The organism is Bacillus sp. REN10 (assembly GCF_016820555.1).
Taxonomy (GTDB): domain Bacteria; phylum Bacillota; class Bacilli; order Bacillales; family Domibacillaceae; genus Bacillus_CE.
Genome location: NZ_JADHDW010000002.1, coordinates 129,407 through 244,749, shown reverse-complemented (window position 1 = coordinate 244,749; position 115,343 = coordinate 129,407). Strand labels below are relative to the sequence as shown.

Sequence of the window (115,343 nt, the reverse complement as noted above, 5' to 3'; positions counted from 1 at the left end):
AGTAAATGATTCCGACGACAACGACAACCGTTATAATGTAAAACAGCCACATTTGACCTTCAAGCATGCCCCATGCTGCACCGCGGTTTCGATGAGAAGTAATATAAAGAAAATCCTTTACTACCTCTACACTCTCTCCAATGCTCATTCCCTTTACGATTAGCCATTTCGTCCATTGATCTAAAAGAATGACAAACAGCGCTAATAAATAATACAAGAGAGTTCCTCCATTCATCAAGGTGAATCGTTGAAAGATCCTTTTAAGATATTGTTACAGCATTGCCTTGTCAACAAAAAAGCTGTCCTGCAGTGAGGTCTGCTTCCGATGATTATTCCAAACTGGTCTAATGTATCAGAAAACAAACGCGAGCAGGACAACCTTTTTCAAGCGCCCATTTCAAGCAAGCTCATGAAATTAAGCCTGAGAATAGTTCTCTTCTACTACATTCGCACAGCGCGGGCATAGCGTCGAATGAGCATCGTTTTGACCAACTGTCGGTGTAACCACCCAACAGCGTTCACATGTTTCGCCTTCTGCTTTTTCTACAACAACCGCCCCATGTTCAAGCTTAATAGCTGTCTCAGGCGCCTCTTCTAGTGAACCAGCAACCTCAAAAGCAGATACAATAAATAATTGCTTTAAGTCTTCTTGAATGGAATCAAGTAGAGCTTGTGTTTCCTCATTAGCAAATAAAACAACTTTGGCCGTTAATGATTTTCCGATGACTTTTGCGTTCCGAGCTTCTTCTAATGCCTTTAAAATGTCATCGCGTACAGACATAAATTTCGTCCATTTATCTTTTAACTCTTCCGCTCGCTCTAATTCTTGATATGTCGGCATATCTGTTAACTGTACACTAGTTTCTTGCACATTCGGGATATACGCCCACACTTCATCAGCTGTATGAGCTAAGATTGGCGAAAGCATTTTCGTTAAAGCTAACAGCGTATCATACAATACAGTTTGAATTGCCCGGCGATCTTCGTGGTTTTCCGCTTCAATATAAAGAATATCTTTCGCAAAGTCTAAATAGAAGGCACTTAAATCCACCGTACAGAAATTATTGATTGCATGGTAAATCGCTGCAAATTCATAATTCTCGTAATGATGATGTACATCTTTAATTAAATCATTTAGCTTCACAAGCATAAATTGATCCACTTCACGCAAGTCATTATAAGCCACTTTATGGTCTGCTGGATTAAAGTCAGCTAAGTTTCCTAGCAAGAAGCGGAATGTGTTACGGATTTTACGGTATACTTCTGCTACTTGTTTTAAAATAGCATCCGATACACGAACGTCTGCTTGGAAATCAACAGATGCTACCCATAAACGTAAAATGTCGGCACCAAGCTGTTGCATGACTTTCGAAGGAACAACAACATTTCCTAATGATTTACTCATTTTGCGTCCTTCACCGTCAAGAGCAAATCCATGGCTCAATACGCCTTTATACGGTGCTTTACCTGTTACAGCTACACCTGTCGTTAACGAAGAGTTAAACCAGCCGCGATATTGATCGGATCCTTCTAAATAAAGATCTGCTTGTCGAACAAGATCCTCACGCTCTTCTAATACTGCTTGATGAGAGGAACCAGAATCAAACCATACATCCATAATATCGGTTTCTTTCGTAAATTGACCATTCGGGCTTCCTGGATGAGTAAAGCCTTCAGGCAATAAATCTTTTGCTTCTTTTTCAAACCAAATATTTGAACCGTGTTCACGGAATAAATCAGATACATAAGCAATGGTTTCATCTGTAATAATCGCTTCGCCGTTTTCAGCATAAAAGACCGGAATTGGCACACCCCATGCACGCTGGCGAGAAATACACCAATCGCCACGGTCACGAACCATATTAAACAAACGAGTTTCTCCCCATGCCGGTACCCATTTTGTTTCTTTAATCGCTTCAAGCAACTCATTGCGGAATTTATCGATCGATGCAAACCATTGAGCTGTTGCACGGAAAATAACTGGTTTCTTCGTCCGCCAATCATGCGGATAAGAGTGTTTGAAAAACTCTAATTTTAATAAAGCGCCCACTTCTTGTAATTTTTCAGTAATTGGTTTATTCGCTTCATCATAAAATAATCCTTCGAATCCTGGTGCCTCAGCTGTCATCATACCGCGATCATCCACTGGGCAAAGAACATCTAGCCCGTATTTCTTTCCGATCAGAAAGTCGTCTTCCCCATGCCCTGGCGCTGTATGAACACAGCCCGTACCAGAATCGGTTGTCACATGTTCACCTAACATCAGTAGTGAATCGCGATCATAAAGAGGATGCTTCGTTAAAATATGCTCAAGCTCTGCCCCTTTCACCTTTTTCGTTACTTTTGGACTTTCCCAGCCAAGTTTCGATGTTACTTCTTCAAGCAAATCTTCAACAATAACATATTTGTTTCCTGCTTCTTGTACGACGACATAAGTCAAATCAGGATGGACGGAAATCCCTAAGTTCGCTGGAATTGTCCATGGTGTTGTTGTCCAAATGACAATGTTTGTTCCTTCTTCAAGCACACCTTTTCCGTCACGAACAGCAAAAGCGACATAAATCGAAGGAGAACGCTTATCTTGATACTCAATCTCCGCTTCTGCTAAAGCCGACTCGCTCGATGGCGACCAGTAAACAGGTTTCATTCCTTTATAAATATAGCCTTTTTTCGCCATATCACCGAATACTTTAATTTGCTGCGCTTCGTACTCTGGCTTTAATGTAATATAAGGGTTATGCCAATCTCCGCGCACACCAAGCTGCTTAAATTGTTGTTTTTGGCGTTCAATTTGTTCATACGCGTATTCTTCACAAAGCTTTCGGAATTCGGCAACGGTCATCTCTTTACGCTTTACGCCTTTATTCGTTAATGCCTGTTCAATTGGCAAGCCATGCGTATCCCAACCTGGAACATACGGAGCATGAAATCCACTCATCGATTTATAACGAACAATGAAATCTTTTAAAATTTTGTTAAGGGCATGTCCCATATGAATATCTCCATTAGCGTACGGAGGGCCATCATGAAGAACGAACATCGGACGTCCTTTTGTCCGTTCTTGCACTTTTTTATAGATGTCCATTTCATCCCATTTTTGCTGCATATCTGGTTCGCGTTTCGGCAAGTTCCCTCTCATTGGAAATTCTGTTTTTGGCATTAATAATGTATCTTTATACTCCATATTGATCCTCCTTTATATGTGTATGAACGATGGAAAGTAAAAAAACCTTCTCATCCCATAAAAAGGGACGAGAAGGTTTCCCGCGTTACCACCCTGCTTAACAAGCCAATTGACTCGTTCACTTGAATATTCGTATCGTGAATAATTCGCTCTTCCCTACTAAACGCAGCTGTTCAGGTTGAGGGCTCCAGGGTGATCTTCCATTTCCTGCTTTTACTAGGCTTCCACCATCCCTAGTTCGCTAAAAAAAGCCATAGACATGTACTTTCCCTATCATCGCATGAATATATAATTGATAATGTTTCAATTATAGAAACTGAACATGGTTACGTCAAGCTCAGACACTTTCTTCACTTAGCTTTTCTAATTCCTCTTCATCCACTTCAAAATCCATTAACGCATCCCAATCATCATTACTTAGTAAATCCAATTGAGCTTCCATTAACATTTTAAAGCGTGTGCGGAACACTTTAGACTGCTTTTTTAATTCTTCAATTTCAATAGCAATTTTTCTTGCTTTTGATAATGACTCATCTACAATACGATCAGCATTTTTCTCAGCTTCACGAATTAATAACTTCGCTTCTTTGTGCGCATTTCTTTTCACTTCTTCAGCAGTTTCTTGAGCAATCACAATCGATTTATTCAACGTTTCCTCAATATTAGCAAAGTAATTGAGCTTTTCTGTTTGCGCTAAGAGCTGTTCTTCTAGCTCTTTTTTCTCTCGAATGATCAATTCATAATCTTTAATAATCTGATTGAGAAAGCTATTTACTTCATCTTCATCATATCCGCGGAACACTCGATTAAATTCCTTATTATGTATATCTAACGGCGTTAAAGGCATTAGCCCACCTCCACTACAGATCTCAAATCAACTTTTTTATCATGCTACATATTATAATGGTTTTTTAAGCACTTGTGATAAAAATTGTGAAACTTTTATAATTTATTTCAAAATACCTAATGTAATCCGCCATTTTTCCTTCTTTGTTTTTCCTTCATTTGCTAAGAATTTGCTCCTACCTATTCCTCGAACAGAAAAGACATCTCCTGCTGCACATTCAAACGCAGGGTCCTCAATTTTTTTCCAATTGACTTTTACCATACCTGATTTGATGAAAGTTTGGACTTTTTGTCGCGATAAACGGGATAAAGCTGCAACGATCGCATCAAGCCGTAAAGACGAGACCGTAGTATGAATTTCCTTCCATTCTTCCTTTGTTGTCAATGCATGTATTAGTGCTTTTTCTTGCAACTGAACAGCTACTTTTCCGATATGACTGACATTTAATTCAATGTAGTTACTGACTTCCTTTGCCGCCAAAAATTGAAACCGCTGACCGTCTGTTAAAATGTCGCCAAATTTTCCGCGACGCAATCCAACCCCCATTAAACTTCCTAATATTTGTGAATGCTGAATGGATGTAAATTTTTCCGGATAAGAAATTTCATATAAAGCAACCTGAAAATCTTCCTCTTCAGGAAAAAAGTATTCCGGTGTAATGAGTGCCCGTTTTCTTTCTGTATTCGCAGCTCCGCCAAAGAAAACGACCTTTACTTCTCCTTGACTCCCAACAACTGCTTGGACCATTTCTTGTTCTCTAGGATCAAGAAAATCTGTTAGCTTAGGCGCATACATTTGTTCTGCTTCATTTTTCCATTGTAGAACCTGGTCAATAAATTCTTTTTCTTCTGGCCGAAAATGTTGATAAATGGACATGATCTTTACTCCTTCGATCGATGCAAAAAAGGAGGCCAATTTCTCCCTCCTTTTGCAGTCATAACGATTAAATCATCCACATCGCTAATTGATACAGTCCCTTTGTCGCTAAGTTTAGCACTAAGAACGCGACAAGTGGAGATAAATCAAGCATGCCAAGCGGTGGAACAATTTTTCTAAACGGCTCTAAATATGGCTCACATATTTTCGTTAGAAATTGCCCAATGCTCGTTCCTCGTGCATTTGGAAACCAAGACATTAAAATATAAATAATTAATGCCCAAGAATAAAGTTGAATAGCTCTAATTAAAAGTTCAACGACAATTAGCATATTATTTATTACCACCTCGAATTATCAATGTCTTCCTCAGGTAAGAATTGCGATATATTCCCTGACACTTCCACATTGTCAGGGGTACAAAGAATGATCTTCGGACCTAACTGTTGAATTTCCCCACTAATAGCGTAGACCGTCCCACTTAAAAAATCAACTATTCGCTTCGCTTGATCATGTTGAATACGTTGCAAATTCACAATAACCGCTTTTCTATTCTTTAAATGATCAGCAATTTCCTGTGCCTCTGCAAATACTCTTGGTTCAAAAAGAATGACTTTTGAAGCCTTTTGTACACTTTGCAAACTCACCACATTTTTCTTGGCAGACTTAGGCTGCTTCGCTTCTTCGTATTCTGTTGTATCTGCTTCTTCCGTTAATTGATAGTCCTCATCATCCAAAAGAAAAAACGCTTTAAATTTAGATTTGATTCCCATCCTTCCACCTCCCGGACTCTATTCACCAACAAGAGCCGTACCGATCCGAATCATAGTTGCTCCTTCTTCAACGGCAATTGCATAGTCATTACTCATTCCCATTGATAATTCTTGGCAAGGGGCATAACTTACATTCAACTGCTGTACCTGTTCTTGTAGCTGCTTTAATTGCCTGAAGCAGCTTCGCAATACATCTTCATCTTCCGTTAAAGGCGCCATCGTCATTAATCCGCACACATGTACATTCTCTAATTTAGCTAATTGCTCGACGAAAGGAATCACCTCTTCCGGAAGCAGACCATGCTTCGATTCTTCTCCAGATACATTGACTTGAATCAAACAATTCATCGGATGGCTCGCTCGCTTATTAATTTCTTCTGCAAGCGATAAGCGGTCAAGAGAATGTATGTATGAGACATGATCAATAATATTTTTTACTTTTCTCGTTTGTAAAGTACCGATAAAATGCCAAACCGGTTTTTCTTTTAATACTTCCCATTTTTTCAGCAATCCTTCATCTCTATTTTCGCCGAGATGAACAATTCCTGCTTCTAATGCTTCTTGAGCTCGTTCAGTGGATACATATTTTGTCACAGCAATCAATTTAACTTCATCGCGATTTCTGCCCACTTTTCGACAAGCTTCCTCTATTGTGGTTTGAATATCTTTTAAATTATCTATTACTTTCATAACATTTATTTCTCCTTCCAACCAATGAACCCCATCATTCTCCCTGTCTTTCCAAGATCGCGGCGGTGAGAAAAGAATTCACTATGACAACTTGTACAATAATGAGTCATTTGAATATTTTCTTGCGGAATACCCGCTTTCATCAAAATTAACTTATTGAGCTGCTGCAGGGACAAATGGTAATTGCTTTTTCTTCCGTCAACAGGAGCATAAAACAGCGCATTATTGGACTCCTCCCACTGACGCGCTTTGTCGATAACATAATCATCAACAATATAGCAATCTCCACATATCGATGGTCCAATTACAACCTCGATCTCTTGAAGGGGAATACCTTCTTCCTCCCATTTCTTCACCATCTTCAACCCGATGCCAGACACTGTTCCTTTCCAGCCAGCATGTGCAGTACCTATTCGGTTAAACTTATTTGAAAAAAAATAAAGAGGCACACAATCAGCATAGCATAATGTTAACAATATCCCTTTCTCATCTGTAAAAAAACCGTCTGTCGCTTCGAAGCTTGTTTGATAATCGAGTGCACCTTTTCCTTTATCCTTTTCACCCACTGTTACAATTCGGTCTTCGTGTGTCTGAACAGCTCCTACCCAGCTGGATACCGGAAAATCTAAAGTCTTACTCAAAAGCTGCCTGTTTTCACATACATGCTCCACACAGTCTCCGACATGAAACCCCATATTCAAGCTTTTAAAGACTGCACCACTCATTCCTCCCTCTTTTGTGGTGAAACCAGCAACAAGCCCAGGAGAGCGGTCTTGCCATTCTTTAATTACATAGACGCTTTTATGAATAGAAACAAATGGTTCCTTCATTTTTTCGACTCCCGATTATTTTCCTCTAGTTTAACATAAAATGACGTGAGACACGTCAAGGAAAAAAGAAATTATTCCTCTTTTGACGGTGGTTCTGTCGAATGAGCAGCCGTAGAATGGCGAACGAGAATGACATCCTCTCCTATTTTAACAATTTGAGGCCATGGGATAACGATTTCTTCCTCTTTTCCAAAAAAGCCAAACATCTTGCCGCCTCGGCTAATCACAATGGAATCAATCGTGCCCGCTGTCAAATTCAAATGAATATCTGTAATATTTCCAAGCTTTTTTCCGTTGGCAACGTTGACAATGTCTTTTAGCTGGAATTCTGATATTCTACTCACTTGTTTGCCCCCTGCTCATATATTTACTGTTTTCATTATATGCGGACACAAAAAAATAAGACTCTTCTTGCGTAAGTCGCTTAAGAGTCAAACGGAAATAATTAATTAATATTCTTATTCATTTGTTTAATCGCTGCCTTTTCAAGCCTAGACACTTGTGCTTGTGAAATGCCGATTTCATCTGCCACTTCCATTTGTGTTTTCCCTTGATAAAACCGTTTACGAATAATCATTTTTTCACGATCATTTAACCGTTTTAACCCTTCTTTTAACGCAATTTCTTCTATCCAGTTCGTATCTTTGTGACTTTCATCGCTTAATTGATCCATCACGAATATCGGGTCTCCACCATCGTTATAGATCGGCTCAAATAAGGACACTGGATCTTGAATAGCATCGAGCGCAAAGACCACTTCTTCTTTTGTTAAGCCGAGCTCTTTACTAATTTCTTCTGCTGTCGGCTCCTTAGACGTTTCCGTCATGATTCTTTCTCTCACTTGCAACGCTTTGTAAGCAATGTCCCTTAAAGAACGGGAAACTCTTATCGGGTTGTTATCCCTCAAATACCTTCTAATTTCACCAATAATCATCGGTACTGCATAAGTAGAAAATCGAACATTATGACTTAAATCAAAATTATCTATAGATTTCATCAAACCAATACAGCCTACTTGAAACAAATCATCGACGTATTCGCCGCGATTATTAAAGCGCTGGATTACACTCAGCACAAGCCGCAAATTTCCATTGACAAGTGTCTCACGCGCTGACCATTCTCCCGCCTGAAGACGCTTAAATAACACCTTCATTTCTTCATTTTTCAATACAGGGAGTTTCGAAGTATCCACACCGCAAATCTCAACTTTATTACGTGCCATTATGAAAAATCCCCTCCTTGCAGGAACTGCTGTACAACCACAGTATCCCCCTGCAAAAAGAAAACTATGCATCAAAAGAAAAGCAGAAAGCGCTGTTTAGGGACGTAGGGACTGAAGCAATCCGCATGAGTTAAAACGCTAGTAAATCGATGCTGACTTATCGCAAGGAGGAAGGGGGAAGACCACTAGCATCTCGAGCTAGACATTCAAAAAGCGGAAGGCACTCGTTCATCGACGACAAACAAAAGGCAAATCGACTGAAAGGTTGTTTGTTAACCTTTTGGTCGACTTACCTTTTGACCTCGAGCCGATAGCGCCTCAAGCTGAAGATAAAGAAACACCGCCCTTTTTCTCTACACCATTTTATTAAACTCTTTTTGAAGTCGATGAATGATTCGTTTCTCTAGCCTGGAGATATATGATTGCGAAATTCCAAGAAGATCAGCGACATCTTTTTGGGTTTTCTCTTCACCGCCCCTTAAACCGAATCTTAATTCCATAATTTGTTTCTCCCTGTCCGATAACTGCTCCATCGCTTTGAATAATAAATTTCGATCGACGCCCGCTTCAATATCTTTCGTAATAATATCATTTTCCGTACCTAACACATCTGAGAGTAATAATTCATTGCCGTCCCAATCTACATTTAACGGTTCATCAAAAGAAACTTCCGATCTAATTTTATTATTTCTTCTTAAATACATTAAGATTTCATTTTCTATACAACGGGAAGCGTACGTAGCCAGTTTAATCTTCTTTTCCGGATTAAATGTATTCACTGCTTTAATTAATCCAATTGTTCCGATACTAATTAAATCTTCAATATTAATTCCTGTATTTTCAAATTTCCTCGCAATATAGACGACTAATCTCAAATTTCTTTCAATCAACAAGGCTCTAGCCGCTTGATCTCCAGTCGGGAGCTTAGATAACAGTTTTTCCTCCTCATCTCTTGAAAGAGGTGGTGGAAGAGCTTCGCTGCCGCCAATATAATAAATTTCATCCGTCTTTAACCCTAATTTAATCAGTAACCGATACCAGTAATAGGTCATTTTTATCCGTAGACTTTTCATAAAGTGACCTCCCTCTTAATAAATTTATATCAATGGAATGAAACCGCTTTAAGAAACTTCTTCATAAGAAAGGGGAAGAACCATTTTCGGATGTAAAATACACGAAAACTGATCATCTGAAGATAATGGTACTGCCGTAAAGCTCATTAATACTTTATTTAGTTCAATTTGCTTATGTCCATTGCTTATTTGTACCTTATCCGGCTTAAAAGCGAGCAGTAGCTGTTGAGCTTTACCAACGGATTTGGCAGGAATGATTCTCATCTTGTCCATCCACTCACTCGGCAGACCTAACTCATCCGTGAATAACCGTTCTATCTGATTCGCCCCTTCTATCACTTCAGTTGGCAATTGATCTTCTAATCCTTGTGTTGATACGAACATAACAGGCATTTTCGAAATCGGATCTTGTAATTGATTGCCTGTATCTACTAAACCTTTCACGTTTAAAACTACTCCATTAATTTCAATAGCGACCTCTAACAACTGATCATATTGTATTTGAGCTGTTTGAAAATCCTCCATTCTATTTTTCGCAAAATACCACGCCAACGGAAAACCAAACATCACAAATATCCAGCTAACCGGATCGCCAACCCCGCGTAAACCCGCTAAAAACATGTCAGATTCTAGTTGCATATCGAATTGAATAAAATAATGAGCACCTAAAAGCATACCCCCTGTCAAAAAAGTTGAAAAATAAAGAGCCATTAAATTAGCAAAGAAAAATTTCCAACGCTTAAAACCGTATGTGACAAGTACCATACCGATAGATAAGGCCAATTTAGATAGAGGATGTCCAGTAAATTCAGTCCAAGGGCTTATGATAAAAAAAACACTCAAAGATCCGAGTAGCCCGCCTAAAATTAGACGATACCACTTAGCTGAACGCTTTAAAAATATGGCGCTCATCCAGAGCAATAAACAATCTGCTAAAAAATTTAACAACCATAAGGCATCTAAATAAAGGGTCATACCGTCCCTCCTTTTAGCAAATTAATGGCTAGCAACTGAATTGATTCAAGTATAAAGGACACGACACTAGAAGTCTGTCATAATTCGGAGGAGAAAAAGAAGAGTTTTTCATGTAAGTTTTCGAAGTTTGTCAAATAAATTTTGGTTAAAAATTGCAAAATTACAACTAATATCCTATAATAAAAAGAAAAGAGTAGCACCTTTCGGACTACTCTTTTCCATCATTTATAAAGTATTTATTAATAAAACTTTATCGTGTTATCGGCGTCTATTGCGATTGCGAAGGAAGGTTGGGATATCAAGGGTATCTTCCACCGGTTGGGAAGGCTGTCTTGTTGGCATCTCCTGTTGGATAGGCTCATCACGCTTCATTTCTCGCTTCGGGACTGGAGAAACCGGTGCTTGTTGCGGCTTTGTTTGACCAAATCCACTACGTGGCTGCTTTGGCTGTTGCAGAGCAGACTCTTTAAACCCAGTTGCAATCACGGTTACCACAATCTCATCTTTTAAATTCTCGTTAATGACAGATCCAAAGATCATATTCACTTCTTGATCAGAAGCAGAGGCTACAATGTCAGCCGCTTCTTGAACTTCATATAAACTTAAGTTCGTACCGCCAGTAATGTTCATGATCACACCTTGTGCACCATCAATAGATGTTTCAAGCAATGGACTAGAAATTGCTTTTTTAGCTGCTTCCGCTGCGCGGTTTTCACCGGAAGCTACACCAATTCCCATTAAGGCAGATCCTTTATTCGACATAATTGTTTTCACATCAGCAAAGTCAAGATTGATCAATCCTGGAGTAGCAATTAAGTCGGAAATACCTTGTACCCCTTGACGAAGAACATTGTCTGCTTCTCTAAAGGCTTCAAGCATCGGCGTGCTCTTATCAACAATTTCTAACAGACGATCGTTCGGAATAACAATTAACGTATCAACTGCAGCCTTCATTGCTTCTATTCCGCCAGCTGCTTGTGTTGCACGCTTGCGGCCTTCAAAAGTAAAAGGGCGTGTCACAACACCAACTGTTAATGCTCCAAGATCTTTAGAGATTTGAGCAATCACAGGGGCTGCTCCAGTTCCTGTTCCCCCACCCATTCCTGCTGTAACGAATACCATATCCGCTCCGCGTAATGCCTCTTCAATTTGCTCTTTGCTTTCTTCCGCTGCCTTCTTTCCCACTTCAGGGTTCGCACCCGCACCAAGTCCGCGCGTCAGCTTTGAACCGATTTGCATTTTTATTTCTGCTTTGGATAAGTTTAATGCTTGCGCATCCGTATTGACAGCAATAAACTCCACCCCTTGAACACCATGTTCAATCATGCGGTTTACAGCATTGTTTCCGCCGCCACCGACACCGATAACTTTAATCGTCGCTAATGAATCTAAATTAGTATCAAACTCCAACATGACAAATCCTCCTAATTCGTCGTTATTTCTCTATGGTGACTATTCTTCAAAAAAGTAGCCGAAGAATTTTTTTACTTTCGAAGTCAATTTTTGATCTTCTGTTTTCTCTGGTTTTATCTTCTTTGGCTGAGGGGCTTCTTTTGGCCTCGTTTCAGGCGCATTCATCGGTTCTAAAGTTGTGCTTACATCTCTTCCTTGTAATCTAGCATTTTTATACGCATACTTAATTAAACCAACTGCTGCTGTATATTGTGGTTCTCGTACACCGATATAATCCGGAATAGCCACCCGAACGCGGTTTTGGAATACATCTTGAGCTAAGTCTAGAATACCTGGTATAGCAGATGTCCCCCCAGTTAAAACGAACCCACCAGGCACATCATGAACTCCTTGATGTCTTAATTCTTCAATGACCATCTCAAATACTTCTTCTAACCTAGCCTCAATAATATCAGAAATTTCAAGTTGGTTAAATTGCTGATGTTGATCACTACCTATAATTGGAACACTAAACACTTCTTCTTCAGATGCCAAGTCATAAAAAGCATGACCACGAGTTAGCTTCACTTGCTCTGCATCCTCGGTTGAAGTGCGTAAACCGATCGATAAATCTTTTGTAATATGATCGCCGCCAATAGGAAACACAACTGCTCCTTTTAAATAGCCTTGATTAAAGATGGAAACCGTTGTAGAACCTCCGCCAATATCCACTAAAACGGTTCCGAGATTTTGCTCATCCTTTGATAATGCAATTTCCCCAGCAGCTAGTGGTTGAAACACAATATCCATAATTTCTAAACCAGCTCGCTCTACGCAACGTAATGTATTATGTAAGAATGTTTTAGAGCCTGTTACAATAATACCTTCCATCTCTAAACGAACCCCAATCATTCCTCTTGGATCCGTAATTTCATCTAGGCCATCTACGATAAACTGCTTTGGAATGACATTAATAATTTCACGATCAGGAGGAATAGACATCACTTGAGAAGCATCCATTACTCTAATAATATCTTCATCTGTTATCTCTCTATTTTCACTAGATACAGCTACAACACCGTTGCATGGATGCAAGAGTGCATGATTGGCAGCGATGCCCACAATCACTTGCTTAATTTCCATACCAACCATTCTTTCAGCCTGTTCAATTGCCTTTTTAATGGAATGAACAGTTTCATCTATATCCACCACAGAACCTTTGCGAATCCCTTTAGATTTCACATTCCCAACACCGATAATATTTAAAGAATCATTAACCATTTCTCCAATAATGACCTTTATGGCGGATGTACCGATGTCAAGGCTAACTAAAATTTCATTGCTGTTCATTCTTTGGCACCTCCTTTACCTCCAAAAAACTCCTTGATCGAACAACAATATCCCTCTTCATCATTGTTTTTTATATAGAGAGTATTCGTCATTTTTAACAACTTTCCCTTTTAATATTCAGGGTTTTTTCAGCCTTTTTCATTTTTATCTTGCAGAAAATGCAATGACTATTTTCCCCCTCTAAAAGAACAACTGTTAATTACAAGTCTACACTAAGATGGAAATGGAGAAAAGCCAAACTTCGCTCAATTAAAGAGGAAGAACAGATAAAGTTATGTTTGTAGCAAGCGGAAAATATTCACTTTTACTAATTAGGAAGTGTCTGTTCTTCTTGATCACTCGTTTTAGCATTATAAGCTCTAAAGTAAGAGCCAACTTCGATATCAATAACCCCTTTAATATTAGGATCTAATTGACTAACGATAGATGGATAATACACCATCTTGTCAGAAAAAGTCTTCAGGGAGGCAGAGACTTCAAACCCGTCATTCATAAATAATTGTATGTGATAAGAGTCTGTTTTTTTAGGAGTATAATAAATTTCAGAGATGGAATGATTAATTTCCTCTGGCAGATCTCCTAAAGATTTCATCATCTTATCTAGCATTTTCCCTTCTTTAAATCCGTGAAGGATCGGCAGTTCATCTAATGTATACACTGTAGCTGTCTTTAAAACTGTACCATTATCAAGAACCGGATAAAACTTTCTCCCTTTTGACAAATAAGCAAGTTTAGCTTGTTCTTTCACTTCAATCACTAACTTGTTAGGGAAGGAGAAAGTGACTGCTGCCTCTTTTATTTTTGGATCTCTTTCCAGTTGTTCAGCGGCTTGACGCTTGTTTATCCGCCACACACTGCTGCCTTCATAAATCTCACTCTTTTCAATCACTTCTGCTTTAGATAACAGGCGGTTGCCAACCACGTCAATTTGTTTTACTCGGCTGAGGGGAGACTGAAAATAGACGATGATGATGACAATGAGAAAAAAGAACGAAACGATACTAACAAGGCGCCGATTCGTTTTCCGTTTTCTCAACTCTTTCAACTTCGGAATTCGATCTTCAATTGAAATGATCTTTCCCTTTTCCATGCCTTTTCCTCCCGAAAAACGGACTGTTAATAAAAAATTGAAGCGACACGCCTCATCTTATGTTAAATTCTACCGTGCAAACATTCATCATGTATAGGAGAATTAGTTAGAGAAAGCATTAAATTCAGTTCGTATGCTCATTAAACTTATAATTAACGTTTGCTCGCTAGCTCATGCATCACTTTATATAAACGATCAGATGCATCTTGAATTCCTAACTGTTCAGCAGCTTGCTTCATCGTTTGTAATTGGCTCTCATCTAACAATATACCATCTAAATGCTTGATTAACGTTTCTGCTGTTAAATCTTTTTCATGCAACAAGATAGCCGCTTGATGATCCGTTAATGAGCGGGCATTTTTCTCTTGATGATTGTTGGTCACATAAGGACTCGGGACGAGGATACTTGGCACACCTAAAGCCGTTAATTCAGCCAATGTCGTTGCCCCAGCCCGCGATAAGACTAAATCACTTTCAACCAGCACTTCAGGCATGTTATAAATAAACGGAGCAATGGCTACATTTTCTGGTTTGCCCACTTTCTCAATTGCCGATTTCACTTTTTCATAATGAACTTCGCCAGTAATATAAAGGACTTGATACGTTCGATCGGCGAGGATTGGCAATGCTTGAATAACAGCATCGTTAATTGGACGCGCCCCCCGGCTTCCACCAAAGATTAACACTGTTTTTTTATCCTTCGTTAAATGAAAATCGCTTAAAATGCCAGACGATTTCGCATTTGCTACTTCTGAAGCACGCGGATTTCCTGTCAGCACAACCTTTTCCTTTGGAAAAAATGCTTCCGCTTCCTTAAAACAAATAGCGACCTTATCGACATATTTACTCAAAAATTTATTCGTTAAGCCTGGGACGCTATTTTGCTCGTGAACAATCGTTGGAATTCGAAGTTTAGAAGCTGCATATACAACAGGACCGCACACATAGCCGCCTGTTCCAATCACAACATCTGGAGCGAACTCCTTTAACATCTTCTTGCATTCACCCACTCCTTTTAGAAAGCGCATCACCGTTTTTACATTTTCCATTGATATAGAACGCTTAAAACCAGTGATTTCTATTGTTCGAAAAGGGATATTTTCTCTTGTAACTAACTTAGATTCCAATCCAGCTTCCGTCCCAATATACAAAAAGGATGTGTCAGGATGCTTTTCTTTTATCATTCGAATAAGAGCAAGAGCTGGATAAATATGACCTCCAGTTCCCCCTCCACTAACCACAATTTTCATCTACCTTCACCTCAAATTAATATATGTCATCTCAAATATTAATATTTTCAACAAAAGTTCTTCTACAAAGCTTTTACTATCATACTACATTTTCTTATTATATAAATATAGCTTTACCGAAATTGAAAAGAAACCAAAAAAAATGTAGCAATTTTCATCTAATTGTTACATTGATTTCTCAAAAAATTAGCTTTATCATCATTAGCGCATACTCATATTAAATCAATGTTTCGCCATAATCAATCAATATCCTTTAAAAGATGAAGAAATCATCCCATTCCTAAATTTTGTTAGATCATCATGTTGATTTGAATGCTTTTTGACTTATTGGTGAAAAAATACATATCAAGCATTAATAAATGAAGAGTAACCACTATACATTAACAGCAACTATGCATAAAAAAAAGAAACCGTGAAGGCTTCTTTCTTTTAATATCTTGAATATCTGCTAATATTCAATAAAATCCCCATAGCGGCAAGCATCAACGTGAGCGAAGATCCTCCATAGCTTAAAAACGGCAAAGTAATACCCGTTACAGGCATGAGTCCTGTTACTACACCGACATTAATCATGACTTGAATAGCTACCATCGCCACTACTCCAACTGCCAAAAAGCTGCCGAATAAATCCGGTGCACCTAATGCTATGCGAATCCCTCGCCAAAGCAAAAGTGAAAATAACAAGAGCAGACAAATGCCACCGATAAAGCCAAGCTCCTCTGCTAAAATAGCAAAAATAAAATCGGTTTGCGGCTCGGGTAAATAATAATATTTTTGCCTGCTCTCTCCTATTCCTAATCCAAACAACCCTCCAGGTCCAATGGCATAGAGAGATTGAATAATTTGAAAGCCGCTGCCTAACGGATCAGACCAAGGATCCAAGAATGAGGTAATTCGTTTCATCCGATACGGCGCAGATAACACTAACCCAACAAATCCGGCTAAACCTATCATGCCTAATAGGGTGAAGTGGAAAATCCTGGCGCCTGCCACAAAAATCATCACCACACAAGTACCGACCATAACCGTGCCTGTTCCGAGATCCGGCTGCAACATGATTAATCCAAAAGCCGTAAATACTAGAGCAAGAGCAGGTATTAACCCTTTACGAAACTCGATCATATACTTTTGCTTTTCCGCTAAATATCCAGCTAAAAAAATAATCATCGCAAGTTTCATAAATTCGGAAGGCTGAATGGAAAAGGCGCCGGCTCCGATCCAACTTTGAGAACCATTGCGAACCATTCCCACACCTGGAATAAGGACTAGAATCAATAAGACAAAACAAATGATGATTCCAACCTTGGAAAGTTTGCGCCATGTCCAATATTCCACGTTCATAATGAAATACATGGCACAAACTCCAACACCAGCAAATAATAACTGCCGTTTAGCAAAAAAGAAAGGATCATCAAATTTGTATTTGGCCCATACTTCACTGGCACTATAAACCATCGTCATCCCAATCGTAAGCAATAGCACAATAATAATAAACAGCAAATAGTCAGGTGCAGACTTTTTCACCGACAATGACCAACACCTCTAATTCATAGAATCAGAGCCTTGTCCACCACTCTCTTCTCATCTTAACTAAGACAAGCTCTTAGTTAAGTGTATGCACCGCCTCAATAAATATATCTCCGCGCTGTTCAAAAGTTTTATACTGATCCCAGCTCGCGCAAGCAGGAGATAATAAAATGATATCGCCCGAATCTGATAGTTGATACGCTTCAGCTACTGCTTGAGCCATGTTCTCTACTTTCGCTACCTGTAAAATGCCTGCTTTGCGAGCTGTTTCAGCTAGCTTATGTGCCGTTTGCCCAAATGTCACCAACGCCTTCACATTGGTTAAATACGGAATCAACTCATCAAAGCCATTCCCGCGGTCTAAGCCACCCGCTAACAAAACGGTTGGTCCTGAAAAAGCAGCAAGGGCGCTTTTAGTAGCTAATGTATTGGTCGCTTTCGAATCATTATAAAATTTTCTGCCATTCACTTCACGAACGAATTGCGTCCGGTGTCTGACACCTGAAAAAGTAGATAATACTTCTTGGATCGCCTCATTCGATACACCAGATAACTTAACTGCCGAGATCGCACATAAAATATTTTCCAAATTATGAGCTCCTGGCAAAGCAATCTCCTGCATCGATATTATTTTTTCACCGCGGAAATAAACCTCTCCATTTTCTACATAGGCGCCATTAGCAACTGGTTTTTTCGTCGAAAATGGCACGATCACTGCTTTTGATTGTTTTGCCAATTGGAATATTTCTTCCTGATCGGCATTAACAATAAAGAAATCCTCTTCCGTTTGATTTTTTGTGATATTTAGTTTCGCTTTTACATACTCATCTTTTGTTCCATGATAATCAAGATGAGCATCATATATATTTGTAATAATGGCGATATGTGGACGAAAACGATCAATTCCCATCAATTGAAAGGAGGAAAGCTCAATCACAACATGATCTTCCTTCGTCGCTTGTTGCACCACTTGAGAAGCGACTTCCCCAATATTCCCAGCGATAATCGCTTTTTTACGGTCAGCTTCAAACATTTTATAAATTAAGGTCGTTGTTGTTGTCTTCCCATTTGTTCCCGTAATACCAATCAATGGAGCCTCTGAAATTAAATACGCAAGCTCTACTTCTGTGACTACAGGAATACCTTTAGCAACCGCTCCACTTACAAGTGGGTTGGAATACGGAATACCAGGGTTTTTCACGATCATCTCAAAGCCTTCTTCCAGCAGCTCAATCGGATGGCTACCGCAAATCACTTTAATCCCTTGCTCCAGTAAATGTTGAGCTTGCGGATTTTCATCTAGCGGTTTTTGATCATTCACCGTTACAAATGCCCCCAGTTTATGAAGAAGCAACGCTGCACTGACTCCGCTTTTGGCTAATCCAAGTACAAGAACTTTTTTATGTTGGTAATCTGTTATTGTTTTCAATTACATCCACGCTCCGATATAAATTCCGATCACTGCACACAATACACCGACCGTCCAAAAAGTAACAACCACCCTCCACTCCGACCAGCCGCCGAGCTCAAAGTGATGGTGAAGAGGGCTCATACGAAATACACGCTTACCTGTCGTTTTAAAAGATACCACTTGAATCATGACAGATAACGTTTCTGCAACAAAGACAGCGCCAATCACTAATAATAAAAATTCTGTCTTTGTTAAAATAGAAATGGTAGCAATTGCTCCACCTAAGGCAAGCGATCCAGTATCCCCCATAAACACTTTAGCTGGATGGGCATTAAAGACTAAAAATCCTAATACAGCCCCAACAACAGCAAATGCAAAGATCGCTGTTTCATTCATCCCTTGACTCCACGCAATTACAGCAAACGCTCCGAAGGCAATGGCCGATACACCTGATACAAGTCCGTCTAAGCCATCTGTTAAATTCACTGCATTGGAGAAGCCCACCAGCCAAAAAATCACAAACAGTGCATAGAAAATACCTAAATCAATCGTGATATTTGTTAAAGGAAACGTTAACTCTGTAGAAAAATTTCCATTTGTATAAATTACATAAAAAATAATGGAAATAACTATTTGACCTAACAGCTTTTGTTTCGACGTTAAACCTAAGTTTCGCTTCATTACCACTTTAATAAAGTCATCTAAAAATCCAAGTAACCCAAATCCAATCGTCACTAATAATAGCAAGATCGTTTCGGTACCAATCTCAGCATAAATTTGCGCCATAAACATCGCCGTTATGATGATGGACAGTAAAATTACGATTCCGCCCATCGTTGGCGTTCCAGATTTCTTTTGATGGGACTCTGGCCCTTCCTCTCGAATACTTTGCCCAAATTTCAATCTTCTTAAAAAAGGGATAAACAATGGTGCAATGGCCACGGTAATGACAAAAGCCATCGCCATCGTTAAAAACACATCTCTCTCAAGCATATCAGTTCTCCTCTTCTTTCCGGCTTGCAAGCGCCGCTTTCGCCACCGCACGGTCATCAAAATCTAGTACCCGATCACCGATGATTTGATACGTTTCATGCCCTTTTCCAGCAATGACTACAATGTCTCCTACTTGCGCTGTTTTAATCGCATGAAAAATAGCCTCTTTCCGGTCCGCAATGACAGTATAGTTTGCTCCCTTTACACCTTCTTCCATATCTTGCAAAATAGCAAGAGGATCTTCACTGCGCGGATTATCTGATGTAAATACAGCATCTGTCGCAAACTGACACGCTGCTTGAGCCATTAACGGCCGTTTCGTTTTATCTCTATCTCCTCCACAGCCGACAACAACAAATACGCGGCCTTTTGCTAACGGCTGAACAGTTTTCAATACATTGATTAAGCTGTCTGGTGTATGTGCATAATCAACAACAACAGATATCCCCTGTTCATTTGGAACAAGTTCAAATCGGCCAGCTACACCTTTGATTTTATGGATGGCTGATAGGATCGTATCGATATGAATCCCTTTTGTATATGCAGCTGCGATCGCTGCTAAAATATTGTACACATTAAACTTGCCGGCTAAGTTTGTACGAACTGTTTTTCTTCCTTCTGGAAACAGCAATTCAAATTCAGTGCCGTTCGCCGTTAAGTTTATATTTTCCGCACGGAACATCGCTTCATGATCAATACCATATGTCACAATATGAGCAGCGGTTTCCTGTTTATAGACAGCTGATGCTTCGTCATCTTCATTTAAAACAGCAAATTTTGGTTCATCAACCGAGAACGTGTTCCCTAGTCTTGTAAACAGCAACCCTTTCGCTGCACGATAGTCTTCCATCGTATGATGGTAGTCTAAATGATCTTGCGTTAAATTGGTAAATACAGCGATATCGTAGTCACACCCCCATACTCTTCCTTCTAATAAAGCATGTGAAGAAACTTCCATAATAGCTGTTGTTACATTTTTATCAAGCATTTCTTTAAATGTTTTTTGCAGCGTTAAATTTTCAGGAGTTGTATTTTTCGTTTCAATCGTTTCGTCACCGATCTTCATGTACATCGTACCAATTAAGCCTGTTTTCTCCCCTGCTTCTGCAAATATTTCATTAAGTAAATGACTAGTGGTTGTTTTGCCATTTGTACCTGTAATACCGATCATATTCATATGCTTTGTTGGAGAATGATAATAACAGTCAGCTAAAGCGGCCATCGCTCGCTTTGTACTAGACACAAGAATTACCGGTGCCCCTTCTACATCAATTGGACGTTCCGCAACAACAGCCACCGCTCCTTTATTTACCGCTTCTTGTGCCACAGAATGCCCATCAAACGTATAGCCTTTTATACAAATAAATAAAGAACCATCCTCTACTTGCCGATGATCATTTTCAATGGATAAAACCACAGGATCTGATGAACCTATCATTTTATAATAAGGGAGTGACTTTAATAAGTCTGATAATTTCACAATTTTCAATCCTTTCTTTACTGCCAACCTATGTATTCATTTTTTAATGACCTTTACTATTTTAACTAAAAACAGCAATAGATGCGACTGCTTTCATTATAAATGAAAATCCCCGCCAATTATATGACGGGAAACAGGTTTCTTTCAACCTCTTAATTCAAATACACTCTAATAGTAGAACCGATCTCAACTTTTGTACCAGGCATCGGCGCTTGTTGTACGACTTTTTGACCACTTCCTAAAACTTCTAGTTTTAAATTTTCAAGCTGTAAAGATAACTCCTTTTTGGATAAGCCAATTAAATTAGGGACTTTAATAATTTCTGGGTCATCCCACTTCACTTCTTTCTCTAGCTGTTTCTCTCTTGGTTTCACATTTAATACTTGAAGACTATCTTCCATGATCTTTCCGACAATAGGCGCTGCCACTGTCCCACCAAATTGAACGGTACCTTTCGGATTATCAATTGCTGTATAAATAACAAGCTGAGGATCATCCGCTGGCGCCACACCAATAAAAGAAACGATATGATTATTTTTTAAATATCTTCCATCTTTGGCTTTTTGGGCAGTTCCTGTTTTTCCTCCAACCCGATACCCTTCCACAAAAGCATTTCGTCCCGTTCCTTGAGCTACAACACTTTCTAAGGCAAAACGAATTTGTTTTGATGTTTCCTCAGAAATCACCCGTCTTTTGGCAATCGGTGTTTTCCTTTTCACCACTTCTCCGCTAACAGGATCCACTAACTCTTTAGCAACATATGGTTGATATAACATGCCGCCATTTACTGCGGCAGATACAGCGGCCACTTGCTGGATCGGTGTGACAGATACTCCTTGTCCAAAAGCAGTCGTTGCTTGCTCCACTGGACCGACTCGATCAAGTTTAAATAACAAACCTTTTGCTTCTCCTTGTAAATCAATTCCTGTTTTCTCTCCAAATCCAAAGGAGCGAACATAAGAGAAAAGCTTCTCCTTCCCTAAGCGCTCTCCTAACTCTACAAAGCCTGGGTTACAAGAGTTTTCAACTACTTCTAAAAAAGATTGATGCCCATGCCCTCCTCTTTTCCAACACTTTAACCTGGCTCCTCCTACACTGACAAAACCAGGATCATGAAAATGGTCTTTGTGTAAATCTACTTTCTTTTCTTCTAAAGCCGCGGCAAGAGTAATAATTTTAAATGTAGATCCTGGCTCATATGTGCTCCAAATAGGTAAATTTCGATTAAAGACTTCCGGGGAAGCTTCTTGAAATTTTTCCGGATAAAAGGAAGGCCGACTAGCCATTGCTAACACTTCTCCATTGTTGGGGTTCATTGCAATCGCTATCGCTCCATCCGGCTGATACTTAGCTTCTGCTACATCTAATTCTCTTTCCATAATGGTTTGTATTTTAGAGTCGATCGTTAATTTTAAATCTAGCCCATCACTTGGAGGGGTATAGCCATCTGGCATTTGCGGCATTCTTTTCCCTTTAGCGTCGGAGAAAAAGCTCATCGCTCCCTTTTGACCGTTTAATTCCTTATTATAAAATGCTTCTAACCCCATTAATCCTTGATTATCAATTCCAGCAAACCCTAAAACATGAGCTAAGCTTTTCCCAAAAGGATAATGTCTTTTAGAATCTTCGGCAATATATACCCCTTTAATCCCTAAGCTTCTCACTTGTTCCGCTTTTTCAAAGGAGATTTTTCTACCTTCCGGATGAATTCTCACCATTGAAGTTTGCTTCGTAATATCCTTATATGCTTTAGAGGATGACATATTCAATACCGCCGCTAATTGTTTCGAGGCATTCATAGGATCCTCAATTTGCCGTGGAACAACATAGACGGTCGGTGCACTTTTATTTTCAGCTAAAGCTACCCCATTTCTATCAACGATTTTACCCCTTTCTGGCTCAAAGGGGATATTTCTGCTCCATAAATCCTTCGCTTTATTCGTTAAGTCGTCCCCCAAAACAAATTGAACATACGCTAGACGAACTCCAATAATGGAGAAAATCATCAACCCGGATAATAAAACGAAAATAAGTCGTTTCCTGACCGTAACAGCTGATACTCTTTTCAACGAAGCCCCCCCTTCCGTTCTCAATCCAATATATGCAAAGCCGCTATTTTTATGAAAGGCTCTATTAAAACATATGGCTGATTTTTCAACTCATTGGAATGAAGAAAAAACGTTGAGAAAACGAATTTTCCCAACGTTTTTTCTATTAAATAGCACTCCCATTATGTCTTTGAGTTTGCTTTCGGTTTCTTCAACGTAACAATTACTTTTTGGTTAGGTTTCAGCACTGTACCCGGCTCAAGATTTTGCCTTTGCACATAACCTTCCCCTGTAAAGCTGACTCGAATATCGGCAAGCTTGGTCAGCTTTGTCACATCACGCAATGACCATCCCGTAAGATCAGGGATAGTCGTCTCTCCCTCCGTCTTTAGTATTATTTTCTCCCCTTGCAATAATTCCGTTCCTGGTTTAGGCAACTGTTGAACAATCGTTTGTCCTTTACCAATAACGATGGGCTCTGCTCCATCTTTCTTTAAGGATTTAACCGCATCCTCTTTCTTTTTCTTTGTCCAATCTTGCAGTTTTACCGTTTTTACAGCGATTCCTTGTTTCGGCTCAATATTTAAATATTGCAAACTATTTTTCATGACTGGATTAAATACTTTAGAAACAGGGACTGATCCGCCTTCATTTTCTAATTGCGGTTGAGCCACTCCTACATAGACAATAAGCTTAGGGTCCTCCTTTGGCGCCATTCCTAAAAAAGAGAAGATATAGTTATTGCTCCCCTTTAAATAGCCTCCATTTGGATTGGGCATTTGGGCTGTACCTGTTTTCCCGGCTACCTCATACCCTTCAATTTGATAGGCTTGACCTGTTCCATGTTCCGAACTAGTTACTGTTTCTAAAACATCAAGCACTTGTTCGGCTGTTTCTTTTGAAATAGGTTCCCCGATCGCTTTAGGCTTATTATCAAGAATCGGTTTGTTTGAATGCTCATCAACAATTTGATCAATCACGTAAGGCTTCATCATTTTCCCATCATTCGTTATCGCCGTGGCTGCTTGGATCATTTGCAAAGCAGTGGTTGTTGTGCCTTGCCCAAAAGATGTAGTCACCTTTTCAATCGGATAGCGGTAAAGGATACTTCCCGTTGCTTCATTCGGCAAGCCGATACCCGTCCGTTGTCCAAAATGAAAATCGTCTAAATACTGTCTAAAAACATCAGGCCCCATTTTCTCCAATAAACTAGCCATGGCTACATTGGAAGATCGCTGCACACCTTCTAAATAGCTAATACTTCCCCAACCATTCCCACCATTATGATCTCGAATCATGTTTGGTCCAACTTTATAACTACCAGATTGATAATAAGCATTCGGGTTGAATACTCCTTCCTCAATCGCAGCAGCTAATGTAAAAATTTTGAATGTTGATCCTGGCTCAAATGAATATTCGACTAAATCATTTTGCCAGTTTTGATCCAAGCCTTCTCTTGTACCTGAATGAAATGAAGGTCTTTGACTCATCGCTAAGATCGCTCCTGTTTTCGCATCAGCCACAATACCAAATGCTTTTCCCGGCTTATACTGTATTTCTACTTCATTCAGAGCATCTTCTAAAAAAGTTTGTATTTTCGTATCAATCGTTAAGTAAATACTATCCCCATTTTCAGGATCGATCACCATTTGTTTCTTTCCAGGCAATAAATATCCCCATATATCACTCTTATACTGAATTTTTCCGTTGATGCCTTTTAAATATTTTTCGTATGCTTTTTCAATTCCCATTTGCCCAATGGTGGAATGATTATCCGCCTCAGACTTTTGTGCAAAACCTATTAAATGTGATGCGAATTTACCATTGGGATAAAACCGTTTAGAGTCTCTCATGAAAATAATTCCAGGCAGTTTTTCTTCTTCAATACTTTTCTTTGTTTTATTTGATAAATTCCGACCTGCTTTGCCAAATTCAACCTGAAAAGGAGTTTTTCCATCTTTTGTTTTTTTGTTTAATATTCTTTCAATTTCTTCTTTCTCAAGGTCAATGTATTTGGCTAAAGTTTTAGCTGTTCTTTTGCGGTCAACCACGTGTTTAGGTTCCTTCGGATTGGTTGTCATCGAATCATCTAAAATAGCTGCAAGAGTAAACGAGCTCGTATCTTCAGCAATGACATTCCCTGCCTGATCATAAATCGTTCCTCTTTTAGCTTCTAACACATCTGTCCTTAAATATTTCTCAAGCGCTTCATTTTTTAACAAATGTCCATCCACTTTTCCAGAGACTTGAATGGTTAAGAAGCGGACGAATAAGACAAAAAAGAGCAGGGCGAATACCGAAAATAATATCGCTGCTCCTTTGTTCATATTTTTTTTGTTTCCGTTCATTTTGGTTGCACAACCTTAACGTTTTGTTCGCTCAAATTTAGACCTAACTCTTTCGCTCTCTTCCAAATTCTCTCATACGTACTTTCTTCGCTCACTTGCACTTCAAGGTCATGATTCACACTTTGTTGCTTTCTAATTTCTTTTTCAATATCCTGAATTTCTTTATTTACCTCATATACAGCCGTTTGAGTAGAAATAACCTTTGCTCCCATAAAACAGATGATTAATGTAAAGAGCAAAAATAACATTTTTTCTCCGGGTGTAAACCAAAAGCGTTTTTTTGCTTGCTCATGTCTCTCAACCGTGGCTTGCTTGTTCGGGCGGACGGACTGCTTTCTCGCTAAATTATTCATCTTCTCCCTCCTAGTATTTATCTGTCATTATCTTTTTTCAGCAATACGCAGCTTTGCTGAACGAGCGCGATTATTACGCTGTAACTCTTCTTCTGAAGGCAGTATCGGTTTTCTCGTAATCAACTTTAATTCCGGCTGATACTCTTCAGGAATCACAGGTAACCCTGGTGGAAGGTCCGGTCCTTTACTAGCTTCTTTAAAAATCGTCTTACAAATACGATCCTCAAGAGAGTGGAAGGTGATCACACTAATTCTTCCTTTTGGTTTCAATAAGTCAATAGCGTTCTTCAGTGACTGTTCAAACACACCTAGCTCGTCATTCACTGCAATACGAATGGCTTGAAAAATTCGTTTCGCCGGGTGACCGCCTTTTCTTCTAGCGGCTGCTGGTATCCCTTCTTTAATGAGTTCAACCAGTTCACCCGTTGTTTCAATTGGGTGTTTCTCACGAGCTGCTTCTATTTTGCGAGCAATTTGCTTTGAAAACTTTTCTTCTCCATATTGAAAAAAGATTTTGACGAGTTGTTCATACGGCCAATGATTGACCACGTCATATGCAGTGACGCCTCCTGTTAAATCCATTCTCATATCCAAAGAGGCATCGTGATGGTAGCTAAATCCTCTTTCTGGGGTATCCAGTTGTGGGGAGGAAACACCTAAATCATATAAAACACCATCTACTTTGTCGACACCCAGTCGTTGCAATTCTTCACGTATATATTGAAAATTACTTTTCACAAATACGACCTTATCCCCGAAGCGAGCCAGTTTTTCTCGTGCATGTTTGATCGCTGTTTCATCTTGATCAAATGCATACAGCTTTCCGCCTTCACCTAGCTGAGATAATAAGTATTCACTATGTCCAGCACCTCCAAGTGTGCAATCTACGTAAGTTCCATTTGGTTGGACATTTAATCCATCTACTGTTTCTTTCAATAACACCGTTGTATGTTCAAAGTTCAAAAATCATCATTCCAATCAATTTCGTAAGTGTCGAAACCAATCATATTTTGTGCTATTTCAACGATTAATTTCTTCCCTAACTCTAACACAACAAACCACTTTTCTCCACTATTTTTGATTTCTTTCCAAGCCATTAAATCCCTGCTTTTCAATCCAACTTTTCATCTTTTTGTTTCGCTAAATTCACTCACAAACCGCTGTCTATCAGCATATTCCCTCAATGAGAAGGAATAGGGAGAGCAAAATAACCCTTTTTATAAAATAACTTGACAATTTCTTCGACTACCCAAAATTATAAACAATAAGAAAGTAATACAACAAAGAACTAGGCGTGATCTTTAGCGCAAAGGAATGAGATCACACCTAGTTCAATCACTTATTTAAATTTTCACTACTTGATGATCCCCATTAAATACATAAGTCAATTTCATTAACTCATCAATAAAATCAAGACCATATTTGTTTAAAAAGTAAAAAACATTCCACATCCGCTCTTGAGGAGCTCCATCGGGCTTTAATGCATTTTGAATGTGGCTGTATTTACTTAATGTATCATCATGCTGTCGTTTCAGCATTTCATCGGTCTTTCTTTCTAAAAATTGCAGTTGTTGCAAATGAAACTGACGATTCTTCTGAATGATAGAGAGCGTACCTTTATGCAGTTGTTTTGCTCTTTCCTCAAACATATCGTAATGGTTCATTAAAGAAGTCTGAACAGAAGCGATCAGTTCATGAAAGTGCTCATCCTTCACAGACTCCCAAAATGCTTCTTGTTCTTTTTGCACACCATTCATTAACGCAGAAACTACAGAAATATTCAATTCAAGCAAATCACTGGCAATGCTTCTTTCAATCAGTGTCATATTTAACCGAGCTTCAATCGGCGGCATTTTCATTTCAAACCGTTCAAAAGCTTTCTTTAGTTCGGCCCAATAGGCAATTTCACCTGGACCAGCAATAAAAGCTAGCGTTGGAAATAACCACTCCTGCATCAGCGGCCGCGTCACTACATTATTGCTAAATCTTTCTGGGTGACATTCAAGCAAATGAAGCAATTCGTCTTTACTGTATCTAACACTGCCACTTTTTCCGATAAATAATCCGCTCTCAAGGTCATATTCCAGCAACATCCGCTCATTGTTTTCATAAATAAACAGATTCGCTGCTTTAGGAGAAAGCTCAATCATTTGTTTAAAAGAATAAGACATAACCGTTTGCTGAGCTTCTTGCACACTTGACGTAATCTCTTCTGCCCGCTCGATCAGCTGGTGGAAAAACGGCGTTTCTAATCGCCTTAACGGCGGATAAGCGGCATCAATGATCAATAGTCCATACTCGCTAAACAAAGAATGAACTAAGTTCATAAAAAAGTCTGTAATCGTCTTTGATCGATCTATTGCTTCGTTTACGAATAGCAGTAACTTGTTCGTATATTCTGTCTCTTCCATATTGGCAAATATTTTTTTTACCCATCGCTTCATTTGCTGGTGATCCAGCTCAATGTCAGATACCATTCTCTTTTCTAATACTCTCTCTGGATAGGTTTTTTTCTCCATCCTCTGCTTGCTTTCCACATACACATGATTGACTTCTAGAAAATCATGATCCTCTCCAGCGATCCAAAAAACAGGAACAACAGGAATATCGAGCTCTTTTTCTTTTTCTTCTGCCAATTTAATGATGGAAATGACTTTATAAATAGTATAAAGGGGGCCTGTCAATAAGCCTGCTTGCTGCCCGCCAATGACAACTGTTGAACGCTCATCCTTTAATTTACGAAGAGATGAAGCGACGGCTTCCGACTTCGGTAATGCTTCCATGTAACTTTCAATACAACTAGCGAGAGACTCTCTCATGAAACTTCTGCTGTGTAAATCGGCCACTCGCTGCCGATACACATCTTCTTTCGTTAATTGATAATGAAAAAAGTCCGTTACAGGTGCTTCTTGCTTTAAATAAAGAGAAGCAAACTGATTAATCGCCGGAATGGAAATACGCTCCAGTTCCATACACATGAACTTCCTTTCTGCATACATTTTTACTGTTGGCTTTGTTCGCAAGAGGTTCATTATTTTCAACTTATTCGTACAAAATGGCCATTTATATGAGTCAAAAATCAATGCACTTTCACGTAGCCTTACTTTTCCGAGTATACCATCTATTGAAAGGAAGAAAAAACATTGCGACTTAATGAATGTCTTTTTTCTCTAATCCTTTCATCATGGAGTACATAGTATTTAATACTGGAACATCTACTCCATATTTGTTTGCTTCTTTCAGCACATAACCGACGATGGCATCAATTTCTGTTTGACGGCCTTTTTCTAAATCGGTTAGCATCGAAGATCGATTATTAGCTGTTTTAACACAAATACCTTTAATCTTCGGCCACACCCCTTCGTCCATTTCATCAGGGAATACAGTTGAAAGTTCAACAAACACCGTATGGGCCAAGTTTAAAAAGAAAGGATTAGTGACCAGTTCACCGTTAGGAACCTTCAAGAGAGCAGTCAGAGGGTTAATCACGACATTCACAGCTAGCTTCTCAAGCAGCATACTCCTTGTCTTCTCACTCCATACAAACGGAAAAGTGACCTTAAATGGAGTTAAAAAAGAGAGCAGCTTTTTTCTATCACCGCGATAGGCAGAAATATTGGTTTGATTCCGCCCTCTAATTTCAATCGAAGTAGCCTCTGTGCGCAAAACGCCATGCTCTACCGTAGCGACAAAAAGATGCTTATGCGGCAAGCGGTCCAATGCTTCTAAATGCCCCATCCCATTTTGCAAAAAAACAAGAGGGACTTCTTGGTTGATCCGCTCTACATAAGACCAAATAATTGGTAACTGATATTGTTTCACTGCAATAAATAAAAGATCAAGCTGATACTGATCTATATGTTCTGTTACATCGGCTTGGACAAAACGACGTACCATCTGATGATTTTCGATATATGTAATTCCTTGTTCAGCTAGAGCTTCAGCCTGCTCCGTCGTTTTAGCAAAGACAACTGTTGGATATACATCCGCCAGTTGAGAAGCAAACAAAAGCCCTATCGCCCCTCCACCAACAATTCCAATTTTCACAGTTTTTTTACCTCTTTCACAATAAAATAATCATTTGTTTTAGTAATTACACAAAAATGAAAGCGTTATCAACTAATCTATTCATTTATCTGAATTTATATTATATAATGAAAACATAATATTTATCGCATGATTTCCGATTTTCAAAGGAGGATATACGATGCAACTACCAGTCGAAAACTTAAAAGTCAATTTTAAAACGATAGAAGAATTCAAAAGTTTTAAAGAGTATGGACTAGAAGAATTGTCCATGTTAGAAGAGCTTCAAGTCACGATGGTGGAGGATAACGCAAACTCTCCATTCTATGGTATTTACTACGGAAACAGATTAGCTGCTCGCATGTGCTTATATGTGAAGCAAGACCGAACAAACTTATTAAGCGGGCGCTCTGACAAATATCTTGAAATTTGGAAGCTAGAAGTACTTCCTGAATTCCAGCATAAAGGCTTCGGCTTGCGGCTTGTGGAATTTGCTAAATCGTTCAATCTGCCCATTTTAACAAGAGCACGAGTAAAGTCACATAGCTTCTGGGAAAAAATGAACTTTACCCCTCTTTCAGAAAATAGCTCGCGTTTACTTTGGGATCCAAATTCCGTGACAACACAAAAGATCAGTTAAATTGTTATTGGACCATAATGGTTGATCATCCATTATGGTCCATTTTTTATTTAAATTTGTTAAATGATCATAGTGATTTTAACGATTTTTATTTAAAAAACCAGCCACCGCCTCATGATGAGCTTCCGCTTCCCAAAGAATAGCGCATTGTTTCATTTCTTGCTCTATTCTTTCCCAAAGACCACTACCTACCCATTTTCGAATTTGAATTTGTTTATAAGCAGATAATACCGAGCTATGAATAGTGGATTCGTTCTGCAAAAAACGCTCGATGACCTCATCATTGATTTTATCGACTACTCGATGAACAAAACCAATGTGAACTAACTGCTCCGCGCGATAGACAGCTGCTTCTGACAGTAGTTTTAATGCATGATAAGGAGCGATTCGTTCAAATAGCAACGTTCCCCCACCCCAACCAGTTGTAATCGCTAACGTCCCTTGAATAAACCCCATTTTAGCTCCAGCTTTAGCGATTCGAAAATCACAAGCAGTAGCAATTTCACAGCCTCCGCCAACTGCTGTTCCATTAATTAAAGCAATCGTCGGTTTCGGTAAAATCGTCAGTTCATACAAAATCTTACCCATTTTCGAAAGCATGTGATATGCTTCCTCTTCTGTTCTTAACGCATGAAACACGGATAAATCTCCACCTGAACAAAAAGCTTTCTCTCCTTCTCCAGTAATCACCAACGCTCGAATATCCGCTTCTTTGGCGCGTTCAATCGCTTGACTTAACCCTTCCATCACTTCAAAATTCACGGCATTCCTTTTTTCCGGCCGTGTAATTTTAAATTCTAAAATGCCGTTATGTAATTTCTCCATTTGAAATTCCATCAACCATTCCCCCTTTTCCATTCATTGTAGCCTTAATCTATGAAATTCTTCAATAAAAAAACGTGAAGAGCCATGGTCTCTTCACGTTTTTTTAATAGGATCAAGCGAGTAAACAAAATTATTTGCTTACAACTTCTTTTCCTTTATATGTTCCGCACTCTTTGCAAACACGGTGAGCCAATTTCATTTCACCACAGTTTGGGCATGCTACCATACCAGGTACTTGTAATTTGAAATGCGTACGGCGTTTGTTCTTTTTAGTTGTAGAAGTTCTTCTAAAAGGTACTGCCATTATTTCCACCTCCTTAAAAGAGAATGTAAGTATATGAAGCCAGAATTAGCTGGTACTTCTCCATTTTCATTCTTCATTTGACTTAAAAAAATCAGCCAGACCTGCTAATCGCGGATCGACCTTTTTCTCTTCTTTTGAAACACTCTGCTCTTGGCTATGATACTCCCAGCCTTTCCCTGATGGAATGACATGCTGATCAGCATCTTCGCTCAACACTTGCATCGGTACTTCCAAAAGAATCGCTTCTTCCAAAATCGGCGCTAAGTCAATGACATCTCCTTGCACCTTATGAATCTCATCTTCATCCCCATATTCACTGAACAAAGATGGCTTCAACAAAAATGTTTCAGTCATTTGAAAATCAAACGGGTATTCTACATCAACAAGTGTTCGCGAGCAAGGTAAAGTCATTTGACCTTTCACTTGCAAATGAAATGTAACTTTCTCCGGACTAATATCTGTACGTCCCGTTACATGAACAGGAGCCACATTTCGAATTTGAGGATCTCGCTCTTGCAATACACTCATATCTACAAGCTCATCAAGAACTAACCCCTTATCACGAAACTTCTGCAATTGAATAATTGACCATTTCATCACTATCACCTCAAGGCAACAAAAGTAATTATAGCTTTCACCAAAACGTTTGTCAATATATTTTCTTTACACACCGAAAAGCGAAAGCGGACGTTTAGACATGAAAAGCGGACAGCGCTCTATTGACAATTAAAAGACAGTAACTAACAATATAAACATCATTAATATTAAATAACTATAACAGAGGAACAAGCAAATGAAAACAGTTGGTATTGTTGTTGAGTATAATCCTTTTCATAACGGACATTTATATCATGCACAAAAAGCGCGAGAAACAGCCAAAGCGGATGTTGTCATTGCTGTCATGAGCGGGCATTTTTTGCAACGCGGCGAACCGGCTATCATCCATAAATGGGCCCGTACCCGAATGGCACTTCAAAACGGCGTTGATCTCGTCGTTGAGCTACCTTATGCTTTTTCTACGCAAAAAGCAGAAATTTTTTCTTATGGTGCCATTTCGATCTTAAAAGAACTAGCGTGTACTTCCTTTTGCTTCGGAAGTGAAAATGGGCAAACCAAGCCATTTCTTGATGCACTCGCAACCATCCAAACAGCTGCTGAACCTTTAAACAGGTTGATTCAATTTTATATGAAAGAAGGGAACAGCTTTCCAAAAGCACAAACATTAGCACGAGAACAACTCTTTAAGGAGGATCTGTCGCTTGATTTATCGCTGCCTAATAATATTTTAGGTTATCATTATGTACAAGCAAACGAACAGTTGGGAGAGCCGATGCAGCCGCTCACCATTAAGCGTCAGCAAGCCGGCTATCACGACGAAAGCTTAGCATTTGACAGCATCGCAAGTGCGACAGGCATTCGTAAAGAAATTGAAGCATCTAAACATTTATCAGCTATTGAAAAGTTTGTCCCTGAAAGTACATTGATCGAATTAAACGAATATTATAACACCCACCAAACATTTCATAGCTGGAATCAGTATTGGCCGCTGTTAAGATACCGGTTGCTGTCGGCTTCTATCACGGAATTACAGTCGATTTATGACATAACGGAGGGAATTGAATTCCGCTTCAAAGAAACAGCTCGCCACGCTGAGACTTTTTCTGATTTTATGGAAAAGGTAAAAACAAAACGCTACACATGGACGCGCATTCAGCGAATGCTCGTTCATATTCTCACCAATACAACAAAAGTAGAAATGAAACAAGCGATGAGCTCCGTCCGTTACATTCGGCTGCTGGGAATGAATGAACATGGACGCGAGTATATGAACAAAATGAAAAAAGAAATCTCACTGCCCCTTATTACTAGAGCAGCTTCCCACAAGGAGTTGCTCGCATTAGATATCAAAGCATCTGATGTATTTATGCAAGGTGTACAAACGCCGGAGCTCTTAAACATTGAATTTACTCATCCCCCTGTTTTATTATTATAAATAAGCGAGCCGATCTTTATCAGCTCGCTTATTTCAAGTGGAGAGTAAATACTTCAGCGCATCGTTAAATGTTTTTACAGGAACAATTTTCATATCTGTTCCCAAGCCTTTAGCCATTTTCACAGCTTCTTTATAATTCGGTTCGATATTAGGAATATTCCTTTTTAGTTCAGGTGTGATTTCATCATTTGGTGCAAAAAATATTTCCGCTCCTGCCCGGTCAGCAGCCACTACTTTTTGTTCAATTCCTCCGATGCGACCGACTTTTCCATTCGAATCAATCGTACCAGTACCAGCAATTCTTCTACCTTTCGTAATATCTTTCTCCGTCAATTGATTGTAAATTTCTAAACTAAACATTAAACCTGCAGAAGGACCGCCTATCGACTCTGTTTTCAATTGAACTTCCGGCGTGCTGATCAATTTCTTTTGGTCGGTTAAACTAATGCCAATTCCTGCTTTATTCCGGTTATTAGCAAAGCTTTTTAAAGCGATCGTTTTCTGCTTTTCTTGCCCATCCCTGACAAATTGGATTGTCACTTTATCACCTGGTTGCTTCGCCTGGACATAATCAGTGAATTGCTTCGATGATTCAATCTTTCTTCCATCTACTACGCCAATTCTGTCACCCGCTTGAATCATACCCTCAGCTGGCATCCCTGGAAAAACACTCAACACATAGACTCCTTCATAAATATATTTATATGGTTTTCTTGCCGCATCAAACGCCACTTGAATGGCTTGCTGTTGAGAATTATCCATTAAATATTTCTGTCGAATATTATATTCTGCATCCGTTTCATGAGGGCTACGAACATCCTCAATTGGAACAATCTCTTCATAATCGAGCCATTGAGCCAGCGCATAAGAAAGCGGTGTCGCCTCTCCCATTTTAATTGTCGTCAACATGAGCGTTCCTTCCGCTTCTTTCCCACCCGTTACTTTGACAATGGGAGCTAATTCGTGAGCATCTCCAGGCTTCATGACATAATAAGGAAGTTTAATAAAGGAAGAAGCAATGATAACTAATAGAATAATGAAGGCAATAGGTGTTAATTTATTTTTCATGTTGAAACTCCTTCCATTTCTCAATCCGTTCGATAATATCGGATAATCTTTTTTTCGCCTCTTGCTCTCCTGCTGCAATAATTTCTTCAATATTGGTAAATGCTTTCGAACTGTATATTTCAACAGGAGGACGAATCATTACATCTGAAGCAATTTTTCTATTTTCAATAATTTCCAATTGAAGAATATCAATACTTTGCATAATCACATCAAAAATCGTTTGAATTTCCGCATTTTTTTTGACTGAGGAGACGTCTACTCCGATCACAATATCTGCTCCCATTTCTTTCACAACAGAAACAGGGACACGATCAATCACTCCACCATCTACAAGTAAACGTCCATTCACTTTTTCTGGGACAAAGATTCCCGGAATCGCGATACTTGCTCGGACAGCATCCGCTACAGATCCCTCCCTAAATACAACCTTTTCTGCCATTTGAATATCTGTTGCTACAATGGCAGTCGGAATATTTAGATCCTCAATGTTCTTTCCATGTGTAAAAACTTGAATAAAACTCTTAATTTTCTTCCCTGAAATCAACCCCATTTTAGGAAAAATAAAATCAAGGAAATACTTTCTTTTAAATACCCTAGACAATTTGTAAAGTTGTTCCATATCTTGTCCTGATGCATATAAACTAGCGACTAATGCCCCCATGCTGCTGCCAGCTATCATATCAACAGGAATATTGGCTTCCTTTAATACTTTCAATACGCCGATATGAGCAAACCCTCTAGCTCCCCCTGAGCCAAGAGCCACTCCTATTTTTGGCTGTTGCAAACTTTTCCCCTCCATCTCAGGATTTCCTAATAAGCTATGGTCTATTTCTAAATGATATGAGTATATTGAAAAAAACAGGACAAGTGTATAAGTGATCTTGAATTAATCATATTGTACCTGAATTATGTGGTAAATCCCAGAATGGGGTTGTCTATGGATAGAATAGGAGGTTATGAAGATTGACCGCTTCTAAAATAAAGACTCTTCTTCTAGCATTTTTTATTAGTCTGTTCGCTTTTTCCTTAATTATATTTCCTAAAGTATCATTCGAAGCTTCTATTAGAGGGTTAAATATGTGGTGGGAAATTGTATTTCCCTCACTACTCCCTTTTTTTATTCTTTCAGAAATGATGATTGGCATTGGGGTAGTAAGCTTTATTGGCGTTCTGCTCGAACCGCTCATGCGCCCCCTATTCAGGGTACCGGGCGCCGGCGGATTTGTCTGGGCAATGGCAATGGCTTCTGGTTTTCCTTCAGGCGCCAAATTAGCCACGAGATTAAGACTTAATGGAGAGCTGACTCAAACCGAAGCTGAACGCCTCATATGTTTTACGAACTCGTCGAATCCATTATTTATTTTCGGAGCGGTATCTGTTGGTTTTTTTTATAATCCGCATTTAGGTATTTTGTTAGCTATTGCCCATTATACAGGAAATGTCTTTGTCGGATTAACGATGAGATTTTATGGAGATGACAAAAAGAAAAAAACAAACTATTCCACCTCCTTCTCTTTTTATCACGCTTTTTCTGCTATGCATCAAGCACGCATCAAAGATGGACGCCCCATTGGAAAGTTAATGGGGGACTCTGTTCTGTCTTCTGTTCAGACTTTGTTAATGATCGGCGGATTCATTATTTTATTTTCAGTAATCAATAAACTTTTATTTCATTTGCATCTTACTTCTTTATTGGCCGTCACAGCCGCTAAAGGATTTCAATGGCTTCAATTGCCTTCTGAACTCACCGTTCCTTTTATTGCCGGTATATTTGAAATTACACTTGGCAGTCAAATGATTAGCCAAGTGCAAGAAAGCACCCTTTTGCAGCAAGCCATTGTGACGAGCTTTATTCTTGCCTTTAGCGGATTAAGCGTGCAAGCACAAGTAGCCAGTATTTTAGCAGAATCAGACATTCGCTTTCGTCCGTTTTTTTTAGCAAGAATCCTCCATGGGCTTTATTCAGCAGCCATCGCTTGTCTCCTATGGCAGCCCGTTTATGAACATTCTGTCAAAAATAGTGGAACCTTTCATTCTATGCCTGTAATGAATATTCAGTCGTCTTCAATTCACGAAACAATTATTTTATTAAAGCAATACGGACCGCTTATCACCATTATGATGTTAATAACTTATATATTTTTGTACATAAGTACAAAAAAACAATAAAAGCATTACCATCATCAACTAAATGAAAAAAACACCTAGTTTCCCCTCCTAATCAATGGAGGAAACTAGGTATTTATGTGGGGATATTAGCCATTTTGGTATTTCCGTTTTAATGCTATTTCCACTTCTTTTGGAACAAGGTCTGAGATATTGGCATTGTATTTAGCTACTTCCTTGACAATGCTTGAACTTAAGAAGGAATATTGGCTATTTGTCATCATGAAAAAAGTTTCTAAATGATTATCTAACACTCTGTTCATGGAAGTAATTTGCATTTCATATTCGAAGTCTGATACAGCTCGCAAACCGCGCAAAATGGCATTGGCATTTACGCTTTTTGCGTACTCTACCAATAAATCATTGAAATGATCCACTTCTACATTCGGCAAATGCTTTGTGACTGCCTTAATGAGTTCTAACCTTTCATCCACTGAAAAGAGTGGTGCTTTAGAAGAATTACTTAAAATGACCACATAAATCTTATCAAAAATTTTAGCACCTCTTTGAATAATATCTAAGTGTCCATTTGTAATTGGATCAAAACTACCAGGACATACTGCAATACTTGCCATTAGCGCTCCCCCTTATTTATCTGACCATTCAAAGATTGATACACGAATAATCCCATATGTCTCCATCTTCAACTGCTGCAATTGTCCAATCCTCTCCGGTAACTCAATATCAGAACCATGCTCGCAGACGATAAATCCCCCACTGTTTAACAATTGCTTTTCCTCAATCCATCTTAAAAGCTTTTCTAGCTGTTGTTTTTTGTATGGAGGGTCCAAAAAGATTCCATCAAAAACCAGCTCTCGTTTGGTAATCGCTTTAAGTGCTCGCTCTGCATCATTGCGATACACTTCACAACAGTCAGTATAGCCACACTTATCTAAATTCCCCTTCACCGTTTGGACTGCTTTCATATCGCGATCAACAAAGATCATCTTCTGAAAACCTCTACTTAATGCTTCAATACCTAATCCACCGCTACCAGCAAACAAATCAAGACCTAATCCACCGGAAAAATAAGGACCAATCATATTGAATATGGCTTCCTTTACTTTATCAGTTGTTGGTCTTGTATCTCGCCCTGGCACGGCTTTTAATGGGATTCCTTTTTGCTCACCCGAAATTACTCTCATCACTATTCACCATTCATAAAGATTTTCTCATTCATGGTAACATAATTCTATAGCTGAATCTAGATCATTTCCTTTCCTTTGTATTTATATGAATTCTCACATTATTAGTTTAAAAATATCTAAAGCGGGCCATACTATGGATAACAACATCACTCGGGATGTTGTCGATCACGGAGAAAGCATAATTCCCCATATGCCTTTTCTCCGGTTTCTCCTCTCCCTTTTCCTTCTGTCTAACTATTGACAATAGAAGGAACCTGCTGACTGTTCAGCAGGTTTTTTGTTGTTTGGAGAGACATCATTGAATCTGTCTTATATTTTATAAATCAATTGGATCGATGATGATTTGATCCTCTTGCTCGTGAACATACACTAAAAATATTTTTTGTAACCAAGTGGATTCAATATAAAGTTCACCATTATAAGCCACTAATGCATCTTCATATAATCCATAGTCCTCTTCATTCAATATAAACCGATGCTGATCTAAGTCAAATCGATACGTATCTATCCCTTTTTTGACAAGCAACGTACCGCTGTCAGAAATTGTTCTCACATCAAACCCAAGCTGACGTAACGTCAAATGGAAAGGAAATAACAACGCTCCATTTTTATTAACCGCTCTAAACGTCACGACTTTTCCATTTATAATTACCGAGCGGGTATCTGTGAAAAGCAAAGATTTAATGCCCTTTCCCGCTCCCTTATTATCTTGGAAGAAATTTGTTTCTAACCCTTTAACTTTAGAAAGTGCTCGGTCTAATTGCTCTACAGTTATCTCTTCTTGCTTCATTCGCAAAACATCCGCTCTATATGTCTTTAGCTCTTCTGGAGTCAATTGTTGCTGTAGGTATTGGTACATTTTTTGTGATTTTTGAGAGCCGAAAGGACGATTAAGCTCAAGAGCAAGGATGACTTCTGCTAGCCATTCTTCATCTTGATTAAAGTGATACTTATTTTTTATATCTGTCACTTTTATTGTATCAGCGAGTTTTATTAACTGTTGATGATTGTTGACAATATAGAAATGGTCTGATGAATAAGCAGGGTGCTGATCAGTCATAACGATTGTTTTGGACGCAGACATATCGACGCTTTTTAATGAATCAACCACCAGTTCTGGAATTTCCATAGAATGATGTCCATATAAAGTAAAGTTTTTACCTATTTGTATTTTTATCAACGGACTGGATTGCCAATACAATACATCCGCTACTCCCTTTCCTTGAAACTCATAATAGTGAATTAATTCTTTTTTTTGTTCCCCTGTATTTGGCAATGCCGAATACCAATTGCCTGTCCTTAATTTTTTATCAGTCAAATAGAGAGCTGTTTTTTTGATTTCTTTTCCTTTCACTTTCACAAACCAGTTTTGCAATAACATCGAAGACGCCGCTGGAGGTGAAGGCAAGGTATATGAAACAGTAAATATGTTCTCTTTAGGTATAATGACTGCGCTCAAGCCGCTCATTGAACACTTCCCTTTCTTTGTCTCACAGCGAATATTTTGAGCATCGATAGGAAAAATTAGCGACAATGGCTTGTCTATCTGTAAATGATTAAATGTTTGTTGAATAAAAAATCCCCGATCCGAATAAACAATTTGAATATCCTGTTCAATTTGAGCTTCAGTAAGAGTTTTAGAATTTCTCTCATATCCACTCCATTGCCACAGTATGATTCCCCCGGAAATAATTATTAAAAGCAAGCTAAAAAGCAAGGATTTTTTTACCATATATTTCACCCTAACTAGTCATATATTCACATTTATAAGATAGCAAATTCTTTATACAAAAGGCTATTCTTATTTACATTTATTATACTTTTGTCGAGATTCCTAAAATATTCAAAAAAAATTAAGATAACCTTTTTTCATTGAAATAGTTGAGCTTTATGATAGAGAAAGATACAATGGTAGAGAAATTTTTTTAGAATGGAGGGTATCATTTGATTCAGAGATTTATTGAACTCGGTGAGGGGTATTCAGATCTATATGAACTTATTGAGATTGCTCAAAATAATAAACATCGGTTACGCCATATGCTCGCCTTGCATTCCATAATAGAAGAAAGGCCAGTTACCTCATTAATCGTTGTTCTAGAACCAACAAATCCAGGAAGCTTTCAGCCATTATATATATGTCGAGAAGGAATTCCCCATCCAGCTACTACACCTAGTCAACGCTTCAATTTATTTAAGCAGACTGCCGAATCGTTACATAAAGTGCTTATTCAATTTGATGTAAAACCTTCCACTATGTTTGCGGAGAAAACTTTATATTATCAATATTTAATCGGTATTTTACGACTAAACCACTATATTCCTCCGTTAAATTAAAAAAAGCAGGAGTCACTCCTGCTTTTTTAAACGCCGATTTTATAATCATATTCTTTTGCTTTATCCGGCTTAGAATTCTCATATTCAGTTTTTAAAAATGGTTTAAAAGACGGCTCTACCTTTTTTACGAATGAAAGAGAATTCAACTTCTCCATGACTTTCTCTATTTCTTCCTGATTGCAGTAAACAACTGCATATTTCATTCGCTTTGATACATAATGTACGTTCCCATATTTGCGCAACGATTTAACGGGCTTCGTATGATGAAGCCAAACAATCACAGCCTGCCGTTCGATAAACATATAATCTCCCTCAAATAAATGCTTTTTCGTTAAGTCTAGCATAGAGAGAAATGGATTAGCAACTGTCGACTTATTATTTAATTAACTGGTTGCTAGGCAGAGCAGCCACAGCTCCCTCCACTACCACAACCTCCTCCGCAGCTAGAACTTGTTGAAAAGAAAGGGTTACCTGTTGGGACTTTAATTGCTTCTGACACAGACTTTCCTAAAAGCACACTGATTTCATCCAATAGTGTTTGTAATTCTTTTTCCGCTACTCGAAACGCAGCTACATGTTCATCTAAATCCATATCACGCTTTACTTCCCTGATCTCTTTCATCACACGGCTATAGTCCGGATGATAACGGCCAAAACGCTGCACTTCCTCATAAAGGTCTTTTAACTGGTTAAACCTTCTGATCTTCTCTTTTGTTTCAGGTTTTGTATATAAAAACGAATAACACGCTCGGTACTTTTCAGCGATATCTGAAAGTAAGATCATTTGACCTAACTGTTCTGCTTGCTCCATTGTACGAATTTTTTCTAATGTAGCTGTAAGCAATGTGCCCACCTCCATTCCATTATACTAACATATTCTTACCGAAAGAAAAATATTTACGGAATGGTGACATAGAAGGTTTTCTCATATCCAAGCGGCTGATTGTTTTCACCGACGAGTCTTACATTCATTTTATGCTGACCTGAATTCAACCCTTTGACGATAAACGCAGCTGTCTCATAATTTTTATAAAATGCGTCATCTATATAGACAGCTGCACTTCCTTTAACCTTTCCTTTTTTGTCTTCAGTTGCAAAAGAAACATTCTCAACGATACATTCAACTAGTACTTGTTGTCCCTTTAATTTATGACTGACCGTCCACTTCTCGCTGTCTTGCGCTTCTACCTCTTTCGCTTCAGGAACAGTTGATAGCGCTTCTGGCTCTGGGAAATTCAGCTTACAACCAGTAAGCATAACAATAGCTATTGCTGCAATCCATATCTTCATGCTCTACACTCCTTGCCTTTTTAGTTTAGTGTGAGCAAAAGAAGATTTTTTTATTGATCATTTTTTAACAGATCTGTTGAGTTTGTCTTTTCCGAGGAGGAAGACGCCATTTGTGAATTCATCATTGAAAGCAAGGCGGAAGCTAATAAAACCCCATCATTCACCCTCTCTACTTGATGTGGAAAAGTTTTCTTATAATAATGAAGACTCGCTCTTTCAAATTTATCGAAATCATATGGATTCCTGCTTAATAATCGATACCAAATAGGCTCTTTCCTTAAATAAGCTAACCATTCTTTATTATGATTAATTTTCTCCATCACTTCCTGTCTCAATGCTTCTCCCTCCTTCTATTTCTGAAAATGGGGATTTCCCATCTTTTGTTTGTTTGACAAAGTCTTCGACCATTAATTGAATTATTTCTAATATCGACTGACATTCAGCAATATAACTGTTCCATTTATTTGAATCCAATGAAGCAAGTGTATTTAATGCTTTTTCAATCCAATTAGGCGAAGCTTCCTCTTCTTTTTCTACCCTTTCTTGATGAATCACTTCCCCCATTTGATACCACTCTTCAAAAAGTTGCTGTAGCGTTTTTTCTCTCCTCCTTACCATTTGTTTCAATTGTGGTCGCTCATTCATGTATTGTTTAAATCGCTGCACTTCTGGATGTAATGAATTCGTCCTCACATAGCATCCCTCGCCCAATAAATTTGCTACTATTACTTTATGGGCTAAAACACAAAAAGTGAAAAATAATTCATGATAAAAAGGCAGCACGCAATAGAGCTACCTTTTCGTCACAAAATTTTGCGTATAATATTTATGATAAACACCTACACCTAATGAGACAAACTCCTCTTCTAATAAGGCTTCTCTATGATCCTCCGAATTAAGCCAGCCCTCAACAGCTGCTGGTCCGTCTATATAATTAGCCGCAATATTCTCCCCTGCTATTCGAAATGGGATTTTAGCTTTCGTTAACCGGTCGCCTAAATCGCCTGCAGAAGGTGATTCATGGGCAAAATACTTCTTCTCAAACATTTCCTTACTGTGCAATCTCGCGACTTCTGCTACGCTTGGATCACCTATCAACTCATTTAATTCAAATCGAGCACGAATCATATTAGTCAAATCTAATATTTGCTGTTCACTGCCTGTTTGAATTTTCGTCCATGCAGAAGAAGTTGGTTCAGGAACTTCCGGCAAATCCCCTCGATAAACCATTTCGTATGGTCGTTGTCTAAGTAAACAATCCTTTGTCAAAAAACGAACACTAGAAAGGGTACCTGTAAATTTATCAATATATAATTGCGCATAAATATCACCCAATGGAATTAACGGACGAACATTAAAATCCTCTTCCGATAATTCAAATCGATACGTTCCTTCTTCTTTGTTAATAACAATTTCCGTATTCAATAAATTAGAGCGAAAGATAGAATCAGATTTTTGACCAACTTTAAAAGGAGAGACATCCGTTTGACCTGTAGCAAAGGCGGTTATAACCTGATTTCCCTCTACACCAAATTGAACATATTGTTGATCTTTGTGATAAATCCACCATTCATAACCGTAAGCAGACGGATCTTTCCTTATAGGTTCACCATATGTCTTAATTAATGTACTAGCCTCTTTTCCTAACATGGCTCCAGCACCTGACCTCGGCTTCTCAGCAACCGCATCAGGCTCTTGCTGGCTCTTTAATTCTTCCTCTATATCATAATCCGGCTTTGGAGGAGAAAGACTTGTTGAATTTTCAAGCACGTCTTTTTCTTCCATCGCTCGATTTGTGTATAAACCAACAATTAAGATAATAGACATCACGATTAATATTCTAATTGCTGACCTCAGCTTACACCCCTCCCTTCCTTCTTATTTATACAAACAGAATCGCCATTTTATACTGATATTATAACACTTTCCCTACAGACTTAGACAAGGAATTGCCTATTTTCTCCGCTATAAGCAATCATTGATTCATCTCCTTTCCATTAAAGACTTGAATAAACAGTGAATAATAGTTGGAATTTAACTTTTTGATTGCCTTCAATACATTGCAAGAAAGCAATTTTTAGACTATTATTAAAATGAAGCAAGTGTGTAACCAAACTAGGCATAAGAGCGTATGCGAAGAAATTCAGGAGGGAATCTATTTATGAAATTTGAAAATACTGGTTTAGAAAATTTACAGCTAGATTTTAACCGCTTGGACTATATTTTAAGTTCACATGGGTTTGTTCATGCTGGACAATGGGATTATGAGCGAGTTACATTTGACCGCAAATTTGAATTAAAAGAAGGTACATACTATTTACGCGTATTAGGCTTTGCTTCGCAAGGCGATATTGGAGGCGGAGAAGCAGTCATTCAACTAATGACTCCACTATTAGGAAAACATTATTATCCGCATGGAGTAGAATATGGAGAAGGTGAACACTTCCCAGCATCATTAGTAGAAACTTGTGAAAAAATACTTGCAGATGTAAAAAATGAAATGACTCCATTTATTATTTAACTCGATCTTTAAAAAGTGCTAGGAAAGGCTCCTAGCGCTTTTTTCTTTCTAAGCAAAAAAGCAGGAGTAATCCCCCTGCTTAAAATCCTAATATCGCCTTAATAACGGATGTTGTCTCTCCACCTCTATATAGAACATATAGAAGAATATAAACAGCTACACCTGTAATCGCTGTGAAAAACCAAATCACACTAGTGATCGGCCCCAACTTTTTATGTTTAATCAAATTGCTCTTCAAACCAGTAAGAAGAGTAACAATTCCAAAAACAGCACCTGTTGTAGCTAAAGTAATGTGAAAGACTAAAAAGGATGTATAGTAAATTTTAATCTCATCCGGTCCTCCAAAGGCGGTATTCCCGATAAAAACGGTCCGGCTTACATAAATAATGAAAAAAATCAGCGCAAAAACAGCTGCAGTTAACATTGTCTTTTTATGTTTTTCAATTTTTCTCTGTTTAATTTGCGCCCAACCAATAGCAACAAAAATCGCGCTTAATACGATAAATGACGTACTGATTGTAGGCAGGATAGGTAAAGACATATATTGTATCCTCTCTTCCTTACATATTCGATCGTATGTATAGGGCCGCTACGTTCCTAAGCAGCCCTGTTTACCAATCACTTAATCAAATTGGAGTGATGACGAGCCAATGCTTCTTGTGTAATCTTATCCTCATCGCGCTGCTCTTTTCGATACCATTCAAAAAAGACAACGGAAAGAATATAGCCATAAACAAGTTCTTGAATGATTTTCATAATAATGCCACCAAGCTGCTGATCCTCAACAACAGGCATATTAGAAAACAGTTCAGGTCCGCTTAAATTTAATCCTTGTAATGTAGTCACTGGCACGCATAATTCCATTGCTTTCAACCAAGAACCCGCATCACTATATGTTGAATAGAGCGGCGTAGAAGCGAAAATAATTAACGCACATGCTGGAGTAAGCAAAATCCCACTGGCAAAAATATACCCTACTTTCCTTATACCAGCTAGTTGTTTTTGTTTTGGCATTTCATTCACTAATGGCCACCACATAAAAATGGCAAAAATAAATACAATAAATGTGTATAAGCCATGTAATGTTTCACTCATTTTAATATAATCAAAAATCAACGGGATATGGTAGAATGAGAACGTCCCATTAAAGAAAATTAATGCAACAAGAGGCTTTGTAAATAAATGAAACACTTTTTTAATAACCGGTAAATTAATGACTGCTTTCCAAACCCACCAAGGTATTGCTTTAATGAGAAGTGGTGGAACAACTAAATAAAGAACAGCCATTTGAACCATATGATAAGAAAACATAATATGACCTAGCAAGTCAACAGGAGAACCTTTGACAGCATATAATACAAGGATCGCCGTTACAAATAGACCTGCTTGACGTTTTGTCAACGGTTCACTTTCTTTAAAATCCTTTCTCCATTTCACCGTTACTAAGAAAAACAAAACCGAAATGAAGACGAGGACCAACATAAACAAAGGACTCCATAAAGCTTGAAATCCAAAAATTCCAATTGGCATTGTTTATTCACCTCGATCTTTTTTGAGATGCCCTACCACTCATTATACCTTTCTCTATACTCCCTATCAATGTTAGCAATTGACAAGTTCATGACATTATAGAGGAAAGTAGTCTCCCAATTAATAACACTAAAAAGCCAGCCCGTAAAGGCTGGCTTTCCCATTAGATCCATACAATAGTTACAAATGCCAAAACCGTTGCAAACGCCACTACTACACCAGACCAAATGAAAAGGGAAGGTGCTTCATGACCTTTATGGCTCATGTGCATGAAATAATACAACTGAAAGGCTACTTGAACACATGCAAGCAACAAAATAAATGGAATGATAAACCATTTAGAAAAATCTGCTGCAACAGCTACAAATGCAACGACAGTAAAGAAAATCATCAAAGTGAAGGTTACTACTTGCATTCTCATTTCTTCAGCGCTTTTTTTACGTCGATATTCGTAATCAACTCTTGGGTTGCTTGAATTTGATTGATTATTCACCATCAATTATCCCACCATTCCCATTAAGTATACTACAGTGAAGATAAAGACCCAAACAACGTCAATAAAATGCCAATAAAGGCTAGCTAAGTAAAACTTAGGTGCGTTGTATAGACTTAATCCTCGCTTTGCGTTACGAACCATTAAAGCAATAATCCATGATAAACCAAAGATCACGTGGGCTCCATGGAAACCGACTAATGTGTAAAAGGCTGAACCGAATGCACTGCTTGTAAATTTATGACCATACTCATGATAGTAATGGTTAAATTCGTAAATCTCACAGCCTAAAAAGGCTAAACCAAGAATGACTGTGAACAATAACCAAGCTTGCATGCGCTGGAAGTTATAGTTTTTCATATGGTACATAGCAAATACACTTGTTAATGAACTAGTCAATAACAACATCGTCATAACGAATACTAAAGGTAACTCAAAAAGATCTTTCGCTAAAACATGATCTGGACTTGGCACTTTATCTTTTAAAGCAAGATATGTTGCGAAGAGAGAGGCGAATAAAACCGTCTCTCCTCCTAGAAAGAACCAAAAGCCAAGGAATTTATTTTTCCCTTCAAGGGTAGCTTGCTCAGGTGATTCTGGCCAAGTTTGGGGTGTGAATTTTTCTTCAACTTGCATTATGCCTTAACCCCCTTATCTTTCTTATCTATTAAATCTTCTTTATGGATATGGAATCCATGATCATCTTTCACTGAACGATACAGCATGGATAGGAACGTAACTGCTAATCCACCAATTAACACAGGAATCGCCCATGGTTTGTCGTCTACTTGATACATTGCCCCAAAGGAAGCAATGAATAAACCAAGGGAAATAACAAACGGTACGAAGGACCCATTAGGCATATGAATATCACCAAGTGGTTCAGCTGGTGTAATTCCTTTATTTCCTTCCATTTTCTCAATCCAGTAAGTATCTAACCCGCGAACAAGCGGAGTTTGCTTAAAGTTATAGAACGGCGGTGGTGAAGGAATCGCCCACTCAAGTGTACGACCATCTTCCCAAGGATCGTTTCCAACTTTAACATTTTTCACAGATGTCACAACAACATTGAACAATAATACAATAACACCAGCTGCCATGAACGCAGCACCTACCGAACTAATAAAGTTCCCTGTGTCAAGTCCTTGACCTGGCAAGAACGTCCAAACACGACGCGGCATCCCCATTAAACCTAAGAAATGCTGAATAAAGAATGTTAAATGGAATCCAACGAAGAATAACACAAATGTTACTTTTCCTAATTTTTCACTTAACATCGTTCCAAACATTTTTGGCCAATAGAAGTGAGTTGCTGCTAATAACGCTAACACAACCCCACCAACAATTACGTAGTGGAAATGCGCCACGATAAAGTATGAATCATGGTACTGATAATCTGCTGGTGCTGCTGCCTGCATAACCCCTGTTACCCCACCGGCAACGAAAGAAGGAATAAATGCAACAGCATATAACATTGGTGTCGTGAAGCGAATGCTACCGCCCCAGATTGTTAATAACCAGTTAAAGATCTTAATTCCCGTAGGAACTGCAATCGCCATTGTAGCTACCGCGAAGATCGCATTGGCTACAGGACCCATACCAGTTGTAAACATATGGTGAGCCCACACCATGAAGCCTAAGAAACCGATTAATACAGTTGCGAATACCATGGAAGAATATCCGAATAAGCGTTTTCTCGAAAACGTTGAGAAAATCTCAGAGAAAATACCGAAAGCCGGTAAAATTAGAATGTAAACTTCAGGGTGACCAAAGATCCAGAAGAAATGCTCCCAGATAATTGTGTTACCACCAGCTGCTACATTAAAGAAATTAGAACCGAATAAACGGTCAAACATCAACATGAACGTTCCAACAGTAAGTGGAGGGAATGCGAATAAAATTAGCGCAGACGCCACAAACGTTGTCCATGTGAATAAAGGCATTCTCATGTATGTCATACCAGGAGCACGCATATTAATAATAGTGACAAGGAAGTTTATCCCCCCAATTAACGTACCGAAACCTGATACCTGTATCCCCAGAACATAGAAGTCAATTCCATGTCCTTCAGATGCAAGTGATAAAGAGGCATAAGATGTCCAACCTGCATCAGGAGCTCCTCCAAGAACCCATGATAAGTTTAAAAATAATCCACCGAAAAAGAATAACCAGAAGCCTAGTGCGTTTAAGAAAGGAAACGCAACATCACGGGCACCAATTTGAAGCGGCATAATCGCATTCATAAATGCAAATAGCAATGGCATAGCCGCTAGGAAAATCATAGTTGTTCCGTGCATAGTTAGAAGTTCATTAAATAAACCTGCACTCACAAAATCATTGTTTGGTTTAGCAAGCTGTATCCGAATCATCATGGCTTCAACGCCACCCATGAGGAAGAAGATACCGCCTGCAATTAAATAAAGAATCGCGATTTTCTTATGGTCAACTGTAGTTAAGTAATCCCAAATCGTGCCTGCGAACCCTCGTTTTTGTGCAATGGTACTCAACGATTTTACCTCCTTTTTTTATCAGTTATTAATCTTGTACTTTCAAGCTCATTAAGTATGCTGCTAATTGATCTAGCTCATCTTCAGATAAATCCTTATACGTACCTGTCATTTTATTGCCAGGTTTGTATTTCTCAGGATCGCGAATCCAGTTTTTCAACTCTTCTTCATTATGCTCTAAAATACCCGCAACACGAGAGCGTTCTCCAAATGTTGCTAAGTTCGGAGCAAGTCTCGCTTGTTCCGGACGACCATCTTGTGGAGTGACAGCATGACAGCTTAAACAGTTTTGTTTAAACAGCTCTTGACCTTTTGCTGCTGTAGCATCAGTTGGTGTTTCTTCTTTCGCTGTTTTCATGTCATTCATCCATTGTTTAAATTCATCTTGTGGAATGGCTTTTACTTTAAAGTCCATTAAAGCATGTGATGGACCACAAAGTTCCGCACATTTACCATAGAAAAGATTTTGAGCGTCACTAGCTTTCTCATTATCAAATTCAAGCCAGAATTGGTTGACGTTGTCTACGTTTGTATCCATCTTTCCACCTGCTGCTGGAATCCAGAATGAGTGTTTTACGTCAGACGCTTTTAAATTGAAGTAAACTTTTTGATCTGTTGGCACTACTAAATCTTGTCCAGTAATGACCTTTTGATCTGGGTATTCAAATTCCCACCAATACAGGCTTGCACGTACATTTACAACAAGTGCATCACGCTCGCCTTTTTTGTTTTTCTTATCCATTGCCTTTGTATCTGCAAGGTCAAAAGTTGCTTTAACTGTTGGCACTGCAAGAACTAACAGGAGGATAATCGGAATAACGGTCCAAATCACTTCCAGCAAATGACTGCCTTCGACCTGTTTTGGAATTTTGTTTTCGTCGCCTTTTTTACGACGGAAGCGGAAAATAGCGATAATAAAGATAACAAAAACTACTAAAATTACAGTAACCATGATGAGCGTGCTCAAAAGCATTAAGTCATATTGTTTTTGAGCAACTTCTCCGCCCGGCACTAGCGCGGAAAGGAACGGTTCACCACAGCCGGATAGAACTAGCGTCAATGCGGCAAATACCGAGAATAGACGCCATTTAGTTAGCCTATCTCTCATAGCTTAAACCCCTCTTTCTTAGTGAATTTCTAAAATGAAAATGAGCTTATATATGGATTTCTTCAACAAGAAAGAATTCCCATTTTTTATATGACAGTTAAAATAACCATCGCTACAAACATAATTGTTAAATACTGCAAAGAATAAACAAACATTAGTTTAGCCCACTTTAAATCATCTTTTATTTTATATCCAGATAACCCGAGAGCTAACCATCCAATATTTAAAACAGTTGCTAAAGCAACAAAAGCATTGCCCAATTCCCCCATGAAAAATGGAAGCGGAAGTAAGGCTGCTATCCAAATGATCATGTGGCGCTTTGTTGTTGAGAACCCTTTCACTACTGGTAGCATTGGTATATTGGCTGCTCGATACTCCTCACAACGCTTCATAGCTAACGCATAAAAATGCGGAGGCTGCCAAATAAACATAACGAGAAATAACATCCATGCAATCATATGTAGGTTCGGATCGACAGCAGCCCAGCCAATTAATGGCGGAACAGCGCCTGAAATACTTCCGACTATTGTATTACTCACATGTCTTCGTTTAGACCATGCGGAGTAAAGGACAACATAACTGAATACCCCTATTAACCCAATTATACCCGCCATGGCAGTCGTTAAAAACAACAACAGCGTGCCGATAACAATAAAAGCTAACCCTATAGACATGACTTTTGGAAAACTAATCTTTCCGGTTACCGTCGGCCGGGTTTTAGTCCTTTCCATCAGCGGATCAATATCGCGATCAATGAAATTGTTCAAACTTGCCGATCCAGCAATAATCAACGATGAACCAAGCAATGTGTAAAACACTGTGTCCAGCTGTGTTAAAAAGTGTAAGTCATTAAACTCAAAAGCAAGCCACATTCCTGTAAAGACAGTGATCAAGTTAGAATTGACAATTCCTATCTTGATTAACGCTAGGAAATCTTTCATCGCTGTTGTCTCCGGCAGTTGAGTTTTCCTCATCGTCGTTGCAGCACGTGACACCCAATTCCCCCCCTCTCATTAGAGAAACAAAAGCGTACACACCCGTAATTCACAACTTTAATATAAATGATTACGCTCTCGTTTTTCTATACGATGTGACAGTTTTCTTTTTTTTCAAAAACGCCTATCAATTCAATATTAAAACATATCTATCCATTTTTTTGTGAATACATATTGAACTAATTATGTCGAATTTGTGTCCAGTAATCAAGTACTATTTCCATCATTTTTTTTTTATCAGATAATAATAGAAGCTTAAACCCTGTTATTAAACGGTTCATTCATCATTTTTTTCGATTCGACATCATGAGTTCAAACAAATTTACAAGTTGTCTTTTACCACTATCTTCTGTATTATCGAGAAGATGTATTCTTTTTTCACTCAAAAAGTTAATTTTACATAAGTAGGTGATGACATGCAACGCTCGTTAAAATGGTTGGCAGTATTAACAACGTTCGGTATGCTTCTTGTGTTGCTAGGGGGGGCGCTAGTTACAAAAACGGACTCTGGACTTGGTTGCGGCCGAGAGTGGCCGCTTTGTCATGGACAGATCATTCCAGATGATATAACGATTGAAACCATTATTGAATTAGCACACCGACTCGTTTCAGGTATAGTTGGATTACTCGTACTTGCACTTTCGATTGCTTCTTGGCGCATGATTGGACATAAAAGAGAAACCAAATTCCTTGCATTCCTATCTTTTTTCTTTTTGGTTGCTCAAGGTTTAATCGGCGCGGCGGCTGTTCTTTGGGGACAATCAGATTTTGTCCTTGCTCTGCACTTTGGTATCTCACTTATTTCTTTTTCTGCCGTCCTCTTGTTAACGTTGCTGATTTTTGAAGTAGATCAGAAATTTGACGCCTCATCTATCGTCATTGATAAGCGGATGAAATGGCATACGATCGGAGTTACTTTATATAGTTATCTAGTTGTTTACACTGGTGCTCTTGTCCGTCATACAAATGCTAGTCTTACTTGTCCTGACTGGCCATTTTGCGTAAATAGCGCTCCTGGAATCCCACTTAATATGTATCAGTGGGTTCAAATGGGGCATCGCTTAGCCGCAGGACTAATTTTCATTTGGATTGCCTATATTACATTTATTGCTGTAAAGAACTACAAGCATCAACGTGTCGTTTATTGGGGATGGATCATCGCTTTCCTATTAGTTCTTCTACAAGTAATTGCGGGCGCTTTCATTATATTTACTAGATTAAACCTCTATGTTGCTCTAGCTCATGCCTTATTTATTTCCTGTTTATTTGGGCTATTATGTTATTTTATTCTTTTAATCTCTCGAAGCAAATTAAATGAACAATAGAAAAAAATGCAGTAGGCAATTGCCTGCTGCATTTTTTATATTATTTTTCTAATTCAATTAATAAATCACCTGTTGAAATCGCTTCACCATTTTGTACATAAACATTTTTTACTACACCTGCAAATGGAGCTTGAACGGTTGTTTCCATTTTCATTGCTTCAGTAATCATCAAATGATCTCCACGGTTTACTTTTTCACCTTTTTCCGCAATCACTTTAATGACTGTTCCAGGCATTGTTGCTGCAATATGACTTTCGTTTCTCGGATCAGCTTTTATTTTAGAGACAACAGCGGATTTAATGCTTTCGTCTTTAATCACGACTTCACGAGGTTGACCATTCAATTCAAAGTATGCGACGCGTGTACCATCCGCTTGTGGTTGTCCAATCGAAACCAGTTTCACAATTAATGTCTTTCCAGTTTCAATTTCCACTTCAATTTCTTCTCCGAGTCTCATTCCATAAAGAAACGTTGGTGTGTCAAGCTTGGATACATCTCCAAATTGATCGATCGTTTTCATGTAATCTAAAAACACTTTTGGATATAAAGCATAAGCGATCACATCATAGCTGGTCACCTGACGTCCCAACTCTTGAGAAAGTTCTTCACGAAGAGCATCAAAATCTACTGCTTTCAATAATTCTCCGGGGCGAACAGTGAGTGGTTCTTTCCCTTTTAAAATGACTTGTTGAAGCTGTTTAGGGAACCCTCCGTAAGGCTGTCCTAAATAACCTTCAAATAATTCGATGACAGAGTCTGGAAAATCAATTGTTTCTCCTTTTGTCAGTACGTCCTCTTCAGACAAATCATTTTGAACCATGAATAAAGCCATATCTCCTACCACTTTAGAAGATGGAGTCACTTTGACAATATCGCCGAACATCAAGTTCACTCGGCTGTACATATCTTTCACTTCTTCCCAACGATCGCCGAGACCTACCGCTTTCGCTTGTTGCTGAAGATTACTATATTGTCCTCCAGGCATTTCATGTTTGTAGATCTCTGTATGCGGAGATAACATGCCGCTTTCGAAATCCTGATAATATTGACGAACACCTTCCCAATATTGAGCCAGTTGTTCAAGAGCATCAATGTTCACAGTTGGCTCTCTATCTGTTCCTTTAAGAGCGTATTTAAGCGTACTTGCACTTGGCTGAGAAGTTAGTCCTGCCATTGTGCTTAATGCGACATCCACGATATCTACACCTGCTTCAATCGCTTTTGCATACATGTAAATTCCATTTCCACTCGTATCATGCGTATGGAGGTGAATTGGAATATCGACCGTTTCTTTCAACTCAGAAATTAATCGATAAGCTGATTGAGGTTTTAATAAACCTGCCATATCTTTAATACCGAGAATATGAGCACCTTGATTCTCTAATTCTTTTGCCATTGCTTTATAATAATCAATATCATATTTGGTTCTAGTTGGGTCGTCAATATCACCCGTATAACAGATGGAAGCCTCCGCAATTTTGCCGGTCTGACGAACAGCATCGATCGCTACTTCCATCCCTTTCACCCAGTTCAAACTATCAAATATTCTGAACACATCAATGCCAGATTCGGCTGATTGATTGACAAATTCACGAATGACATTGTCCGGATAATTTGTGTACCCAACAGCGTTAGACGCACGCAACAGCATTTGGAATAATACATTTGGAATTTGCTGTCTTAATGTGACCAAACGTTTCCATGGATCCTCTTTTAAGAAGCGGTACGATACATCAAAAGTTGCTCCACCCCACATTTCCATGGAAAATAAATCAGGAAGTAGTTTCGATGTAGGTTCGGCAATATGAGTCAAATCGTTTGTCCGCACGCGCGTCGCTAATAGTGATTGATGAGCATCACGGAACGTCGTATCTGTTAACAATACTTCCGGGCGAGACTTGACCCAATCTACTAAGCCATCTGCACCTTTTTCATCCAAAATTTGCTTCGTGCCTGGAGCAGCAGGTTGAGAGTATTTCACTTTAGGAATAAACGGTTGTTCAAACACTGGTTTTTTCTTTTTCTCGATCCCCGGGAAACCATTAATCGTCACATTTCCAATATAGCTAAGCATTTTTGTTCCACGGTCTAATCTTTTTGAAAAACTAAATAGTTCAGGTGTTGTGTCAATAAAAGACGTATCATAATTGCCAGTCACAAAGTTTTTATGGCGCATAACGTTTTCTAAAAACGGGATATTTGTTTTAATACCGCGAATCCGGAATTCTTGTAGATTTCGAACCATTTTCGATGCTGCTTGTTCAAAAGAAAGAGCCCATGTAGAAACTTTCACTAAAAGCGAATCATAATAAGGAGTAATCACCGCTCCCTGGAAGCCATTTCCTGCGTCTAAACGTACGCCAAATCCGCCGCCAGAACGATAAGCCATGATCTTCCCTGTATCGGGCATAAAACCGTTTAACGGATCTTCCGTCGTCACACGCGATTGAATAGCATATCCATGAGTTATAATCTCTTCTTGAACAGGGATTCCTACTGCTTTACTGTGGAGAGCATGTCCCTCTGCAATTAAAATTTGCGATTGAACGATATCAATACCTGTAATCATTTCTGTAATAGTATGCTCTACTTGCACACGAGGATTGACTTCAATAAAGTAGAACTCTTCTCCTGCTACAAGAAATTCAACCGTACCTGCATTTAAATAATCAACATTTTTCATCAACTTTACAGCCGCTTCACAAATACGATTTCGCAAATCATTAGATATGGATACGCAAGGTGCCACCTCAACTACTTTTTGATGACGTCTTTGTACAGAACAATCTCTCTCATATAAATGAACGATATTCCCATCGTTATCACCTAAAATCTGCACTTCAATATGCTTAGGGTTTTCAACAAATTTCTCAACGTACACTTCGCTATTTCCAAAAGCGGCTTTTGCTTCTGAGCGAGCTCTTTCAAAGGCTTCTTTGACTTCATCAACACTTCTAACCACACGCATGCCGCGTCCGCCGCCGCCTAAAGCAGCTTTAATCATAAGGGGAAAACCGAACTTTTTACCAAATTCAACAACCTCTTCAAGACTATCAACCGGTCCGTCTGTCCCTGGAATAACAGGAATATTTGCATTTTGAGCCTGCATTCTTGCTTTTACTTTATCACCAAACATATCTAAATGCTTGGTTTTAGGGCCAATGAAAATAATCCCTTCTTCTTCACAACGTTTTGCAAATTCAATATTTTCAGATAAAAACCCATATCCTGGGTGAATGGCGTCAACTTCTGCTTGCTTAGCGATTTCGATAATTCCCTCAATATCTAAGTAAGCATCAATTGGCTTTTTTCCTTCCCCAACTAAGTATGCCTCATCTGCTTTATAACGGTGATAAGAACCTGAATCTTCTCTTGAATAAATAGCTACAGTGCGAATGTTTAGCTCTGTACAGGCACGAAATACACGAATCGCAATCTCTCCTCGATTCGCAACCAGTACTTTACTGATTTGTCTCATAATCATCTCTCCCCCATTAAGCAAATAAATATATATAAAAAGGTTCAATAGATTGAACCTTTTTATTTCGAAATGATGGTTTCTTCATATTATTATTTTTTATACAAACTTTCAAATCTATTAAACATGGAGATATTCACTAATATCCCCATGGACATAGCCAACAACATAAGAGAGGTTCCTCCATAACTAATAAATGGAAGGGTCACTCCAGTAATCGGAATCAACCCACAGACTCCTCCAAGATTGATGCCTGCTTGGATTGCAATCATACTAGAAATACCAACAGCTATCATCGAACCGAATGGGTCTTTGCACTTGATAGAAATATAAATTCCTTTCAAAACAATAAAACTTAAGCCGCCCAGGACAAAGATAACACCAAACACACCGAGTTCTTCAGCAATAACAGCCATAATGAAGTCGGTATGAGGCTCTGGTAAATAGCCAAGCTTTTGCACGCTTTGCCCAAGACCTGATCCAGTAATTCCTCCTGATCCAATTGCAAGATAAGAATTGACAAGCTGATAGCCATCTCCATCTTGATGCTTAAAAGGATCAAAATGACCGGTAAAACGGCTAATCTTTTCATCTGTAAAGATTTTATCTTTTTTCCAGATTAACATAGGAGAAAGAATAACGGCAATCATTAAACCTAAGATAATTAACTTCCACATACTTTTAAATTTCATACCTGAGGAAACAATGATAGTACAACCGATTAACATGATAATAAATGCCGTACCAAAATCCGGTTGAGCAGCAACCAACATACAAATTAAAACTAAAAACACAATTGGGGGAATAATACCTTTATTGATTGAATTAATATATTTCTGTTTTTTGGCATAAATGGCTGACATATAAACAATAATAACCAGCTTAGCAAATTCCGCAGGTTGAATACTTATTCCACCTACACGAAACCAGCTTTGAGCATTATTCGCAGCAGTACCAAAAAACATTAATGATATAAGAACAGCAATCATGCCGAACACACCCGCAAATAAAAACTTACTATTCATATAAGCCTTGTAGGGGAATACAGCTGTAGCAATAAAACACAGCATAGAAGCGATTAAAAATATTTTTTGCCTACTGTAAAAGTGATCACTAGCAAATCCGTATTTTTGAACAGCAACTACAGAACTAGCGCTGTAGATCATCGTTAATCCAAACAGACATAGTAAAATAAATACCGCAATTAAAGAATAATCATAAGACTTAAGAACCTTCTTCCACATACACCTTCACCTCATCCCTTTCAGATCTTACTATTATTGGGATGTCTAATTTTATGTAAAAAAACTCAAACATGGAAAATATCTGTTTGAGTTTCTTTCACGTTTATTTTTCAGTAGATGCCTCATGGAGAGCTGATAATTCTTTTTCTAGCGAATCAATCAGTTGTTTTCCATCTTGTTCATCAACTAGTCCTAAACGTATGGCAAAATCTATTTCACGGGATAAGCCAAACATTTGAGTATCAAGCACTTCCTCATAAAGAGGACATTGGGGCATTGTTAAATTGTCCATTTGAACTTTAATGAGGCGCAAAATCTTTTCTGCGTCTGCTTCCAATAGAGAGTAGGCTTTTTCCCTGTGATCGACTTTCATTTCAGACGCCATTTGTAAACTCCCCCTGTTCCGTGCAATGGATTAGCTATAATTTTAAATTTTATCGTTAATCGTACTATTTTGCAAGGAATTTTACATTGTCGCCTGACAAGAAAACAATTAAGAGCTATACTTGACTTTGAACAACTAATACACATAAGGAGGAAACACGATGGAAAACATTATGCCTATTTACGGAAAAGTGAAATTTTCTGTGACATTAGATCCGGGTGTGTGGATTTTTGATGATCGTCGAATTGATCTAGATACATATTTTGATACTAAAGAAACAAACACGCTTTCGGAAGATGAGGAGTATACAAAGAATATTTCTCAGTTTTGGGATAAAGAGATTCGTGAAGGAGCCATCTCACCACCTACGATCAAATCCGAAAAAAAATTTCTCAAAGAACAAGCATTGACAGGGAGCTTCGCTATACCATTTGAACCTTTTCTAAAAAATGCGGAACCAAATGAAGAAGCGACATTGATTATCATTGAAACAACAAACGGCGAAGAACCATTTCCATTACATAGAGCTAATGACCTTCTTCTCGCCTTTTCAAAAAGAGGTAAACCCCTTCGTGATGACGGTCCTGTTCACCTATTATATAAAGATGGCTCCAACCGCGAAAACCCTATTCGCCACGTAAAAGCTTTTCGAATCGAGTAATCGCATCAGCCAAAAAAGAAAGAACAAGCACTGAGCGCCACCTCACACTCATGCTTGTTCTTTCTTTTTTCCTAATAAGGTTGTATCCGTTTCACTGATGATCACCGTTAACTCTTTAGATAAATCTAATTCATATGGCTCATCCAATTCACGATCTTCTTCCTCTAGTATTAATAATACAGGTCGGTCGCTAATATGTGGTGTTTGCCTTAATACAACCCCTTTTCGGTTATCATTTAAATGAACAGTCAAGCCATTTGGATATACAACAATAGACTTACGAAAAGCTTTCACCATTTCTGCATCAAATTGAGTTCCTGCTCCCGCATATAAGATTTCTAATCCTTCGGAAGGAAGCATAGCCTGTCTGTATATTCTATTTGAAGTAACAGCATCATATACATCGGTAATACCCAAAATCTTTCCATACAAATGAATTTGGTCACCCACAAGACCTCGAGGATAGCCTGTTCCATTTATTCTTTCATGATGCTGATAAGCACAATGAGCAGCTGGAAGCGGAATAGTATGTTCTTTTCTTAAAATATTAAATCCATATTCGGCATGTTTTTTTATTTCTTCATATTCTTCATTCGTCAACCGTGAAGGTTTCATTAAAATAGATTGAGGAATAAGTATTTTTCCAACATCATGCAACATAGCTCCAAGCCCTATTTCCTCCAGTTGTTGAGACTTCAATTGTAGCTTTAAACTAAGTGCTAACGTGTAGATCATCACATTTAACGAGTGAGCTAAAATATAGTTGTCATGGGCGCATACGTTAGAAAGCAGAGAAACTGCTTCTTTATGCTCTTTTATTTGATCAAGCATCTCCCGTATCACGGCTTTAAACTGTCTCTCCATTTTGTCAAACGAAAACTTGTTGTTGAAGTTTCTCGTATTCACTACACCCTCAAATGATTGCTTCATTAAGCTGAGAGCTTCTTGGCGTGTTCTGTCTGTCACAGCCGGATTAAACACAATATCTTCTGTTTTTTTGTCCTCCATATAAACAAATGTAATGCCAAGTTGTTGCAACCTGAATATCATTTGTTTCGTAAGAGGAACTCCATGTCCAATAAGAATTTGACCAGCCTCATTGTACACTGGCTTAGCTAATTTAACATGCTCTTTTAATGTCGAAACAGCGACTAGCCTCATTTTCTATAACTCCTATCTACCGCCATAGCCTCAGATCTCTTTTATTGCAATTTTGTCTATTGCCTTCAGTTGTTTATTTTAACACATTTTCCATCAATCATTGAGTTTTTTCGACATCAAAAAACCTAAAATAGAAGAAAAAAGCCTGATCCTAAAGGTAAAATATCACGCATAAAAAGGTTCATTCTCTTCATGCTTGTATATTTTACTAAGATTCCGGCTAGTATGAAACAAATTTCATGCTATATCTATGCTCAAATTATGAACTCAAAAATAATTTGAATTTACCTGCTTATTGAATCCAGTGGATATTATAACAAATCAGCTGCCAATTGAGCTAAACCAGATCGCTCCCCCTTCATCAATTTGATATGGCCAGCCACCGCTTGATCTTTAAATGACTCAATGGCATAAGTTAATCCATTATTATATTCATCTAAGTAAGGATGATCAATTTGAGCGGTATCTCCCATTAACACAATTTTACTTTTTTCTCCCACCCTCGTTAAAATCGTTTTCACTTCATGTTTCGTTAAATTTTGTGCTTCATCAATAATAATATATTGCTCTGGCATGCTCCGTCCGCGAATATAGGTGAGTGCTTCCACCTCAACCGAACTTAAACCAGCAAGAATTTGATCAATTTCCCCTGACTTCTTTGTATTGAATAAATACTCAAGATTATCATAAATAGGCTGAATCCACGGGCGTAATTTTTCTTGCTTCTCACCTGGCAAGTAGCCAATATCTTTTCCTACAGGAACAATCGGCCGCGCGACAAGTAATTTCTTAAACATTTGCAAATCTTCCGTTTGAAATAATCCAGCTGCCAAAGTGATTAACGTCTTGCCTGTTCCGGCCTTACCAGCCATAGTAACAAGTGGAATGTCAGGTCTTAGCAGCAACTCAATCGCCATGACTTGCTGAACATTTCGGGGTTTAATCCCCCAAACAATTTCATCATCATGCAACAGCTTTTTCATGTATTTCCCTTTAGCATCCACCATGGCTATCGCTGAAGAGGAACTTCCTAAAGCATCTTTTAATAATAAAAACTGATTAGGATAAAAAGGATGGTTAGCTACTTCCGATAGTGCCAATTCCCCTTTTTGATAAAAAAGGTCTAACGTTTCTTTAGACACATACACTTCTAAAAAACCTGTATATATATCACTCATTTCGATTACTCGATCGCTTAAAAAATCCTCTGATTCTAAACCAAGCGCGTCCGCCTTTACTCTTACTAATGTATCTTTGCTGACTAAAATAACAGGGCGGCCATTTTCTTTTTCCTCTTCTTCTAATGCTAAGTTTTTCGCTACCGCCAATATACGATTATCATTTGTCATTTCAATAAAAATGTCTTGCAGCTTTTGAAAAGACCGATGATTTAATTCAATTCTTAAACTTCCTCCATTGTCTAAAGGTACACCTTGATGAAGCTTTCCCGTTTCCCGCAGTTTATCAATGATTTTCGATACAAGTCTAGCATTCCTTCCTATTTCATCCATATACCTCTTTTTCGAGTCTAATTCCTCTAAAACGACGGCTGGTATCACAATTTCATTTTCTTTAAAGGAAAAAATAGCGTATGGATCCTGTAATAAGACATTAGTATCTAAAACATAAATTTTACTCAACGAGACGCCTCCTGCTTTTCATCTTTTTTTATTATATGAAGATTAGCTTTGTTGCGTTCTTACAGTTGGGCTGGTAAATATATATGTGCAAACGCATAAAAATAGACGAAATTCGCACAATAGAAATAGAAATAGCTCATCAAAATGATGAAGAGGTGACTATATTGAAAAACATTCTCCCTCTCTTTACTGCATTCATGCTTTTCGGCTGTGCGCAAAATAAAGAATCCAGTTTGGGGCCAGAAAATAATCGACACAACTCGCAGCCTTATAAAGTAAATGTCGAGAACGATCAAATTAGGGACGAGCAGCGCCTGTCTATCCAGCAAGCATCAAACCGCTTAGCTGAAACCGCTAAATCAATGCCAGGAGTAAAAAATGCGACAGCAGTATCAGCAGGAGACTATGCGATCGTTGGAATTGATGTAGATGCTAACCTAGATCGTTCTGAAGTGGGCTCAATCAAATACACAGTAGCCGAGGCGTTGAGAAGCCAACCGAACGGTGCTAATGCTCTTGTCATTGCAGATCCTGACTTATATGCCAGAATACAAGAAATAAAAGTAGATATTAATAACGGACGGCCACTCCAAGGGTTAGCCAACGAATTAGCGGATATCGCTGGACGCACCATCCCTGAAGTACCCGGAAACTTAACAGAAACAAATGATGCTGATAAAGTAACAGAGCAACCTAAAACAAAACTTGCTCCAAACGGCGATCGACAGTTAGAGCAACAACAAGAAGAACAGTCAAACCATCAGAAATAAACGACGGTATTCAAATCCAATACTACAAAAAGCACCTGCGGAGCCGAATTAAGATTCAGCTCCTTTTTTTAACGCATCAATCACTTGCTGATCGAGCTTTTCTGCAGCTGCTAAATCATATGTTTTCTCATAAACAGGCTCAGAGATCATTTTTGATCCGTAAAACATGACATCGCGAATTTCTTTAATAGCCAGCTCAACAATCGCGATCTTTAAAGGAATCCCCTCTACTTTTTTAGATAGAATATGACTTTCACCTGTAATGGTATATGTAGACTCATTAGAAATCATGTTAATAGCGATAGCTGTATTTTTTTCTAAATTTTCAATCATCCTTGACTGGCTAGTAGCAGCGAAGCGAATGGTTCTTTCATCGACCGCATAAATCCAAGAAATTGCATGAATCATTGGTCCACCTGTTTCATGATCTATCGTTGCTACAGTTACAAACCTGTCCTTTTGCAAAGCTTCAAACAACACAGGAATTAATTGTGTTTCTAAACGATTACCCAAATGAATCCCCTCCCTTGTTTAATTCCATTATACATGATCTCCTTATCACTTCCGAATTTTACGAATGAATTCTTTTATTTTCCAATGAAGATGTTTCAAGGTAGTCATGATATACTAATAAAAAGACTTTGTTATACAAAAACGTTGATTGTAAAGATTTTTGACTCATTTAAATGGAACAAAAATGAACACTACCCTTTAATAGAGCTAAGAAAAAGAACGAGGTGGTTAAAAATGAGAGTTAAATGTATTTTATGTGAAAAAATTGATAAAATTGATGATGAGTTGCTGATCGCAAAAAGACTGCGAAACAGACCCATCCACACATATATGTGTCCGGAATGTAACCATCGAATAGCAGAAAAGACAAAAGCACGAATTGCGACTGGTCAATTCCATGTTTACCGCTCTGGCAAGGAAAAAGAATCGCTATAATCCGCTTTATTAAAGGCTTTGTTAAACAAAAAGGACCGCGACATGCGGTCCTTTTTTACACTTCATTTTCTTTTTTGTGCATTCGCAATCTGATTTTGTATATTCCAAGAACTAACGCAGCAACCAATAAACTTTCAACTACTGGCAGTTGGTAAGAAAGAATTAATAGCAGCAGCGAACCAACAACCAAGGAAAGATAGACAATGAGGTTCTTTCCAAGTGATAGCTTCTTAGCAAAACCGAGATTATACACTAAAATTGACAGAAGAACGATTGTCAGCCAATATATCCAAACTGCTCCATTTACCCCTACTGCTTGAATTAAGGCGCCCAGTAGTGGACTGACGTGTTCTAACGCTTCCGTTTCCACTTTCTACCTCCCCCCTTAACGCTTAATTTTCTTCGTATTTCTTCTTTTTAGCAGCTCTTTCCCGTTCGTTCTTATCAAGAATTTTTTTGCGAAGACGGATCGATTCAGGTGTAAGTTCACAATACTCGTCCTCATTTAAATACTCTAGCGCTTCTTCTAAAGACATGATTCTTGGTTTTTTCATCGTCGTTGTTTGGTCTTTCGTAGCTGAACGAACATTTGTCGCTTGTTTCATTTTCGTAATATTAACAGTTAAGTCATTTTCACGAGTATGCTCACCGACAATCATTCCGCCATAAATTTCTGTCCCTGGTTCTACGAAGATCGTTCCGCGGTCCTCAACTTGCATAATACCATATTGAGAAGATTTTCCTGACTCCATAGAAACAAGTACTCCTTGACGGCGTCCACCGACACGTCCTGGCTGCATTGGCTGATAGCTATCAAACGTGTGGTTAATAATTCCATATCCTCGAGTCATTGTTAAAAATTCAGTCGTATAACCAATTAATCCACGAGCTGGAACATTGAATACCAGACGAACTTGGCCGTTTCCATTATTAATCATATCAATCATTTCACCTTTTCGCGAACCTAATGACTCGATAACAGAACCTGTATACTCTTCAGGCACATCAATTTGAACGCGTTCCACTGGCTCACAACGAACACCATCAATCTCTTTCACGATAACTTCTGGCTTCGATACTTGTAATTCATATCCTTCGCGACGCATATTTTCGATTAAAATCGATAAATGCAGTTCCCCACGCCCAGACACGATCCATTCATCAGGAGAATCGGTATTTTCTACTCGCAAACTGACATCTGTTTCAAGCTGTGCTTCCAAACGCTCTTGAATTTTTCTCGCAGTCACGAATTTTCCTTCTCGACCAGCAAACGGACTATTATTGACAAGGAACGTCATTTGTAACGTTGGTTCGTCGATGCGAAGAACCGGTAACGCTTCTTGATGTTCAATCGGACAAACCGTTTCCCCAACGTTAATATCCTCCATGCCGGATACAGCAATTAAATCGCCAGCATGAGCTTCTTGAATTTCCATACGCTTAAGACCCATAAAGCCAAAGATTTTCGTCACACGGAAAGGTTTGACTGTGCCATCTAATTTCATTAAGGCTACTTGCTGACCCACTTGAATCGTTCCGCGAAATACGCGACCAATTCCGATACGACCAACATAATCATTGTAATCAAGTAAAGCCACTTGGAATTGCAAAGGCTCTTCTTTATTATCCACTGGAGAAGGAATATGCTTCACAATCGCTTCATATAAAGCTTCCATGTTCTCATCTTGCTTATCAGGCGTTGTACTCGCTGTTCCGTTAATACCGGATGCATAAATCACCGGGAACTCCAATTGATCATCATTAGCATCAAGCTCGATAAATAACTCAAGAACCTCATCAATCACTTCTGCCGGACGAGCAAAGTCACGGTCAATTTTATTGACAACCACGATTGGGCGTAAGTTTTGCTCTAGCGCTTTCTTTAATACAAATCGGGTTTGTGGCATACAACCTTCATAAGCATCGACAACCAATAATACACCATCAACCATCTTCATGATTCGCTCTACTTCTCCACCAAAGTCGGCATGTCCTGGCGTATCCAAAATGTTGATTTTCGTATCTTTATATTGGATCGCGGTATTTTTTGCTAGAATCGTAATTCCGCGCTCTCTTTCAATATCATTTGAATCCATTGCGCGCTCTTCAATGTGCTCGTTGCTTCTAAAAATTCCAGATTGTTTAAGTAATTGATCAACAAGCGTTGTTTTCCCATGGTCAACGTGAGCAATAATCGCAATGTTTTTCAAATCGTTTCTTGTATTCAAATTAGTTCCTCCTGACTAATATAAGCATCTCAATTTCAATAATACTCTTCAATAACTGAATTATTATATCATAAGTCAATATAAATTCCTATTTGTTAATTATGATTGCCAAGTCATTTTTTATCCCAGACTTAGTTTCATAACAGTCTTTTTGTGCCAATGAACAAAAAAATCAACACTACATTTTAACATAGCCTTGTTATAAAATAGAGGAGAAAGGGAGTGACGGATGATGAAAGAATTCAAGTGGGTGTTTTTTCTATTTGCATTAGCAGCTGCTTCCTGCATGATTGGCATGGGGATCGCCATCGGTGAAAGAAGCTTGAGCGGCATCGCAGGATGTGCGATTGCTCTTATTGCTGTTATGGGGTTTGGTTTTTCCACAAAAGCAAAAATGCGAAGAGCCGGCAAATTATAAAGTGAAACTTCAACCAGTGGGGTGTTCCTCATTCCCCCCGCTGATTAACCTGTCATGTTGACTGTTAATGCGGGATAAATCCACTAAGAGCCAGGCGCCTCGTTTACAGAGGAGCCTGACGCTCAAAGGACATCCTTATTCCTCATGTAATAAAAATTTACCTAGTATTTCCGAGTGAAGAGTTGCCTCCCCTGCAAACACGCTATTGACAGAAAGCATGTCCAATTCTTCTCCAAGCAGTGTCGTGACAACCCCTCCAACTTCTTCCACAATGATTTTCCCAGCAGCAAAGTCCCAAGGAGACAGTCGCATCGTTAAGTAACTGTTTAACCTTCCAGACGCCACATAAGCGAGCTCTAAGGCAGCCGAACCGTACGAACGCGTTCCTCGAACCGCCATCGCTAAAGCGGCTAGTTTACGTTGGTCAAAATACGCATTTTTCACTAACCATGTGGCGTTAACAGCAATGAGGGATTGGTGAACAGGAAATTTTTCTAAAGGTGGCAACCTCACTTCATTCATATAAGCGCCTTTCCCCTTCTCAGCAAAATAAAGCTCATCATGGGTAACATCATAAATATAACCTAATCGTCCTACACCATCTTCATAAATTCCAATGGAGATGACAAAATTCCGCTGCTGATGGATAAAATTCATTGTACCGTCAATAGGGTCAATGATCCACACAATCCCGTTTAACGAACTTAGCTGATCGCCATTTCCTTCTTCCCCTAAAATACTATGATCAGGGTAAGTGCTACGAATATTTGAAATGAAATACTTTTCGATTTCTTTGTCCATATTTGTCACTAAATCATTAGGATTTGATTTTGTTTGGATGTTTAAAGACTGTTTAAATGAAGCACGAATTGACTTTCCCGCCTCCGTAATCCACGATTTTGCATACCGATCTATTTCCGTCCAATTTGCCATGACCATTCCTCCAACGCGGACATAATGTACCAATTCAAATTTTTCAACTTATTTGACATTATAGTATATAATTCCACTTTATTAAATAAAAATAGACTCGCGAACGGGTAAGCGAGCCCATTTTTCATCTTAGATTTGTTCAACAGCAATGTTGATTTTAATCATTTTTAGCTCATTCGTGCATAATGGCTATCCTGCGTACTTTGTTTCGAATAGATGAATAATAAAGCCCTCACTTTTTTACTTCTTCATAGCTTATGTTCATCAATTTGTTGTAACTTTTCCCATAACTGTCGTAACACGGCCTTCGACTTCTCCATTTGAACTCGATCTTTCTTCTGCATCGCTTCAAATAAAACAGCTAATTCATAGTCCAGCTCTAAGCGAATAACAGCCAACCTTTGTTTTGTTTGCGTTTGTTTAATAAGACCGTTCACCACTTGTTTCATCATGCAAGCACTCCTTTTTATGATATGATATGGACAAACAATTCAAGGAGGATATTTCATGGAATTTCCCGGTTTTACAACAAATGATTTTCAAGTGTTCACAATCGATGGATTGGAACCAAGAATGGAGGCGTTACAACAACAGATCCGACCGAAGCTAGAAGCTTTAGGCCACTTTTTTTCACAGGAATTAGGTCAGCTAACTGGAGATGAAATGTTTTATCATGTAGCGAAACATGCTCGTCGTACAGTTAATCCGCCAGATGACACATGGGTAGCTTTTGCTAATAATAAACGCGGCTACAAAAAACACCCTCACTTTCAAATTGGATTATGGGAGACACATGTGTTTGTTTGGTATGCTGTTATTTACGAAGCTCCTCGAAAAGCGGAAATTGGCTCCTTTCTTGAAATGAACATATCGTCTATACGCGAGACAATCCCTAGTCACTTTGTTTGGTCAGATGATCACACAAAACCTTCAGCTACAAAAATGGCGGATGTATCGGACGAACAGTTACTCCAGCTGTTTCAACGTCTGCAATCAGTGAAAAAGGCAGAAATACTTTGTGGTATCCATTTGCATAAGGAAGATGTTATCAACATGAGCGGAACAGAATTTCTTGACACAGTTTATGATACTTTTGTCAAATTAATACCCCTCTACCAATTATCTTAAACAAATGAAGCGGTTGAATCATCAATTTGCCGATGATTCAACCGCCTCCACCCTCGTTACTTATTCATTTTAATTCGCTGGCCGTCTTCTGCTGTTTTCATTTTTTGTACCGCATGGTAAGAGGAATAACCGCTTGCATCTTCGAATTCATTACACAGCTTTTTCTCTTCTGCCTTGCTCGGCACAATTTCTTTAAAACGTCGATAAGCGGTCATTAATTCCGCTTTATCAACTCCTTTTTCATAAGCTTTTTCGATTGCTTCAAAAAACTTAATGACATCTATGACTTCTTCTGTCGTCCAATCCGTTGAAAAAGGATAAGAGTATTCCATATGGTATCACCTTCTTTTGTCTATTCTTATGATGTTCCCCATTTTTTGCGAATATTTTCGCCATCCGCAATCATGTTTTCGATCAGTTCGCTCACGGATGGAATGTCATGAATTAACCCCATCACTTGACCTGCCCAAGCGAATCCTTCATCTTCTTTCCCTTCATGAATGTAGCGCTTGTTTGCCACTCCACTTATGTAGTCTTTCAAATTTTCATAATCACCATGTTCTTCTTCAATCGCCAAAATCTTATCTGTCCAGCTATTTGCGATGGCACGTGCTGGTGCACCAAGCGAGCGCTTAATGACTACTGTATCATTTTCACTTCCCTCAATCAAAGCCTGTTTATACAGTTCAGATGCATGCACACATTCTTTTGTGGCAATAAATCTAGTTCCCATTTCAATTCCTTCCGCTCCTAGAGAGAGCGCTGCCATTAGCCCCCGACCGTCACCAATACCTCCTGACGCAATGACAGGAATGTTCACACTTTCTACCACTCTTGGCACAAGAACGAAAGTTCCTGTATCACTTCGACCGAGGTGTCCACCTCCTTCTTGTCCAACGACCATAACAGCGTCAGCACCGAGCTCTTCCGCCTTTTGAGCTTGTCTGACAGCAGCAACGAGCACAAGTGTTTTAATACCCGTTCCCTCTAACTGTTCGAATAGCGGAGCAGGATTTCCTCCTGTCATTGAAATAACAGGCACCTTTTCCTCAATCGCTACATCCAAATAAGAGGAAAATGGACGTCTTTGCTGACCAATTGAAAAATTCACACCAAACGGCTTGTCTGTCATCGCGCGTACTTTTTTGATTTCGTTTCGCAATTCTTCCGGATCAGACAAAGACATCGCGGTAATTTGCCCTAACCCTCCAGCATTTGACACAGCTGCCGCTAAATCAGAATAAGCTAGATGCGCCAACCCCCCTTGAATAATCGGATATTGAATGTTTAACAATTTAGTAATTCTTGTTTCCCAATTCATCATCATCCCTCCCCTTTTTCATTTCTCCCTTGAAAAGCATAAATCCTTTTTTCTTCTAAGAATATTAAAAAACTTTCTAGGCAAAGCTATGTCAACATGCTATAATTCTCTTGTTTTACGCAAAAAATGTCGATTAATTATATAATCAATAAATCAATTCATAAAAGAGGTGAAAGGTAAGTTGTCCCAATTTGAAACACCATTATTTACTGGCTTATTAGAGCATGCAAAAAAGAATCCGGTACAATTCCATATACCTGGACACAAAAAAGGAAATGGGATGGATCCCGAATTTCGTCATTTTATCGGAGAAAATGCCTTATCCATTGATTTAATTAATATCGCCCCTTTGGATGATCTTCATCAGCCAAAAGGAATCATTCAACAAGCTCAAAATTTAGCTGCTGAAGCGTTTGGTGCTGATCACACATTCTTCTCTGTACAAGGAACGAGCGGAGCCATTATGACGATGGTCATGACTGTTTGTGGGCCAGGCGAGAAAATCATTGTTCCTAGAAATGTTCATAAGTCTGTTATGACGGCGATTGTCTTTTCTGGAGCGATTCCAATCTTTATCCATCCAGAAGTTGATAAAGATCTTGGAATCTCTCATGGCATTACAGTAGATACTGTTCAACGCGCGTTAGAGAAGCATCCAGATGCTAAAGGACTCCTTGTCATTAACCCGACTTATTTTGGTGTTTCAGGAGATTTAGGACAAATTGTAGAAGTCGCTCACTCTTACAATATACCTGTACTTGTAGACGAAGCGCACGGTGTGCATATTCACTTCCATGATGATTTGCCGCTCTCTGCCATGCAAGCGGGAGCTGATATGGCTGCTACAAGCGTTCATAAGCTAGGTGGCTCCATGACACAAAGCTCCATTCTTAACGTAAAAGAAGGGTTGGTATCGGTTCAACGTGTGCAAACCATTTTAAGTATGCTGACGACCACATCTACATCTTATATCCTTTTGGCTTCTCTTGACACAGCAAGAAGACAGTTAGCTACACAAGGGAAAGCAATTATTGAACAAGCCATTCAATTAGCTCAGTCTATCCGTGCTCAAATTAATGAGATTGATGGCTTATATTGTGTAGGGGAAGAGATTCTAGGTACGAAAGCTACTTTTGACTATGATCCAACGAAATTAATTATTTCCGTCAAAAATCTCGGCATTACTGGTCATGAAGCAGAGGTCTGGTTAAGAGAAAATTACAATATTGAAGTCGAATTATCGGACCTTTACAATTTACTTTGCATTGTCACACCAGGAGATACGAAAGAAGACGCTGAAACTTTAGTTCGTGCCCTTCTGCAATTAGCGGATCAATGCGCTAATTGTAACAAGTCGTCCCATACAGAAGTGTTATTGCCTGACATTCCAGTCATCGCTTTATCTCCAAGGGATGCATTTTATGCTGAAACAGAAGTCGTTCCTTTTTCAGAAGCAGCCGGCCGAATTAGCGCTGAATTTGTGATGGTGTATCCGCCTGGAATCCCAATTTTTATTCCAGGAGAAATTATTACAGAAGAAAATTTAGTCTATATTTACAAAAATCTAGAAGCTGGGTTACCCGTGCAAGGTCCAGAAGATGCTGAATTAAAAACACTTCGGGTCATTAAAGAACGAAAAGCGATTAGCTAAAACAGCAACATAAAAATAAGAGCGGTCCCCCGATGAGGACCGCTCTTATTTTTATAAGATTCATTTTGCACAACAGAAAAATTTAATCTTCTAATTCTACTTCTTCTTCACAACCACAGTGTGAGTATAAGACAGACACTTTTTCATCTTCAAAATGCTCGATTGTATCTAAACAAGACTTACAAACAATTGTCCCCATGTTTAGCTCCCTCTCTTTTATTGTGTAAACGGTTCATATTTGTATTTATAATAATATAACACATTTCATTTTTCAAGCCCAATTTGTATGTCACATTTATTTTTTTGACGACTATTTTGTTACAATTATTTAAAAAGCAGAGACATCCCCCATCGAAAAGAAAAGTAGAATAACAGAATAAAAATAGTTACCATGTAGCTTTGCTTATGATTAAGCCATCTTCGAGCAACGAGAATACATAAATAGAAAAAAACAAGAAATAACAACCAGTGAAATTCCGTTGAATCTCCCTGTGACAGCCAGCGGGCTAAAGAATAAAAGCTCCAAATCATTAATTGAATAAGAAACACAACATAGTAAGCCATACTGATCATCCACTCATTTCCTTACAGACTACTCTATCCTGTGTTAATGGGTAGTAAAACCCTCACTGATTGAGGTTTTACTTTATTATATGAATGCTTCTCCACTTCTTAATACTAACTTGTCCAAAAAAAATAAGACTGCCTAATACGACAGTCTTATTTCTTCATAAATATTATTTTACGACATGAATAGGTGTTCCTAATGCTACCTCAGCAGCTTCCATAGAAATTTCACCTAATGTTGGATGAGCATGAATTGTCATTGCGATATCTTCAGCCGTCATGCCTGCTTCGATAGCAAGGCCAAGCTCAGAAATCATATCAGAAGCACCGGCACCGGCAATTTGCGCTCCGATGATTAAACCGTCTTCTTTACGAGTAACAAGCTTTACAAAGCCATCTGTGCTGTTCAGAGCTAAAGCGCGACCGTTTGCTGCAAATGGGAACTTCGCTGCAATGACTTCGATTCCTTCTTCTTTCGCTTCTGCTTCTGTATACCCTACAGATGCTAGTTCTGGCTCAGTGAAACATACAGCTGGAATACCCATATAATCAATTTCTGATTTTTCTCCCGCGATCACTTCAGCCGCAATTTTACCTTCGTATGAAGCCTTATGAGCTAACGGAGGACCTTGCACAATATCACCGATAGCAAAAATGTTCGGTACACTTGTACGGCATTGTTTATCGATTTCAATTAAACCGCGCTCCGTTAATTTTACACCAGCTTGTTCCAGTCCAAGCTCGTCTGTATTAGGACGACGACCAACTGTTACTAATACGTAATCCGCTTCAATTTTTTCTTCTTTGCCACCAGCTTCATAAGTAACGACTACACCATTTTCTGTTGTTTCTGCTGATTTAGCCATCGCTTGTGTAACGATGTTCACGCCTTTTTTCTTTAAGTTACGTTTAACAAGGGCAGACATTTGCTTTTCAAAACCGCTTAAAATCTCTGCTGCACCTTCAAGAATAGTAATTTCTGTGCCAAAGTTTGCATATGCTGTAGATAACTCTGCACCGATATATCCGCCGCCTACAACAACCATTTTGCTCGGAATTTCTTTCAAGTTAAGAGCACCAGTAGAGTCAAGCACGCGGTCAGAGAATTTAAAGTTAGGGATTTCAATCGGACGAGAACCGGTTGCAATGATCGCATGTTTGAAATTGTATGTTTGAGCAGAATTTTCGTCCATTACACGAAGAGTATTAGCATCTACAAAGTACGCTTCGCCGCGAACGATTTCAACTTTATTTCCTTTTAACAGACCTTCTACTCCGCCCGTTAATTTTTTTACAACGCTAGCTTTCCATTCTTGAACTTTATCAAAGTTAACTGTTACATTTTCGGCAACAATTCCCATGTCTTCAGAATGTTTCGCTTGCTCAACACGATGTCCAGCAGTCAGTAACGCTTTGGAAGGAATACAACCAACATTTAAGCACACGCCTCCAAGGTTCGCTTTCTCCACGATCGTTACTTTTTGTCCTAGCTGTGCAGCACGAATCGCTGCTACATATCCGCCTGGTCCTGCTCCAATTACTATAGTGTCCGTTTCGATTGGGAAATCTCCTACTACCATTTGTCTTACGCCTCCATTAATAAAAGTTCTGGATCATTTAATAATCGCTTAATGTGATTAAGCGCATTTTGAGCAGTGGCTCCGTCAATCATACGGTGGTCAAAGCTCAATGATAATGCTAACACAGGTGCAGCTACAATTTCACCATTTTTTACAATCGGTTTTTCAGAAATTCTTCCGATTCCAAGAATCGCTACTTCTGGATGATTAATGACAGGTGTGAACCATTGTCCGCCGGCTGAACCGATATTTGTGATTGTGCATGAAGCCCCTTTCATTTCATCTGGAGCTAATTTGCCGCTGCGAGCTTTGTCCGCCAGCTCATTGATTTCATTCGAGATAGCAAACATTGATTTACGATCAGCATTTTTTACGACTGGTACTAACAAGCCTTTATCTGTATCAGCCGCAATTCCGATATTGTAATAATGCTTTTGAACGATTTCTCCCGCTTCATCATCTAGAGAGGTATTTAATACCGGATACTCACGTAAAGCACTTGTTAAAGCTTTCACGACATATGGAAGGAATGTCAGCTTGATGCCTTTTTCCGCCGCTACATCTTTAAATTTCTTGCGGTGCGCCCATAATTTCGTTACTTCTACTTCATCCATTAGCGTCACATGTGGAGCAGTATGCTTCGAGTTCACCATTGCTTTAGCAATCGCTTTACGGATACCACTCATCTTTTCACGAGTTTCCGGGAACTCGCCTTCAGGTAAAACAACTTTTGCTGCAGCCTTTGTTTCTTCGGCTGGCATCACTTTTTCTTCTTTTGCTTCGGCCACCGGAGCTGTTTCTACAAATGGCGCCTCCTTTGCTCCGCCTGACAAGAACGCATCAATATCCTCTTTTAACACACGTCCATTATTGCCTGTTCCAGCTACTTGACGAATGTCTACCTCGCGATCTCGAGCGTATTTTCGAACAGAAGGCATCGCGATCACTCGTCGGGCAGGATCTACCTCTGCTGGCTGAGCTGCTGATGCTGTTTCTTTCTCTTGAACAGCTTCTTTCACTTCCTCTGCTTTCTCTTCATGATCTCCTTTAAACTTTAAGTTTTCGTATCCAGGAGCATCAAATCTAACAAGCACATCACCAACAATAGCGGTTGTACCTTCATCTACCAAAATTTCCTCTACCGTCCCAGCAACTGGAGAAGGAATTTCTACTACTGCTTTATCATTTTGCACTTCACAAAGCACATCGTCTTCTTGTACTTTATCACCTTGCTTAATAAACCATTTAACGATTTCGCCTTCATGGATACCTTCACCGATATCAGGTAGTCTGAATTCAAAAGCCAAAGTCTTCTACCTCCTATTATGAATATCAAATATATTTTTATGAATTAAAAAGTAAGCACTTTTTTGGCTGTCTCAATTACGTCTTTATAGTTAGGAAGCCATACAGACTCTGCTTGTGAGAACGGGAAAACCGTATCTGGAGCAGCGACACGCAACACTGGTGCCTCAAGGCTAAGGATGGCACGCTCATTGATTTCCGCTACCACATTAGCTGCAATTCCCGCTTGCTTCTGTGCTTCTTGAACAACAATTACGCGACCTGTCTTTTCAACAGATGCAATGATCGTGTCGATATCAAGCGGTTGAATCGTACGTAAGTCCACTACCTCGACAGAGAATCCTTCTTTTTCCAGCTCTTCTGCCGCTTTAATCGACTCATGCACCATTGCTCCGTAAGTAATAATAGATAAATCGGTTCCTTCACGTTTCACTTCTGCTTTACCTAATGGAATCGTATATTCCTCTTCAGGTACCTCTTGGCGGAAAGAACGATATAATTTCATATGCTCTAAGAAAATCACCGGATCATTATCACGAATAGCAGAAATTAACAATCCTTTTGCGTCGTAAGGAGTTGACGGAATCACCACTTTTAACCCTGGTTGTTGTGCAACTAGTCCTTCTAAACTATCCGCGTGTAACTCAGGTGTATGAACTCCTCCACCGAACGGAGAACGGATGGTCACAGGTGCTGTATAAGTTCCGCCAGAACGATAGCGAAGGCGTGCTAATTGTCCGCTGACAGAATCCATTACTTCATAAACAAATCCGAAAAATTGAATTTCAGGTACAGGTCGGAAGCCTTCTAGCGCAAGACCGACAGCAAGACCACCAATTCCAGATTCAGCTAGAGGCGTATCAAATACACGATCTTCACCAAATTCTTTTTGAAGACCTTCTGTAGCACGGAAAACCCCGCCGTTTACTCCTACGTCTTCCCCAAAGACTAATACGTTTTCATCATTCTTTAGTTCCGTGCGCAAAGCATCCGTAATCGCTTGGATCATTGTCATTTGGGCCATGGCTTACTTCGACTCCTTCTCTTTATATAATTCAAATTGCTCTTTTAAATTTTGAGGCATTTCTTCATACATGATGGACATTAAGTCGGTTACTTTTTGTTTTGGTGTCTCATCTGCTTTTTTGATCGCTTCTTTAATTTCTTCTTTCGCGCGCTCAATTACTTCGTTTTCTTTCTCTTCGTTCCATAAACCTTTTACTTCAAGATATTTACGGAAACGCACTAATGGATCTTTCTTTTCCCATTCATTGTCAAGGTCTGAAGAACGGTAACGCGTTGGGTCATCTCCAGCCATTGTATGAGGACCGTAACGGTAACACATTGTTTCAATCAATGTAGGACCTTCACCTTTCAAAGCTCGTTCACGTGCTTCGCGAACAACCGCGTAAACAGCAAGCGGATCCATCCCATCTACTAACACACTTGGAATACCAGCTGCGATTCCTTTTTGTGCAATCGTTTTTGCTGCTGTTTGCTTCTCTCTCGGCGTAGAAATGGCAAATTGGTTGTTTTGCACAATGAAAATGGCAGGAGCATTAAATGCACCAGCAAAGTTAATTCCCTCGTAGAAATCACCTTGTGATGAACCACCGTCACCTGTATATGTAACTGCAACCGCTTCCTTTCCACGTTTTTTCAAGCCTAACGCTACGCCGGCATTTTGAATGTATTGAGCACCGATAATAATTTGAGGTGCTAACACATTTACTCCCTCCGGTACTTGGTTTCCATGGAAATGTCCGCGTGAGAATAAAAACGCTTGATATAGTGGTAATCCATGCCAAATAATTTGAGGAACATCACGATATCCTGGCAAAATCCAGTCTTCTTTCTCTAGAGCAAAATGAGAAGCAATTTGCGATGCTTCCTGTCCAGCTGTTGGCGCATAGAACCCTAAACGTCCTTGACGGTTTAAAGAAATAGAACGTTGATCTAATACTCTTGTATATACCATGCGAGTCATTAATTCTTGAAGCTGCTCATCCGTTAATTGCGGCATCGCCTCTTCATTAACAACTTCGCCATTTTCGTTTAAAATTTGAATCATTTCAAATTGATCTTCAATCATTTCGAGCGTTTTTTTCGCATCGAATGGTGCCTTTTTCTTAGCACTCATGAAAGCCACCTGCCCTTTCGTTTTCTCAAATAATGTGTATGCTTATTGTGCAACTTGTCCCTATAATACATACTAACAACTCATTAGGGAGTTCCATTGCTTCTGTACTAGTTGAACACAACACATCAACTAGTACAACCCCTACTATACAGTCAATAGTTTATAATAATGAACAATAACAAGTCAAATAAAATAAACGAATTATTCGTTCGTTCAAAATAAATGAAATTTTTCCACAAAAGTAACTGTATTACTACTAGAAATCAATCTGTACTATAAAAAACACCAAAAAACCAAAACTGTTATAGAGTAGTTTTCTCGTGTTTTCACCACCCATAAAGTACTCTTTCCTTATTCAAACAAAACTAACCAAGATGCCGCTCAATTATTCACTATTTTTTAGAGCTTGCACTTTCGTTAACAAAATGACATTTATTTGATAAACTATCGATAAGCATCGATGCAAAGAAAGAAGGTTCGAAAGATGATTACGATGAAAGATATTATTCGTGAAGGGCATCCTACTTTACGAGAGAAAGCAGCTGATGTCTCGCTTCCTGCAGCGGAAGAAGACCGTCAAATATTAGTTAACCTTATGGAATACGTTCAAAACAGCCAAGACCCTGAAATCGCAAGTAAATACGGTTTGCGCCCAGGTGTCGGTTTAGCCGCTCCACAAATCGGCATTGCTAAACGAATGATTGCCGTACAAGTACAGGATGATCATAACGAGTTATTAAGCTATGCCTTATTTAACCCGCGTATTGTCAGCCATTCAGTGGAAAAAGCCTATTTAACAACAGGGGAAGGTTGCTTATCCGTTGACCGGGATGTTCCTGGTTACGTTCACCGTTATGCGAGAGTAACTGTCAAAGGTACTACGCTTGACGGAGAAGAAGTCAAGCTTCGTTTAAAAGGCCTTCCAGCGATTGTGTTTCAACACGAAATTGACCATTTAAACGGGATCATGTTTTATGATCATATTGATTCAAAGAACCCTTTCCACGTGCAGGAAGGTGCAACCCCAATCGAACGTTAAACAAAAACCAAGCCGGCGCATCTGTCTGGCTTGGTTTTTGTTTAACTTTTTTTTCAAAAACTGATCATTAAATAAGTCCAAGCTTCTCTAACCCTAAAAAGATACCATCATCTGCCACATCTGTCGTCACCATATTGGCCTGTTCTTTAACCGTTGGATGAGCATTCCCCATGGCAACACCTACTCCTGCTACCCTTAACATTTCAATATCATTTAATCCATCCCCAAACGCATATACATCTTCCAACTCAAACGGAAGACGCTCAAGCATTTTCTCAATCCCTACTGCTTTGGACCCTCCTGCTGGCACAATGTCGAGGGAATAAGGATGCCATCTAATGAATGTAAACTCAGGAAACTGCTCTCGATATTCCATCTCCTCTTCTTCTCCGCAAAACAGCAACGTTTGGTATAAATCATTTTGCTTATAAAAATCCGGTTGCGGCAGCGGGTGAGGAAAATTTAAACTTCTGAAGCTTGTTTCAATGTGTTCATGCTTCGAATGATTCGCTCTCATGATTGACTCGTTCATAAAGACAAGCGGATGCTCTTTCTCCTCTGCCTGAGCTACTAATTTTGTTAAAGAATCTATATGTAAAGGATTTAAATGCACCGCTTCCCCTTCAAATACAACATACTGTCCATTAAAACTAATAAACGACTGAATATTCAATTCTTCTCTCAAGTCTTCAAACATAAACGGAGCTCTTCCGGTCGCAATCGCCGTATAAATCCCTTTCTTTTGCAGCAGCCGAACAGCTTCTTTCGTGCGAGCAGGCAACTTTTTCTCATGGTTTAGCAGTGTTCCATCAATATCAAAAAAAACGATTTTACTCATCTTGACGACTCCTTTTAGTTCCTTTATCATTCATAAAGTCTCTCGAATAAAACCTAAACCAATTATTAGGCAAAGTCAATGAAAGGAACTAACGAACACCTTATTTTACCATCTATAAAACCACTTCATACATAGCACACTATATACAGCCGCCGCGACCGTTTTCTGTTTTACTTTATATTTGGACAGCGTTGTGGTAAAATCAAGATAAGGAGTGATCCACTATGTTAAAGAAGCTAAAGAAAAAGCTTGCAAAACAGTGGAGAGACATGCTCAGAAGAAAATCAATCGCATAATAAAGAATGGTTGAGCCCTTCCTTTATGAAGGGCTGTCTTTGTGTAAAACGATAATAATTGTCCATACTAAAGGTTATCTGACTATTTATTAAAGCTTAACATTATGAAAAAACAGTGGGCATTCTATATAATATAACTAATTAAATGACGGCAGTGATAAGAACTGGGGTACCAGTTTAGATATACATTTCGGATAAGGAGAGAATACAATGATTTTTAAAGTGTATTATCAAGAACAGAAAGAAGAAGTACCAGTAAGAGAACACACAAGAGTGCTTTACACAGAAGCAAACTCCGAGCGTGAGGTTCGTGAGTCTCTAAAAAACCGCCCATATAACATTGAATTCGTTCAAAAAATAGAAAATTCTTATTTAGAATATGAAAAACAATCTCCAAACTTTAAATTGGAGCAGCTCTAACTTATGAGATTTGTTAAAAATGATCAAACAGCTGTTTTCGCCCTAGGCGGTTTGGGTGAGATTGGCAAAAACACATATGCAGTTCAGTTCCAAGATGAAATCATTTTAATTGATGCAGGAATTAAATTTCCTGAAGATGAACTGTTAGGAATTGATTATGTCATTCCTGATTATACGTACTTAGAAAAAAATGTTGATAAAATTAAAGGGCTGTTCATTACTCATGGACATGAAGATCATATCGGAGGAATTCCTTATTTGCTTCGTCAAGTAAATATTCCTATTTATGGCGGAAAGCTTGCGCTAGGTTTGATTAGAAATAAACTGGAAGAGCATGGTCTACTTCGTCAAACTACTCTTCACGAAATCCATGAGGATGACATCATTAAATTCAGAAAGACATCTGTCACTTTCTTCCGTACAACTCACAGCATTCCTGACTCGTATGGAATCGTTGTTAAAACACCTCCTGGAAACATTGTCCATACAGGTGATTTTAAGTTCGACTTCACTCCAGTTGGAGAACCTGCTAACTTAACAAAAATGGCTGAAATCGGAAAAGAAGGTGTGCTTTGTCTCTTATCTGACAGCACAAACAGCGAAGTGCCAAACTTCACTATGTCTGAACGTCGTGTAGGTGAAAGCATTCATGACATTTTCCGTAAAGTGGAAGGAAGAGTCATCTTTGCAACCTTCGCTTCAAATATTCATCGTCTTCAGCAAGTAGTGGAAGCTGCTGTAGAAAACGGAAGAAAAGTAGCGGTTTTCGGACGCAGTATGGAAGCTGCCATCAATATCGGTCAAGAATTGGGCTACATTCGTTGCCCTAAAAATACATTTATCGATACACAGCAGTTGAACCGTTTGCCGGCTAATAAAGTGACTATTCTATGTACAGGAAGCCAAGGAGAACCTATGGCTGCCTTATCTAGAATTGCTAACGGAACTCACCGTCAAATACAAATCCATCCAGGAGACACGGTCGTCTTTTCTTCTTCTCCTATTCCCGGAAATACGATCAGCGTAAACCGGACAATCAACATGCTTTACCGTGCAGGTGCAGAAGTCATTCACGGATCATTAAGCGATATTCATACTTCCGGTCATGGTGGACAAGAAGAGCAAAAGCTGATGCTTCGCTTAATTAAGCCTAAATTCTTTATGCCAATTCATGGGGAATACCGCATGCAAAAGGTTCATACCCAGCATGCAATTGACTGTGGCGTACCGGAAGATCATTGTTTCATTATGGACAATGGAGATGTGTTAGCCTTAAGTAAGGACTCTGCTGAAATTGCAGGAAAAATCCCTTCTGGTTCTGTCTACATTGACGGCAGCGGGATCGGTGATATCGGCAACATTGTTTTGCGCGACCGCCGCATTTTATCCGAAGAGGGACTTGTTATTGTGGTCGTCAGCATCAATATGAAGGATTACAAGATCGAGGCTGGTCCGGACATTATTTCGCGAGGGTTTGTTTATATGCGTGAATCAGGGGACTTAATTTATGAAGCACAAAGCATGCTTAATAAACACATTCATAAAATACTAAACAAGAAAACATCTCAATGGTCTGAAATTAAAAATGAAATCATTGATACATTAGCTCCGTTTCTTTATGAAAAAACGAAGCGCCGCCCAATGATTTTGCCTATTATTATGGAAGTGTAAATATAGAAAAGGCTCTCTATTCTAAACAAAAAAGGATGCATATGTTTTCGCATCCTTTTTGTTTGTTATCCATTCATTACTTTCTTCTCAAAACGACTAATATCTGAATCTGCACCAATCACAATTAATATGTCATCTTTTTGAATAGGCTCCGCTGGTTGAGGAGAGACCATCACTTCTTTCCCTCTTTTAATCGCCACAATATTAATACCATATCGCGCACGAATATCCAAATCGATGATGGAATTGCCTGCTAGTAACTCATTTGCCACAATTTCCACGATCGAATGCTCATCTGATAATTCCAAGTAATCTAATACATTATTTGAAATCATATTGTTGGCAATTCTTCGCCCCATATCCCGCTCTGGATGCACCACTTGATCAGCACCAATTTTTCTTAATACTTTTTCATGATAATCATTTTGTGCTTTCGCGGTAATGCGTTTCACGCCAATTTCTTTTAAGATTAGTGTGGTCAAAATACTGGATTGAATGTCATCTCCAATAGCAACAATCACATGATCAAAGTTTCTAATACCTAGACTCTTTAAAACGGATTCATCTGTTGTATCCGCTACAACCGCATGGGAGGCAATTGAGGCAAACTCATTTACCCGATCTTCATCTACATCAATGGCCATAACTTCCATTCCTTGCTCTGATAACGCGCGACAAATGCTTCCTCCAAAACGGCCTAACCCAATGACGACAAACTCTTTTTTCACAAAAATTCCTCCACTAATTAAACAAAATTCAACCTATATTTATTTTAACACAAATGAAGAAGGATTATTTTATTTCGCATTCGTTAGTTCTAGCAGTGGCTCTTAATTTACTTCAAAAATAGTCTCTTTGCTTTGATAGCAGGATCAAATAATCGATGTTGCTTATATAGTTTTTTGACCAGGTTTCCAGTTAGCAGGGCAACGTTCACCTGTTTGAAGTGCTTGAAGCACACGTAAAGTTTCATCTACATCTCGGCCGATACTATTGTAGTTTACTACTTGATATTGAAGTTCCCCTTCAGGATTGATAATGAATAATCCGCGAAGTGCGATACCTCGCTCTTCAATGAGCACACCATACTCACGAGATACTTCATGATTTGTATCAGCAGCTAGAGGGTATTTAATGTCTCCAAGACCATTGTCTTTGCGGTCCGTTTTAATCCAAGCTAAATGCGTGTGAATTGTATCAGTTGACACACCGATTACTTCAGCACCTAAATGTTCAAACTCATCGTAGCGATCTGAAAATGCTGTAATTTCTGTCGGACATACTAAAGTAAAGTCCATTGGATAGAAGAACAATACTGTCCATTTTCCATTGTTCATGTTTTCTTCAAGACTGACTTTACCAAACTCCTTGTTAGCTAATACTGCTTCCATTTCAAACCGTGGGGCTTGTTTACCTACCATGCGTTCTGCCATGACTAAAAATCCCTCCAAAAATATGATTTATCTTTATAAACAAGAAAATAAATGATATTTTCTCATTATAAAAGATGCTCTATTTAACTTGATCAGATAAATAGTGAAAATAACTTGTGATCGCTTCTATAGCAAAAGTAATCGCTTCTTCATCGGGATTTAGTTTTGCGTGATGCAAGCCGTATTCTGAACTTACTCCAAGCCAAAACATCAGCCCTGGTACTTCCTTCAGCATGTAACCGAAATCTTCTCCTGTCATCGCTTCTTTACAAACAACTAGATTAACCTCTTCTTTTTCTTCCATAAAACCCATAAAGCGCTCTGTTACCGCTGGATCATTATTCACTTGGTAATAATTGCTTCCGTAGTCGATCATAGCTTCACAATCAAACCCAAGCTCAATTCCCTTTACTAACGCTTCAATCCGCTTCTTCACTTTTTTCATCGCTTCAGCAGATAAGGTGCGAATCGTACCTTCCATTCTAGCTCTCTCGGCAATAATATTTTGAACTGTTCCTCCGCTAATCTTCCCTATTGTCACAACTGCACTATCAAGCGGGTCTATATTTCTGGCAACGATCGTTTGTAACTGGGTCGTTAAATAAGCGGCGGCAACGACCATATCTTTCGTTTCGTGAGGGTAAGCAGCGTGTCCACCTTTTCCTTTTAAATCGATATATAATTCTGATGTATTAGCGAACAATAATCCAGGTTTGGTCGCGATAGACCCAACTGGGTATTCCGGCGCAATATGAAGAGCATATATTTCATCCGGCATCCACTGCTGCATGATCTCACTTTGCATCATCGGCGCAGCCCCCCCTGGTCCCTCTTCCGCAGGCTGGAATATAAATACTACATCATCATTGATCTCTGTTTCTACAAAATGAGTTAACACACCAAGAGCGATACTCATATGCAAGTCATGACCGCATGCATGCATTGCTCCTTCGTGTGTTGAGCTAAACGGTAATCCTGTTTGCTCAGTAATCGGCAACCCATCTATATCCGCTCGATAACCAATTGTGCGCGAGGGGTTTCTTCCTTTGATTTTCACAAATACCCCTGTTTTCCATGTGTTAATTTCCATTCGATCTTGGGGCAAAGATTGCAAATAATCCAATAAATAACGCTGTGTTTTCAACTCTTGAAATCCGAGCTCTGGTATTTGATGAAGCTCTCTTCTTATTTGAATAAATCGATTGACAGTCAATATTTATTCCTCTCTTTCTTTAAAAACAGGCGTGAGCTGAAAAGCCCACGCCTGATCCTTCTTTAAGCATAGCAAAAGCCTCTTATAATTTGCGAAGCTCCTGCATGATTTCTGTTTTAGACTTTGTTTTATCATCAATTTGCTTAATCACTTTTGCAGGTGCTCCAGCGGCTACAGAGTATGGAGGGATATCTTTCGTTACAATTGCTCCCGCTCCTACAACTGAACCTTTCCCTACTGTTACACCTTCTAAAACTACAGCATTCGCTCCGATTAAGACATCATCTTCTAACACAACTGGTTTAGCAGATGGTGGTTCGATCACACCCGCAATAACGGCTCCTGCCCCGACGTGACAATTTTTACCAACAGTTGCACGACCACCTAGAACAGCGTTCATATCAATCATTGTTCCATCACCAATAACAGAACCGATATTAATAGACGCCCCCATCATAACGACTACGTTATTCCCGATCTCTACTTGATCACGAATAATCGCACCTGGCTCAATACGAGCGTTCACTCCTTTAAGATCTAATAAAGGAAGCGCTGAATTGCGGCGATCATTCTCAACTACGTAATCTTCAATTTTATCTGCATTTTGCTGAAGAGCTTCAGAAATTTCTGACCATTCCCCAAAAACTACTCCAGCTTTTCCTTCAAGAAATGTTTTAGCAGACGGTCCAAAATCAATACCTTCTACATCACCTTTTACGTATACTTTGACTGGTGTTGATTTTTTACTGTTTCCAATAAATGAAATAATTTCATGTGCATCCATCATTTTCATGCTATGTATTCCTCCTCTAACAACTTATGTAGTGCTGACGATTTCGTCTGCATTTCTTATTAATTTAACAGAGTAAAGTAAATTTCACAAGCAATTTTCACTCAATAATTCAGCTACTGTTTAAACTCTTCAATCACTTCGATAAATGCTTGCACTTGTCTCAGCTCAAATGCTGAGTCATATCCTAAAAGCCATGTATCTCGACGAAGAGGGCGCTGATCTTGATCCAGCAATGGAATTTTATACACTTCACTTGATGTTCCATTTAATGTGATTTCAGGTAAGATCGCATAACCGATCCCGTTAAAAGCCATTTGCCGGCATGTCTCAATTTGATCGACAATAATGGATTGCTTAGGGGCACTTTGAAACTGTCGATGCCACCATTCCTGTATTTCTTGAAAATAGGTAGAATCACTTTTAAATTGAATAAACGGCTTGTCCGTTGTTAATATTTGGTCTACATATTTAATTTCTCTATCTACTAAAAACAAACTATCCTCAAACAAGTGGATTTTTCTTCCCTTCCAATCGGGTGTACCGCGAATAATTCCGATATGTACTTCCCCTTCGTATAAAGCCTTAGAAATTTCACTACTCCAACCCGTCATTAAAGATATTTTGGCATGAGGATATCTTTCAACAAAACGTTTTAACACTTGAGGCAACCAATTTTGCCCGACAATAGATGCACAAGCAATTTTCAGCGTCCCATGCACTTCCGATTCAAGTGATTGAATATTTTCAACTACTTTTTCTCTTTTCTCTACCACTTCTTTAGAAAACTGAATAATCATTTCACCAGCTGATGTCAGTGTTAACCCCTTTGTTGTCCGATTAAATATTTTCGTTCCCCAATCTTTCTCAATCGTTTGTAATCGTTGCGAGAGAGCAGGCTGAGAGACAAATAAGCGCTCAGCTGCTTTTCTCATATTCATTTCTTCAGCTAATATCGTTAACAGTTGAGCTTCCGAAAACAACATCTATATTTCCTCCAAACGTTCTGCATTTAGCTTATGAAAGTGTCTCCACACAAAAAAAGCCAAACCCTCTCTCAGCACAAAATCTTGCTGTATATGATCAATAGGGGCTTGACTCTATTAGACCACTTCATGCGTTTTCATTTCAACTGGTCAACATGATAATTCAACTGCTTTAAGATCACTCTTCTCGTTAAGATCCCTTGAAATTCTCCTTCCTCATTCGTGACACATAAGAAAGGATGATTGATTAATAATCCAAGGGCTTTACGGAAATGATCATGAACGGTTAACGATGGTTTATCGACAGCCATCACTTCTTCTACTTTCACATCTTCAAGCTTTTCAAATTCAATTCTTTCTAAGCCTAAAATTGCCTCTGTGATCATCGGAATACTAATTAGTCCTTGTAGCCGATACTTGGCATCTAACACTGGAATAGCTGTATAACCACTTTTAGTCAGTACTAACAGTGCATGTTCAAGATTATTCCCTGGCTGAACATGAGCGACCTTTTCTGCAGGAATTATGTAATCCATTATATTTGTATTCAGTACATCCTTACTTTGAAAAGAAATCATTTGATTACCCCTCTATTCTTTTTGTAAGCGCTTTACCGCTAAGGTTCCACAAAAATCAACCTCATCGTTTAACAGAGCCATTATTAAAAACAATGTCCCCCATCCTTTTTTCATTATATCAAATTCACCTGCTTTCGTTCCAACATTAAACATAAATAAACCCTGCTCATTCAATGAAGCAGGGTGTTGTATGAATTATTGTTGTTTTTCTTCTTGCAATAATTCAAAGATCTCAATTGCTGTCATATCGATATCATCAAACGGATACTTATTTCCTTTACCGTCTTTATCGTATACTTCTAGTTCAAAAGTATCTTTACCTGGAAAATATTTCACCTGGCATAGTGTTTTGCCGTTGACTTCAAATAATCGTTGTTGAACCTCGCCAGTTTCTCCGCCTTCTTGCAATGATTTTAAACGTTGGATAATTCCCATTAATTGTGACATAGTATCGGTTGGCCCCTTTCATCTGTCTTTCCAATAGTTAATTTGTTTTTGACCGTACATAATCCTTTTGTTATAAAATAAATAGGCAAATGAAATATACCATACATCTATTTCATATCCAACTGTTTTATTTTATTTTATCGTTAAATTCAGGCCTTTATAACTGATTAGGAGGAAAAAATAGTGGCTTCTATTATTTTGTATACCCAACCCGAATGCCCGCCATGCAATATTGTGAAATTATTTTTAAATGACCGCAAAGTAAGCTATGAAGAAAGAGACATTGCTTCTGACTCAGCATTTAAGGAAGAACTGCAAGCAAAGTGGAAGTCTTTCTCTACGCCGACCATTATTGTGGAAAACGAAATCATACGAGGATTTGACATCGAAAGGTTAACCGAACTTTTAGACAAACATCATCTGTAAAATAGAAAAGAGGCTCCATCTAAATTCTCATGAGCCTCCCTCTTGTAACTTTCTAACGATTAGCAATTAAATAAAAGATGAAAGCTAATAAAATGCCGAAGCCGATAATATAAGCCCAAAAAATAGGGTTTTTTACGTATGGATGCTGCTGTACTGTTTCAGGAATAGACGAGTCTAATCCATCCTTTGCTGTTTGATGCTGTTTAAACACGCGTACAGTATAAAATACCGACAGAAGGATCGTTACGCATACAATAAAGGCTAAAACAAGAAAAAAATCACTCAACTTCAACACTCCCTATCGAACTGTTTATCGGTAGTATTAGTCAGTCTCGTGATTTTATTCAAATTTAATAAAGTAAACCATCTTGTTCAAATAAAAAATCATATGAGATATCCATGAATAAATATTCGCATTGATTTAAAGGATAAGAAAACGTTCGAATCGTTTCACCTTTCTCGATATCACTGTATAAATCTGAAATTAAACCGATTCTATTTTTTTGCATTCGTAAAATATTCTCTAAAAAATAAGGCCGCCAACTCCAGTTCTTACCGAGATACTCCGGCTGAAAAATCCAATCGCCTTCTTTTTTGAAATAATTAGGAGTTAATTCAAATCCATTTTCATCACATATATAGAGACGAAAACACATATCTTCAAATTTTTCTCCAATCTCCACTAATAACTGTTCCTTCATCATCGCTTGCTTCGTATATTTAGCAACCACATCTTGCAATGCTATTTGAATGGATTCCGCTAATAAATATACTTTCTCAAGCGAGCGTTTTTCATGAAGAATAAATTGTTGGCATTTTCTTTTTAACGTTTCTTTTTGAATATCTTCTTCAAGAAAATATTCGCAAGGTTCATGCAAATAATATCCTTGATAATATCTTCCGCCATGTCTCCATGCATATTGTAGCTGATATTCCATTTCAATACTTTCAAACAAAAGAGAAGCTCCTATTTTTCTAGCGAGCATCGAGATTGAATAGAGAATATCTTTATACATTTGACCGGAAGAATTTTGTCTTAATTCTTGCAAACTTACCTTTAAAATATCAGGTGAATAACCTGTGTATTTATAAATATCTCCACTTGTTTCACCAATATGATCAATTGCAATTCGAATGCCGAGTGTTTTATAGTACCTCAATACATGCTCTAACTCTTTGCTATACTCAGATCCGGAAATCTCAAGAACAATATTATTTAACTGCAAGCCTTTCTCTTCATATTCTTGGAGAATGGTTAATAAATGCTCTCCGTAGTCTTCCTTCAATAGCCGAGCATTTCTATTAATGAACAAAGTTGTCTGAATACCCGAATTCAAGTACAATGATAACGCTTTCTTTAATATAAGATCATCCACTTCTATTAAATATTCATCAGGTACTTCCTGATCATGAAAAAAAGGACCTAAACTGCTTGCTTCATCCCCTGCTAAAAAGCGGCCTAACACTTCATACCCGATGATCTTATGCTCATCCGCACTAAAAATCGGTTGAAAAAAAGGGGTGACATGATCAAGCTGTGACATAACTTCTAATGCATCCATTCACTCTTCCTCCAACTCAAACATCTTTTATAATTATACGAATATATGTTTATTTATTCAAGTTTTATTATATATCTTTTTCTAGTATACTTGAAATTCCCTAAATATTAAAGGTGAAAAAGGGTATAATTGTAAAAAAATCCAAAACGCATTGGTTACAACTTAAAAAGAACCACCTTTAACGATGGTTCTTCATTTGTACAACAATCATTTTGGCTCATTCAAACAAAATAGCCATTTTATTTAAAAAGGGTAACGATTTAACCACTGTCCCCCATCTATTGTTACACATTCGCCATTAATATAAGCGGCCTCATCCGAAAATAAATAGCGAGCTAATCCAGCAATTTCTTCAGGTGTGCCTAATCGGTGTAAAGGCACACTTTGAAGCGTTCTTGTCGCTGCTTCTTCTGATTCCCAAAGCTTATCTGCTCCTCCCGTCCGTTCAATGGGACCTGGAGCAATAGCATTAGTTCGAATACCAAATTTATGTCCCCACTCTACAGCTAGCGTTCTCGTCATGGACAAAACTCCTGCTTTTGCAGCGGCTGAATGAATAACACCAGCCCCTGCGTTCCAGGCATATGTGGCGACAATATTGACGATACTTCCTTTAATGCCATGTTTAATCCAGTAATTCCCTACTGTACTTGAGCAATAAAAAGTTCCATTTAATACAATATCAATGACTGAATTCCATCCATTGACGGAAAGCTTTTCAGCTGGAACGATAAAGTTTCCGGCTGCATTGTTCACAAGATGATCAATCGTGCCAAAATGTTTGCTGGCCGTTTCTACCATCCGCTGAACATCTTCTGGATTACGGACGTCCATCGATACTGTCAACAATCGGCCATCTCCAGTATCAATCTCTTCTTTGGCAGCTTGGAGCCTTTCTTCACTTCGGCCAGAAATAACTACCTTAGCCCCTTCCTCAAGAAATCTCTCTGCCATGTATTTCCCCATTCCGCTAGAACCGCCTGTAACAATTACAACCTTACCCTTCACCTTCATTCCCCCATTCCTAAATTTATGAATGAATAATCACTCATTTATATAGTAACATATTTCCCAATTTTCTAAAAATATTTCCTATTGGCTCTTTATGGTCTTGCCTCCCCCTTTTACAACGAGAAAGCAAGACCAAACAACGTAATAGATCCAATAATAGTAAGCAGCACATATGTAATAAATAGGCGGAAGCTTTTCTCGTATAACGTTGCTGCTTCTGTGCTGAAGGTTGAAAAAGTGGTGAAACCTCCTAATACGCCGGTTCCAAAGAATAATTGATCATTCATCAAGAAAGAAGCAGTCAGCCCAAGTAAACAGCTACCTGCTAAATTAACAAAGAGCGCACCAAAGGGAAAAGGACCGTTCACATTTCTTACTAACTGACTGACCCCATAACGACAAACCGCTCCAATCGCTCCTCCAATCGCTATTACAACAAATTCTATCATCGTTTTCCACCTGCTTTTAAACCGACTGCACTGGCCATTATGCCAGCAGTTACGGAAATAATCACATAACCAGCACTTGCCCACATATTCGTTTGCCATAGCTCAACAACTTCTTTAGAAAAAGTCGACATGGTAGTAAAACCTCCGCAAAATCCAGTACCATAGAAAAGAGAGGCTTTTTTAGTTATTTTTTTGCGCATAAAGCGAGCTGTTACGACCCCTAATATAAAACTGCCTGCAATATTTATAAGCAAAGTACCAAAAGGAAACATCATTTCATTCAACCCGCTGAAGATATAACGAAACACAGCGCCTATGCCCCCTCCAATAGCTACCAATACAATGTTCATATTAGCTCCTTCCATTTAAGCTTTGTTACACTAGCATATCGATGATTTTTGACTCATTTGAAAGAGCCAAATCCCGCCACCTCTAAACACAATGTTTTTAGTGGAGAATCTGGCTCTTGTATGACAGATTTTTATTCTTCGTCCTCGCGGATGCGATAAACCGCTTTTAAACATTCCGCTTGACTGTCGATCACGGCATCTTCTTCTTTCCGTTCAACATAGTGATAATTGCCTTCATTATCTTGATAGCGTGCTTTCGCATTATCACTTAGCTGAAGATTTAAAAATTGAACAATTCGATGCTTTAAGACGCCATCAAAAATAGGGAATAGTATTTCCACACGTTTAATCATATTGCGTGTCATCATATCAGCTGAAGATAAATACAATTTACTTTCTCCATTATGATGGAAATAATAAATACGGCTATGTTCTAAAAAGCGGCCAACAATACTTGTCACGCGAATATTTTCACTCACACTCGGAATACCTGGACGTAGACAGCAAATGCCGCGAATAATACATTCTACTTTCACACCTGCACAAGAAGCTTCATACAGCTTCATAATTAATGTTTTATCCGTTAAGGAATTCATTTTAGCAATAATATGCCCATTGCCATGTTTCTTATGGCAAGCAATTTCTTCATCTATTAAACGAATAAATTCCTCTTGAATATAGTAAGGAGCGACAACTAGATGATTATAAGTCGGCTTTTCTGTATAGCCGCTTAAATAGTTGAAAAAGTTCGTTGCATCAACACCAAATTTCTTCTTTGATGTAATAAGCCCGTGATCGGTATATAGCTTAGCTGTTTGATCATTGTAATTGCCTGTTCCCAGATGAACAAATCGCTCAATTTTACCATTGCGCTTACGGACAACGAGTGTAATCTTGCTATGAGTTTTTAAGTTATGCATGCCATAAATCACATGACAACCCGCTTTCTCGAGCTCTTTCGCCCAATGAACATTATTCTCTTCATCAAAACGGGCCTTTAGTTCAACTAGCACTGTCACTTGCTTCCCTTTTTCTGCCGCGCGTTTTAACGCTTCAATTACAGGCGAATCTCCGCTGACACGGTACAGTGTTTGTTTAATCGCCAATACCGTCGGATCTTCAGCTGCTTGTGAAACAAATTCAACGATTGGCTCAAAGGATTCATACGGATGATAGAAAAGCAAATCCTGTTGCAACGCTTTTTCAAAAATATCTTCTCCTGAATGTAAATCAAACGGCGGTTGCGGAATAAATGTTTCATAGGCAAGATCTTCGCGAATATCTTGTAGCTTCTTTACAAACGAAAACAAGAATGTTAAGTCAAGCGGCCCATCAATTTTATATACGTCTTTATGGTGAATTTCCAGTTCTTCTAGCAAATACTCGAGACCTATTTGATCTAAATCCTCTCCTTTTATTTCTAAGCGGACTGCTGAACCCCATTTACGTTTTTTTAATTCTTTTTCAATTTCAAGCAAAAGGTCACGAGCGCCTTCTTCATGAATCGTTAAATCTGCATTGCGTGTAATTCTAAAAATATTAGTCGATTTCACTTTAAAGCCTGTGAAAATTCTGCTGACAAAGTACTGAAGTACGCTCTCAAGCAACACATAAGTATATTCACCATCGACATCAGGCACTTGTATCGTCCGACCGAGTACAGATGGCACTTGAACGATCGCTACACGATCACTTTCAGCATCCGGTTCATCATTTTCTAGCATAACGAGCAAATTGATCGTTTTATTTAATAACATCGGGAATGGACGGTACGCATCGATCGCCATTGGCGTTAATACCGGGAATATTTCGTTATCAAAATAATCTTGAAGAAATTCAAGCTGCTCTTTATTCAATTTCTCAACAGGTACTAAATGAAATCCTTCTTTATTTAATTCAGGCAAAATTTCCTGATTAAATACTTCATATTGGCGTTCTACTAAAGATTGCGTTTTTTGACTAATGAAGTTTAATTGTTGCTTTGGCGTCAAGCCTGCTTTATTCTCTGGCTTATTAAAGCCCGCTTTCACTTGATCTTTAAGACCAGCGACCCGAACCATAAAAAACTCATCTAAGTTAGAGCTAAAAATTCCAAGGAATTTCAGCTTCTCAAGCAATGGATTTTGATGATCTGACGCCTCCTGAAGAACCCTTTCATTAAAAGCCAGCCAGCTTAGTTCTCGGTTGTTATAATAGTGTGGACTTGATAAATCCACTTTCTTGTTTTCCCCCATTATTTGCACCTTCTTGTTTTTTATTGTCTAATAAAAATAAGCTGAATAGGTAACTGTAATGCTTTTTCTAAATGTCTTTTTTGTTTTTCACTTTGGTACTTCTCTGCCAAATAGTTTTTATTGCATAACGCAACTAATTCCATTGTACCATTTTTTTGACATAATTGAACACTTTTTACCACATTTCTTTTGGTGCTATTTAAGCTATAACAAAGTTTAAGCAAGGCTCCCCACTCTCTCATCTGTTGAAGCTCTTCTTTCGTAAACCATTTTCTATACGGCTCTATATTTTGCTTAAAAGCTGAATTGTTCGTAAAAGAAGCTACTACCGAGATTTTCACTTTTTCTTTATGCGAATATCCGTCAAAGATTGAGTTGGTCAATAGGTAGAATGTATTAAGACCTTTCGAACTACTAGAAATATACTCTCCAACATAAAACAATAAAGCGGCTTGACGAACAATAAATTCATCTTCTTTATTTATATGTAGCACTTTCTTTTCCTTCATTTGTTGGATTAATTGCTGGGCTAGCATAGCCATTTGTTGAGAGCTGTATTCATTTGTTTGATAGCTATGCAGCAAGCGATTTGTTCCCTGCTCTTTCACTTCCAGTTTCGTCCGCGCCTTATTCTTCAGTAACTTCTCCATAATGACGCCATCTCTTAATCCTCGAGAACTAACGATCATCTGCTTTGACTGAGCGTGCAGCAGCAATTGATAAAAAACTTCTAATGCGGGTAAAATAAGATCAGCTCTTTCCCGAGAAAGACCATCTACTTTTTCTAATTCCTCATATGACATATTAGAAAGTTCATTTCGCAATTCGGCAATCGTTTCTATCGGCATTTTATACCCGTGCACACCAAGTGATGGATATTTTCTTTTTATTTGATCAACATTTGCAAGGTTTCGACCGCTCCCGCCAATGGAGACAATCGAGCCTTCTTTGTTTTGAATCCAGGAAAATCGAGCAAATTGATCCTTGATATAGGAAGAAATTTCTGCTTGTTCACGCTCCGACATACCGCTTCCTTTAAGAAACTGCTCCTTTAATGTAACCGCTCCGAACGGAAAACTATGCGACTCGATCAACTGTCGGTTTTCAAAATAAGTGATCTCCGTGCTTGCTCCCCCGATATCAATCGTTAATCCACAATCAAGATCCACTGTTTGCGTCACAGCCATAAAGCCATAATAAGCTTCTTCTTTCCCAGATAAAATTCGAATATGAAAACCCGTTTCTTCTTTAATTTCTTTTAACACTGCTTCTCTATTCGACGCTTGACGTACAGCAGCAGTAGCCGTACAGTCTACTTCACCCACATCGTAACTATCCAATATTTCTTTAAAACTATGTAGTACGTCTTTTAAAGCTTGGATTCCTTCCCCGGACATCCATTTATTGGCATCCAAGTATCTCCCTAAACGTATGGGAGCTTTTACGTTCTCCAACTCTTCAAAACCTGAATCGCTAATGTAATAAATCACAAGACGCACGGTGTTAGAACCAATGTCAATAATGGAGAATTTATTATTTTTAGTCATGTGTAACACTACTTTCTTTTTTCAATCTATTTTTCACGAAAAATTCTGAGTTAAAACATGGGATTCTCTTTCCATAAAGAAAAAAAAAAGATATAATAATGAAAAAATAGTGCGAAAGGAGTCTTTACATTGAATAATCCAAATAGTCAAAATAAATCTCTCCCTCATTCTCCATCAACCATGAACCTCGCTCAAGCAATCTTTACTGTCAATCGGCACGCTAAAACAGCCATGAACCCGAAATTTTTATATTTATTAAAGAAAAAAGCATTAATTCGAATGATACAGGAAGGACGAGCAAAAAAAACTGGTTTGCATTTTTCTAATAACCCTAAAAATAGTCAACAGCAATCAGATGTACTAGTTACTTGCGGAGAATATACTTTCCATATGCCGCCTTGCAAGGAAGACTTCCACAGCCTTCCTCACTTCGGCCATCTAGATCAAAAAACAAGAAATCCTCGTTCAAACATGAACTTAATGGAAGCGAAGAGAATTCTTCAAGCCTATACTGGCATGAAAGAAAAGCATGCCACTACTCCTTCATATCGCAAAAAACAGTATAAAAAACCGATTTTCAAGCCGCTTGGTCAATCGTATTAACATCTGTTATGGAACACCAAATCCTTCTTCAAAAAACACCGGCCATTACAACCGGTGTTTTCTTCTATTTCTATTATTATAATACTAACCGGTCAATATTTTTTACTAATTCAGTAATTTCAGGTTTACTTACTTGAGCATCTGCTCCAACTCCATCTCCTTTATGGCGAAGGTCGTCTGTAATTAATGACGAGAAGATAATCACCGGCAGCTGTTTTAACGCTGGATGTTCTTTTACTTTTCTTGTTAAATGATGACCATCCATTTTCGGCATTTCAATATCAGTAATCACCAACTGCACCTTTTCCTCCACATTTGACTCACCAGCAATCGATTCTAAATAATCATAAGCGAGCTTTCCATTTTCGAAAAACTCAACATTTTCATATCCAGCTTCAGCTAACGTGTCATGAAGCAATTTTCTTAATAACGGTGAATCCTCTGCTACGACAATATTTTTAGTAGAACGCTCTCTAGCTCCTAATTGCTTAATTTGTCCAACATGTATGCCTGATTCAGGATTAATATCAAGAATAATCTTTTCAAAATCAAGCAGGAGAATCATTTGATCGTTGATTTTCACAACGCCAATGACTTGATTGTTGCCACCTTGATACATATCAGACGGTTTTTCAATATCTTCCCAAGAAATTCGATGAATACGTGTCACATTTTGAACGTGGAATACTGCCTTTTGCTTATTAAACTCTGTCACTATATACTTATCGGTTGATGCATCTTGAACGACAGGTACTCCAAGAACTTTTGCCATATTAATAACGGGAAGAACTTCTCCCCGAAGCTGAATAACCCCTTCGATATGTTCATGGGAATGAGGAATGAATGTTATTGGTAAAGGTTGGATGATTTCTTTTACTTTGATGACATTTATTCCATATTTGTTATTTTGGACTTCAAATTCAACGATTTCAAGCTCATTTGTACCGCTTTCTAATAAAATACCTTGTTCGTTATTCATAAGTCTGTTTTCCTCCTGTCCTTTAGTTTACTATATCATGATTTCTTTCGACGTATCCTGTACAATTTTTTATATTTATTAACATTATTTTAAAAAAAAATTAATAAATCTCTATTCTTGTTTGATCAAATAACTGATGACTAGTTGACTTTATGAAACAAAAACATTCAGTTGAAACGTTTTCTAAATGCATCCATATAGGCAACTATTTAAAAGTAACCTTTCTGCCTGTTTTCTTTTGCTTTTTGGAAAGGCGCAACCACCCTTTTTGATTAAACATCATGATCATTATAAGTGAAATAAGCAACATGATACCGATGACAACAAAATAACCGTAACGATTCTCTAGCTCAGGCATATATCGAAAATTCATTCCGTAAATTCCCGCTATGAATGTCAATGGCATAAAGATAGTTGTAATCACAGTCAATGTCATCATTACTTCATTCATTTTATTAGAATTAACGGATACGTAGTTATCTCGTAAATCGGAAGAAAAATCACGGTATGATTCAAGCATTTCAGCCAGTTTTAATAAATGATCATATATATCCCGAAAATAAATATGATGCTCATTCATAAATTCCAACCTTGTTGAATTTAACATTCGATACACAAGATCTCTCATCGGAAAAATGGATTGTCTTAACTTGGCCATATCATGCCGAATGTCAAATAGACGATCAATTAATTCATTTCCTGAATAATTATCTGTTTCTTCATCAATTTGATTTAATTGATCCTCAATTTCATAAACAAGTGGGAAAAATTCATCCACAAAGCGATCAATCAGCCGATGAAGAATCAATACCGTGCCTTGTTGCAACTTTTTATCCTGCTTTAACTCCTCCCACACATGATTCAGCTCATCCACTGAAATGTTGTGAAAGGTCACAATCATTCGATCATTAATAAATATATCAACTTCTCTCGCCTTATATGTTTTTAGGTCTAGAGCATGAACGAGAAAAAAATAATACTGATCATAAAAATCAAGTTTAGGGCGGCCGACCAACTCATCTAGACAATCCTCGATAGCTAATGGATGAAAGTGAAAAGCATGACTAAAAAACTCTTTCTCTTTTGCGCTTGGCTCGGCAAAATCGATCCAGTACCACTTAATCTCTTCTTTGTTTATCTGTTCTAAAGACAGGTCATATAGCAATTCACCATTTGTGTTTAACGCACAAGTTCTAATCATTTGTGTCTCTCCAAGCTTCTTCAGTCTTTTTCATTATCCACGAAAGTCTTTTCAATGATACAATAGCATACATATAGAAAGGTGGCGATTTTTTTTGGAACATTGTATTAACAAAAAAGTTAAGAACATTCAAATTTCAGGCATTCGCAAATTCTTTAATTTAGTGAGCGGCACGAAAGATATGATTTCGTTAACGATTGGACAACCTGACTTTCCTACGCCGGAACATGTAAAAACAGCGGGCATAAAAGCGATTGAACATGACTATACGACTTATACTCATAATGCAGGCTATATTGAACTGCGAACCGCTGCGGCTCATTATGTACATAAGAAATATGCTTTAACATACTCTCCGGAGTCAGAAGTGATCGTCACGGTCGGCGCCAGCCAAGCCATTGATATTGCTTTACGAACAATTCTTTCTCCAGGAGATGAAGTCATTCTTCCCGGCCCTGTTTATCCGGGTTACGAGCCGATTATTCAGATGTGTGGAGCGCAGCTAAAAACTATTGATACGCGTGATAGCGAGTTTAAAATAACTGCTGCCAAAATCCGCCCCGCACTTAGCGAAAAAACGAAAGCGATCATCTTGCCTTATCCGTCGAATCCGACAGGTGTCAGCCTTTCAGCAGAGGAGCTACAAGCGATTGCTGATTTAGTGCGCGGAAAAGATATCTTTATTATTGCGGATGAAATTTATAGCGAGCTGACTTACGATCGTCCTCACGTATCCGTTGCATCTTTTTTACGGGAGCAAACGATTGTGTTAAATGGCCTATCCAAATCACACTCGATGACAGGCTGGCGAATCGGCTTTTTATTTGCTCCTGAAACGATCGCTAAACACATATTAAAAGTTCATCAATATAACGTGTCTTGTGCTTCATCCGTCGCACAAATGGCCGCTTTAGAAGCGGTCGGGGCAGGAATTGACGACGCTCTTTTGATGCGCGATCAATATAAGCAAAGACGTGATTATGTATATGAACGCCTATCTTCCCTCAACTTTGAGGTAGTGAAACCAGATGGAGCTTTTTACTTTTTTATTAAAATTCCTTCATATATAGAAGAAAACTCTTTTGATTTTTGCTATAAGCTGGCGACTGAACAAAAAGTAGCGGTCGTTCCAGGCAGTGCCTTTTCTGAATATGGAGAAGGTTATTTCCGATTATCGTATGCGTGTTCTATGGAGCAGCTTCAAAAAGGATTAGATCGCATCGAAACATTTATGAATACAAGAAATAAATAATAGTAAAAAAGCTGACCCGAAAAAGAAACAAGGCACATAGATGTCTCATCCGGTCAGCTTTTTTGTAAGCGAAATTAATTAATTCCAGTATTTAATTAATGCCTGCGTACCACTTGATTCCTCGCCTTTCGAAGCTAGCTTTTCGTACATTTCTTTCGCCATGGCAAGCCCTGGTAAGTGTAATTCCATTTTCTCAGCTTCTTCTAATGCAATTTTCATATCTTTTATAAAATGTTTTACATAAAAGCCTGGCTCAAAATCCTCCTTTATAATACGAGGAGCTAAATTAGACAAAGACCAGCTGCCAGCTGCCCCGCTGGAGATGCTTTTTAATACCGTCTCAGGGTCTAATCCTGCTTTTTGGGCGTATAGTAAAGCTTCGCAAATACCAATCATATTGGTCGCAATGGCGATTTGGTTACACATTTTCGCGTGCTGTCCAGCTCCAGCCTCACCTTGATACACAATATTTTGGCCAATTATTTCAAAAATCGGCAACATCTTTTCGTATACTTCCTTGTCTCCTCCGACCATAATAGCAAGCGTTCCGTTTTTGGCCCCGGTATCACCGCCTGAAACCGGCGCATCTAATGCATTCATTCCTTTTTCTTTCGCCTTCATATAAATTTTTTTGGCAAGACTTGGCTTAGAAGTGGTCATGTCGATAACAGTTTGACCAGCTCGGCCGGAGGAAATAATTCCTTGATGACCAAAATACACCTCTTCGACATCTTTAGGCTCTCCAATAATAGTAAAGACAATGTCGCTTTGCTTGCTAACTTCTGCAGGACTTTCACACCAAACAGCTTCCTGATCAAGCAATTCTTGAGCTTTTTCTTTTGTCCGAGTATAAATGTAGAGGGGATAATTTGCTTTAAGTAAATGCTGTGCCATGCTTTTCCCCATCACACCTGTTCCGATAAAACCAATAGTTTCTTTCATTTCATTCTCCACCTTTAAATAAAATCAAAAAAAGGGACCTGCGATTTAGCAGGTCCCAAAAAGGGGGTTGTGAGTGAGAATCTCCAATCAATCATGCTTGTTTTTATCATTCCCATTCCCCTGCAACTTTAAACATATCCTGCACTATTTTTTATACATTCGCTTACGTTTAAATGGAGCGGACCATTCCGCCATCAACAAGAAAGCTGCTTCCCGTTACATATGTATTTGCATCTGAGGCAAGAAAAGCGACCACATTTGCAAACTCTTCAGGGTTGCCGTAGCGTCCTAAAGGAATTTTCTTTTTCATTCTTTCTTCTTGCTGCTCTACTGAAATTCCTTGCTTCTTAGCATTCACTTCATCTAGATGACGCACACGCTCTGTCGCAATTCTCCCTGGCGCTACCGTATTGACTAAAATATGATACGGAGCCAGCTCCTCTGCCAATGTTTTTGATAGGCCGACAATGCCGGTGCGGAATGTGTTTGATAAAATTAAGCCAGCAATTGGCTCTTTAATGGATGAAGAGGCTATATTGATAATTTTTCCGCCTTGTTTCTTTAAATGAGGCAAGGCTTCACGTATCGTACGAATATAAGAGAATAAATTTAATTCAAATGCGTGCTGCCAATCATCATCCGTCATGTCTTCAAACAATCCTGCAGGCGGTCCACCAGCATTATTCACTAAAATATCGATCGTTCCAAATGTTGATACTGTATGCTCCACTAACTGCTTAATTTCCTCAGCCTTCGTAATGTTGCACACAGTGTACTCAACTTTTCCAGATGAAGCGCTCTCTAAACTCTTTTTTACTTCCTGCAGTTTTTCTGGATTACGGCTCGCTAACATAATATTAGCACCGCCTTCAGCTAGCTTTTTAGCAATCGCTTGGCCTAACCCTTGACTAGAAGCAAGAATCAGTGCCGTCTTTCCCTCAAACGAAATATTCAAAAAAACTCCTCCTTTTATCGACATTACAGTTTATTATAATATAATTTGAATTTTCTTTCATTTATTATTCTTTTTTGACATAGCTAAACAAAAAAAGGCCGCCTCATCGAAAGAGGACAGACTCCAAATCTCAAATATCTGTGGAGATATTTGTATTTATGATCCATCCCCTTATGAGGCAGCTTAGATCAAATAAGGGAAAAATGAGAATGAAACTGTGGTTGCAGCTGTTTCACAAGCTGTTATTTATACATTACCCCTTATCTTGTTTAAATAAACCTATGAATATCAATGATTAAGCATAAAAAATGCTTATTCCGCTAATCCTTCTTTTTCCAAGACTTCTTTAATCGTATCTAACGCCACTTGTTCATCGCTTCCTTGACAACTGATTACGATTTTAGAATGCTGGCCAATTCCAAGTGACATTACACCCATAATTGATTTTAAATTCACTTTTTTCTCTTTAAATTCTAGCTCAATGTCGCTTGAAAATCTGCTAGCTGTTTGAACTAACAAAGTTGCTGGGCGAGCATGAATACCTGTTTCTGCTATTACGGTAAATTGTTTTTCTACCATTTCTAACCTAACTCCTTCCAGATAAAAATTATATGTAGCATTACATTACAAGAAAAGTGACTAATGCGCAATTAATTACAAAAATAAATGTTGATTTTTATCGAAAATATTAGGTTGAGTTAACTTCTAGGCTCTTTTAAATAATAATAGATTACCGCTCCTCCTCGTTGGGCCACTCCCCTAAAATGCTTAAAATCTTCTCTGTTCACTAATACACTTTGAAAAATAAGAAACTGATCCTTACTTATGTGAAAATGCTCGATTTCGCCATTCTTCAATTGATCTAACAGGTTGGACGCTTCTTCTATAGTCAATACTTTCACCCTTTCAGAATTTTAAATAAATTTACACATATCTCTTTACTCTTTTACAAAAATAAGGCAAACTGTGAAGTAATACTTTGGAATGGTCCAATCATTACGCTATTGGCTTCATTCTATTAGGTAATTCTAAAAAGTTTATGATTAAACGTCAAGAAAGACAAAATGAGTAACCTTTTCTATATTTATACGTGAAGGAGAGACCAAAAAATGACAAAAGCAGAGGTTGGTAACATTATTGAATTCAAAAATGGGTTACAGGGGATTGTCGAAAAAGTAAATGAGAATTCGGTAATCGTCGACTTAACGATCATGGATAACTTTGACGATTTAGAATTAGAAGAAAAAACCGTCGTCAATCACAAAAACTATATTATTATTAACCCTTCCTAACATACAGAACGAGCTATTGTTGAAAACAAGCCTGCTTCCTAAGTGATGTCACTTGGGGAGCAGGCTTGTTTCTGTCAAAACTTATTCATTACAATTTAAGCTGCTTTTTGTTAAAATAATGGCTGTAGTTAAAGAAAGGAGTTTAAGACAATGGCAGTTCTTAAAGATTGGCGGTTAGCTGTCAGCCTTGTACTAGCACACATTCTGCTTTATATTACTTTTTCTGACCGTGATATATTTTGGTACATATATACAGCTGCAAATCTTTTTTTTATTAGCTTCGCAATCGTAAATGAGAAAATTGATGATAAACAAAAGACAACCAGTTTTATTAAATATGGTTTATTATCAGGTCTTCTTCTGTATACCTTGTTTTGGATTGGACATCTATTGCTTCCAATGCTGCCTTTCTCATTAGAAAAACAAGTGACTTCTATGTACAAATGGTACTCTCCGCAATTTTTATGGCACTATATCGTTCTTTTACTAGTGTTTATTCCCGGAGAAGAACTATTTTGGCGCGGATTTGTTCAAAAGCGGCTCTCTAACTATTTTAATGACCTGACAGCTATTTTAGTTAGCGCCTCGCTCTATGCATCGATCTTTATTTACTCTGAAAAGTTCATGTGGATGTTTGCAGCTTTCTTAGCCGGATTATTTTGGGGAACTTTATACGTATGGAAGCGCAGCATTCCAACATTAATTATTTCTCATTTAGTGTTTGATTTACTACTAATTATCTTTCTTCCGCTCAAATAGTGGAATACCCACAATAACTGAAAGCAGGCGATCAGCGCCTGCTTTCAGTTATTTTTTCCATAATAATAGAAGAAATACTAGACCAATCCATCCAAAAAGCGGATAAAGAAAAGACAACAGCATACCGTAAGAAATTTGACTAAGTAAAAAGCCAGCTATAAATATAGCAGCAAAAAGAACGCTTGGAGTCCATGGTATTCGTTTCTCTAGCTGTTGCTTCAAGCCGTAAGCATTTCCAACAACAGTCGTAAATATTTCTCCATAAATTAATATTGTATACACATAATGAAAAGCGGGCAAATACGTCTCCACTACTTTAGCCATCGGGATTTCATATGAAGAGAGATTAACTAATTGAATCAGACTTACATGACTGGCAATCATCAATAGCATTAACACGCCTCCACCAAGAAAAGCTCCCCTCTTAATCACACGCTTGTCCTTAATTTCATAAGCAAGTGGCACGAGTACAGCTTGAGCCAGTATTAAATTAAGCGCGGTGTAAACGAAAGGAGCTGTCCACATTTTCCACGTCAAATCAGCTTCTTTCTGCATGAGCAGCGTCTGAAAAAAAACAGGACTAGCCGCTACTTCTATCGCCAACAAAAACTGAAAGACAAGCATAAGTGGAACAACGAAGACATTCACAGCTAACAACCCTTGTAGCCCTCTTGTCATGACTAACAATCCAATAAAAATAGTCAATAAGATGCCAACGTTCGCCGGCCAATGAAACCGTTCATCAAATAGAGCGCCTGATCCAGAAAGCATCACACCTAAGACACCAATAAGCATGATAAACTGGATAACTGTCACAACTTTCCCTAACTTTCTTCCAAATAAAAATACATTAAATTCTTCAAAAGAAGAAGCTCCCAGTTCAATTGAGGTCATCATCAGTTTCGCTCCTAAAAAAATAAACAGTCCCCCGCTAATGATCATGCCAAGCAAGCCGTAAAACCCGAATTGCGAAAAGAACTGTACAATTTCTTTGCCGGTAGCAAAACCCGCTCCAATCACAGTACCTATATAAACAGCTGCCACTTGGCATGCACCGCTCCACGTTCTCACTATGCACCCCTCACTTCTTACCCATTATTTCACTTTATGCTTTTCCATCCATATTAAGAAGAAAAAACAAATATTTTAGACAAAGTACTTGAAAGTCAAAAAAGGTCAAAGTATAATACAGATATAAAGTCAAAGATAGTCAAAGTCAAAAAAAAAAAAAAAGGGGTTGAAACAATATGTTATGTCAAAAATGTCAACAAAAAAGAGCAAATGTTCAATTACGAATGAATGTAAACGGTCAAGAGACACATGCGCTTTTATGTTCAGCATGCTATCAAAAAAATAAACAAGCCATTGGTCAATCCTTTCATTCCCAAGGCTTCGGGCACTTCCCGATCGATGAATGGATAAAAGGCTTTCCTCCTCAACAAAACAAAAAAATAGATGAAGCACCACAAGAAATGAGCAAAGGAGGAAGCGGTTTTCTTGATCAATTCGGGAGAAACTTAACGAATATGGCGAAGGCTGGTATCATCGATCCAGTAATTGGACGAGAGAAAGAAGTGAAACGCGTCATTGAAGTATTAAATCGACGCAACAAAAATAATCCTGTATTAATCGGAGAACCAGGTGTTGGGAAAACAGCCATTGCAGAGGGGCTCGCTTTAAAAATTGCAGAAGGCGATGTGCCAGCAAAACTGAAAAACAAAGAAGTATACTTGCTTGATGTCGCTTCACTTGTCGCTAACACAGGCATTCGCGGTCAATTCGAAGAAAGAATGAAACAATTAATTACAGAGCTTCAGCATCATAAAAATATTATTCTTTTCATCGATGAAATCCATCTTCTTGTCGGCGCAGGCTCTGCCGAAGGCTCCATGGATGCCGGCAATATATTAAAACCGGCACTTGCTCGCGGGGAACTTCAATTAATTGGGGCAACAACATTAAAGGAATATCGCCAAATCGAAAAAGATGCCGCTCTTGAACGCCGATTTCAGCCAGTACAAGTGAATGAGCCATCCGTTGAAGAAGCAATTGCCATTTTAACTGGCTTACAAAAACGCTATGAAGATTTTCATGAAATAACCTTCACTAAAGAGGCGATTGAAGCTTGCGTCACTCTTTCTCATCGTTACATTCAAGATCGGTTCCTTCCAGATAAAGCCATTGATTTGATGGATGAAGCGGGATCCAAATTAAACTTAACCATCAATACACAAGATAAAGAGAGCATACAACAACGCTTAGCGGAACTAGCAAAAGAAAAAACAGCTGCTCTCCAAAAAGAAGAATATGAAAAAGCAGCTAAGCTTCGAGATGAAGAGACAAAGCTAGAAGAACAGTTGAATCAAACGGAAGGCTCTACAGAAAAACCTGTCGTTACCATTGAAGAAATCCATTACTTGATTGAACAGAAAACAGGCATTCCAGTTGGAAAACTGCAACAAGACGAACAACAAAAAATGCAGCATTTAGAAGAAAATCTTACAAAGAAAGTCATTGGACAAGCTGAAGCTGTCAAAAAAGTAGCGAAAGCGATCCGCCGCAATCGCGCTGGTTTGAAATCGAAAAAACGTCCAATTGGGTCATTTTTATTCGTTGGTCCAACAGGTGTGGGGAAAACAGAATTAACCAAAACATTGGCAGAAGAATTATTTGGATCACAAGATGCAATGATTCGTCTTGATATGAGTGAGTACATGGAGAAGCATAGCGTATCTAAATTGATCGGTTCCCCTCCAGGATATGTCGGTCATGAAGAGGCAGGGCAATTAACAGAAAAGGTCCGTCGCAATCCATACAGCATTATCTTGCTAGATGAAATTGAAAAAGCACACCCTGATGTACAACATATGTTTTTACAAATTCTCGAAGACGGTCGTTTAACAGATAGCCAAGGACGAACAGTCAGCTTTAAAGATACGGTCATTATTATGACAAGCAATGCTGGTGTAGCAAATAAATCGATCACCGTTGGCTTTGAAAAGAACGCTGATTCAAAAGAAAACTCCATCTTAGATTCCTTAAGCAGTTTCTTTAAGCCGGAGTTTCTAAACCGCTTTGACAATATTATCGAGTTTCAAGCTCTCGATAAAGATCATTTATTACAAATTGTTGATTTAATGCTTCACCAATTAAATGAAACATTACAAGAACAGCAAATGGAACTTCAAGTTTCCGATGAAGTGAAACAAAAATTAAGTGAGCTAGGCTACCATCCTGCATTCGGTGCCCGTCCACTTCGCCGAGTCATTCAAGAACAACTAGAAGATCGCATCGCTGACTTTATTTTAGATCACTCAGAAGTAAAACAACTGCAAGCCGTGATGAGAGAGGGAGAAATCAAAATCATTGCTTAAGCAAAAAAGTGCCCTAAGCTGGGCACTTTTTGCTGTTTTACTCGCTATAATTGCTTTACTTTTTCCATTCCTTCCTCCAACCATTTTTCGATTGGCTGTAAGACGGAGACAATACACCCTTCTTCAAAAGGAGAAATGAGGTTTGCTTTTTCAACAATTTCAGTAAAAGAGCGACTACCTCCAATTTGACAAATGGCTACATAATCCTTCCATGCCGCTTCTCGATCCTCATCCATCCGCTTCCAAAATTGAAGAGCACAAACTTGCGCAAGCGTGTAATCAATATAGTAAAACGGCACATCATATATATGGCCTTGACGCTGCCAAAAACCGCCCGCTTCTAAATAAGGGATCCCATCATAATCTCGATGTGGCAAATATTGCTGTTCAATTTCCTTCCATACAGCTTTTCTTTCTGCTGGTGTGAGATTTGGCTGTTCATACACCCGATGCTGAAATTCATCCACAGCCGCTCCATAAGGCAAAAATAAAAGGGCTCCACTCAAATGAGCATACTTATATTTCTCCGTATCTTCTTTGAAAAACAGTTCCATCCACGGCCAAGTGAAAAACTCCATGCTCATCGAATGAATTTCACACGCTTCATACGTTGGCCACAAATATTCAGGCACAGCAAAATCTCTGCTGCAATATACTTGAAAAGCGTGCCCTGCCTCATGTGTTAACACATCAATATCTCCGGACGTTCCATTGAAATTAGCAAAGATAAACGGCGAGCGATAATTATGCATATATGTGCAATATCCACCGCCGGCTTTCCCCTTTTTCGCTTCTAAGTCCATGAGCTGGCGGTCAAGCATAAATTGAAAGAACTCAGCTGTCTCTTGAGATAGTTCCTCATACATTTTCTTTCCGTTGTTGACAATCCAGGCGGCATCCCCTTTTGGTTTGGCATTCCCGGTCGTAAATTGATACGCTTCATCATAAAACTTCAAAGAATCCACACCAATACGCTTTTGTTGTTCATTTCTTAATTTTGTAGCTAGTGGAACGATATGCTGTTTAATTTGCTCTCGATAGCCTTTCACCATTGACGCATCATAATCCACTCGATTTAAGCGATAATAGCCAAGTTCAGTGAAATTGTTAAAGCCAAGCTTTTGAGCAATCTCTGTTCTCACTTTTACTAATTGATCATAGAGCTCATCAAACGATTCTTCATGTTCGGCAAAAAAAGCAAAGCGAGCTTCTACCGCCTGTTTGCGGAGAGTCCGATCAGCTACTTCCGCATAAGGTTCTAGCTGTGCTAGCGTAAGGGTTTCACCATTGAATTCAATTTGTGCGGAAGCCACTAACTGCGTGTATTGTGAAGACAGCTTATTTTCTTTCTCAAGCAAAGGAAGAATATCTTCAGAAAAAGTTTTTACTTGAGCTTCTGCTGTTAAAAACAATTGCTTTCCTAACGCCTTTTCTAGTTCGACTCTATGATGAGAAGACAGCAATGCCCGGTTTAATTTGGCTGAAATTTCTTCCATTCTAGGTGACATTTCATCCATGTAATCCTGTTCTTTTTGATAAAATGCATCCGTCGTATCAATCGTATAGCGAATATAACAAAGATCCATCATCGTGCTAATCTCATTGCGGATTTGATTGATTTTGTTTAATAGCTCAATCTGTTCAGCTGCTGTCTGCGCCTTCGCAAAGCGCTGAAGCAATTCATCTGTTTTAGCAGCCGCTTTCTCAATATTCGGACGTTCATACGTATATTCAGTAAATTTCATCTTATTCCCCTCTTTCTCACGATAAACTCTTAATCGACAGTCCTAATTTACGTATTAAAGTGATCGCCATCTCTTTTTCTTCTTCTGACAATGCGCCCATTAATCGATGAATATTTTGTTCGTGTTGCGGAAAAATTTCGTCAATAAGCGCTTTACCTTGATCGGTTATTTCTGCATGAATAACCCGGCGATCCTTCTCATTAGCTTTACGAGCAAGCAAATGCTTTTTCTCTAGCTTATCTACGACATATGTAATGCTTCCACTTGCCATTAAAATTTTATTACCAATCTGTTGCAACGGTTGGGGACCTTTATGATATAACAATTCTAATACGGCAAACTCTGTCGGGTTTAATCCTGACTCATAAATATATTCATTCACCTGTTCATTGATCACTTTCGTTGCCCGAGATAACACAATAAATAGTTTTAAAGATTGCTTGCTTTTTTCATTGTTCATCTTTTCCACTCATTTCTTTACACTGAAGGAATGATCACATTCCAATTATTATTGACTTCTGCTTTGATCGTTCTGCGCTTTCGAATATAGGCCGCAAGAAGCTCTGTCATATCGGTTTGTATTTCCTTTATAACCTTTTTTCCTTTAAACATCAAGTAATCCCCGCCCCCACCTGCACGGTAGTTATTCATTACTACTTTGTATCGCTGGTGAGTGTTAAGCGGTTCTCCTTGATACATCGCCTGTATGATTCGATTGCCTGGTGAACGTCTCAAATCGATTGTATACTCAATCCCCTCCCACATATCGTAGTTATAGTGCTGCGGCTTAGGACGTGAAAAGTCTGCGCTCACTGCTGGCTCATCACCAATGAGTGTAAAATACGAAGCTGACCGCTCTAATGCCTGCTTAATGTCCTCTCCAGTGACTTCTATCACCATTAACGAGTTCGGATAAATATAATTAGAGACAATGGATCTCATTGTGATATGAGACGGCAAACCTGGTGAATCATTGTGAAAAAGCGCCGTGCTGGAAATATCAACATGAGCGGCATCCATCTGTACTTTATGAATTAATTCAATCATTGGATGCTCGGCTAACCGTGCTTGAAAAGGATCATGAATACGCATATCTCCTTCGACTGTGCCAAGCACTTCATCTAGCCACTTTTGTGTCCCTTGTTCATAAGGTTCAATCAGATTCATAAGACTTTGATCTGCAGTTAAATCCACCGTCTGTATCGTTTCAGGGAATGTTTGCTGCAGCTTGTATTGCTGATTCTCTTTCACAAATTCAGCTGTCACTTGACCGATCGCCTGTCCCTTGTAGCCTGGTTGAACCACCGCTACTCCATTAATTATTTGTTGTTCTTGACGATGCTGATGCCCTGTGAGTAGCACATCAATTCCTTCTACCTCCATGCAAAGGCGATAAGCTTGATTTTCTCCTTTTTCAAAAGGCTCAATGCGCTTACCCGTGGCTAAATCGACTTCAAATCCGCCATGATAAGAAACGATCATAATATCCGGTTGTTCCACTTCTCGAATATGCTTCACCCAATTGGAAGTAGCTGTCACCGCATCTTCAAATATAAGCCCTTCAATATGCGATGGCTTTTCCCAATTGGGGATATAATGGGTAGTTACACCTAGAACAGCCGCTTTGATTCCTGATGAAAATGTTTTAATGACATAGGGTGTGCCAAAGAAAGGCTTTCCTGTTTCACCACTTAAGATGTTACAGCTTAGAAAAGGGAACGTGGCATCAGCAGCTACTTTTGTTAAAGTATCTAGGCCATAATTAAACTCATGATTGCCTAAAACAGCCGCATCATACTGCAATTTATTCATTCCAATAATCATCGGATGTACCTTTTGCCTTAACATCCGAAAATAGTAGCTGGCTAACGGCGTCCCTTGCATAAAATCTCCATTATCAATCACTAACACATGTTCATTCTCACTCCTGATCTTCTTCATATAAGAAGCAAGTTTCGCCAGTCCAATATTTGCAGGTGTGTTCGAACTATACTGAATGGGCAAGATCGCTCCATGCAAATCGCTTGTTTCAAGTATAATCAGCTTTATATGATCCATGTAATCCCTTCTCCCTTATTTTGTCATTTGTTTCCCTTTCTAAATTAAACCATTTTCTTATGTAGAAATTCACCTATCTGCAACTTATTTCGGGAAATAACAATTTTTTTGTTATAATATAAAGGAATGACTCTTTTAAAGGACGAAAATCAATGAAAAAACATGGTAGATTCATATATATTTTTATCGTTATCCTCCCTTCTATTCTAGCGATTATTGGTTTTTACGATTTTCTTTCTAATCGTGCTGGTGAAGAGCACAATCAAGAGCTAGAATGGATAGCTAGTTTGCATAAAAATCAAATGGATCAATTTATTAGTGAAACAAAAGTAAGTTTAGATATACTAGCTGTCAGCATCGAAGAAGAAATGGATAATGTAAATAAAGTAAAAAGCATCTTTAAAAAAATGGCGAATCAAGACCCTCGGTATGGCGGTATCTATTTGCTTGACTTTGAGGGCAACTTACTTGTTGGAACAAATGACTATTTAAAGCAATACAACTTGAGAAATAAGCAATATATTAAAGAAGTATTATTAACAAAGGATACAGCTGTATCAGATGAGGTAGAAACTCTTTCAAATAATCAAGCGGTTATTGCTGTCGCTACACCTGTTTTAAAAAATGAACAAGTAGAGGCGATTATTGTTTCTCATATCCGCTTAGATTATATGAAAAATATTATGAAGGTACTTACACCGGAACACTCAATTTTCTTTGAAAATGCTAAACAAATTCCCGTATTTTCAGTTAACGAAACATCTAAGTCGTCAGAGAATGAGCTTTCTTTTAAATATCCACTCTCTCAACTTCCTTGGAACTTAGTCATTTCAACAGACGAACAAAAAAACAACAGCTTTATCGGCTATACATTCCTGTTTGCAGTTGTTTTCATTGTCTTGTTGCACATTGTTTATTTATTCATTAAATATATGATGCTCAAAAGACAAACAGGCATTGAAAGAATGCAGCAAGAATCGCAAAAGCTAGAATTAATCGGAACACTAGCGGCAAGTACGGCTCACGAAATCAGAAATCCTTTAACCGGAATTAAAGGACTTGTTCAATTATTAAATGAAAAATATAACGATCAAGAAGATGAATTTTATTTTTCCATCATTAATAAAGAAATAGCGCGCATTAATCAGATTGTCAGCGAGCTATTAATACTAGGAAAACCAACCGCTCAAAAAGTCAGCATAGTCGATATAAGAGATATTGTTTCTGATTTAAATCCATTAATCTATTCAGAAGCTAATCTATATTCTGTTGACTATAAAGTGACTTTACCCGATCAGGAAACATGGGTGAAAGTCAATGTTGACCAACTAAAACAAGTCATTTTAAATTTAACGAAAAACGCCTTTGAAGCGATGAATAATGGCGGAGAATTGCGATTAACAATATTAAAAAAAGAAGACCATTGCCAGTTATTGATTACAGACGATGGTCCCGGAATCGAAAAAGAGAAACAAGATCAATTGTTTAAACCTTTCTTTACTTCAAAAGAAAATGGAACAGGCCTTGGGCTTGTCGTCTGTAAACGAATTGTTGACTCATTTGATGGGACAATTGAAATTGAAAGTGAATTTGGGTTTGGAACGACAGTCAGCATTGCCCTTCCGCTACAAACAAGACCTACTGAATAAACAAAACAAAATTAACGCTGAATACAAAGGATGCTTCACAAACCAACTCGGTTCTGAGGCATCCTTTTTCATGATTTGTTTTATAACACCCCTTCTAGTTTAAGCAACTTTCTTTTTTTATCGATTTCCTTTCCGGCATACCCAGTTAATGATTGATTTTTTCCAATCACCCGATGACATGGAATGACAATCGGAACCGGATTCGCTTTATTGGCTTGTCCAACTGCACGTACCGCTTTTTTATTGCCAATTCGTTCAGCAATTTCACTATAAGATCTTGTTTCGCCAATGGGAATATGCCGTAAAGCATTCCAAACCGCTTGTTGGAAATCGGTTCCTGTTATATCTATTGGTAGGTCAAAATCAGTACGATTTTGTTCGAAATATTCGCCTAATTGTCTAACCGCTTCTTTTAACAAAACATCATCTGGTTGAAAGACCCTATCCTCTTCTTCCTGCAACAAAGAAAACTGGATTGAACAAATCCCTTTTTCATTTCTTACAATGGATAAAGGACCAATTGGACTTAACATATGGATAAATAATCGCTTCATGCTCCACTCCCCTTTGCAGATTGTATTAGCAGACAAAATGAAAATCATGTATAATGCTATGATGTATTTATAATTTTATTATCGTCATAATGAAGTCAAGATTCAAGAACAGAATAACCATTTCAAAAGGTGATGCATAATGTCTAAAAGGGATTATTACTTTGACAACGCAAAGTTTATTTTAATTGTCTTTGTCGTGTTTGGTCATTTTCTTCGTTCGTATATTAGTGATAGTCCTCCCATTTTCGCTTTATATGCTAGCATTTATTTATTTCATATGCCCGCATTTGTATTAGTCTCTGGATTTTTTGCAAAAAGCTTTTATAAAAAAGGATATGTTAAAAAAACAGCACAAAAAATTTTATTACCTTTTTTTACATTCCAAATCATTTATTCTATCTTTTATTTTTATTTGTATGAAACGCGTTCCTTTGAACTTGATTTGTTGATTCCTCATTGGTCTTTATGGTTTTTGCTTAGTTTATTCTTTTGGAATGTTTTATTGCTGATTTCAGTGAAGTGGCTCAAATTACCCGCTTCGATTCTACTTCCGTTCACGTTTATCGCGGGAGTGACTGTTAGCTGTATACCACATCATTTAGATGTTCTCAGCTTTGCCCGTACATTTGTATTTTTCCCATTTTTCTTAGTCGGCTATTATTTAAAAAAAGAACATTTCCAATTTCTATCTAGAAAAATGATAAAAATCCCTTTGCTGCTAAGCGCCATACTGATCTTTTTCGTTGCTTATACGCATTCAGATTTTGATTTTAATTGGTTTTTCGGATCTATTTCCTATGCAGATCTTTCCGTTACAAACGGTGAAGGAATGATTACTCGCATCGTTCTTTATGTATTAAACTTTATCATGATCGCTTTTTTCTTTGCGTTTGTGCCAAAGAAAAAATTCTTTTTCACCGCTTGGGGGAAAAACACTCTTTATGTGTATTTACTGCACGGCTTCATAATTAAAAGCTTTCGGGACAGCGACTTTCAAGATGGAACAGAGTCGATTATTGTATTATTAACCTTTTCTCTGCTGTTAACGATGCTATTATCATCATCTGTTGTTACAACGATCACTCAGCCTTTCATTGAAGCAAAATGGACCAAGTTTAAAGAGCTCTTTCATCATCAATCTAATTCAAAAAACATGTCAGAAAAGCAATAAGGAGAGTAGCATCTAATGAAAGTAACGATAAGTACATTAAATGCCAAATACATCCATACCAATTTGGCGATCCGTTGTTTAAAAGCATTTGCTGAACCCGATTATCCAGTCGAACTAGCCGAGTATACCATTAAAGATCCTGTCATTAATATTGTAACCGACCTCTATAAAAAACAGCCGGACATTTTAGGTTTTAGCTGCTACATTTGGAACATTGAAGAAACCATTAAAGTAGTTGAAATGATCAAAAAAGTACTACCTCAAACCGTTATAGTATTAGGAGGTCCAGAGGTAAGCTACGATGTTCCCTACTGGCTTGAACGCATTCCTGAAGCCGACTTTATTGTCATCGGAGAAGGCGAAGAAACATTTAAGCAGCTGCTTGATGAAATCAGTGGAGACAAAGATTGGAGCAACGTGCATGGTATCGGTTATCGCCAGGATGACAAACCAGTCATTAACCCTCAACGAAATAAGCTGGATTTGCGTGAGCTTCCCTCTCCTTTTCGCTTTGAAGAAGACCGAGCTCAGTTATCGAAAAGGGTTACTTATATTGAGACAAGCCGTGGCTGCCCGTTCCGCTGTCAATTTTGCCTATCATCCATTGAAGTAGGTGTTCGTTATTTCAACCGTGAAAAAATTAAGGACGATATTCGTTATTTGATGGCTAACGGGGCAAAAACAATTAAGTTTGTCGACCGGACTTTTAATATTAGCCGTAGCTATGCGATGGAGATGTTCCAATTCCTTATTGATGAACATCTCCCTGGGACTGTGTTTCAATTTGAAATTACAGCAGATATTATGCGCCCCGAAGTCATTCAGTTTTTAAACGATCACGCACCTGCAGGGCTCTTCCGCTTTGAAATTGGGGTTCAATCAACCAATGATGCAACGAATGAGCTCGTCATGCGTAAACAAAATTGGTCAAAGCTAACAAGAACGGTCACCATGGTGAAAGAAGGGGGGAAAATTGATCAGCATCTTGATCTCATCGCTGGCCTTCCAGAAGAAGACTACTCCTCCTTCCGCCAAACATTTAACGATGTGTTTGCGTTAAGACCGGAGGAATTGCAGCTTGGATTTTTGAAAATGCTACGCGGAACCGGATTGCGCTTACGGGCAAAGGAACATGATTACGTGTATATGAACCATGCGCCTTACGAAATCTTACACAACAATGTGCTGTCATTTGCTGATATGGTGAAGATTAAACAAGTCGAAGATGTGCTTGAAAAGTATTGGAATGATCACCGAATGGATGAAACAATTGAATACCTAGTAACCAAATCATTCGACACGCCGTTTGACTTTTTCCAATCTTTTGGAGCTTATTGGGAGCAAGAAGGCTGGGAGCGTATCGGTCATCAGCTAGAGGATTTATTTCAACGACTGCTACAATTTTTAATCGCCTCGAATATCTCAAATGTAAACGATATTCAAAGCTTAATGAAATATGATTATTTATTAAATCAACGCTACAAGCCGAGAAAGCCTTGGTGGACTCCAACGCTTGATAAAAAAGACCGTTCACTTTTATATCAAGCCATTCTCAAAAACTCTGACCTTCTTGGAGCGGACTTTGCTGCGCTTCATCTAACCGAAAAAGAGTTATATAAACATACCGTCATTGAAGACTTAACAATGATGTATCAAAATGGTCAGTGGATACAGCAAAAGACTTACTTGATCGTGTACTTTGAACCAACTAACGGTCAACCGCAGGCCTTTTTCATGAATCGAAACGAAATATGACCTACTCCAGCATGGCTGAAATAATGGCCATGCTACTTCTTTTTTAAACGGGATGATGTTAAATATAACTTACATAACAAAAAAGTGTGATAAGGAAGATCACACTTTTTTGAAAAACTAGCTATTCAATTTGATGCAGTTAATTTACTTGTTCACTTACAGGACCTTTCTTTTTAGCGAATAAGTAACCGCCCAATGCGATTCCTACTAGAACAATCCAGAAAGTAAGTTTCCATCCTGTCGACTCTGGGAAGTGTTCATCAAGAATATGGACTTTCGGATGCGCCAAAGTAAAGACCGCAAGTTTCACACCTACCCAGCCAACAATTAAGAAAGCGGCTGTTTCAAGTGAAGGATAGTTTTGCAATAAACGTACAAACCAAGTAGCTGCAAACCGCATGATCACGACACCAATAAACCCTCCAAGGAACATGACAATAAATTGGCCCCCATCGATTCCACCAATGTGGAATGTTCCTACCGGTTTTAATGTAAGGGCTAAGGCAACAGCTGCCAGCATCGAGTCAATCGCAAACGCAATGTCTGCCACCTCTACTTTTAAAACAGTCATCCAGAAAGAAGAACCTTTAGCTTCCTTAATTTCATGACTATCGGTACCGTTTTTATGCTTCCAAGTTTTATATAGATGGTTAATGGCAATATAGAATAAGTAAATCGCTCCAATCGCCTGCACTTGCCATACATCCACTAAAAACGAGATAAGGAATAAAGAAGCGAGGCGGAAAATGAATGCGCCTAATAATCCATAGAATAGTGCCTTCTTTTGTTCTTTTTTCGGCAAGTGCTTCACCATAACAGCCATCACAACAGCATTGTCAGCAGCTAAAATTCCTTCTAGAGCGACGAGTACAAGCAATACCCAACCGTATTCGAGTAACAATGATGCATCCATAAATTAAATCTCCTCCAATGATTTATTGATAATGAATACGAAACAACAAAAAAGCGAGACCTTTGCCAAAAAAGGCAAAGGTCTCGCTGAGCATGATATTCCATCATGCCAACAAAGCCGATGGATAGACATCCATGAAATGACGACTTTGTTCTAGGTACTAGATTACCTAACGGCTACTCCCCTTTGACGAATGTCAACGAAGGTTCAGTTGTTTGTTTTTTTATTATAAAAAAAACGAGCCCAATTGTAAACTATTTTGTTTGCTTAATTTTTTTCATGTTCCTTGTTTCTCGATCAAAGAAGCTATAAACGACTGGAATGACAAACAATGTTAAAAACGTGCTTGAAATTAATCCGCCAATCACAGCAATTCCCATCGGCTGATTAATTTCCGTTCCTCCGCCAATCCCCATCGCTAACGGCACTAACCCAAGAATGGTGGTTAATGCGGTCATTAAGATTGGACGAGCCCGGTCTTTAACAGCAGAAACAATGGCTTCATAGCTACTTTCTTCTCTATCTTTTCGCTGAATAATATAATCGACAATTACGATCGCATTGTTAACAACAATGCCTGCTAAGATCAAAATGCCGATGACAGCTGGAATGCTAATTGGCGTTCTTGTCACAGTTAAAGCAATCGATACCCCAACAACCATTAATGGGACCGTAAACATAATCACAAATGGATATTTAAATGACTCATACTGCGCCGCCATCACGATGTAAATTAAAACAATAGCCAGCACAAGCGCCATAATCATATCATCAATGGAGCTTTCTAACAAATCACGATCTCCACTAAAAGTAATTTTTGTTTCATCCGATAAATCAAGCCCCGCTATTTTCTCATCGACTTTTTTAGAAATTTCTCCAAGGTTTGTATCGGATGTATACATCGCAGTAAACTGCACCGCTTCTTGCTGATTAATCCGTTGAATGCTTACCGGCCCTTCTTGAATTTGGATATCCGCAAGGTCTTTGAGCTTCATGAAGTTCCCAGAAGGTGTTTTCACTAATAAGTTTTTTAAGCGATCAATATTTTTTGTTACATTTTGATCATATTGCACTTTCACTGTTTGTACTTCGTCATTTTTATTAATAATTTGTGTAGCAATTACTCCTCTAGTCGCATCATTGACGATCGAAGCGATTTGAGCAGGGGCAAGGCCTGCCTCTAACCCTTTCTCCCGGTCAACAGTGATTTGAACTTCTTTAACGGTTTCTTCCCGATTCGTTGTTATTTCAGTGATATCAGGAATGTCTTTCATCACCGTTGTAATCTCTTTCACCGCTTGATCGAGTCG

The 115,343-nt window shown here is 38.5% G+C and carries 118 protein-coding genes, 1 riboswitch and 1 other annotated feature (2 of these 120 running past the window's edge); of the genes, 24 read left to right on the top strand and 94 right to left on the bottom strand.

Features of this window, described 5'->3' with window-relative positions; all coding sequences use genetic code 11:
* From lspA to IRB43_RS04355, 27 genes are all read right to left on the bottom strand, one after another.
* Nucleotides 1–235: the start of a signal peptidase II gene (gene lspA / locus IRB43_RS04485; protein WP_203362242.1), read on the bottom strand. 272 nt of this gene lie to the left of the window's left edge; only the first 235 of its 507 coding nucleotides appear in the window; it begins with the start codon at nt 233–235; its stop codon lies beyond the left edge, outside the window.
* A 180-nt stretch (nt 236–415) separates the two neighbouring features.
* Nucleotides 416–3,184 carry an isoleucine--tRNA ligase gene (gene ileS / locus IRB43_RS04480; RefSeq protein WP_203362241.1) on the bottom strand — a complete coding sequence of 923 codons (2,769 nt, stop codon included), beginning with the start codon at nt 3,182–3,184 and terminating at the stop codon, nt 416–418.
* Between the two features lie 60 nt (nt 3,185–3,244).
* Nucleotides 3,245–3,470: a binding site (T-box leader), on the bottom strand.
* A gap of 51 nt (nt 3,471–3,521) precedes the next feature.
* A complete protein-coding gene (locus IRB43_RS04475) occupies nt 3,522–4,031 on the bottom strand; it encodes a DivIVA domain-containing protein (RefSeq protein ID WP_203362240.1) in 510 nt (169 codons plus the stop codon).
* Nucleotides 4,032–4,133: 102 nt separating this feature from the next.
* Nucleotides 4,134–4,907, bottom strand: coding sequence for a YlmH family RNA-binding protein (locus IRB43_RS04470; RefSeq protein WP_203362239.1), 774 nt, complete (start codon nt 4,905–4,907; stop codon nt 4,134–4,136).
* A gap of 67 nt (nt 4,908–4,974) precedes the next feature.
* A complete protein-coding gene (locus tag IRB43_RS04465) occupies nt 4,975–5,238 on the bottom strand; it encodes a YggT family protein (RefSeq protein WP_203362238.1) in 264 nt (87 codons plus the stop codon).
* An 8-nt stretch (nt 5,239–5,246) separates the two neighbouring features.
* Entirely contained in the window at nt 5,247–5,678 is a 432-nt protein-coding gene (locus tag IRB43_RS04460; RefSeq protein ID WP_203362237.1) for a cell division protein SepF, read from the bottom strand.
* A gap of 18 nt (nt 5,679–5,696) precedes the next feature.
* Nucleotides 5,697–6,368: a YggS family pyridoxal phosphate-dependent enzyme gene (locus tag IRB43_RS04455; protein ID WP_203362236.1), complete on the bottom strand. Its 672-nt coding sequence runs from the start codon at nt 6,366–6,368 to the stop codon at nt 5,697–5,699.
* A gap of 5 nt (nt 6,369–6,373) precedes the next feature.
* Entirely contained in the window at nt 6,374–7,198 is an 825-nt protein-coding gene (pgeF, locus tag IRB43_RS04450) for a peptidoglycan editing factor PgeF (RefSeq protein WP_203362235.1), read from the bottom strand.
* 71 nt (nt 7,199–7,269) lie between these two features.
* Nucleotides 7,270–7,542 carry a YlmC/YmxH family sporulation protein gene (locus IRB43_RS04445; protein ID WP_203362234.1) on the bottom strand — a complete coding sequence of 91 codons (273 nt, stop codon included), beginning with the start codon at nt 7,540–7,542 and terminating at the stop codon, nt 7,270–7,272.
* A 101-nt stretch (nt 7,543–7,643) separates the two neighbouring features.
* Nucleotides 7,644–8,420: an RNA polymerase sporulation sigma factor SigG gene (sigG, locus tag IRB43_RS04440; protein ID WP_203362233.1), complete on the bottom strand. Its 777-nt coding sequence runs from the start codon at nt 8,418–8,420 to the stop codon at nt 7,644–7,646.
* Between the two features lie 353 nt (nt 8,421–8,773).
* Nucleotides 8,774–9,493 (bottom strand): RNA polymerase sporulation sigma factor SigE, encoded by a 720-nt coding sequence (sigE, locus tag IRB43_RS04435; protein ID WP_203362232.1) that lies wholly within the window; start codon nt 9,491–9,493, stop codon nt 8,774–8,776.
* A 48-nt stretch (nt 9,494–9,541) separates the two neighbouring features.
* Entirely contained in the window at nt 9,542–10,468 is a 927-nt protein-coding gene (spoIIGA, locus tag IRB43_RS04430; RefSeq protein WP_203362231.1) for a sigma-E processing peptidase SpoIIGA, read from the bottom strand.
* Nucleotides 10,469–10,726: 258 nt separating this feature from the next.
* Nucleotides 10,727–11,881, bottom strand: coding sequence for a cell division protein FtsZ (gene ftsZ / locus IRB43_RS04425; protein WP_203362230.1), 1,155 nt, complete (start codon nt 11,879–11,881; stop codon nt 10,727–10,729).
* A gap of 39 nt (nt 11,882–11,920) precedes the next feature.
* Complete coding sequence (ftsA, locus tag IRB43_RS04420; RefSeq protein ID WP_203362229.1) at nt 11,921–13,210, bottom strand: cell division protein FtsA; 1,290 nt, start codon at nt 13,208–13,210, stop codon at nt 11,921–11,923.
* A gap of 307 nt (nt 13,211–13,517) precedes the next feature.
* A complete protein-coding gene (locus tag IRB43_RS04415) occupies nt 13,518–14,300 on the bottom strand; it encodes a cell division protein FtsQ/DivIB (RefSeq protein WP_203362228.1) in 783 nt (260 codons plus the stop codon).
* Between the two features lie 152 nt (nt 14,301–14,452).
* Nucleotides 14,453–15,550, bottom strand: a complete 1,098-nt coding sequence (gene murG / locus IRB43_RS04410; protein WP_203362227.1) for an undecaprenyldiphospho-muramoylpentapeptide beta-N-acetylglucosaminyltransferase — start codon at nt 15,548–15,550, stop codon at nt 14,453–14,455.
* Nucleotides 15,551–15,979: 429 nt separating this feature from the next.
* Nucleotides 15,980–17,080, bottom strand: a complete 1,101-nt coding sequence (gene spoVE, locus IRB43_RS04405) for a stage V sporulation protein E (RefSeq protein WP_203362226.1) — start codon at nt 17,078–17,080, stop codon at nt 15,980–15,982.
* A gap of 73 nt (nt 17,081–17,153) precedes the next feature.
* A complete protein-coding gene (murD, locus tag IRB43_RS04400; protein ID WP_203362225.1) occupies nt 17,154–18,506 on the bottom strand; it encodes a UDP-N-acetylmuramoyl-L-alanine--D-glutamate ligase in 1,353 nt (450 codons plus the stop codon).
* Entirely contained in the window at nt 18,507–19,481 is a 975-nt protein-coding gene (gene mraY, locus IRB43_RS04395) for a phospho-N-acetylmuramoyl-pentapeptide-transferase (protein WP_203362224.1), read from the bottom strand. It lies immediately after the preceding gene.
* A 1-nt stretch (nt 19,482) separates the two neighbouring features.
* Nucleotides 19,483–20,961: a UDP-N-acetylmuramoyl-L-alanyl-D-glutamate--2,6-diaminopimelate ligase gene (locus IRB43_RS04390; RefSeq protein WP_203362454.1), complete on the bottom strand. Its 1,479-nt coding sequence runs from the start codon at nt 20,959–20,961 to the stop codon at nt 19,483–19,485.
* A gap of 152 nt (nt 20,962–21,113) precedes the next feature.
* Entirely contained in the window at nt 21,114–22,967 is a 1,854-nt protein-coding gene (locus IRB43_RS04385) for a stage V sporulation protein D (protein ID WP_238941825.1), read from the bottom strand.
* A gap of 224 nt (nt 22,968–23,191) precedes the next feature.
* Nucleotides 23,192–25,357, bottom strand: a complete 2,166-nt coding sequence (locus IRB43_RS04380) for a penicillin-binding protein (protein ID WP_203362222.1) — start codon at nt 25,355–25,357, stop codon at nt 23,192–23,194.
* Entirely contained in the window at nt 25,354–25,710 is a 357-nt protein-coding gene (gene ftsL / locus IRB43_RS04375; protein WP_203362221.1) for a cell division protein FtsL, read from the bottom strand. Before ftsL ends, IRB43_RS04380 begins: the two co-directional genes overlap by 4 nt.
* A 27-nt stretch (nt 25,711–25,737) precedes the next feature.
* Entirely contained in the window at nt 25,738–26,673 is a 936-nt protein-coding gene (gene rsmH, locus IRB43_RS04370) for a 16S rRNA (cytosine(1402)-N(4))-methyltransferase RsmH (RefSeq protein WP_203362220.1), read from the bottom strand.
* Nucleotides 26,670–26,807, bottom strand: a complete 138-nt coding sequence (locus IRB43_RS04365; RefSeq protein ID WP_203362219.1) for a hypothetical protein — start codon at nt 26,805–26,807, stop codon at nt 26,670–26,672. The genes rsmH and IRB43_RS04365 overlap by 4 nt, the downstream gene beginning before the upstream one ends.
* A gap of 246 nt (nt 26,808–27,053) precedes the next feature.
* Nucleotides 27,054–28,682: a bacillithiol biosynthesis cysteine-adding enzyme BshC gene (bshC, locus tag IRB43_RS04360; protein WP_203362218.1), complete on the bottom strand. Its 1,629-nt coding sequence runs from the start codon at nt 28,680–28,682 to the stop codon at nt 27,054–27,056.
* Between the two features lie 178 nt (nt 28,683–28,860).
* Complete coding sequence (locus IRB43_RS04355) at nt 28,861–29,757, bottom strand: 2-dehydropantoate 2-reductase (protein ID WP_203362217.1); 897 nt, start codon at nt 29,755–29,757, stop codon at nt 28,861–28,863.
* A 160-nt stretch (nt 29,758–29,917) separates the two neighbouring features.
* Here IRB43_RS04355 and IRB43_RS04350 point away from each other — a divergent pair, with 160 nt between their 5' ends.
* Nucleotides 29,918–30,376, top strand: coding sequence for an N-acetyltransferase (locus IRB43_RS04350; protein ID WP_203362216.1), 459 nt, complete (start codon nt 29,918–29,920; stop codon nt 30,374–30,376).
* Nucleotides 30,377–30,454: 78 nt separating this feature from the next.
* Here IRB43_RS04350 and IRB43_RS04345 read toward each other — a convergent pair whose 3' ends face one another.
* The 3 genes from IRB43_RS04345 to IRB43_RS04335 all read right to left on the bottom strand — a co-directional run bounded on the left by IRB43_RS04345 (nt 30,455) and on the right by IRB43_RS04335 (nt 32,102).
* Entirely contained in the window at nt 30,455–31,213 is a 759-nt protein-coding gene (locus IRB43_RS04345) for an enoyl-CoA hydratase/isomerase family protein (RefSeq protein WP_203362215.1), read from the bottom strand.
* A 118-nt stretch (nt 31,214–31,331) separates the two neighbouring features.
* Nucleotides 31,332–31,505: a 50S ribosomal protein L32 gene (gene rpmF / locus IRB43_RS04340; protein ID WP_094834941.1), complete on the bottom strand. Its 174-nt coding sequence runs from the start codon at nt 31,503–31,505 to the stop codon at nt 31,332–31,334.
* A gap of 66 nt (nt 31,506–31,571) precedes the next feature.
* Nucleotides 31,572–32,102, bottom strand: a complete 531-nt coding sequence (locus IRB43_RS04335; protein WP_203362214.1) for a YceD family protein — start codon at nt 32,100–32,102, stop codon at nt 31,572–31,574.
* 196 nt (nt 32,103–32,298) lie between these two features.
* Between IRB43_RS04335 and IRB43_RS04330 the strand changes: the two genes are divergently transcribed.
* Nucleotides 32,299–33,498, top strand: coding sequence for a nucleotidyltransferase (locus IRB43_RS04330; RefSeq protein WP_203362213.1), 1,200 nt, complete (start codon nt 32,299–32,301; stop codon nt 33,496–33,498).
* A 33-nt stretch (nt 33,499–33,531) separates the two neighbouring features.
* On the opposite strand, the gene IRB43_RS04325 is transcribed toward IRB43_RS04330, so the two are convergent.
* Both IRB43_RS04325 and IRB43_RS04320 read right to left on the bottom strand, forming a co-directional pair.
* Nucleotides 33,532–34,566, bottom strand: coding sequence for a SepM family pheromone-processing serine protease (locus IRB43_RS04325; RefSeq protein WP_203362212.1), 1,035 nt, complete (start codon nt 34,564–34,566; stop codon nt 33,532–33,534).
* Nucleotides 34,556–35,350 (bottom strand): patatin-like phospholipase family protein, encoded by a 795-nt coding sequence (locus IRB43_RS04320; protein ID WP_203362211.1) that lies wholly within the window; start codon nt 35,348–35,350, stop codon nt 34,556–34,558. Before IRB43_RS04320 ends, IRB43_RS04325 begins: the two co-directional genes overlap by 11 nt.
* A 179-nt stretch (nt 35,351–35,529) precedes the next feature.
* Between IRB43_RS04320 and ylbJ the strand changes: the two genes are divergently transcribed.
* Nucleotides 35,530–36,735: a sporulation integral membrane protein YlbJ gene (gene ylbJ, locus IRB43_RS04315; protein ID WP_203362210.1), complete on the top strand. Its 1,206-nt coding sequence runs from the start codon at nt 35,530–35,532 to the stop codon at nt 36,733–36,735.
* Nucleotides 36,736–36,821: 86 nt separating this feature from the next.
* Here the strand turns inward: ylbJ and coaD are convergent, their stop codons facing one another.
* From coaD to IRB43_RS04300, 3 genes are all read right to left on the bottom strand, one after another.
* On the bottom strand, nt 36,822–37,307 hold the full coding sequence (gene coaD / locus IRB43_RS04310) for a pantetheine-phosphate adenylyltransferase (RefSeq protein ID WP_203362209.1): 486 nt from the start codon (nt 37,305–37,307) through the stop codon (nt 36,822–36,824).
* 12 nt (nt 37,308–37,319) lie between these two features.
* Nucleotides 37,320–37,877: a 16S rRNA (guanine(966)-N(2))-methyltransferase RsmD gene (gene rsmD, locus IRB43_RS04305; RefSeq protein WP_203362208.1), complete on the bottom strand. Its 558-nt coding sequence runs from the start codon at nt 37,875–37,877 to the stop codon at nt 37,320–37,322.
* A 319-nt stretch (nt 37,878–38,196) separates the two neighbouring features.
* A complete protein-coding gene (locus IRB43_RS04300) occupies nt 38,197–39,348 on the bottom strand; it encodes a stalk domain-containing protein (RefSeq protein ID WP_203362207.1) in 1,152 nt (383 codons plus the stop codon).
* Between the two features lie 476 nt (nt 39,349–39,824).
* On the opposite strand from IRB43_RS04300, the gene IRB43_RS04295 reads away from it, so the two are divergent.
* On the top strand, nt 39,825–40,214 hold the full coding sequence (locus tag IRB43_RS04295) for a DUF7147 family protein (RefSeq protein ID WP_203362206.1): 390 nt from the start codon (nt 39,825–39,827) through the stop codon (nt 40,212–40,214).
* Nucleotides 40,215–40,240: 26 nt separating this feature from the next.
* On the opposite strand, the gene IRB43_RS04290 is transcribed toward IRB43_RS04295, so the two are convergent.
* The 6 genes from IRB43_RS04290 to IRB43_RS04265 all read right to left on the bottom strand — a co-directional run bounded on the left by IRB43_RS04290 (nt 40,241) and on the right by IRB43_RS04265 (nt 43,331).
* Nucleotides 40,241–40,516: a YlbG family protein gene (locus IRB43_RS04290; protein ID WP_203362205.1), complete on the bottom strand. Its 276-nt coding sequence runs from the start codon at nt 40,514–40,516 to the stop codon at nt 40,241–40,243.
* Between the two features lie 92 nt (nt 40,517–40,608).
* Nucleotides 40,609–41,073: a YlbF/YmcA family competence regulator gene (locus tag IRB43_RS04285; protein WP_203362204.1), complete on the bottom strand. Its 465-nt coding sequence runs from the start codon at nt 41,071–41,073 to the stop codon at nt 40,609–40,611.
* 38 nt (nt 41,074–41,111) lie between these two features.
* Nucleotides 41,112–41,504, bottom strand: a complete 393-nt coding sequence (locus IRB43_RS04280) for a hypothetical protein (protein WP_203362203.1) — start codon at nt 41,502–41,504, stop codon at nt 41,112–41,114.
* 50 nt (nt 41,505–41,554) lie between these two features.
* On the bottom strand, nt 41,555–41,839 hold the full coding sequence (locus IRB43_RS04275; RefSeq protein WP_238941803.1) for a YlbE-like family protein: 285 nt from the start codon (nt 41,837–41,839) through the stop codon (nt 41,555–41,557).
* Nucleotides 41,811–42,197 carry a spore coat protein YlbD gene (gene ylbD / locus IRB43_RS04270; protein WP_203362202.1) on the bottom strand — a complete coding sequence of 129 codons (387 nt, stop codon included), beginning with the start codon at nt 42,195–42,197 and terminating at the stop codon, nt 41,811–41,813. Before ylbD ends, IRB43_RS04275 begins: the two co-directional genes overlap by 29 nt.
* Before the next feature lie 99 nt (nt 42,198–42,296).
* A complete protein-coding gene (locus tag IRB43_RS04265; RefSeq protein ID WP_238941802.1) occupies nt 42,297–43,331 on the bottom strand; it encodes a CAP domain-containing protein in 1,035 nt (344 codons plus the stop codon).
* Nucleotides 43,332–43,665: 334 nt separating this feature from the next.
* On the opposite strand from IRB43_RS04265, the gene IRB43_RS04260 reads away from it, so the two are divergent.
* The gene (locus IRB43_RS04260; RefSeq protein WP_203362201.1) at nt 43,666–44,025 is read left to right on the top strand and encodes a YugN family protein; all 360 of its coding nucleotides are present in this window, start codon (nt 43,666–43,668) and stop codon (nt 44,023–44,025) included.
* Between the two features lie 79 nt (nt 44,026–44,104).
* On the opposite strand, the gene IRB43_RS04255 is transcribed toward IRB43_RS04260, so the two are convergent.
* The 7 genes from IRB43_RS04255 to cyoE all read right to left on the bottom strand — a co-directional run bounded on the left by IRB43_RS04255 (nt 44,105) and on the right by cyoE (nt 50,637).
* Nucleotides 44,105–44,566, bottom strand: coding sequence for a DUF420 domain-containing protein (locus IRB43_RS04255; RefSeq protein WP_203362200.1), 462 nt, complete (start codon nt 44,564–44,566; stop codon nt 44,105–44,107).
* Between the two features lie 77 nt (nt 44,567–44,643).
* On the bottom strand, nt 44,644–45,555 hold the full coding sequence (gene ctaG, locus IRB43_RS04250; RefSeq protein WP_203362199.1) for a cytochrome c oxidase assembly factor CtaG: 912 nt from the start codon (nt 45,553–45,555) through the stop codon (nt 44,644–44,646).
* Between the two features lie 163 nt (nt 45,556–45,718).
* On the bottom strand, nt 45,719–46,051 hold the full coding sequence (gene ctaF, locus IRB43_RS04245; RefSeq protein ID WP_203362198.1) for a cytochrome c oxidase subunit IVB: 333 nt from the start codon (nt 46,049–46,051) through the stop codon (nt 45,719–45,721).
* Between the two features lie 3 nt (nt 46,052–46,054).
* Nucleotides 46,055–46,684, bottom strand: coding sequence for a cytochrome (ubi)quinol oxidase subunit III (locus IRB43_RS04240; protein ID WP_203362197.1), 630 nt, complete (start codon nt 46,682–46,684; stop codon nt 46,055–46,057).
* The gene (gene ctaD, locus IRB43_RS04235; RefSeq protein ID WP_203362196.1) at nt 46,684–48,555 is read right to left on the bottom strand and encodes a cytochrome c oxidase subunit I; all 1,872 of its coding nucleotides are present in this window, start codon (nt 48,553–48,555) and stop codon (nt 46,684–46,686) included. Before ctaD ends, IRB43_RS04240 begins: the two co-directional genes overlap by 1 nt.
* Nucleotides 48,556–48,583: 28 nt before the next feature.
* Nucleotides 48,584–49,663, bottom strand: coding sequence for a cytochrome c oxidase subunit II (coxB, locus tag IRB43_RS04230; RefSeq protein ID WP_203362195.1), 1,080 nt, complete (start codon nt 49,661–49,663; stop codon nt 48,584–48,586).
* Between the two features lie 86 nt (nt 49,664–49,749).
* Complete coding sequence (gene cyoE / locus IRB43_RS04225) at nt 49,750–50,637, bottom strand: heme o synthase (RefSeq protein WP_203362451.1); 888 nt, start codon at nt 50,635–50,637, stop codon at nt 49,750–49,752.
* A 437-nt stretch (nt 50,638–51,074) separates the two neighbouring features.
* Between cyoE and IRB43_RS04220 the strand changes: the two genes are divergently transcribed.
* Entirely contained in the window at nt 51,075–51,983 is a 909-nt protein-coding gene (locus IRB43_RS04220) for a COX15/CtaA family protein (protein ID WP_203362194.1), read from the top strand.
* A 40-nt stretch (nt 51,984–52,023) separates the two neighbouring features.
* Here the strand turns inward: IRB43_RS04220 and pyc are convergent, their stop codons facing one another.
* The 3 genes from pyc to IRB43_RS04205 all read right to left on the bottom strand — a co-directional run bounded on the left by pyc (nt 52,024) and on the right by IRB43_RS04205 (nt 57,090).
* Nucleotides 52,024–55,467, bottom strand: a complete 3,444-nt coding sequence (gene pyc / locus IRB43_RS04215) for a pyruvate carboxylase (RefSeq protein ID WP_238941801.1) — start codon at nt 55,465–55,467, stop codon at nt 52,024–52,026.
* Between the two features lie 86 nt (nt 55,468–55,553).
* Nucleotides 55,554–56,705 carry an FtsW/RodA/SpoVE family cell cycle protein gene (locus IRB43_RS04210; RefSeq protein WP_203362192.1) on the bottom strand — a complete coding sequence of 384 codons (1,152 nt, stop codon included), beginning with the start codon at nt 56,703–56,705 and terminating at the stop codon, nt 55,554–55,556.
* Nucleotides 56,706–56,808: 103 nt separating this feature from the next.
* Entirely contained in the window at nt 56,809–57,090 is a 282-nt protein-coding gene (locus IRB43_RS04205; protein ID WP_203362191.1) for an Fpa/YlaN family protein, read from the bottom strand.
* Nucleotides 57,091–57,250: 160 nt separating this feature from the next.
* Between IRB43_RS04205 and IRB43_RS04200 the strand changes: the two genes are divergently transcribed.
* Entirely contained in the window at nt 57,251–57,751 is a 501-nt protein-coding gene (locus tag IRB43_RS04200) for a peptidyl-prolyl cis-trans isomerase (protein ID WP_203362190.1), read from the top strand.
* Between the two features lie 48 nt (nt 57,752–57,799).
* Here the strand turns inward: IRB43_RS04200 and IRB43_RS04195 are convergent, their stop codons facing one another.
* Together IRB43_RS04195 and IRB43_RS04190 are read right to left on the bottom strand one after the other, a co-directional pair.
* A complete protein-coding gene (locus IRB43_RS04195; protein ID WP_203362189.1) occupies nt 57,800–58,912 on the bottom strand; it encodes an HD-GYP domain-containing protein in 1,113 nt (370 codons plus the stop codon).
* 311 nt (nt 58,913–59,223) lie between these two features.
* Nucleotides 59,224–60,552, bottom strand: coding sequence for a PhoH family protein (locus tag IRB43_RS04190; RefSeq protein ID WP_203362188.1), 1,329 nt, complete (start codon nt 60,550–60,552; stop codon nt 59,224–59,226).
* A gap of 83 nt (nt 60,553–60,635) precedes the next feature.
* Between IRB43_RS04190 and IRB43_RS04185 the strand changes: the two genes are divergently transcribed.
* Nucleotides 60,636–61,322, top strand: a complete 687-nt coding sequence (locus IRB43_RS04185) for a YhcN/YlaJ family sporulation lipoprotein (protein WP_203362187.1) — start codon at nt 60,636–60,638, stop codon at nt 61,320–61,322.
* Between the two features lie 48 nt (nt 61,323–61,370).
* On the opposite strand, the gene IRB43_RS04180 is transcribed toward IRB43_RS04185, so the two are convergent.
* A complete protein-coding gene (locus IRB43_RS04180) occupies nt 61,371–61,835 on the bottom strand; it encodes a pyridoxamine 5'-phosphate oxidase family protein (protein WP_203362186.1) in 465 nt (154 codons plus the stop codon).
* Between the two features lie 234 nt (nt 61,836–62,069).
* Between IRB43_RS04180 and IRB43_RS04175 the strand changes: the two genes are divergently transcribed.
* Nucleotides 62,070–62,270 (top strand): YlaI family protein, encoded by a 201-nt coding sequence (locus IRB43_RS04175; protein ID WP_203362185.1) that lies wholly within the window; start codon nt 62,070–62,072, stop codon nt 62,268–62,270.
* Between the two features lie 55 nt (nt 62,271–62,325).
* On the opposite strand, the gene IRB43_RS04170 is transcribed toward IRB43_RS04175, so the two are convergent.
* Both IRB43_RS04170 and typA read right to left on the bottom strand, forming a co-directional pair.
* Nucleotides 62,326–62,640 (bottom strand): YlaH-like family protein, encoded by a 315-nt coding sequence (locus IRB43_RS04170; RefSeq protein WP_481748113.1) that lies wholly within the window; start codon nt 62,638–62,640, stop codon nt 62,326–62,328.
* 22 nt (nt 62,641–62,662) lie between these two features.
* Nucleotides 62,663–64,498: a translational GTPase TypA gene (gene typA / locus IRB43_RS04165; protein WP_203362184.1), complete on the bottom strand. Its 1,836-nt coding sequence runs from the start codon at nt 64,496–64,498 to the stop codon at nt 62,663–62,665.
* A gap of 229 nt (nt 64,499–64,727) precedes the next feature.
* Between typA and IRB43_RS04160 the strand changes: the two genes are divergently transcribed.
* Complete coding sequence (locus tag IRB43_RS04160; protein WP_481748112.1) at nt 64,728–64,916, top strand: YlaF family protein; 189 nt, start codon at nt 64,728–64,730, stop codon at nt 64,914–64,916.
* 135 nt (nt 64,917–65,051) lie between these two features.
* Here IRB43_RS04160 and IRB43_RS04155 read toward each other — a convergent pair whose 3' ends face one another.
* Nucleotides 65,052–65,849, bottom strand: coding sequence for an inositol monophosphatase family protein (locus tag IRB43_RS04155; protein ID WP_203362183.1), 798 nt, complete (start codon nt 65,847–65,849; stop codon nt 65,052–65,054).
* A 248-nt stretch (nt 65,850–66,097) separates the two neighbouring features.
* The gene (locus IRB43_RS04150) at nt 66,098–66,301 is read right to left on the bottom strand and encodes a hypothetical protein (RefSeq protein ID WP_238941800.1); all 204 of its coding nucleotides are present in this window, start codon (nt 66,299–66,301) and stop codon (nt 66,098–66,100) included.
* A gap of 55 nt (nt 66,302–66,356) precedes the next feature.
* Here IRB43_RS04150 and IRB43_RS04145 point away from each other — a divergent pair, with 55 nt between their 5' ends.
* Nucleotides 66,357–66,977, top strand: a complete 621-nt coding sequence (locus IRB43_RS04145; RefSeq protein WP_203362182.1) for a YktB family protein — start codon at nt 66,357–66,359, stop codon at nt 66,975–66,977.
* Between the two features lie 56 nt (nt 66,978–67,033).
* On the opposite strand, the gene IRB43_RS04140 is transcribed toward IRB43_RS04145, so the two are convergent.
* Entirely contained in the window at nt 67,034–67,309 is a 276-nt protein-coding gene (locus IRB43_RS04140; protein WP_203362181.1) for a UPF0223 family protein, read from the bottom strand.
* Between the two features lie 26 nt (nt 67,310–67,335).
* Nucleotides 67,336–68,298: an NAD(P)H-dependent flavin oxidoreductase gene (locus IRB43_RS04135; RefSeq protein WP_203362180.1), complete on the bottom strand. Its 963-nt coding sequence runs from the start codon at nt 68,296–68,298 to the stop codon at nt 67,336–67,338.
* A gap of 181 nt (nt 68,299–68,479) precedes the next feature.
* Here IRB43_RS04135 and IRB43_RS04130 point away from each other — a divergent pair, with 181 nt between their 5' ends.
* Nucleotides 68,480–69,949 (top strand): aminotransferase class I/II-fold pyridoxal phosphate-dependent enzyme, encoded by a 1,470-nt coding sequence (locus IRB43_RS04130; RefSeq protein ID WP_203362179.1) that lies wholly within the window; start codon nt 68,480–68,482, stop codon nt 69,947–69,949.
* A gap of 82 nt (nt 69,950–70,031) precedes the next feature.
* Here IRB43_RS04130 and IRB43_RS04125 read toward each other — a convergent pair whose 3' ends face one another.
* The 5 genes from IRB43_RS04125 to pdhA form a co-directional block, all read right to left on the bottom strand.
* Entirely contained in the window at nt 70,032–70,148 is a 117-nt protein-coding gene (locus IRB43_RS04125) for a GapA-binding peptide SR1P (protein ID WP_203362178.1), read from the bottom strand.
* A 538-nt stretch (nt 70,149–70,686) separates the two neighbouring features.
* The gene (gene lpdA, locus IRB43_RS04120) at nt 70,687–72,096 is read right to left on the bottom strand and encodes a dihydrolipoyl dehydrogenase (protein WP_203362177.1); all 1,410 of its coding nucleotides are present in this window, start codon (nt 72,094–72,096) and stop codon (nt 70,687–70,689) included.
* A 5-nt stretch (nt 72,097–72,101) separates the two neighbouring features.
* A complete protein-coding gene (locus IRB43_RS04115; RefSeq protein WP_203362176.1) occupies nt 72,102–73,403 on the bottom strand; it encodes a dihydrolipoamide acetyltransferase family protein in 1,302 nt (433 codons plus the stop codon).
* 44 nt (nt 73,404–73,447) lie between these two features.
* On the bottom strand, nt 73,448–74,425 hold the full coding sequence (locus IRB43_RS04110; RefSeq protein WP_203362175.1) for an alpha-ketoacid dehydrogenase subunit beta: 978 nt from the start codon (nt 74,423–74,425) through the stop codon (nt 73,448–73,450).
* A 3-nt stretch (nt 74,426–74,428) separates the two neighbouring features.
* Nucleotides 74,429–75,541, bottom strand: a complete 1,113-nt coding sequence (gene pdhA / locus IRB43_RS04105) for a pyruvate dehydrogenase (acetyl-transferring) E1 component subunit alpha (protein WP_203362174.1) — start codon at nt 75,539–75,541, stop codon at nt 74,429–74,431.
* 484 nt (nt 75,542–76,025) lie between these two features.
* Between pdhA and def the strand changes: the two genes are divergently transcribed.
* The gene (gene def / locus IRB43_RS04100; RefSeq protein ID WP_203362173.1) at nt 76,026–76,580 is read left to right on the top strand and encodes a peptide deformylase; all 555 of its coding nucleotides are present in this window, start codon (nt 76,026–76,028) and stop codon (nt 76,578–76,580) included.
* A 67-nt stretch (nt 76,581–76,647) separates the two neighbouring features.
* Here def and IRB43_RS04095 read toward each other — a convergent pair whose 3' ends face one another.
* The gene (locus tag IRB43_RS04095; protein WP_203362172.1) at nt 76,648–77,418 is read right to left on the bottom strand and encodes a Cof-type HAD-IIB family hydrolase; all 771 of its coding nucleotides are present in this window, start codon (nt 77,416–77,418) and stop codon (nt 76,648–76,650) included.
* Between the two features lie 506 nt (nt 77,419–77,924).
* On the opposite strand from IRB43_RS04095, the gene IRB43_RS04090 reads away from it, so the two are divergent.
* Both IRB43_RS04090 and rnjA read left to right on the top strand, forming a co-directional pair.
* Nucleotides 77,925–78,134: a DNA-dependent RNA polymerase subunit epsilon gene (locus IRB43_RS04090; RefSeq protein ID WP_203362171.1), complete on the top strand. Its 210-nt coding sequence runs from the start codon at nt 77,925–77,927 to the stop codon at nt 78,132–78,134.
* A 3-nt stretch (nt 78,135–78,137) separates the two neighbouring features.
* Entirely contained in the window at nt 78,138–79,805 is a 1,668-nt protein-coding gene (rnjA, locus tag IRB43_RS04085) for a ribonuclease J1 (RefSeq protein WP_203362170.1), read from the top strand.
* A gap of 65 nt (nt 79,806–79,870) precedes the next feature.
* On the opposite strand, the gene IRB43_RS04080 is transcribed toward rnjA, so the two are convergent.
* From IRB43_RS04080 to IRB43_RS04045, 8 genes are all read right to left on the bottom strand, one after another.
* Nucleotides 79,871–80,533, bottom strand: coding sequence for an NAD-binding protein (locus IRB43_RS04080; RefSeq protein WP_203362169.1), 663 nt, complete (start codon nt 80,531–80,533; stop codon nt 79,871–79,873).
* Nucleotides 80,534–80,695: 162 nt separating this feature from the next.
* A complete protein-coding gene (locus tag IRB43_RS04075) occupies nt 80,696–81,238 on the bottom strand; it encodes a peroxiredoxin (protein WP_203362168.1) in 543 nt (180 codons plus the stop codon).
* Between the two features lie 79 nt (nt 81,239–81,317).
* The gene (locus tag IRB43_RS04070) at nt 81,318–82,451 is read right to left on the bottom strand and encodes an N-acetyldiaminopimelate deacetylase (RefSeq protein WP_203362167.1); all 1,134 of its coding nucleotides are present in this window, start codon (nt 82,449–82,451) and stop codon (nt 81,318–81,320) included.
* Nucleotides 82,452–82,533: 82 nt separating this feature from the next.
* Complete coding sequence (gene dapD / locus IRB43_RS04065; protein WP_203362166.1) at nt 82,534–83,244, bottom strand: 2,3,4,5-tetrahydropyridine-2,6-dicarboxylate N-acetyltransferase; 711 nt, start codon at nt 83,242–83,244, stop codon at nt 82,534–82,536.
* A gap of 113 nt (nt 83,245–83,357) precedes the next feature.
* Nucleotides 83,358–84,227: a LysR family transcriptional regulator gene (locus IRB43_RS04060; RefSeq protein ID WP_203362165.1), complete on the bottom strand. Its 870-nt coding sequence runs from the start codon at nt 84,225–84,227 to the stop codon at nt 83,358–83,360.
* Nucleotides 84,228–84,364: 137 nt separating this feature from the next.
* Entirely contained in the window at nt 84,365–84,805 is a 441-nt protein-coding gene (gene cbpB, locus IRB43_RS04055; RefSeq protein ID WP_203362164.1) for a cyclic-di-AMP-binding protein CbpB, read from the bottom strand.
* A 12-nt stretch (nt 84,806–84,817) separates the two neighbouring features.
* Nucleotides 84,818–84,958, bottom strand: a complete 141-nt coding sequence (locus tag IRB43_RS04050) for a hypothetical protein (RefSeq protein WP_203362163.1) — start codon at nt 84,956–84,958, stop codon at nt 84,818–84,820.
* Between the two features lie 42 nt (nt 84,959–85,000).
* Nucleotides 85,001–85,252, bottom strand: a complete 252-nt coding sequence (locus IRB43_RS04045) for a YkuJ family protein (RefSeq protein WP_203362162.1) — start codon at nt 85,250–85,252, stop codon at nt 85,001–85,003.
* 183 nt (nt 85,253–85,435) lie between these two features.
* Here IRB43_RS04045 and IRB43_RS04040 point away from each other — a divergent pair, with 183 nt between their 5' ends.
* Complete coding sequence (locus IRB43_RS04040) at nt 85,436–85,678, top strand: glutaredoxin domain-containing protein (protein WP_203362161.1); 243 nt, start codon at nt 85,436–85,438, stop codon at nt 85,676–85,678.
* A gap of 52 nt (nt 85,679–85,730) precedes the next feature.
* On the opposite strand, the gene IRB43_RS04035 is transcribed toward IRB43_RS04040, so the two are convergent.
* The 7 genes from IRB43_RS04035 to IRB43_RS04005 form a co-directional block, all read right to left on the bottom strand.
* On the bottom strand, nt 85,731–85,964 hold the full coding sequence (locus IRB43_RS04035; protein WP_203362160.1) for a hypothetical protein: 234 nt from the start codon (nt 85,962–85,964) through the stop codon (nt 85,731–85,733).
* A 64-nt stretch (nt 85,965–86,028) separates the two neighbouring features.
* Nucleotides 86,029–87,240: an EAL domain-containing protein gene (locus IRB43_RS04030; RefSeq protein WP_203362159.1), complete on the bottom strand. Its 1,212-nt coding sequence runs from the start codon at nt 87,238–87,240 to the stop codon at nt 86,029–86,031.
* Between the two features lie 243 nt (nt 87,241–87,483).
* The gene (gene fadH / locus IRB43_RS04025; RefSeq protein WP_203362158.1) at nt 87,484–88,248 is read right to left on the bottom strand and encodes a 2,4-dienoyl-CoA reductase; all 765 of its coding nucleotides are present in this window, start codon (nt 88,246–88,248) and stop codon (nt 87,484–87,486) included.
* Between the two features lie 116 nt (nt 88,249–88,364).
* On the bottom strand, nt 88,365–88,700 hold the full coding sequence (locus tag IRB43_RS04020; protein ID WP_203362157.1) for a fluoride efflux transporter FluC: 336 nt from the start codon (nt 88,698–88,700) through the stop codon (nt 88,365–88,367).
* Nucleotides 88,697–89,050 (bottom strand): fluoride efflux transporter CrcB, encoded by a 354-nt coding sequence (crcB, locus tag IRB43_RS04015; protein ID WP_203362156.1) that lies wholly within the window; start codon nt 89,048–89,050, stop codon nt 88,697–88,699. Before crcB ends, IRB43_RS04020 begins: the two co-directional genes overlap by 4 nt.
* 131 nt (nt 89,051–89,181) lie before the next feature.
* Complete coding sequence (locus IRB43_RS04010; protein WP_203362155.1) at nt 89,182–91,284, bottom strand: RNA degradosome polyphosphate kinase; 2,103 nt, start codon at nt 91,282–91,284, stop codon at nt 89,182–89,184.
* A gap of 20 nt (nt 91,285–91,304) precedes the next feature.
* Nucleotides 91,305–92,831, bottom strand: a complete 1,527-nt coding sequence (locus tag IRB43_RS04005) for a Ppx/GppA family phosphatase (RefSeq protein ID WP_203362154.1) — start codon at nt 92,829–92,831, stop codon at nt 91,305–91,307.
* Between the two features lie 180 nt (nt 92,832–93,011).
* Here IRB43_RS04005 and IRB43_RS04000 point away from each other — a divergent pair, with 180 nt between their 5' ends.
* Nucleotides 93,012–93,434, top strand: coding sequence for a YkyB family protein (locus tag IRB43_RS04000; RefSeq protein ID WP_203362447.1), 423 nt, complete (start codon nt 93,012–93,014; stop codon nt 93,432–93,434).
* 76 nt (nt 93,435–93,510) lie between these two features.
* On the opposite strand, the gene IRB43_RS03995 is transcribed toward IRB43_RS04000, so the two are convergent.
* Nucleotides 93,511–94,413: a chemotaxis protein gene (locus IRB43_RS03995; RefSeq protein WP_203362153.1), complete on the bottom strand. Its 903-nt coding sequence runs from the start codon at nt 94,411–94,413 to the stop codon at nt 93,511–93,513.
* 205 nt (nt 94,414–94,618) lie between these two features.
* On the bottom strand, nt 94,619–95,614 hold the full coding sequence (gene corA / locus IRB43_RS03990) for a magnesium/cobalt transporter CorA (protein WP_203362152.1): 996 nt from the start codon (nt 95,612–95,614) through the stop codon (nt 94,619–94,621).
* Nucleotides 95,615–95,708: 94 nt separating this feature from the next.
* Between corA and IRB43_RS03985 the strand changes: the two genes are divergently transcribed.
* Nucleotides 95,709–96,866, top strand: coding sequence for an aminotransferase A (locus tag IRB43_RS03985; RefSeq protein WP_203362151.1), 1,158 nt, complete (start codon nt 95,709–95,711; stop codon nt 96,864–96,866).
* Nucleotides 96,867–96,944: 78 nt separating this feature from the next.
* On the opposite strand, the gene IRB43_RS03980 is transcribed toward IRB43_RS03985, so the two are convergent.
* The 4 genes from IRB43_RS03980 to IRB43_RS03965 all read right to left on the bottom strand — a co-directional run bounded on the left by IRB43_RS03980 (nt 96,945) and on the right by IRB43_RS03965 (nt 99,656).
* Nucleotides 96,945–97,808 carry an NAD(P)-dependent oxidoreductase gene (locus tag IRB43_RS03980; protein WP_203362150.1) on the bottom strand — a complete coding sequence of 288 codons (864 nt, stop codon included), beginning with the start codon at nt 97,806–97,808 and terminating at the stop codon, nt 96,945–96,947.
* Nucleotides 97,809–97,977: 169 nt separating this feature from the next.
* Nucleotides 97,978–98,763: an SDR family oxidoreductase gene (locus IRB43_RS03975; protein ID WP_481748111.1), complete on the bottom strand. Its 786-nt coding sequence runs from the start codon at nt 98,761–98,763 to the stop codon at nt 97,978–97,980.
* A 312-nt stretch (nt 98,764–99,075) separates the two neighbouring features.
* Nucleotides 99,076–99,342 (bottom strand): phosphocarrier protein HPr, encoded by a 267-nt coding sequence (locus tag IRB43_RS03970; RefSeq protein ID WP_203362148.1) that lies wholly within the window; start codon nt 99,340–99,342, stop codon nt 99,076–99,078.
* A 119-nt stretch (nt 99,343–99,461) separates the two neighbouring features.
* Nucleotides 99,462–99,656, bottom strand: a complete 195-nt coding sequence (locus IRB43_RS03965; RefSeq protein ID WP_203362147.1) for a hypothetical protein — start codon at nt 99,654–99,656, stop codon at nt 99,462–99,464.
* Between the two features lie 216 nt (nt 99,657–99,872).
* On the opposite strand from IRB43_RS03965, the gene IRB43_RS03960 reads away from it, so the two are divergent.
* Together IRB43_RS03960 and IRB43_RS03955 are read left to right on the top strand one after the other, a co-directional pair.
* Nucleotides 99,873–100,055 (top strand): YkvS family protein, encoded by a 183-nt coding sequence (locus IRB43_RS03960; protein WP_203362146.1) that lies wholly within the window; start codon nt 99,873–99,875, stop codon nt 100,053–100,055.
* Between the two features lie 150 nt (nt 100,056–100,205).
* Nucleotides 100,206–100,814 (top strand): CPBP family intramembrane glutamic endopeptidase, encoded by a 609-nt coding sequence (locus tag IRB43_RS03955; RefSeq protein ID WP_203362145.1) that lies wholly within the window; start codon nt 100,206–100,208, stop codon nt 100,812–100,814.
* Nucleotides 100,815–100,862: 48 nt separating this feature from the next.
* On the opposite strand, the gene IRB43_RS03950 is transcribed toward IRB43_RS03955, so the two are convergent.
* Nucleotides 100,863–101,885, bottom strand: coding sequence for a YkvI family membrane protein (locus IRB43_RS03950; RefSeq protein WP_238941798.1), 1,023 nt, complete (start codon nt 101,883–101,885; stop codon nt 100,863–100,865).
* 176 nt (nt 101,886–102,061) lie between these two features.
* On the opposite strand from IRB43_RS03950, the gene IRB43_RS03945 reads away from it, so the two are divergent.
* Entirely contained in the window at nt 102,062–104,188 is a 2,127-nt protein-coding gene (locus IRB43_RS03945) for an ATP-dependent Clp protease ATP-binding subunit (RefSeq protein WP_203362144.1), read from the top strand.
* 44 nt (nt 104,189–104,232) lie between these two features.
* Here IRB43_RS03945 and IRB43_RS03940 read toward each other — a convergent pair whose 3' ends face one another.
* From IRB43_RS03940 to IRB43_RS03930, 3 genes are read right to left on the bottom strand one after another with little or no spacing between them, the layout of a single operon-like run.
* Nucleotides 104,233–105,933: a M3 family oligoendopeptidase gene (locus IRB43_RS03940; RefSeq protein ID WP_203362143.1), complete on the bottom strand. Its 1,701-nt coding sequence runs from the start codon at nt 105,931–105,933 to the stop codon at nt 104,233–104,235.
* A 16-nt stretch (nt 105,934–105,949) separates the two neighbouring features.
* Entirely contained in the window at nt 105,950–106,393 is a 444-nt protein-coding gene (locus IRB43_RS03935) for a MarR family winged helix-turn-helix transcriptional regulator (RefSeq protein ID WP_203362142.1), read from the bottom strand.
* Nucleotides 106,394–106,410: 17 nt separating this feature from the next.
* The gene (locus IRB43_RS03930; RefSeq protein ID WP_203362141.1) at nt 106,411–107,991 is read right to left on the bottom strand and encodes a bifunctional metallophosphatase/5'-nucleotidase; all 1,581 of its coding nucleotides are present in this window, start codon (nt 107,989–107,991) and stop codon (nt 106,411–106,413) included.
* 152 nt (nt 107,992–108,143) lie between these two features.
* Between IRB43_RS03930 and IRB43_RS03925 the strand changes: the two genes are divergently transcribed.
* The gene (locus IRB43_RS03925; RefSeq protein WP_203362140.1) at nt 108,144–109,640 is read left to right on the top strand and encodes a PAS domain-containing sensor histidine kinase; all 1,497 of its coding nucleotides are present in this window, start codon (nt 108,144–108,146) and stop codon (nt 109,638–109,640) included.
* Nucleotides 109,641–109,720: 80 nt separating this feature from the next.
* On the opposite strand, the gene IRB43_RS03920 is transcribed toward IRB43_RS03925, so the two are convergent.
* On the bottom strand, nt 109,721–110,194 hold the full coding sequence (locus IRB43_RS03920) for a methylated-DNA--[protein]-cysteine S-methyltransferase (protein WP_203362139.1): 474 nt from the start codon (nt 110,192–110,194) through the stop codon (nt 109,721–109,723).
* Nucleotides 110,195–110,333: 139 nt separating this feature from the next.
* On the opposite strand from IRB43_RS03920, the gene IRB43_RS03915 reads away from it, so the two are divergent.
* On the top strand, nt 110,334–111,365 hold the full coding sequence (locus tag IRB43_RS03915) for an acyltransferase family protein (RefSeq protein WP_203362138.1): 1,032 nt from the start codon (nt 110,334–110,336) through the stop codon (nt 111,363–111,365).
* Between the two features lie 15 nt (nt 111,366–111,380).
* Nucleotides 111,381–113,120 (top strand): B12-binding domain-containing radical SAM protein, encoded by a 1,740-nt coding sequence (locus IRB43_RS03910; protein ID WP_203362137.1) that lies wholly within the window; start codon nt 111,381–111,383, stop codon nt 113,118–113,120.
* A 139-nt stretch (nt 113,121–113,259) separates the two neighbouring features.
* Here IRB43_RS03910 and IRB43_RS03905 read toward each other — a convergent pair whose 3' ends face one another.
* Together IRB43_RS03905 and IRB43_RS03900 are read right to left on the bottom strand one after the other, a co-directional pair.
* Nucleotides 113,260–114,033, bottom strand: a complete 774-nt coding sequence (locus IRB43_RS03905; protein WP_203362136.1) for a TerC family protein — start codon at nt 114,031–114,033, stop codon at nt 113,260–113,262.
* Nucleotides 114,034–114,121: 88 nt separating this feature from the next.
* Nucleotides 114,122–114,230, bottom strand: a riboswitch (yybP-ykoY riboswitch).
* Between the two features lie 57 nt (nt 114,231–114,287).
* Nucleotides 114,288–115,343 carry the 3' end of an efflux RND transporter permease subunit gene (locus IRB43_RS03900; RefSeq protein WP_203362135.1) on the bottom strand. It continues 2,013 nt past the right edge of the window, so 1,056 of the gene's 3,069 nt are visible here — the last part of the coding sequence; the start codon falls outside the window, past its right edge — the gene reads right to left on this strand; its stop codon occupies nt 114,288–114,290.

Excerpts from the sequence above, each read along its gene's own strand:
- ileS (WP_203362241.1), bottom strand. The coding sequence starts at position 3,184 with ATGGAGTATAAAGATACATTATTAATGCCAAAAACAGAATTTCCAATG.
- IRB43_RS04475 (WP_203362240.1), bottom strand. The coding sequence starts at position 4,031 with ATGCCTTTAACGCCGTTAGATATACATAATAAGGAATTTAATCGAGTG.
- IRB43_RS04470 (WP_203362239.1), bottom strand. The coding sequence starts at position 4,907 with ATGTCCATTTATCAACATTTTCGGCCAGAAGAAAAAGAATTTATTGAC.
- IRB43_RS04465 (WP_203362238.1), bottom strand. The coding sequence starts at position 5,238 with ATGCTAATTGTCGTTGAACTTTTAATTAGAGCTATTCAACTTTATTCT.
- IRB43_RS04460 (WP_203362237.1), bottom strand. The coding sequence starts at position 5,678 with ATGGGAATCAAATCTAAATTTAAAGCGTTTTTTCTTTTGGATGATGAG.
- IRB43_RS04455 (WP_203362236.1), bottom strand. The coding sequence starts at position 6,368 with ATGAAAGTAATAGATAATTTAAAAGATATTCAAACCACAATAGAGGAA.
- pgeF (WP_203362235.1), bottom strand. The coding sequence starts at position 7,198 with ATGAAGGAACCATTTGTTTCTATTCATAAAAGCGTCTATGTAATTAAA.
- sigG (WP_203362233.1), bottom strand. The coding sequence starts at position 8,420 with ATGGCACGTAATAAAGTTGAGATTTGCGGTGTGGATACTTCGAAACTC.
- sigE (WP_203362232.1), bottom strand. The coding sequence starts at position 9,493 with ATGAAAAGTCTACGGATAAAAATGACCTATTACTGGTATCGGTTACTG.
- spoIIGA (WP_203362231.1), bottom strand. The coding sequence starts at position 10,468 with ATGACCCTTTATTTAGATGCCTTATGGTTGTTAAATTTTTTAGCAGAT.
- ftsZ (WP_203362230.1), bottom strand. The coding sequence starts at position 11,881 with ATGTTGGAGTTTGATACTAATTTAGATTCATTAGCGACGATTAAAGTT.
- ftsA (WP_203362229.1), bottom strand. The coding sequence starts at position 13,210 with ATGAACAGCAATGAAATTTTAGTTAGCCTTGACATCGGTACATCCGCC.
- IRB43_RS04415 (WP_203362228.1), bottom strand. The coding sequence starts at position 14,300 with ATGGAAAAGGGAAAGATCATTTCAATTGAAGATCGAATTCCGAAGTTG.
- murG (WP_203362227.1), bottom strand. The coding sequence starts at position 15,550 with ATGAAAATTGTGGTTAGTGGAGGGGGAACTGGAGGTCATATTTATCCA.
- mraY (WP_203362224.1), bottom strand. The coding sequence starts at position 19,481 with ATGCTTGAGAGAGATGTGTTTTTAACGATGGCGATGGCTTTTGTCATT.
- IRB43_RS04385 (WP_238941825.1), bottom strand. The coding sequence starts at position 22,967 with ATGATTTTCTCCATTATTGGAGTTCGTCTAGCGTATGTTCAATTTGTT.
- IRB43_RS04380 (WP_203362222.1), bottom strand. The coding sequence starts at position 25,357 with ATGAACGGAAACAAAAAAAATATGAACAAAGGAGCAGCGATATTATTT.
- ftsL (WP_203362221.1), bottom strand. The coding sequence starts at position 25,710 with ATGAATAATTTAGCGAGAAAGCAGTCCGTCCGCCCGAACAAGCAAGCC.
- IRB43_RS04365 (WP_203362219.1), bottom strand. The coding sequence starts at position 26,807 with ATGGCTTGGAAAGAAATCAAAAATAGTGGAGAAAAGTGGTTTGTTGTG.
- bshC (WP_203362218.1), bottom strand. The coding sequence starts at position 28,682 with ATGGAACTGGAGCGTATTTCCATTCCGGCGATTAATCAGTTTGCTTCT.
- IRB43_RS04350 (WP_203362216.1), top strand. The coding sequence starts at position 29,918 with ATGCAACTACCAGTCGAAAACTTAAAAGTCAATTTTAAAACGATAGAA.
- IRB43_RS04345 (WP_203362215.1), bottom strand. The coding sequence starts at position 31,213 with ATGGAATTTCAAATGGAGAAATTACATAACGGCATTTTAGAATTTAAA.
- rpmF (WP_094834941.1), bottom strand. The coding sequence starts at position 31,505 with ATGGCAGTACCTTTTAGAAGAACTTCTACAACTAAAAAGAACAAACGC.
- IRB43_RS04335 (WP_203362214.1), bottom strand. The coding sequence starts at position 32,102 with ATGAAATGGTCAATTATTCAATTGCAGAAGTTTCGTGATAAGGGGTTA.
- IRB43_RS04330 (WP_203362213.1), top strand. The coding sequence starts at position 32,299 with ATGAAAACAGTTGGTATTGTTGTTGAGTATAATCCTTTTCATAACGGA.
- IRB43_RS04325 (WP_203362212.1), bottom strand. The coding sequence starts at position 34,566 with ATGAAAAATAAATTAACACCTATTGCCTTCATTATTCTATTAGTTATC.
- coaD (WP_203362209.1), bottom strand. The coding sequence starts at position 37,307 with ATGGCAAGTATTGCAGTATGTCCTGGTAGTTTTGATCCAATTACAAAT.
- rsmD (WP_203362208.1), bottom strand. The coding sequence starts at position 37,877 with ATGAGAGTAATTTCGGGTGAGCAAAAAGGAATCCCATTAAAAGCCGTG.
- IRB43_RS04300 (WP_203362207.1), bottom strand. The coding sequence starts at position 39,348 with ATGAGCGGCTTGAGCGCAGTCATTATACCTAAAGAGAACATATTTACT.
- IRB43_RS04290 (WP_203362205.1), bottom strand. The coding sequence starts at position 40,516 with ATGTTTATCGAACGGCAGGCTGTGATTGTTTGGCTTCATCATACGAAG.
- IRB43_RS04285 (WP_203362204.1), bottom strand. The coding sequence starts at position 41,073 with ATGGAGGTGGGCACATTGCTTACAGCTACATTAGAAAAAATTCGTACA.
- IRB43_RS04280 (WP_203362203.1), bottom strand. The coding sequence starts at position 41,504 with ATGAAGATATGGATTGCAGCAATAGCTATTGTTATGCTTACTGGTTGT.
- IRB43_RS04265 (WP_238941802.1), bottom strand. The coding sequence starts at position 43,331 with ATGTCTATTATCTTAATTGTTGGTTTATACACAAATCGAGCGATGGAA.
- IRB43_RS04260 (WP_203362201.1), top strand. The coding sequence starts at position 43,666 with ATGAAATTTGAAAATACTGGTTTAGAAAATTTACAGCTAGATTTTAAC.
- IRB43_RS04255 (WP_203362200.1), bottom strand. The coding sequence starts at position 44,566 with ATGTCTTTACCTATCCTGCCTACAATCAGTACGTCATTTATCGTATTA.
- ctaG (WP_203362199.1), bottom strand. The coding sequence starts at position 45,555 with ATGCCAATTGGAATTTTTGGATTTCAAGCTTTATGGAGTCCTTTGTTT.
- ctaF (WP_203362198.1), bottom strand. The coding sequence starts at position 46,051 with ATGGTGAATAATCAATCAAATTCAAGCAACCCAAGAGTTGATTACGAA.
- IRB43_RS04240 (WP_203362197.1), bottom strand. The coding sequence starts at position 46,684 with ATGCAAGTTGAAGAAAAATTCACACCCCAAACTTGGCCAGAATCACCT.
- coxB (WP_203362195.1), bottom strand. The coding sequence starts at position 49,663 with ATGAGAGATAGGCTAACTAAATGGCGTCTATTCTCGGTATTTGCCGCA.
- cyoE (WP_203362451.1), bottom strand. The coding sequence starts at position 50,637 with ATGAGGAAAACTCAACTGCCGGAGACAACAGCGATGAAAGATTTCCTA.
- IRB43_RS04220 (WP_203362194.1), top strand. The coding sequence starts at position 51,075 with ATGCAACGCTCGTTAAAATGGTTGGCAGTATTAACAACGTTCGGTATG.
- pyc (WP_238941801.1), bottom strand. The coding sequence starts at position 55,467 with ATGATTATGAGACAAATCAGTAAAGTACTGGTTGCGAATCGAGGAGAG.
- IRB43_RS04210 (WP_203362192.1), bottom strand. The coding sequence starts at position 56,705 with ATGTGGAAGAAGGTTCTTAAGTCTTATGATTATTCTTTAATTGCGGTA.
- IRB43_RS04205 (WP_203362191.1), bottom strand. The coding sequence starts at position 57,090 with ATGGCGTCTGAAATGAAAGTCGATCACAGGGAAAAAGCCTACTCTCTA.
- IRB43_RS04200 (WP_203362190.1), top strand. The coding sequence starts at position 57,251 with ATGGAAAACATTATGCCTATTTACGGAAAAGTGAAATTTTCTGTGACA.
- IRB43_RS04195 (WP_203362189.1), bottom strand. The coding sequence starts at position 58,912 with ATGAGGCTAGTCGCTGTTTCGACATTAAAAGAGCATGTTAAATTAGCT.
- IRB43_RS04185 (WP_203362187.1), top strand. The coding sequence starts at position 60,636 with ATGTGCAAACGCATAAAAATAGACGAAATTCGCACAATAGAAATAGAA.
- IRB43_RS04175 (WP_203362185.1), top strand. The coding sequence starts at position 62,070 with ATGAGAGTTAAATGTATTTTATGTGAAAAAATTGATAAAATTGATGAT.
- IRB43_RS04160 (WP_481748112.1), top strand. The coding sequence starts at position 64,728 with ATGATGAAAGAATTCAAGTGGGTGTTTTTTCTATTTGCATTAGCAGCT.
- IRB43_RS04155 (WP_203362183.1), bottom strand. The coding sequence starts at position 65,849 with ATGGCAAATTGGACGGAAATAGATCGGTATGCAAAATCGTGGATTACG.
- IRB43_RS04150 (WP_238941800.1), bottom strand. The coding sequence starts at position 66,301 with ATGATGAAACAAGTGGTGAACGGTCTTATTAAACAAACGCAAACAAAA.
- IRB43_RS04145 (WP_203362182.1), top strand. The coding sequence starts at position 66,357 with ATGGAATTTCCCGGTTTTACAACAAATGATTTTCAAGTGTTCACAATC.
- IRB43_RS04140 (WP_203362181.1), bottom strand. The coding sequence starts at position 67,309 with ATGGAATACTCTTATCCTTTTTCAACGGATTGGACGACAGAAGAAGTC.
- IRB43_RS04135 (WP_203362180.1), bottom strand. The coding sequence starts at position 68,298 with ATGAATTGGGAAACAAGAATTACTAAATTGTTAAACATTCAATATCCG.
- IRB43_RS04125 (WP_203362178.1), bottom strand. The coding sequence starts at position 70,148 with ATGGGGACAATTGTTTGTAAGTCTTGTTTAGATACAATCGAGCATTTT.
- lpdA (WP_203362177.1), bottom strand. The coding sequence starts at position 72,096 with ATGGTAGTAGGAGATTTCCCAATCGAAACGGACACTATAGTAATTGGA.
- IRB43_RS04110 (WP_203362175.1), bottom strand. The coding sequence starts at position 74,425 with ATGGCCCAAATGACAATGATCCAAGCGATTACGGATGCTTTGCGCACG.
- pdhA (WP_203362174.1), bottom strand. The coding sequence starts at position 75,541 with ATGAGTGCTAAGAAAAAGGCACCATTCGATGCGAAAAAAACGCTCGAA.
- def (WP_203362173.1), top strand. The coding sequence starts at position 76,026 with ATGATTACGATGAAAGATATTATTCGTGAAGGGCATCCTACTTTACGA.
- IRB43_RS04095 (WP_203362172.1), bottom strand. The coding sequence starts at position 77,418 with ATGAGTAAAATCGTTTTTTTTGATATTGATGGAACACTGCTAAACCAT.
- IRB43_RS04090 (WP_203362171.1), top strand. The coding sequence starts at position 77,925 with ATGATTTTTAAAGTGTATTATCAAGAACAGAAAGAAGAAGTACCAGTA.
- rnjA (WP_203362170.1), top strand. The coding sequence starts at position 78,138 with ATGAGATTTGTTAAAAATGATCAAACAGCTGTTTTCGCCCTAGGCGGT.
- IRB43_RS04075 (WP_203362168.1), bottom strand. The coding sequence starts at position 81,238 with ATGGCAGAACGCATGGTAGGTAAACAAGCCCCACGGTTTGAAATGGAA.
- dapD (WP_203362166.1), bottom strand. The coding sequence starts at position 83,244 with ATGAAAATGATGGATGCACATGAAATTATTTCATTTATTGGAAACAGT.
- IRB43_RS04060 (WP_203362165.1), bottom strand. The coding sequence starts at position 84,227 with ATGTTGTTTTCGGAAGCTCAACTGTTAACGATATTAGCTGAAGAAATG.
- cbpB (WP_203362164.1), bottom strand. The coding sequence starts at position 84,805 with ATGATTTCTTTTCAAAGTAAGGATGTACTGAATACAAATATAATGGAT.
- IRB43_RS04050 (WP_203362163.1), bottom strand. The coding sequence starts at position 84,958 with ATGTTTAATGTTGGAACGAAAGCAGGTGAATTTGATATAATGAAAAAA.
- IRB43_RS04045 (WP_203362162.1), bottom strand. The coding sequence starts at position 85,252 with ATGTCACAATTAATGGGAATTATCCAACGTTTAAAATCATTGCAAGAA.
- IRB43_RS04030 (WP_203362159.1), bottom strand. The coding sequence starts at position 87,240 with ATGGATGCATTAGAAGTTATGTCACAGCTTGATCATGTCACCCCTTTT.
- IRB43_RS04020 (WP_203362157.1), bottom strand. The coding sequence starts at position 88,700 with ATGATAGAATTTGTTGTAATAGCGATTGGAGGAGCGATTGGAGCGGTT.
- crcB (WP_203362156.1), bottom strand. The coding sequence starts at position 89,050 with ATGAACATTGTATTGGTAGCTATTGGAGGGGGCATAGGCGCTGTGTTT.
- IRB43_RS04010 (WP_203362155.1), bottom strand. The coding sequence starts at position 91,284 with ATGGGGGAAAACAAGAAAGTGGATTTATCAAGTCCACACTATTATAAC.
- IRB43_RS04005 (WP_203362154.1), bottom strand. The coding sequence starts at position 92,831 with ATGACTAAAAATAATAAATTCTCCATTATTGACATTGGTTCTAACACC.
- IRB43_RS04000 (WP_203362447.1), top strand. The coding sequence starts at position 93,012 with ATGAACCTCGCTCAAGCAATCTTTACTGTCAATCGGCACGCTAAAACA.
- IRB43_RS03995 (WP_203362153.1), bottom strand. The coding sequence starts at position 94,413 with ATGAATAACGAACAAGGTATTTTATTAGAAAGCGGTACAAATGAGCTT.
- corA (WP_203362152.1), bottom strand. The coding sequence starts at position 95,614 with ATGATTAGAACTTGTGCGTTAAACACAAATGGTGAATTGCTATATGAC.
- IRB43_RS03980 (WP_203362150.1), bottom strand. The coding sequence starts at position 97,808 with ATGAAAGAAACTATTGGTTTTATCGGAACAGGTGTGATGGGGAAAAGC.
- IRB43_RS03970 (WP_203362148.1), bottom strand. The coding sequence starts at position 99,342 with ATGGTAGAAAAACAATTTACCGTAATAGCAGAAACAGGTATTCATGCT.
- IRB43_RS03960 (WP_203362146.1), top strand. The coding sequence starts at position 99,873 with ATGACAAAAGCAGAGGTTGGTAACATTATTGAATTCAAAAATGGGTTA.
- IRB43_RS03955 (WP_203362145.1), top strand. The coding sequence starts at position 100,206 with ATGGCAGTTCTTAAAGATTGGCGGTTAGCTGTCAGCCTTGTACTAGCA.
- IRB43_RS03945 (WP_203362144.1), top strand. The coding sequence starts at position 102,062 with ATGTTATGTCAAAAATGTCAACAAAAAAGAGCAAATGTTCAATTACGA.
- IRB43_RS03940 (WP_203362143.1), bottom strand. The coding sequence starts at position 105,933 with ATGAAATTTACTGAATATACGTATGAACGTCCGAATATTGAGAAAGCG.
- IRB43_RS03935 (WP_203362142.1), bottom strand. The coding sequence starts at position 106,393 with ATGAACAATGAAAAAAGCAAGCAATCTTTAAAACTATTTATTGTGTTA.
- IRB43_RS03930 (WP_203362141.1), bottom strand. The coding sequence starts at position 107,991 with ATGGATCATATAAAGCTGATTATACTTGAAACAAGCGATTTGCATGGA.
- IRB43_RS03925 (WP_203362140.1), top strand. The coding sequence starts at position 108,144 with ATGAAAAAACATGGTAGATTCATATATATTTTTATCGTTATCCTCCCT.
- IRB43_RS03920 (WP_203362139.1), bottom strand. The coding sequence starts at position 110,194 with ATGAAGCGATTATTTATCCATATGTTAAGTCCAATTGGTCCTTTATCC.
- IRB43_RS03915 (WP_203362138.1), top strand. The coding sequence starts at position 110,334 with ATGTCTAAAAGGGATTATTACTTTGACAACGCAAAGTTTATTTTAATT.
- IRB43_RS03910 (WP_203362137.1), top strand. The coding sequence starts at position 111,381 with ATGAAAGTAACGATAAGTACATTAAATGCCAAATACATCCATACCAAT.
- IRB43_RS03905 (WP_203362136.1), bottom strand. The coding sequence starts at position 114,033 with ATGGATGCATCATTGTTACTCGAATACGGTTGGGTATTGCTTGTACTC.